General features: G+C 41.3%; 67 protein-coding genes. 38 read left to right on the forward strand and 29 right to left on the reverse strand.

Annotation, left to right across the window (positions count from 1 at the left end; translation table 11 throughout):
• Positions 1 to 128 precede the first annotated feature (128 nt).
• The 6 genes from L990_RS12255 to L990_RS19315 all read right to left on the reverse strand — a co-directional run bounded on the left by L990_RS12255 (position 129) and on the right by L990_RS19315 (position 9,489).
• The gene (locus L990_RS12255) at positions 129 to 1,334 is read right to left on the reverse strand and encodes a DUF4493 domain-containing protein (RefSeq protein WP_047449686.1); all 1,206 of its coding nucleotides are present in this window, start codon (positions 1,332 to 1,334) and stop codon (positions 129 to 131) included.
• Positions 1,335 to 1,347: 13 nt separating this feature from the next.
• On the reverse strand, positions 1,348 to 2,817 hold the full coding sequence (locus tag L990_RS19310) for an endonuclease (protein ID WP_197057281.1): 1,470 nt from the start codon (positions 2,815 to 2,817) through the stop codon (positions 1,348 to 1,350).
• A 193-nt stretch (positions 2,818 to 3,010) separates the two neighbouring features.
• Entirely contained in the window at positions 3,011 to 3,979 is a 969-nt protein-coding gene (locus L990_RS12265; RefSeq protein WP_047449689.1) for a DUF6359 domain-containing protein, read from the reverse strand.
• Positions 3,980 to 4,045: 66 nt separating this feature from the next.
• Positions 4,046 to 5,395 carry a DUF5689 domain-containing protein gene (locus L990_RS12270; RefSeq protein ID WP_047449694.1) on the reverse strand — a complete coding sequence of 450 codons (1,350 nt, stop codon included), beginning with the start codon at positions 5,393 to 5,395 and terminating at the stop codon, positions 4,046 to 4,048.
• Between the two features lie 18 nt (positions 5,396 to 5,413).
• Positions 5,414 to 8,089, reverse strand: a complete 2,676-nt coding sequence (locus tag L990_RS12275) for a carboxypeptidase regulatory-like domain-containing protein (protein WP_047449697.1) — start codon at positions 8,087 to 8,089, stop codon at positions 5,414 to 5,416.
• A 32-nt stretch (positions 8,090 to 8,121) separates the two neighbouring features.
• On the reverse strand, positions 8,122 to 9,489 hold the full coding sequence (locus tag L990_RS19315; RefSeq protein WP_197057282.1) for an endonuclease: 1,368 nt from the start codon (positions 9,487 to 9,489) through the stop codon (positions 8,122 to 8,124).
• 347 nt (positions 9,490 to 9,836) lie between these two features.
• On the opposite strand from L990_RS19315, the gene L990_RS12285 reads away from it, so the two are divergent.
• Positions 9,837 to 10,697 carry a DNA/RNA non-specific endonuclease gene (locus tag L990_RS12285; RefSeq protein WP_197057283.1) on the forward strand — a complete coding sequence of 287 codons (861 nt, stop codon included), beginning with the start codon at positions 9,837 to 9,839 and terminating at the stop codon, positions 10,695 to 10,697.
• On the opposite strand, the gene L990_RS12290 is transcribed toward L990_RS12285, so the two are convergent.
• Genes L990_RS12290 through L990_RS12300 form a run of 3 tightly spaced genes read right to left on the reverse strand, consistent with a single transcriptional unit; the run spans position 10,694 to position 14,010 of the window.
• The gene (locus L990_RS12290) at positions 10,694 to 11,896 is read right to left on the reverse strand and encodes a SpoIIE family protein phosphatase (protein WP_197057284.1); all 1,203 of its coding nucleotides are present in this window, start codon (positions 11,894 to 11,896) and stop codon (positions 10,694 to 10,696) included. The genes L990_RS12285 and L990_RS12290 overlap by 4 nt on opposite strands.
• Positions 11,871 to 13,745: a [Fe-Fe] hydrogenase large subunit C-terminal domain-containing protein gene (locus tag L990_RS12295; protein ID WP_052180982.1), complete on the reverse strand. Its 1,875-nt coding sequence runs from the start codon at positions 13,743 to 13,745 to the stop codon at positions 11,871 to 11,873. The genes L990_RS12290 and L990_RS12295 overlap by 26 nt, the downstream gene beginning before the upstream one ends.
• A complete protein-coding gene (locus tag L990_RS12300; RefSeq protein ID WP_156121536.1) occupies positions 13,717 to 14,010 on the reverse strand; it encodes a (2Fe-2S) ferredoxin domain-containing protein in 294 nt (97 codons plus the stop codon). Before L990_RS12300 ends, L990_RS12295 begins: the two co-directional genes overlap by 29 nt.
• 132 nt (positions 14,011 to 14,142) lie before the next feature.
• On the opposite strand from L990_RS12300, the gene L990_RS12305 reads away from it, so the two are divergent.
• The 3 genes from L990_RS12305 (at position 14,143) to hydG (ending at position 16,611) form a co-directional block, all read left to right on the forward strand.
• Positions 14,143 to 14,781, forward strand: coding sequence for a redox-sensing transcriptional repressor Rex (locus L990_RS12305; RefSeq protein ID WP_047449709.1), 639 nt, complete (start codon positions 14,143 to 14,145; stop codon positions 14,779 to 14,781).
• A 91-nt stretch (positions 14,782 to 14,872) separates the two neighbouring features.
• Positions 14,873 to 15,139, forward strand: coding sequence for a TM1266 family iron-only hydrogenase system putative regulator (locus tag L990_RS12310; RefSeq protein ID WP_047449712.1), 267 nt, complete (start codon positions 14,873 to 14,875; stop codon positions 15,137 to 15,139).
• Positions 15,140 to 15,186: 47 nt separating this feature from the next.
• A complete protein-coding gene (hydG, locus tag L990_RS12315) occupies positions 15,187 to 16,611 on the forward strand; it encodes a [FeFe] hydrogenase H-cluster radical SAM maturase HydG (RefSeq protein ID WP_047449715.1) in 1,425 nt (474 codons plus the stop codon).
• A gap of 26 nt (positions 16,612 to 16,637) precedes the next feature.
• Here hydG and hydE read toward each other — a convergent pair whose 3' ends face one another.
• The 3 genes from hydE to L990_RS12330 form a co-directional block, all read right to left on the reverse strand.
• A complete protein-coding gene (gene hydE, locus L990_RS12320; RefSeq protein WP_047449718.1) occupies positions 16,638 to 17,714 on the reverse strand; it encodes a [FeFe] hydrogenase H-cluster radical SAM maturase HydE in 1,077 nt (358 codons plus the stop codon).
• 97 nt (positions 17,715 to 17,811) lie between these two features.
• The gene (locus L990_RS12325) at positions 17,812 to 18,189 is read right to left on the reverse strand and encodes a RidA family protein (protein ID WP_047449721.1); all 378 of its coding nucleotides are present in this window, start codon (positions 18,187 to 18,189) and stop codon (positions 17,812 to 17,814) included.
• A gap of 23 nt (positions 18,190 to 18,212) precedes the next feature.
• On the reverse strand, positions 18,213 to 20,789 hold the full coding sequence (locus L990_RS12330; RefSeq protein ID WP_052180983.1) for a putative LPS assembly protein LptD: 2,577 nt from the start codon (positions 20,787 to 20,789) through the stop codon (positions 18,213 to 18,215).
• 21 nt (positions 20,790 to 20,810) lie between these two features.
• On the opposite strand from L990_RS12330, the gene L990_RS12335 reads away from it, so the two are divergent.
• From L990_RS12335 to dnaA, 3 genes are all read left to right on the forward strand, one after another.
• Positions 20,811 to 22,055 (forward strand): N-acetylmuramoyl-L-alanine amidase, encoded by a 1,245-nt coding sequence (locus L990_RS12335; protein ID WP_156121538.1) that lies wholly within the window; start codon positions 20,811 to 20,813, stop codon positions 22,053 to 22,055.
• A gap of 37 nt (positions 22,056 to 22,092) precedes the next feature.
• Positions 22,093 to 23,007, forward strand: a complete 915-nt coding sequence (locus L990_RS12340; RefSeq protein WP_197057285.1) for an MlaD family protein — start codon at positions 22,093 to 22,095, stop codon at positions 23,005 to 23,007.
• A gap of 473 nt (positions 23,008 to 23,480) precedes the next feature.
• A complete protein-coding gene (gene dnaA / locus L990_RS12345; protein WP_410488769.1) occupies positions 23,481 to 24,917 on the forward strand; it encodes a chromosomal replication initiator protein DnaA in 1,437 nt (478 codons plus the stop codon).
• A 34-nt stretch (positions 24,918 to 24,951) separates the two neighbouring features.
• Here the strand turns inward: dnaA and cysQ are convergent, their stop codons facing one another.
• Positions 24,952 to 25,770, reverse strand: a complete 819-nt coding sequence (gene cysQ, locus L990_RS12350) for a 3'(2'),5'-bisphosphate nucleotidase CysQ (RefSeq protein ID WP_047449729.1) — start codon at positions 25,768 to 25,770, stop codon at positions 24,952 to 24,954.
• Positions 25,771 to 25,993: 223 nt separating this feature from the next.
• Here cysQ and L990_RS12355 point away from each other — a divergent pair, with 223 nt between their 5' ends.
• Positions 25,994 to 27,448, forward strand: coding sequence for an aminoacyl-histidine dipeptidase (locus L990_RS12355; protein ID WP_047449731.1), 1,455 nt, complete (start codon positions 25,994 to 25,996; stop codon positions 27,446 to 27,448).
• Between the two features lie 27 nt (positions 27,449 to 27,475).
• Here L990_RS12355 and L990_RS19715 read toward each other — a convergent pair whose 3' ends face one another.
• Entirely contained in the window at positions 27,476 to 27,640 is a 165-nt protein-coding gene (locus L990_RS19715) for a rubredoxin (RefSeq protein WP_081981704.1), read from the reverse strand.
• A gap of 148 nt (positions 27,641 to 27,788) precedes the next feature.
• On the opposite strand from L990_RS19715, the gene L990_RS12360 reads away from it, so the two are divergent.
• Positions 27,789 to 28,265: a DUF4293 domain-containing protein gene (locus L990_RS12360; RefSeq protein WP_047449733.1), complete on the forward strand. Its 477-nt coding sequence runs from the start codon at positions 27,789 to 27,791 to the stop codon at positions 28,263 to 28,265.
• A 50-nt stretch (positions 28,266 to 28,315) separates the two neighbouring features.
• Here the strand turns inward: L990_RS12360 and pyrI are convergent, their stop codons facing one another.
• The 5 genes from pyrI to L990_RS12385 form a co-directional block, all read right to left on the reverse strand.
• Entirely contained in the window at positions 28,316 to 28,777 is a 462-nt protein-coding gene (gene pyrI, locus L990_RS12365) for an aspartate carbamoyltransferase regulatory subunit (protein WP_047449735.1), read from the reverse strand.
• A gap of 6 nt (positions 28,778 to 28,783) precedes the next feature.
• Positions 28,784 to 29,695 carry an aspartate carbamoyltransferase gene (gene pyrB / locus L990_RS12370; protein WP_047449739.1) on the reverse strand — a complete coding sequence of 304 codons (912 nt, stop codon included), beginning with the start codon at positions 29,693 to 29,695 and terminating at the stop codon, positions 28,784 to 28,786.
• A 27-nt stretch (positions 29,696 to 29,722) separates the two neighbouring features.
• Positions 29,723 to 30,331, reverse strand: a complete 609-nt coding sequence (locus L990_RS12375) for an IMPACT family protein (RefSeq protein ID WP_047449741.1) — start codon at positions 30,329 to 30,331, stop codon at positions 29,723 to 29,725.
• Positions 30,331 to 31,185 carry a hypothetical protein gene (locus L990_RS12380; protein WP_047449745.1) on the reverse strand — a complete coding sequence of 285 codons (855 nt, stop codon included), beginning with the start codon at positions 31,183 to 31,185 and terminating at the stop codon, positions 30,331 to 30,333. The genes L990_RS12375 and L990_RS12380 overlap by 1 nt, the downstream gene beginning before the upstream one ends.
• 164 nt (positions 31,186 to 31,349) lie before the next feature.
• Positions 31,350 to 32,789 carry a thioredoxin-like domain-containing protein gene (locus L990_RS12385; RefSeq protein ID WP_052180985.1) on the reverse strand — a complete coding sequence of 480 codons (1,440 nt, stop codon included), beginning with the start codon at positions 32,787 to 32,789 and terminating at the stop codon, positions 31,350 to 31,352.
• A 262-nt stretch (positions 32,790 to 33,051) separates the two neighbouring features.
• Here L990_RS12385 and L990_RS12390 point away from each other — a divergent pair, with 262 nt between their 5' ends.
• From L990_RS12390 to L990_RS12415, 6 genes are all read left to right on the forward strand, one after another.
• Positions 33,052 to 35,094, forward strand: a complete 2,043-nt coding sequence (locus tag L990_RS12390; protein WP_047449748.1) for a thioredoxin domain-containing protein — start codon at positions 33,052 to 33,054, stop codon at positions 35,092 to 35,094.
• 20 nt (positions 35,095 to 35,114) lie between these two features.
• Positions 35,115 to 35,942: an aminotransferase class IV gene (locus L990_RS12395; protein WP_047449750.1), complete on the forward strand. Its 828-nt coding sequence runs from the start codon at positions 35,115 to 35,117 to the stop codon at positions 35,940 to 35,942.
• 95 nt (positions 35,943 to 36,037) lie between these two features.
• A complete protein-coding gene (locus L990_RS12400) occupies positions 36,038 to 36,823 on the forward strand; it encodes an amidohydrolase (protein ID WP_047449754.1) in 786 nt (261 codons plus the stop codon).
• Positions 36,824 to 36,855: 32 nt separating this feature from the next.
• Positions 36,856 to 37,344: a PaaI family thioesterase gene (locus tag L990_RS12405; protein ID WP_047449755.1), complete on the forward strand. Its 489-nt coding sequence runs from the start codon at positions 36,856 to 36,858 to the stop codon at positions 37,342 to 37,344.
• A gap of 328 nt (positions 37,345 to 37,672) precedes the next feature.
• On the forward strand, positions 37,673 to 39,784 hold the full coding sequence (locus tag L990_RS12410; protein WP_081981705.1) for a M3 family metallopeptidase: 2,112 nt from the start codon (positions 37,673 to 37,675) through the stop codon (positions 39,782 to 39,784).
• A 201-nt stretch (positions 39,785 to 39,985) separates the two neighbouring features.
• On the forward strand, positions 39,986 to 40,423 hold the full coding sequence (locus L990_RS12415; protein WP_047449758.1) for a hypothetical protein: 438 nt from the start codon (positions 39,986 to 39,988) through the stop codon (positions 40,421 to 40,423).
• Between the two features lies 1 nt (position 40,424).
• Here L990_RS12415 and L990_RS12420 read toward each other — a convergent pair whose 3' ends face one another.
• Both L990_RS12420 and cas6 read right to left on the reverse strand, forming a co-directional pair.
• Entirely contained in the window at positions 40,425 to 41,207 is a 783-nt protein-coding gene (locus tag L990_RS12420) for a sulfite exporter TauE/SafE family protein (RefSeq protein ID WP_052180986.1), read from the reverse strand.
• Between the two features lie 94 nt (positions 41,208 to 41,301).
• Positions 41,302 to 42,153 (reverse strand): CRISPR-associated endoribonuclease Cas6, encoded by an 852-nt coding sequence (gene cas6 / locus L990_RS12425; RefSeq protein ID WP_047449761.1) that lies wholly within the window; start codon positions 42,151 to 42,153, stop codon positions 41,302 to 41,304.
• Between the two features lie 223 nt (positions 42,154 to 42,376).
• On the opposite strand from cas6, the gene L990_RS12430 reads away from it, so the two are divergent.
• Both L990_RS12430 and L990_RS12435 read left to right on the forward strand, forming a co-directional pair.
• Entirely contained in the window at positions 42,377 to 42,709 is a 333-nt protein-coding gene (locus tag L990_RS12430; RefSeq protein ID WP_047449765.1) for a hypothetical protein, read from the forward strand.
• Between the two features lie 6 nt (positions 42,710 to 42,715).
• Positions 42,716 to 43,726 (forward strand): CobW family GTP-binding protein, encoded by a 1,011-nt coding sequence (locus L990_RS12435; RefSeq protein WP_047449769.1) that lies wholly within the window; start codon positions 42,716 to 42,718, stop codon positions 43,724 to 43,726.
• 219 nt (positions 43,727 to 43,945) lie between these two features.
• On the opposite strand, the gene L990_RS12440 is transcribed toward L990_RS12435, so the two are convergent.
• Complete coding sequence (locus L990_RS12440) at positions 43,946 to 44,266, reverse strand: hypothetical protein (protein ID WP_047449771.1); 321 nt, start codon at positions 44,264 to 44,266, stop codon at positions 43,946 to 43,948.
• Between the two features lie 312 nt (positions 44,267 to 44,578).
• Here L990_RS12440 and L990_RS12445 point away from each other — a divergent pair, with 312 nt between their 5' ends.
• Both L990_RS12445 and L990_RS12450 read left to right on the forward strand, forming a co-directional pair.
• Complete coding sequence (locus tag L990_RS12445) at positions 44,579 to 46,414, forward strand: sodium-dependent transporter (RefSeq protein ID WP_047449776.1); 1,836 nt, start codon at positions 44,579 to 44,581, stop codon at positions 46,412 to 46,414.
• 280 nt (positions 46,415 to 46,694) lie between these two features.
• Positions 46,695 to 47,606 (forward strand): RluA family pseudouridine synthase, encoded by a 912-nt coding sequence (locus tag L990_RS12450; RefSeq protein ID WP_047449779.1) that lies wholly within the window; start codon positions 46,695 to 46,697, stop codon positions 47,604 to 47,606.
• Between the two features lie 112 nt (positions 47,607 to 47,718).
• Here L990_RS12450 and L990_RS12455 read toward each other — a convergent pair whose 3' ends face one another.
• Together L990_RS12455 and L990_RS12460 are read right to left on the reverse strand one after the other, a co-directional pair.
• A complete protein-coding gene (locus tag L990_RS12455) occupies positions 47,719 to 49,608 on the reverse strand; it encodes a DUF3857 domain-containing protein (protein ID WP_047449781.1) in 1,890 nt (629 codons plus the stop codon).
• Between the two features lie 56 nt (positions 49,609 to 49,664).
• Positions 49,665 to 51,644: a DUF3857 domain-containing protein gene (locus L990_RS12460; RefSeq protein ID WP_047449784.1), complete on the reverse strand. Its 1,980-nt coding sequence runs from the start codon at positions 51,642 to 51,644 to the stop codon at positions 49,665 to 49,667.
• 197 nt (positions 51,645 to 51,841) lie between these two features.
• Between L990_RS12460 and L990_RS12465 the strand changes: the two genes are divergently transcribed.
• From L990_RS12465 to L990_RS12510, 10 genes are all read left to right on the forward strand, one after another.
• Positions 51,842 to 52,468, forward strand: coding sequence for a MarC family protein (locus L990_RS12465; protein ID WP_231562277.1), 627 nt, complete (start codon positions 51,842 to 51,844; stop codon positions 52,466 to 52,468).
• 114 nt (positions 52,469 to 52,582) lie between these two features.
• Positions 52,583 to 54,004: a calcineurin-like phosphoesterase C-terminal domain-containing protein gene (locus tag L990_RS12470; protein WP_047449787.1), complete on the forward strand. Its 1,422-nt coding sequence runs from the start codon at positions 52,583 to 52,585 to the stop codon at positions 54,002 to 54,004.
• A 30-nt stretch (positions 54,005 to 54,034) separates the two neighbouring features.
• Positions 54,035 to 54,598, forward strand: a complete 564-nt coding sequence (locus L990_RS12475) for an RNA polymerase sigma factor (protein ID WP_047449790.1) — start codon at positions 54,035 to 54,037, stop codon at positions 54,596 to 54,598.
• 222 nt (positions 54,599 to 54,820) lie between these two features.
• Positions 54,821 to 55,810: a FecR family protein gene (locus L990_RS19320; RefSeq protein WP_052180987.1), complete on the forward strand. Its 990-nt coding sequence runs from the start codon at positions 54,821 to 54,823 to the stop codon at positions 55,808 to 55,810.
• Between the two features lie 70 nt (positions 55,811 to 55,880).
• On the forward strand, positions 55,881 to 59,180 hold the full coding sequence (locus L990_RS12485; protein ID WP_047449793.1) for a TonB-dependent receptor: 3,300 nt from the start codon (positions 55,881 to 55,883) through the stop codon (positions 59,178 to 59,180).
• An 18-nt stretch (positions 59,181 to 59,198) separates the two neighbouring features.
• Positions 59,199 to 60,767, forward strand: coding sequence for a RagB/SusD family nutrient uptake outer membrane protein (locus L990_RS12490; protein ID WP_047449798.1), 1,569 nt, complete (start codon positions 59,199 to 59,201; stop codon positions 60,765 to 60,767).
• Positions 60,768 to 60,951: 184 nt separating this feature from the next.
• Positions 60,952 to 62,634, forward strand: coding sequence for an alpha-amylase family glycosyl hydrolase (locus L990_RS12495; RefSeq protein WP_047449801.1), 1,683 nt, complete (start codon positions 60,952 to 60,954; stop codon positions 62,632 to 62,634).
• 42 nt (positions 62,635 to 62,676) lie between these two features.
• Positions 62,677 to 64,716, forward strand: a complete 2,040-nt coding sequence (locus L990_RS12500) for a glycoside hydrolase family 65 protein (protein WP_047449804.1) — start codon at positions 62,677 to 62,679, stop codon at positions 64,714 to 64,716.
• A 165-nt stretch (positions 64,717 to 64,881) separates the two neighbouring features.
• Complete coding sequence (locus tag L990_RS12505) at positions 64,882 to 65,571, forward strand: methyl-accepting chemotaxis protein (RefSeq protein WP_047449808.1); 690 nt, start codon at positions 64,882 to 64,884, stop codon at positions 65,569 to 65,571.
• An 87-nt stretch (positions 65,572 to 65,658) separates the two neighbouring features.
• Positions 65,659 to 66,507: a DUF5694 domain-containing protein gene (locus L990_RS12510; RefSeq protein WP_156121540.1), complete on the forward strand. Its 849-nt coding sequence runs from the start codon at positions 65,659 to 65,661 to the stop codon at positions 66,505 to 66,507.
• Positions 66,508 to 66,686: 179 nt separating this feature from the next.
• On the opposite strand, the gene L990_RS12515 is transcribed toward L990_RS12510, so the two are convergent.
• The gene (locus L990_RS12515) at positions 66,687 to 68,234 is read right to left on the reverse strand and encodes a SpoIIE family protein phosphatase (RefSeq protein ID WP_047449811.1); all 1,548 of its coding nucleotides are present in this window, start codon (positions 68,232 to 68,234) and stop codon (positions 66,687 to 66,689) included.
• 252 nt (positions 68,235 to 68,486) lie between these two features.
• Between L990_RS12515 and gcvT the strand changes: the two genes are divergently transcribed.
• From gcvT to L990_RS12555, 7 genes are all read left to right on the forward strand, one after another.
• Entirely contained in the window at positions 68,487 to 69,590 is a 1,104-nt protein-coding gene (gcvT, locus tag L990_RS12525) for a glycine cleavage system aminomethyltransferase GcvT (RefSeq protein WP_047449817.1), read from the forward strand.
• A 57-nt stretch (positions 69,591 to 69,647) separates the two neighbouring features.
• Positions 69,648 to 70,424: an MBL fold metallo-hydrolase gene (locus tag L990_RS12530; protein ID WP_047449820.1), complete on the forward strand. Its 777-nt coding sequence runs from the start codon at positions 69,648 to 69,650 to the stop codon at positions 70,422 to 70,424.
• Between the two features lie 240 nt (positions 70,425 to 70,664).
• Positions 70,665 to 71,735 (forward strand): 3-phosphoserine/phosphohydroxythreonine transaminase, encoded by a 1,071-nt coding sequence (gene serC / locus L990_RS12535; protein WP_047449823.1) that lies wholly within the window; start codon positions 70,665 to 70,667, stop codon positions 71,733 to 71,735.
• 81 nt (positions 71,736 to 71,816) lie between these two features.
• Complete coding sequence (locus L990_RS12540) at positions 71,817 to 72,740, forward strand: 3-phosphoglycerate dehydrogenase (protein ID WP_047449826.1); 924 nt, start codon at positions 71,817 to 71,819, stop codon at positions 72,738 to 72,740.
• A gap of 66 nt (positions 72,741 to 72,806) precedes the next feature.
• Positions 72,807 to 74,048 (forward strand): DUF1015 domain-containing protein, encoded by a 1,242-nt coding sequence (locus L990_RS12545; RefSeq protein ID WP_047449829.1) that lies wholly within the window; start codon positions 72,807 to 72,809, stop codon positions 74,046 to 74,048.
• Between the two features lie 152 nt (positions 74,049 to 74,200).
• Complete coding sequence (locus L990_RS12550) at positions 74,201 to 74,752, forward strand: hypothetical protein (protein WP_047449832.1); 552 nt, start codon at positions 74,201 to 74,203, stop codon at positions 74,750 to 74,752.
• A gap of 79 nt (positions 74,753 to 74,831) precedes the next feature.
• A complete protein-coding gene (locus L990_RS12555; protein ID WP_047449834.1) occupies positions 74,832 to 75,338 on the forward strand; it encodes a metallophosphoesterase family protein in 507 nt (168 codons plus the stop codon).
• Positions 75,339 to 75,889: 551 nt separating this feature from the next.
• Here L990_RS12555 and L990_RS20015 read toward each other — a convergent pair.
• The 4 genes from L990_RS20015 to mnmA all read right to left on the reverse strand — a co-directional run bounded on the left by L990_RS20015 (position 75,890) and on the right by mnmA (position 78,617).
• A complete protein-coding gene (locus tag L990_RS20015) occupies positions 75,890 to 76,189 on the reverse strand; it encodes a hypothetical protein (protein ID WP_156121542.1) in 300 nt (99 codons plus the stop codon).
• 58 nt (positions 76,190 to 76,247) lie between these two features.
• Complete coding sequence (queF, locus tag L990_RS12565; protein WP_047449839.1) at positions 76,248 to 76,733, reverse strand: preQ(1) synthase; 486 nt, start codon at positions 76,731 to 76,733, stop codon at positions 76,248 to 76,250.
• Positions 76,734 to 76,760: 27 nt separating this feature from the next.
• Positions 76,761 to 77,441, reverse strand: coding sequence for a queuosine precursor transporter (locus L990_RS12570; protein WP_047449841.1), 681 nt, complete (start codon positions 77,439 to 77,441; stop codon positions 76,761 to 76,763).
• A gap of 126 nt (positions 77,442 to 77,567) precedes the next feature.
• Entirely contained in the window at positions 77,568 to 78,617 is a 1,050-nt protein-coding gene (mnmA, locus tag L990_RS12575) for a tRNA 2-thiouridine(34) synthase MnmA (RefSeq protein WP_047449844.1), read from the reverse strand.
• Positions 78,618 to 78,768: 151 nt separating this feature from the next.
• Between mnmA and L990_RS12580 the strand changes: the two genes are divergently transcribed.
• Positions 78,769 to 81,861 (forward strand): ATP-binding cassette domain-containing protein, encoded by a 3,093-nt coding sequence (locus tag L990_RS12580; RefSeq protein ID WP_047449847.1) that lies wholly within the window; start codon positions 78,769 to 78,771, stop codon positions 81,859 to 81,861.
• 17 nt (positions 81,862 to 81,878) lie between these two features.
• Positions 81,879 to 82,979, forward strand: a complete 1,101-nt coding sequence (locus tag L990_RS12585; RefSeq protein ID WP_047449850.1) for an acyltransferase family protein — start codon at positions 81,879 to 81,881, stop codon at positions 82,977 to 82,979.
• Positions 82,980 to 83,468 lie beyond the last annotated feature (489 nt).

The following is an 83,468-nucleotide window of genomic DNA, read 5'->3' on the forward strand; positions in this document are numbered from 1 at the left end:
GGCAAGTAGTGGCTGCTACCTGCCATTTTGTACTTGCTACCCGACAAGTAGTGGCTGCTACCTGAATTTTAGTGCTTGCTATGGGGCAATAAAAAAAGAGGCGACCCATTCGGGTCGCCTCTACATGGCTATTTATTGATCGAGATATCGTCAATGAAAAAGCGGGATGGCTTTTCGGTAGTTCCTTTTATCTCCTTACCCGTTTCGAAACGAACGATGGTGTTGCTGGTTCCGTTGCTAAAGGTTAGGGTGTACTCGTCGAGCGAGGTGGCACTCTTTCCCTGCTTAAGTGTAACTGCCTGCTTTTGGTCGTTTACAACTACGATTAGCTGGGCGTCGGCATTCCATCCTTTGGCCTTAAACTTAATGGTAAAGGTGCCGTTGTTGGCCGAAAGGTTAAGCGGATACTTATTCTCTATGGCACCGGTGGTGCTGCTGCTGCCCACTCTGATGGCACCTCCAGCCTGATATACGGTACCAATAATCTTAAATAGCTCGTCTCCGGGCCAACCACTCGATCCTGATCCGTCTATTCCACCCTGCTGCGCAGTCGAGAAATCTTCGAAAAGGCTGCTTGCAGCATCGCCAGGGGTGGTGCCACCTTCGCCCGGCTTGGTGGGGTTTAGTATAACCACATCCTCGGTAAAGGTGTTGTTGGAGCCTATCACGGTAAAGGTTACCACAATTTTCCCATTTTGGGTTCCGTCGGCTTGGTAGCTTATCTCTACGTTGGCAAGTTCTTGGGCGTTTACGTTACGTGTAAAAACGGCTACTGGGGTTCCGTTGTTGGTGGTGGTAATTTTGAGGTTGCCTGGCTTAAAGTAGCCAGTACGCTGCTCGCCTATACCGTATATTAGGTTCCCACTTTCCGACTCAATAAGGGTGTTGTAGCTGGAGTAGGCCTTTTTGAAGCTTTCGGTGTAGGTAATCTTTACTCCTGCATTGGTTTGGATATTGGTAAGCGTTAGCTTTTCTGTAGCGTTGGCCGCAAGCGTTACCTCCTTGGTGGCTTCGTAGGCAGGTGTATCCCACTTGGCCTCCGAAAAGGAGCCGCTAGTGGTCTTTACTACGTAGGTGTCGGCTGGTAGCTCAATGTTATTTTCGCCAATTTCAGCATACTTGTCAAATGTCTTAACGGCTTGTCCATCCTTTTTTCGGATGATGCTAACGGCCAAATCTTGCGCCGAAAATCCGCTTTTGGCAATAGTAGTGCTGCTTATTTCAGCCTTTATTTTAAGAAATCCGTTTCCGGCTGCAGGGGTAGGGGTGTCGTCGCTCTTAGAGCAGGCGCTAAATGCCGCTACCGCCAATAGTGCTATAAGATAATTCTTCATTTTTTCTACAACGCTACTTTATGGTTATGGTATACTGATATTTTACGGGACGTTGCACCGATTTGCTGCTAGTTCCTGCTCCCCAAATGCGATCTACAAACTCTGGGTGGTCGACAAATGGGTTGCGGTTGTGCTGGAACTCTTCGGCAACCTCGTTCCTTTTTTGCTCTTTGGCGCTTACGGGGTCGTTTTTATGCCAGCGGATAAACATTTTTATTACCCAAGGATCTAATCCTAAGTCGTCGCTGCTAAATACGTTGTTATCCCATTTGTGAATATCTTCGGCGTAGCGGGTAACAAAGTAGAAGTAGATGCGGGCAATATCGCCCTTGTAGGCATCAATTGGCTCAAATACGGTGGTCGAAATACCCAAGTCTTTTTTGGGATTTCCTAGCTTACTTCCGTTCATAGAGGTAAAGGTGGACGATTCAACCTCTCCAAATGGGTAGTTACTTCTCATGCCGTTAACTTTTCCGTCGGTTGGTAGGATATGCAGGTAGTCCGACACCATCGGACTTTGTGACTTAAACCAGCTTTGAGGGATGCAGTGCTCGCGGTTGAAGCAGTCGCCCTCATTCTTGTAGGTGCCACATCTGTCTTGGTTGGGTTGGAAGTAGTATGGAGGAGTGCCGCTAGGAATGTCGGAGTAGATATCCCAGATGGCGCCTGTATTGTCGGTGCGAATATCGCCCTTAGCGTAGGCTTCGTAAAGAGCATCGTAGCTTTGACCTTTGTAACCGGTGGAGATGATGCTGGTAAGCGCCTTCTTAAGGGCGATGCCCACCTTGCCGGATGCATTTTGGTAGTAGCCGGTGTACGACTCGCCACCCTCTTCGTATGGGAGCTTTATATTAAGAAGCAGCTTAGATCCGGGAGCTAAGCTGGCGCTGCTGGAGGCAATTTGATGCTTATACTCCTTCTTCTCGCCTTTTTCGTCGGTATAGGAGATGGTAACAACTAGTGGACCGCGATAAAAGTATCCCAATCGCTCTTCGTTTGGCTGAAAGGTTAGGCTTCCATCAGGACTCGACACGGTACAGCTGTAGCTGGTACAGGTTTTCTTAAACTTATCGGAGTAGCTGATGCCCAACCCAAAGTTAACCTGCTTTAGTGCAAGGTTGAGGGTGGATACGTTGGCTGCGCTAACCGAAAAGGTGCTGCTGCCCGAGTAGATTGGCTTCTCGAATAGCGGTACGCGCTTGTTGGTTGGCGTAGCGGTAAAGGTGTACTGTCCTGGCTTAATCTCTAAGCCTGCTGCGGGTATATCCGAAGCCTTGGCCAGCTGCACCACGGGGGTGTTATCCTTATCGTTGATTTGAACGGCAAGGCTATCGTAGTTAACCTCCGAATTTGCCGCGGGTGCGGCTAAACGTAGCAATCCTTTCTCCTGGATTACCTCTTCGTGCCGCACATCGGTGTTGCACGATTGCATTGCCAGCGAGCCAAAGGCCAGCGCCAGCAGTAGTTTTTGAAATTGTCTCATTGTTATATTCCGATTATGGGCTGCTACGGCCATCCGAAGCTTCCCATCCTAAGTTTGATATAGATTTAAAAAGAAGTTAGTAATATTTATAGGCGGCAGCCAGGTAAATATTACTAACGGGTTGGTTGATTAATAAAAGAGGCTGCCCTATCGGACAGCCTTTATAAAAAAAGCGAGATTGTTTGATTTCTTCTTATTTCTTGAAATCTGCTACATCAACCATTCCTGGTTTTCCAAAAGAAGCAGTTACAGTTCCTCTAAGAGAAATTTCTTTTTGAAGGATAACTTGGTTTGCTGCAGTTCCTAGGCCTAGCTCATTTCTAGGGGCACCTGTCATTAATTTTACAGCGATACACTTTGTTGGATCTGTTTCGTCTTTTGTTGGAGCTAAAACAATGTTAGTTACGTCTCCTGCTGCAAAATTGCTGTTCTTAATAGAGAATCCACCACCCGATTGAGCAGATACAGCAAATCCTACAACAAAACCTTTAACCCATTTAATGCTATTATCCTGAGTTGCGATTACGTCTGCTACTGAAAAAGGATTTTCAGCAACATCTCCTTTGGCTACTTCTACATTAAATTTGAAGTTGTCAAGACGGAATGTTGTAACAACTTTTGGGTCGGTAGTGGTTGCTTTATACTTAAAGCCAATGTAGATCGTTCCTGAATATTTAGAAAGATCGATGTTCCCAGAATTGTACCATCCCCATTGAACAGACTCCTTGGTTGGAAGTTTTGCTTCTAACTTGATAGGGTTTCCTTTTGCAGGAAGAGAATCAGTCATTACATATACTTCCAATGAACTATTGTCAGCCCAGTAGCCCATTGCGGCATCAAAAGAAAAACTTTTAATTTTAGCATCGGTAACATTGATGGCTTTAGATACTAACCAACTTTCGAACTCACCTGCAGGTGCTCCGTATGCAGTGATTTGAGGATAACGGTTGGTGTTAAACTCACCAACTTTCCAGTCAATAGTTCCTTTTACAAGGGCTGTCGACCAACCTGCAACTTCAACCTTTGCATCTTTAACTCCTGCATTGAAGTCCTCTTTTACTTGAGTTGCTCCTTTTATTACAGGCTTTGTCTCGTCATCGCTCTTAGAGCAAGAAGCCAGTGCTACGGTAGCACATAGGGCAATTGTTAAGAATTTTTTCATTTTTGTTTTTTTGTGGGTTAAACTTATAGTAAAGTATATACTCAAAAAAGGATTGTAAAGGTAGCATTATTTTGCTACCTCACTCCCAAATTTAAAGTTGTCTACTCGGAATGTCGTTGAGTTGCTAGCACCTCCTTTGGCTCTGTACCTAAAACCAACATAAACAACACCGCTTTTTGACGACAAATCGATGCTGCCTGTTGGTATCCATGTATTGACAGGGTCTGTCGCTATGGCAATTCGGGCATTAAGCAGCTCCTTTACTGTTGCCTTCGAAGGATCCTTGTCGTTCATCAGGTATACTTCTAGCGAGGAAGTGTTCATCCAGTAGTTCATAGCCGTTTCAAAAGAGATCAACTTTTGCGTTGCTTTGTCGAGATCAAGACCTGGGGTTACCAGCCAGTATTCGTAATCAGGAGCTGCTCCTTTATGAGCAGATGCTTGGGCATAATGGTTTTGATCTTGATCAAATACCATTGTTAGCCAGTTTCTGTCTCCAATTGTACTAAAGGTGCACCATCCGTTGATTGCAGCAGAACCGTTACTTGCTCCTGCATTAAAACTTTCATTAAGCGATGTTACAATAATAGAAACGTTAGGATCTACGTCTGTTCCGTCGAAGGTTCCTACGTCGTTATAATCGCGGATAAGCAGCTGCCAGGTACTTCCATACTTGGTAGCAACGCAGGTTATCGATCCCATTCCTTTAGGAAGCGTTTTTTGAGAGAAGGTAGCGTAGGAACTGGTGTAAACTAGGCTTCTTCCACCTTTTAAATCGGCAATATCCCTTGAGGTTGGGTATTGGCTTGACTTATCGGCAAATAAATCTTTACCACCACCAGGGAAATAGATGTTTTTAATGGTAATTACCCTATCTACCATATCGGGGGTTAGCTCCGTTAACGAGTTGATGGTTTGTACTTTTACCTTAGAAACATCGCGTCTTCCCTGCTTAAAGATATGCTCTTTTGCAAGGAATAATGGCATACGGCCGATGGTAACATCGCCATTCGATTTTGTGAATGGTGTTCCTATCGCTGTATAACCGTCGTAATTGCCAACGTAAAGCCCCTTACATTCTACAAATATTTCTTGGCCAACGTTGCAGATCTTGTATAAAGAAGAGCCGTCAACAACAAGTTCCAAACCTGCTGTACCTTCAAGATCTTGGAAGTAGATTTTTTTGTAAACGTTACCGCAGGAGTCGGAAGCGTTTACTACTCCTCGAAGCACGATGTTTTCTTTTATCTCTACAGGCGCTTTGTTGGTAAACCTTTCTTTAAACGCTTTTATGGTCATTGTTGCTGCCCCCGTGTACTGGCTTTCCTTGTACTCGGGAGTGTCAAATTCGGGGCTACAGCCTACAACTCCTGCAAGAAGTCCTATGCCTAGTAGCGTGTATAAAAATCTTTTCATATTAGTCTTTTTCAATTTTTAGAATTTAAATCCAATGTTTAGGAAGAAGTTTATTCCTTGTAGGTAGAAGTACTTTCCGGGGAACTTATTGACGTCACCGTCTGCATCTACACGTCCTTGCTCAAATCCGCCTGTTCTGATATTTTTATCGTTTAGGATGTTTTGAACTGAAAGGTTAATGTTTAGTGATGACCTGTTTTTTAGGTAGATCAGCTTACCAATTGATGCATCCCAAATAAAGTTGCTGCTGAATTTTTCTTGGGTGTCGTACTTTGCCTTGTTGCTACTTTCTTTACGAAGGGGCATCAAGTCGATATAGTTGTTATCGTAGTAGTTTAGGTTAGTTTCGAAGAACCACATTTTAGGATGGAAGTAGTTTACCCCAAAGCTTAGCGCAGTTTGTGGTTGTCCGCTCACCTTGTATCCGTCGTAGTAAACAGTTTGTTTCTTATCTGGGCTGGTACCATTCTCGTAGCTGGCAGTACCTGTTGGGTTATTGGTGTACTTGTACTGGCCAACATTTCCTAAGAACTCGAGGGTAATTTGCGAGTTAATTTTAGAAGATAGGCCTAGCTCGATACCCTTGTGCTCTTTATCAACACCTGTAAGGGCGTAGTTAATGAACGTTTGGTATTGATCGTGGTAGAAGTTGCTTATTTCAATTTGATCTTTGAATATGGTGTAGTATCCGCTAACGCGACCTCTTACGATTCCGTAGTTAAACATGTAACCTAAATCGCCAGAGATGATCTTTCCATTTTTAAGATCGCTAATGGTGGTGTTTTTGATACGAGGAGATACGTAAGCATTGGTGGCAAGAGGAGAACGAGTCTCGTATAGAGCGTTTGCAGTTACAAAGTTCTTTCCGTTTACCTTGTAAATAGCGCTTGTTTTTACCGAGATGTCGCTAAAGTTGTTAACTGCACTTTTCCCGTACGAATTTCCTTTGGCACGGCCATTCTCCATGTTTCCATAGCGATAGAACGAGTTAAAGTTGTACTTGGTTGCAGCAGATATCTCCCACCTATTTAAAGATAGGTGTCCTTGAATCCATGCATTGGCAGAGGTAGAGTATAGATCGTAATCATATCCGAACTTATCGTCCTTAGTTACGAGTCTGTTAGGGTTTCTAAGGTCGTTTTGTAGGGCGTTAGGATCAGGTTGTATTCCAGAGTTAATATCTCTTTCTGCGAATTGATCGACATCCTTCCAGTATTTTGCACCTAGTAGATCGTTTATGGTTTTGTAGTGCGAACCAATGTACTTGCGCGCTTCAACTCCTCCAATCAAGGTAATTTTATCTGTTAACGTTTTCTTTAGAGTAGAATTGAACGTTAAATCTTTGTAGTCGTTATTTTGATCTTCTAGGATAAACCCGGCTCTTCCATTCTTGTCTGGGTTACCATTCGATTGGTATAGTTCATCCCATTTTATTTGAGAATAGTTTTTATCTGTTTTCCACTTTTGGGTAACTATTTGGTAGTTTATAGATCCTTTGTCAAAGTAGCTAGGTAAATATCTATAGTAGTCGGGTCTTGGATCGTTGTCGTTATTCCAGTTTAAGCCGCTTTTTTTGTATTGGCTATATCTTCCGGCAATACCTGCATTAAAGGTTGTTTTAGGATCAATCTTCCATTCGTACGAGATAAGAACCGAAGGCTCGAATGACTTAACAACACGAGCATTGCGTTTTTTTCCTTCTTGATATCCCCAGTTTGGGTTGTAGAGATTGTCGCCAACTAAATCGTATGCTTCTTGAACGCTTCCTGCGCTGGTACCTCTTTCGGTAGGCGAACCAAAGGTGGTGATGGAGATGCTGTGGCGGCTGTTAAAGATTTTTTCGGCGCTTAACAAGTAGGCCCAGCTGTTGTAGTAGGTTCCTTCAATATTTCCCTCCTTAGCCCAACGTTGCGAGCCAGATGCGGTAAAAGCCCATCCGTTTTTTAGGATACCGGTAGAGTAGGTGGCCATAGCACGGGTGGTGTATGCCCTGTTGGCGAAGGCAAGGCTTGCTTTTGCACCAATGGCTTGGTGGCTTGGTCTTAAATCTATGTTCGAGGCTCCTCCAACATTTCCGTAGGAGTAGGTCGTCATTTCAATCCCATTTCCACCGTCCCTGTTTCTGAAGGCATCGTTTAATCCTCCAATAGACGAGTACTGGAAGTTACCACGCTCGCTGGTGTTAAAGTTAATGCCGTTGATGTAGGTGGTAAAGTTATCCTGATCGTAGCCACGGAGGTTAAAGCGCATAGCTCCAAACTTAAATCCGAAGTTAGAAAAGTAAACGTCATCAGAGGAGGCTAAAACGGTAGATATGTTTTGAGTGCTACCCTCCTCATTGCCTAACTCCGATTCGTCGAGCACCATGGCAACTTCAGATTGGTTGGTGGCTAGCTGCACGGCAATGGTTCCTAAGTCAACCATCTCATCAGGATTAATAGCAACCTCAATGGTCTTTCCATTAATTTGTGGGGCTGTAATGGTGAGTACGCCATTACCAGGAAGCATGTTGCGAAGTTCGAAAATACCTTTTGCATCGGTTTTGGTGGTTGCTCCTGTCGAGATTTTGATCGTAACGTTAGCAATTCCCTCTTTTGTTTTCGAATCTACAATCCTTCCCTTAATTACGCCAGAATCTGCCATCGCATAAGATGATAGGAATAGCGTAATAATCAAGGAGATTATCATTCTCATAATTAAACTATTTTTGGTTTTACTTGGTTTTTTTACTTGACTTTATAGTATACTTTGACCATTTTGCTTTTGGCCGCTGTATTGCTAGCGTTGCTGCCCCAAATCTTTTCGATAAATTCGGGATGGTCTACATATGGGTTTCGGTTGTTTTGAAACTTTTGAGCCTCGTTATTTCTTACTCGTTCTTTTGGGCTGACAGGATCATTTTTACTCCAACGTAGAAACATGTTGATGGTCCATTGGTCGAGACCCAGATCGTTGGAGTTAAACACTTCCTCTGTACTTCCATTGTTTGCATCGTATTTGCTTAAGACATCGGCATATCTAGTCACGAAGTAGAAGTAAATGCGTGCAATATCACCTTTGAAGTCGTCTATAGGTTCGAACACGGTTCCGTTGTAGCCTAAGGTAGACTTTGCGGAGCCCAACTTACTTCCATTTCTTGAAGTCCAAGAGGCAGAACCTACTTCTCCATAAGGGTAGTTACTTCTTCTTCCATTTACATATCCATCGGTTGGCAAAATGTGTAGGTAGTCGGAATACATGGGCGTGTCGTCGTTAAACCAGCTCTTAGGGATGGTGTGCTCTCTATTGTAACAGCTGCCTTCGCCAGAGTACGATCCACACTGGTCTTGTCCTGGCTGATAAAGGTAGGGGGCTTTCCCTAATGGTATGTCAGAGTATACATCCCAAATGGCACCAGTACCATCTGTTCTAATGTCTCCAATTTTGTAAGCCGACCATAAATCGTTGTACGATTTTGCCTGATATCCTGTGGATATAATCGTTGTTAGAGCCTTTTTTAGTTCGATACCAGTCTTGCCCAAAGCGTTCAGGTAGTAGGCTTCGTAATTCCCGCCTCCATTTTCTTCGTCGGGATGACTGAAAACTAAGGCTAGTGTGGAACCCGGTGCAATTTGTTTGCTTGTAGCATCAATCTTTTGGATCTTATTCTGTACAACGCCCTGCTTATCGGTGTATGTGAGCTTTATTTCGAGAGGTCCAGAGGTAAAGTATCCAAGGCGATCTTCCTTGCTTCCGTAGGTTAGGCTTCCGTCTGGACTGCTTATGGTGGTGGTATAGTTGGTAAATTCAGATTTGAATTTTTCCGAGTAGTTTACCTGAACAGCAACGTTTGCTTGCTTTAATGTTAGCGTTACGTTTGCCTCCGATTTGTTTAAATTCGTATTACAGCTACCTCCGTATGATGGACGATTGAATAGCGGTAATCTTTTATTGGTTGGAGTTCCTTCTATTGTATATTCTCCAAGATCGAGCGGTATTCCTGTCGCTGGTATTTGCGAAATTGAAGAATAGGTGTGCATAATTTTCCCGTCAGATCTTTTCACTTGTATCAAAACGCTATCCGATGGCGGAAGTGGTTTTTCATATGCAATCATGACCTTCAATGCTCCGCCTATGTGTGGTTCTTCTCCACCTTTTTCAGAGCTGCATCCCCCGATAAAAAATGCCAGAGAGACTATCCCTAGCAAATTGTTAAATCCCCTCATAATTCAGTCAGTCAGTAAATAAATCTGGTTTATAAGACCGCTTGTAGTAAATGTAAAGCCCTTCTCCTTCTCAATTTTTTCTTGTTTTAGTGAAAAAAATAGAGGAAAAGGACACAAACCTAATAAAAAAAGATGTATGATTTTAAGTAAAAGTTAAAAAAATAAAATAATTCTCGTGATTTTGTTAAAATTAAGCTTGAATGTGTAATATTGTGACCCATTTTTAAATCAGAGTTTTGAAAAAATACTTATCACTTTTAGTTGTTGCTTTGTCCTTTTCCTCTTGCCACGAGCAAATAGGAGGCGAAGCCGTTGAACCTCCAATTATTATTGGTCCTGTTGTACAGGGAGATAATCTGGTTATGGGTAATCCTTCGAAGGCTACTGCCGATATTGTCAATGCAAATAATTACCTGATGGTAAAACCTCAGTATGTTCTATCATATAATAATTCGACGCACCTATGCAATTGGGTTAGCTGGCATTTAAACAAGGCTTGGTTAGGTAGTGTTGATCGGCAAGACGATTTTAGGGCAGATGTTGATTTGCCTTCTGGTTGGTTTGCTGTTCAAAATTATAGCTTTAGCGGTTCTGGCTTTGATAGGGGGCATATGTGTCCTTCTGCCGATAGAACAGCAACATTTGTAGATAACTCTGCCACTTTTTTAATGACCAATATGGTTCCTCAGGCTCCTAATAATAACCAAATACCATGGGCTAACTTTGAGATGTACTGCCGTTCGTTAGCAGAGAAAGGGTACGAACTTTATATTGTTTCAGGACCTCAGGGAAAGGGAGGGACTGGTAGGAATGGCTACACAGAAACGTTGGGCAGTAATGGGATTGTTGTTCCTCAGTATACATGGAAAGTTGTACTTGCAATTTATAACGGGAACGACGATTTGAAAAGGGTTAGTGAAGCGACGAGGACTATTGGGATTTGGATGCCAAATACTCAGGATGCTTCATCTAAATCATGGTCTGCATATCGTGTATCTGTCGATTTTATAGAAGGGAAAACTGGGTTTGACTTTTTCTCGAATGTTCCTGAAAATATTCAAAAGGTGATTGAGGCACGTGTGGATGCGGAGAATTAGATGTATTGAACAATTGTTTCTTTCAGAAACTTTTCTTCTAAAATTCTTTTCATTCGCTTAATGAGGGTTCTTCGCATCTCGAGTTCAACGGGGAGCATTGGGTCTTGATGCGCCTCGTTGACGCGGGTTCCTACAAGAAAGGTAATCTCGTCGCTATTTATGAGATGATGTACGATGGTGTCGGCAGGCCCATAGCCGAGTCTGTAGTCTTCATTAAATTTTTCGAGTATGCTAAAGGCTTTACTAAGGGTTAGTATGCCTTCGCTTACCAGATCGACTCCCTGCATGGAGGATGTAGGAGGGAGGTCGGGATCGTAAATGGCTGCATTGTCTATAATGGGAAGCGCGAGCTCTCGGGCAATAATATTTGCGGTTGTTGCTCCACAAATAATTTTTTTCCCATCGAAGTACTTCAACTTACTTGCCAGCTGATGGTCATTTGTCTCTTCATAGGGAGGACCGGTGCATATTAGCAACTTGCGCGGAGTTCGAAAGTAGATAACGGCGCAGCTGGCATCATCCTTAAGCTTCCACCCATCAATTGATGCTGCCATATTTACAACCTTTGCGGCAAGCTTGCTGGCAGGTATTTGCGGATCGGCAGCTATCATTTTATGAGCAAATTTAGTGGCTTCTTCGATGCCCCATCCTCTGGGGAATTCGTCTGTTCCAAGGCCGCTTTGAGTTACCCCATCACTCCAGAATAGTATCCGATCTTCCTTGGCGGGTTTGAATCTGCAGGTAAGAATTTCTTTTATGTTTGTCTGCTTTGCTTCCGGAACAATACATTGCCATTCGGGATCGAATATCTCCTTCCCATTTATTACGATTGTTTGCGGGTTATCATATTCTATGATTGTAACGTCGTTATTTAGGTCTACATCTACGATTGTGAACGTGGAATAGCTCATTTGTCGCTGGCTACAAACGGGGAGGGCGTTCATAATAATTTCGGTAATGGCATTAGGTGATTTGTGCTCGATCGTAAAGTTGAGCGCCATTGTTGATGTAAGAGTTGCCAATACGTTCGCTTTTACGCCGTGCCCCATTCCGTCGGAGAGAACGGCAATGACGCGCTGCTTTCCATCAATCTTTTTTGAAAGAAAAACATCGCCACAAATGCGCTCTTCGTGGTGAGATTTCTGGAAATATCCAACTTCGATAAAGAATGGGCTATTCATTACCTTTCGATTCTTCAAGTGGGTTATGCTTAAATGCCTTAATGATAGAGTTGAGCATTCTTTCTGATTCGGCAGCGCCTTCTCCTAGGAGGAACCCTATTTTTTGGACAATGTTGAGATTTTTGTCGATCACTTCGGTGATGCGGCTAATCAGCTCTTCTTTTTGAATCTCAGGTATAAGCAGATCTCTAAAAATTCCACCAATTTGGTTGCCACTACCTAGAGGAAAGACTTGTATATTTATAAGTCGCTCCTTGTAGGTAAAGTCTTTGTTGGTGGCCTCGTTAGGATTGCTTGATACAAGATAAAACTGGTTAAAAATGTCGGGAGGTAGAAGGGTTTTTAGGTTTGCGCCTATCAGTCCTGGTATAACTTCGTTGATTTCAATGGCATCATCGCCTAGAAGCTCAATAAAGCTGTCGTTGGAGTAGATGATTTTGAGATTTTTATCAACGAAAACTACTCCAAATGGCAGCTTTCTAATGGTGGCGTAAAGCGTTTCTTGAGCTTCGTGCGCCACATCTTTCGATTTTGTTGCGTTTTTCTCCGATTCGGCAAGCGCTTCTAGACTTTTTTTGTATTTATCAGTCTCCTGCTTTAGAAGTTGTCGTTGCTTATTAATCGTTTTTTTGTTGTTGAGTAGGCATATGTCGGGGGTGGCAAAGCCGTAGTAGGTAGCGATTGCCATATCTCTGCACGAGTTAAATCCGCAACCTTTACAATCAAGATTTTCTGTTTTGAGATCTTTGTTTGTTTCTTGGAGAATCTTCTCGATAGCCTCTTCTTGAATGTTATCAATTCGCTGCTTATTCTCTTTAAAGGTCGCATCAAGAGGGATGTACTTAAATCTTTTGATATTCTCATCCCATTTATTTTTATCTAAAGATTCAATTCTTTTTCGGGCAAATTTTACCACTTCGGCTCTTCTCACTTGGTAGTTTCGCAGCTTGGTGGTGCCTGGTCCCATTAGGCAGCCATGGCACATAAAGCAGTTAAAGTTACTTCGGATGTTGTCTATATTTCGTTCGAAAGAATCTAAAAGGGCAATGATGTATGGCGCATCCGAGACTGTGGTCATGTTGCCTCGGAGTAGGTTTTGGGAGATTTTTGCAGCCTCTAGTAGTCCAGTCCTTAATGGATATAGCTCTCCTTCCGCTCCATATGGAGGATCAAAGTCGGAAAACTCGAGATTTGTTTCCTTTATGTTGAGCTCATTGAATATGTCTCTCAGTTCTCTGAAGGTAAGTACTGCATCGATGAGTCCCGGATGTTTTAATGCTTCATTTTTGGTCTCAACACAAGGGCCGATGTAGACTATTTTTATGTCGTTTTTATGAAGTTCCTTTACTACGCGAGCCGATGCGATCATGGGCGAGGCGATTGGCGCTAAGTTGGGTGTTAATTCAGGATAATATTTCTCGACCAGCGATACAACCGAAGGGCAGGTTGAAGAGATGAAGTATTTCCCGTTAAATTCATTTTGAAGCTTTGCATATTCTCTAGCAACGAGATCTACCCCAAACGATACCTCGTAAACATTGGTAAATCCGACAGCCCTGAGCATGTGCGCAAATTTTCTATAGTCGGTAATATCCGGGAATTCGGCTGAAATAGATGGTTCGCAAAGGGCGGCAACTTTATTTCCTTTATCAATTATGGTATAGCAATTTTGTTTAGAATTTCTGAAGAAAATAGCGTCAACAGGGCACGCTTCCTCGCACAGACCGCAGCCAATGCAGCGTTTTGACGAGATGTGCAGCTCATCGCCAGTGCTATCTACTTCAATAGCTTTTACGGGGCAAGCGCGGATGCAGGCATAGCATGTTACGCATTTACTCTTATTTATCGTGTAGAGAGGAACTTCCATCTTCTGCAAATTTTAGGTGGTTATTAAGAAGTTCTTTGACGGTTTTATAGTCGACTTTTTCAAAAGTTTTGTCTTGAATTATTAGAATAGGGCCTTGCCCACATAAATCGAGGCAATGTGCACCTTTTACCAGCACTTTTTTTTCTAGCTGATTCGCGGAAATAAAATCGTCAACTTCGCGTAGCAGCATTTTATTACCCCTCGAAAAGCAGCTACTACCTAGACAAACGGTAATTTGTATGCAAGGTTGTGAATTCTCTAACATAGTGTCCAGAATTTTGATTATATTGCAGCTATCTTCCAAAGTTAGCTAATAATTCTAACGAAATCGATGGGATTATTGGTATTTTGAAACGATGTAAATACTATTTTTGCTCCTGATTATTATACTGATTATATGAAACTGCCTGAAAAAACCATCGAAAGGCTAAGTGAATACCGACGAACCCTGTTTAACTGCTTTTCCAACGGAAAAACGCATATCTATTCGCATGAATTGGCCAAGTTGCATAGTAATACGGCAGTTCAAGTACGTAGAGATCTTATGTTGATCGGATTCTCTAGTTTGACCAAGAAAGGGTATGATGTAAAGGAATTAATTGACCTAATTTCTAAAATTTTGGATAGCCGCGATGGTCAAAATGTGGCTGTTATCGGTATGGGAAACTTAGGAAAGGCTATTACAGCGTACTTTAATGGTAAGCGTTCAAAGCTTAATATTAAGGCGGCCTTTGATATAGATCCAGATAAGATTGGTGCTCAGCAATCTGGCGTTTCTTGTTACCACATTGATGAGTTTAACGAGATTGTAAAGAGAGAGAATATTACAATTGCTGTAATTACAGCCTCTCCTAGCTCAACTCCTTTTTTGGCTGACTTGATTGAAAAAGCAGGAATAAAGGGGGTGCTAAACTTTACATCCACTCCAATAAATTTTTCGGAGAATGTTTATCATGAGGAGTATGATATGATAACATCTCTAGAAAAAGTGGCCTATTTTGTAAAAGAACGATCTTTAAAGAGGAAGAGCGTATAAGGCTCTTTTCCTTATTAAATAACTTCTGAAGAGTTGGATTCGTCTGGCTTGAGGAAATCTTTTTTATTAACCTAATCCAAAGGACTATCTGATGGAGAAGAGAATTGGTGCGGCACTTATTGTCGTGGAGGATAAGTCGGTTGTAGAACCGCTTAATCAGTTGATATCCAAAAATTCACATCTAATTCTTGGTCGTCAAGGCTTGCCCTTGAGCGATCGTTCTATTAGCGTTATATCGCTTGTTTTAGAGGGGACAACCGACGAAATAGGTGCTTTTACAGGGCCCGTTGGGCGCCTTAAAGGTGTAACGGTAAAGTCTATCCTAGTTCCATTGGCACCCAATCGTGTTATCCCGTAACCTTTATCCGGAATATTCTCGGATAATTTCCACATAAAACTACGTGTATGAAATTTAATCCTGAACGTTATAGAATTAGCGATGAAAAATCGGTTCCCTTTATAGATGCCGATGAAATTTGGACTTACCTGAATAATGCATCTTCAACTGCAGAGCAGGTTAGGGCAATTATTCAAAGGTCGTTAAGTAAGAATAGACTTTCGTTAGAGGAAGTTGCCGTTTTGGTGAATACGACCGATCCGTTGCTAATTGAGGAGATAAAAGAAGGGGCGCGTGAGCTTAAAAGAAAGGTTTACGGCAACAGAATGGTGCTTTTTGCTCCTCTTTACCTTGGAAATCTTTGCCAAAATAACTGTTTATATTGTGGTTTTAGGTCTACCAATAAGGATCAGCATCGCGTAACGCTTACTAAAGAGCAAATTATTCGTGAGGTTGAAGCCTTAGAAAGTGTAGGACAAAAACGCTTGGTGCTATCGTTAGGTGAGCATAAAAATTACGATGCGGCGTTTATAGCAGATTGTGTTCGTACTGTTTACTCTGTAAAGAAGGGGAATGGAGAAATTCGGCGTGTAAATGTAAATGCAGCGCCAATGGATCATGAAGGATTTGAAACTGTTCGTCAGGCTGGAATTGGAACTTATCAGATTTTTCAAGAAACCTACCATCCCGAAACTTATGCCAAATACCATAAATCTGGGCCAAAGAGCGATTTTAATTGGCGTCTAACTGCATTTGATCGTGCTCAAGACGTAGGTTTGGATGATAATGGGTTCGGGGTTTTGTTCGGTCTGTATGATTGGAGGTATGAGGTATTGGCTCTGGTTCGTCATACCAATCACTTGGAAGCTTGCTATAACGTTGGTCCGCATACCATATCTTTCCCTCGAATTAAGGATGCGTCTTCGATGAATGTTGATGATCGCTATTTGGTCTCGGATGAAGATTTTGTGAAGTTGATAGCAATTTTGCGATTAGCAGTTCCGTATACAGGACTTATATTGACCGCTCGCGAGCCTTCCTTAGTCAGAAAAGAGGCTTTAGATTTCGGTGTTTCACAGCTTGATGGCGGGACTAAGCTTGAGATTGGAAGCTATTCCGAAACGGAGCATCAGCAGGATTTAAAGCGCGAGCAGTTTAAGATTAATGATGATAGAAGCCTTGCTGAGGTGATTGACGACTTACTTGATAACAAGTATATTCCCTCTTTTTGTACAGCTTGTTATAGGAGAGGTAGAACTGGAGAGCACTTTATGGAGTTTTCAGTTCCTGGTTTCATTAAAAGATTTTGCACCCCAAATGCTCTTTTAACTCTTGTTGAATATATTCAAGATTATGCGAGTCCTAGTGTTGCAGAGAAAGGATGGAGGTTGATTAATGAGACAGTTGAGGAACTTGAGGACGATAAGTTTAAAATAGAGCTGATTAAAAGAATTGAGAAAATAAAGCAGGGAGAAAGAGACTTGTATTTTTAGTGTAAAAGCGTGATTAACTCACGCTTTTATTTTTTGAAATGTTTTGAGTCTCCCCATTTTTCGTAGCCTATTTCGTTTCCTGTAAGGCCAATTCGGGCATCCAAGCATCCTGTGCATTCTTCGGCAGATTCGTCAGTACATGGCTTATTTTCATAAAGCTTGTAGTTGTCCCTGTAAGCACCAGGTGTGATATTCGGCATTACAATATTAGCACCTACTTTTATAGCCTTTTCTCTGCCTACTTTATCGATTGCTTGTAGTGCAGTTGCGGCTGCAATATTAATATCCTTCATGTAGATTCTTAACGTTGCAATCATTTTAAGGCTAAGCTCGAACCGATCTTTCAATGGCATGAGGCTGTTTTTATACTTATAAAGAGGTGTGTCGCGATGCTCTATGTATGGTCCCATGCCGCACATGTCTATGTCCATTTCTTTAAAAAAGATCAAATCTCGCGCTAAATCTTCAATAGATTGGAAAGGTAGTCCAATCATAACGCCAGTTCCTACTTGGTAGCCAACCGATTTTAAATTGCGAAGTGATTTAATTCGTGTCTCAAAACTATGAATGTCGTTTTCTGGATGTATTTTATTGTACAGCTCTTTTGTTGATGATTCTATTCTTAAGAGATATCTGTGTGCGCCAGCATCGAACCATTTTTGGTAGGTTTCTTTGCTTTGTTCTCCTAATGATAATGTAACACCAAGTTCATGGCCTGCTGAAATTTTTTTTATCTCTTTTAGGAGATTTTCAATCCTACTAGTAAATGCGGAGGAGGTTATTTCTCCACCTTGAATTACAATGGAGCCATATTTATTATCGTGCGCAAATTTTGCGGCACTAAGGATCTGCTCGTCAGATAGGGTGTAGCGTTCAACGGTGGTATTATCAATCCGAATGCCGCAGTAGAGGCAGTTTTTGCGGCATATGTTAGAAAACTCAATTAGGCCTCGTAGGTATACAATATTTCCGACAAATTCCTCTTTTACTTTTGCCGCTTCTGCAAAGAGTTGCTTGCGGTCATCTCCTTCAGCCTTTAGTAGTAAGACTAAATCATCGAAAGTGAGCTCCGCTTTTTTTAGTATGGTGTTAATGCTTGCCATGCTATGAAATTTGAAGCCATAAAGATAGTTGAATATTCTAACTGGCAACCCATAAAAAAGCCCCGCTAATGCGAGGCTTTCTTATGGGTTGGTCTGCTTATTTTACAGCAATAGTTTCAATTTCTACGAGTGCAGCCATTGGCAGTTTTGCAACTTGGTAAGCTGCTCGTGCTGGCATATCTTGGGTATAGATGGTTGCGTATACCTCATTCATTGCAGCAAAGTCAGCAATGTCATTTAGTAGGACTGTTGACTTAACAACGTCATTGAAAGAGTATCCCGCAGCATCAAGAATAGCTTCAATATTTTTGAAAACTTGTTCTGTTTGTTCTTTTACGCCTCCTTCTACAAATTTTCCCGTAGCTGGGTCAATAGGTAGTTGTCCTGAAATGTAGAGTGTTCCATTGGCTTCAACAGCTTGGCTGTATGGTCCTACTGCTTTTGGCGCTTTTTCTGTGTTGATGATTCTTTTCATGGTAATTAAGGCTACTTTATTAGTTAATATCCATATTGTCTGTCGATGTAGCTTTCATTTTTCTTGTACTTAAGGGCATCACCTAGCATGCTCGATGTAACTCTAATCGAGAAATTCCAACTTTGGAATTGACCAATTGGAATCCAGCTAAAGTTCATGTTCCAACAATGTAAATCTCGTGTGATTCCAATCTGGGTGAATGAGAGTTTATTCATGCTAAAGTCGTAGCCTGAAGTTGCGTTGACAGCCCATTTTTTTGTAAGTTTTACATTTCCTGATACATTGAATATCTGGCTTGTTGTCGAGTTTAATCCTGGTTTTGAATAGTTAAAGGAGTAGCTGAAGCGAAGATCCCAGGGGACGTCAAAGTTTGCATACGGAATATATGCTGGCATTCCCGACTCCATGCTATGCTGGCTAATTATGGGATTGGTGCTGGCATTTGCCGTATTCATGTTGTTCGGTTTTGCTCCAGCAAGCGACCAATCTAGCGAAAGAGTAAAGTTGGTAAGCCTAGCGAGCTTCTTTTCCTTATCAAAAAGATACTCTTTGGTTAGTTGGCCATTTTTTGTTAGCGCATAGGGCGAAAGAGAACCGCCGAATGATACTGATAGTTTTTCAAAAAGGTTGGTATTACCGTTAAAACTGATATTTGAAAGTTTCATGGAGTCCGCGATAAAGTTATACGAGCTGGATAAAGAGAAACTCTCAAGTATTTTTATTTTTTTATATCCTGTTACTGTGTCTTTTTTGGAGCGTACCTTCATCTCTAAATTGTTGCCTAGAGAAAAACTTAAGGCGCTGGAATTGCCAGATGTAGGTCCACCATAGATGCCCTGCTCGAATATCGAATATTTTTGAATCCGACCTAAAGTATCTGTCTGTACTGTTTTAAAGTAGCCATACTTTGGATTCGAAAAATCGGGAGTGTAGGAGTAGCTTATTGATGGTGTCATTTTGTGGCGGATGGCCTGAATTGCAGATCCCTTTTTAAATATAAACATACCATAAAGGGTCGTTGAAGTTCCGACTCCGAAATTGTAGTCGTATGCTCGCTTAAATCCTTTAATGGTGTCAACTTCAAGTCTTTTTGCAGAGTTATTCCACTTTTTACTGATGGTGCTTAAATACCATCTTTCGTTATAAGTTGCGTTGGGCGAAAAATTCAAATAGTTGAATAGGTTGAAGTTGTATGAAAATGGGATGGTATGTCTGATGCCATTCTTAAATTTATTGTTGAAATTTCCATTAAAAAGATCTTTTTCCTTGATAGTAAGCTGATTGTTCAGTTCTCCAGAATAAGAAAAAGCAAACCGTTCATACCATCTAACCTTACCATCGGTATTGTTTTTTCTTTGAAAAGGTTGGATTCTATTGACATTAAAAGATAGCGATGGAAGTCCAAATGTGTAGACGCTATCGGTGTTATTTTGAGAGTGAGTTAAACCGATTGAAAGGTTATATGGCTTATCCTTCCACGATTTTGCGTAGGAAATACTAGAACTCGCCGATGTCGCTAAGTTTTGTTGTGGATTTTGATAGCCAAAATATCTCGATCCTGATGTGCTAAAATTTACAGAAGCAGAAAGGGTTGTCCCTGGGTGCGCTTTGGGGTCTTGCGAGTGCGACCAGTTAATAGAAAAGTCGTTACTTTTATAGTAATCGGTCGAACCTTTATCTCCAATTACATTGTGCATGACTCTAAAATTAAAGCTACCGTTATATCTGTATTTTTTAGTATAACGAGTATTTGCCTTTGCTTCCCAAGATCCTAAGGTATAAATAGATCCTCGTAACTCTAAATCCCAGTAGTCATTTAGCCCAATATAGTATCCCGCATCTCCAATATAAAAACCACGAGTTTTTTCTTCTCCAAAAGTGGGAAGTAGAAAACCTGATGCCCTTCCACTATTAATAGGAAAAAATCCAAAAGGAATGAACAAAGGTAATGGAACATCTTCAATCACAAGATTTGAAGGTCCTACTATTATTTTTTTACCTGGAATTACCCGAGCCTTTGATACATTTATATAGAAGTGAGGATGTTCGTGGTCGCAGGTGGTGTACTTGCCGTTGGCAATATTGAAGCTGTTATCTGGAAGTTTTTTGCTAACCGTACTATGTAGATAGCCGTCTTCCTGCTTCGTTACAATATTGGTGATTTTGGCTTTTTTTGTATCAAAGTTGTAGTAAATGGTCTCCATTTTAAAAGATTCACTTCCGTCTTTGAACTCTGGTTTCCCTGCAAGCCGTCCAGTACTATCTGGTGTTCCTTTTGCAAAGACAACCTTATTTGTTGTATTTAATTCTATAAAGTTGGCTTTTAATTCAGACGTTTGGTATTTGATGTTGCCTTTTCCGTATAAGCTTACCTTTTTATCTTTAATATTATAGGTGATAGAGTCTTCGCTTGTGGCGAAAACCGGATCGTCAATTTTAGGCTTTTTGTTGGTGCTATCGGCCGAAGTAGTATCTACAGCAGATTTTGAGGTATTGCGTATGCCTCTGTTAGCCGATATGCCACTACTTATACAAATAGCAGATAGAAGTACTAGCGCAAATGCTAATTTTCTAGCAGAGATAAAGGTTGTCCTACTCAACTTTATAAATATTGATTAAATTTGCTCTATGCCATTATGGAAACGACCCTCAAAACTAAACAAAAAACAAATATTACTCTAATGCTTTACCCAAAGAATGGAGCATTTTTTCTAAGCTGCTTAGCCTATCTCCTTATTTTGATAGAATTTTTAGCACCCAAAAATGCTTACTGTCAAAATACTAGCAGGGCAAAATTGACAAAAGTTGTAATAGATGCTGGGCATGGGGGGAAAGATCCTGGTGCTAGAGGAAAACATGCTCAGGAGAAGGATATTGTACTTTCTGTAGCTTTAAAGGTGGGAAAATTGATTTCAGAAAATTGTAAGGATGTGCAGGTCGTTTATACGCGAGAGACTGATGTCTTTATTCCACTCGATGTACGTAGCCAAATTGCCAATAAGAGTAATGCGAACTTGTTTATTTCGATTCACGCTAACTCTAATAAGAGTTCATCTCCTTATGGTGCCGAAACTTATGTAATGGGGTTGCATAAAAGCGCAGATAACTTTGAGGTTGCGGCAACCGAGAACTCTGCAATTATACTAGAAGATAATTATAACTCTAAATATGAAGGATTTAATCCTAAATCTGTAGAGTCTTACATAATCTTTTCGATGATGCAGAGTAAATTCTTAGATCAAAGCCTTTTCTTTGCGCAAAGTATTCAAAATCAGATGGGGAGTTATGCGGATAGAACCAATAGAGGCGTGAAACAGGCTGGTTTTCTTGTTCTATGGCGTACCGCTATGCCTAGCGTTTTGGTGGAGTTAGGTTTTATTTCAAATGCTCAGGATGAGCAGTACATGATGACCGATAAAGGGCAGAATGAAATGGCTGAAGCAATTTATAGATCATTTAAAGCGTATAAATCGAACTATGAAATGACCAATTATGTAGAGTTGGCATCATCCGAAATTTCTGTTGTAAAGGATACGGTCAAAGTTGAAAGGGGTGATAACCGAGATATTAATGGTGAAAATTCCTCAATGGAAGATAAAGGTGCTGCTGTTGTATTTAGAATTCAGGTTGCAGCATCTGTAGGTAAGCCTCTAACTAAAATTCAGAAGAAAAATTTAGGCGGAGAGATAGATGTTCTGCAAGTTGGGAAAATCTATAAGTATACAAAAGGAAATTTCAGTAATTTTGAAGAAGCAAACGAATCTTTGAAGACTATAAAAAAGGATTTTAAAGATGCTTTTGTTATTGCGATCGAGAATGGATCGTTGATATCCGTTAGTGATGCCCAACAGAAACTGCGTAAATAGAATGGGGTTTAGGGTTTATTATTTAAAAAACAAATCAATGCGAATTTCAAGAGAAGTAAAAATAGGGACGTTAGTTATTTTGAGTACAGTAGCATTATACTGGGGGGTTAACTTTCTTAAAGGTAAAAATATAATAGGGTCTACAAATTCATACTATGTAGTTTACCAGCAAGTAGAGGATTTGCAAAATTCGGCTCCAGTTTATGTAAGAGGTTATAAAGTTGGAGTTGTAGACAGAATTACGTTAGACAATAATGATCCTAGTCGAATTTTGGTAGAGTTGGCAATTGATAAAAATGTGAGAATACCTAAAACAACTGTGGCTGAAATATACAATGCCGATTTTATGGGATCTAAGGCTGTAAGGTTGTTGTTTGAAGGTTCTAATGTATCTGCTTCAAGAGGAGATACTCTGATGGCCTCTATGGCTCCATCTATGCTTGATAATATTTCACCTGTAACAAAGAAGGTTGATGTTGCACTTCAAGAGTTGACGCAGACCTTGGTTAACATAAATACCGTATTAGACGCTCAAACCATTAACGATTTGAAGTCGACTATGGCAAATTTAAATGCATCAACGCATACTGCTAGCTATATTTTAGATCAAAACAAGGATAGGGTTTCGCTCGTATTGGATCAGGCTAATTTATTGGTCACAAGCTTAAACTCAGCCGCCTCTGATTTGAAGGTAATGGCAAAGAATGTTCGTACCATTTCGGACTCCCTTTCGGTAAAACAAATAAACACTTTACTTGCAAACCTCGAATCTTCGTCAAAGGATTTAAAGCAGGTTATGAAGCAGGTGAATAGTAGAGAAGGCTCTTTAGGAAAACTTATAAGCGATCCCAGCTTACATAATCAGCTGCTCCATCTTTCAGGATCTTTAGATTCCTTGGCAATCGATTTAAAGAAAAATCCTAAACGATATGTAAAGTTGTCTTTGTTTTAGGTGCTCGTTATTTTGGGTTTTTAGGATTTGGTGTTAATATGCACTTGCAGAGTTTGTTATGCGTATTTTGGGCTAACTTGTTGAGATGGAGTTATTAACGTTGTTTTTTTAACGTTGTAGTTTTAAAAAGAGTTGCGAAATGTTTTTTTAGACCCTATTTTTTATTTTTTAATTCTTTTATAAACAAATACATACGTGTTTTTGAAAAAAAAAACAACCCTAAGTTTCAAAAAAGGTATGAATGTTAGTTTACTTTCTTTAACTTAAAAATCCGTTTAGACCGAAATTTACTTTTTAAGACTAAGCGGCAACAGCCATTTTATCATTGGGTTAAGGGCAAAGATGTAGGATTATCGAAAAAATCAAGATTGACCACCTTTTTTTTTCGACTTTTTTTTCTGCAATTTTGTCTTGAGTTTGTAGTACCCAACATAGTTTTAGGCATACAAATATAATCTTGAAAAAATTTAGGGATTGCTATGAGCACCTTTAAAGAAGTCTGGAGTAACTGTTTGAAAATTATTAAGGACAATGTGCCTGCTGTAAGCTACCAAACGTGGTTTGAACCTATAGTTCCTGTAAGGCTAGAGGGGAATATTCTTACGATTCAGGTGCCCAGCCCGTTTTTCTATGAATATCTGGAAGAACGTTACATTGATATTTTAAGGAAAACATTAAGGAAAGAGCTTGGTCCTGATGCTAAACTGGAGTATAGCATTGTTATGGATAACAATAAGGTTTCTAATAACAAGCCCTATACCGTTAAGTATCCAGCTCAAAACAAGGCTGAGTTGAAGAACAAGCCTGTCCCATTTCCGATTCAGAAGGAAGGCGGCTCTATTAAAAATCCTTTTATAATACCAGGTCTTAAGAAGTTGGAGATAGATCCTCAGTTGAATCCTGACTATACATTTTTTAATTATGTGGAGGGGGATTGCAATAAACTATCTAGATCGGCCGGATACGCCGTTGCTCAAAATCCTGGGAAAACAGCTTTCAATCCATTATTTATATACGGATCGTCAGGTTTGGGCAAGACCCACCTTGCGCAGGCTATTGGTATTGAGGTAAAAGAGCGCTATCCTGATAAGCTTGTATTATATGTAAATGCAAATAAGTTTCAAAATCAGTATGTTGCTGCAGTTATCAAGAATGAGGTGAATGATTTTGTTCATTTTTATCAAATGATAGATGTGCTAGTTATTGATGATGTTCAGGAATTTGCTGGTAAGGAGAAGACTCAAGATACATTCTTTCATATTTTCAACCATCTTCATCAAACAGGACGTCAGCTCATTTTAACGTCTGACAAGTCTCCTGCGGAGTTGAAAGGTCTTGAGCAACGTTTGTTGACCCGTTTTAAGTGGGGGTTGTCTGCTGATTTGCAGCAGCCTGATTTTGAAACTCGGGTGGCCATTCTTAAGCGAAAGATTTATAATGATGGAATTGTGATTCCTGACGATGTAATAGAGTATCTAGCCAAGTCAATTACTTCTAATATTAGAGAATTAGAGGGTGCTTTAATTTCGTTACTTGCTCAGGCTACTTTAATAAAGCGCGAGATTACCATGGATATCGCGGCTCAGATTGTGAAGCGCTTTGTAAAAGATCATACAAAAGAACTTTCGATTGATTACATATCAAAATCGGTATGTGATTATTTTAATATACCTAATAATCTTTTAAGTTCAAAAACTCGAAAGAGAGAGATTGTTCAAGCTCGTCAAATTGCTATGTATTTTTGTAAGAACTTGACCAACTCTTCATTAGCTACGATTGGATCTACAATAGGAGGGAAAGATCATTCGACCGTACTGCATGCCTATCGTACGATTTCCAACTTAATGGAAACGGATAAGCTTTTTAAAGGTCAGATGGAAGAGATCGAAAAGAAAATCAAATATGCATAAAATAAAAGGAGAGGCATGAAAAATGCCTCTCCTTTTATTTTGTACAGATAAACCAAGGATTTTGTAACTCCTCCTTATTATACCTTAATCGTTCGCCAGTTTTAGAGTTTATAACTCTCATTCCTGCTCCTTCGTTTATTGCTTGTCCAGCGGCTGTATCCCATTCGAAAGTTTGGGCTATTCGGGGATATAAATCGGCAAATCCTTCCGCGACTAAGCACATTTTTATGGAACTTCCCTGTTCGAGCACTTCTAGGTCTGGGTGGTCTTTGCTTATTTCTTTGATGTAACTTTCTGTTTCTGGAGTATAGTGAGATCTGCTAGCCGTGATGACAAATTTTGCTTTATTTTTTATAGTTGGTAATCTTTCAGATGTTGCGATCAACTCGTCTATGGATGTAATTAGCGATGTTGGCTTAATGTTTGTCTTTTTAAAAGAGCCATTCTTGAAATGACCAAAATAAAGCGTTTCAAATATGGGGGAGTAGATTACTCCAATTGTGGGATAGTTGTTTTCAACTAACGCTATGTTTACCGTAAACTCTCCGTTTCTTTTGATAAATTCTTTGGTTCCATCCAAGGGATCAACTAACCAGAATAAATCCCAATTTTTACGCTCTTCATAAAGGAGATTTCGGCCTTCTTCACTCATTAAGGGAATGTGTGTTTTGCCTAGCATTCTTTTTATGGTTTCATGAGATTGCCGATCTGCTAATGTTAGTGGTGTATTATCTGACTTTAAGTTTACTTGGAAATCATCCGAATTATACACATCTAAAATAGAGCGGCCTGCATGAAGAGCGGCTTCGATGGCTGCCGTGAGAAGTTTTTTTATATCATTATCTTGAAGCATAAAGTACATTGTTTGGCTAGGATCAATTGCATCTACTTGACTTCTGCTTAACGCCGAAGCAAGCGCGAAGTTACTATTAAAAAGAATAATGGGTTACTACTTCTCTATTTTAAAAGTATTAAATAAAATGCGGTAAATCGAATAGGAAATTGATAAAAATGATATTTAACATACTTTGGGGACGAAAAAGTTTTTATGTTTACAAAAATTAAAAAACTGGATAATGTCAAACTTAGAAAATTTGCAACCAAGACTTCTGTGGAAATATTTCGAGGAAATTTGCCAAATTCCTCGACCATCGAAGAAAGAAGAAAAAATAATTGCTTACCTATTAAAATTCGCAGAAGAGCAGGGGTTAGAAGCGACTCGAGATGAGATAGGTAATGTGGCGATATTTAAAAAGGCAACAAAGGGAAAAGAGTCTGTTAAGCCTGTAGTGCTACAAAGCCATATTGACATGGTTTGCGAAAAGCATAGCGATGTTCAGCATGACTTCGAAAAGGATCCAATTATTCCACGTATAGAGGGTGATTGGGTTAAGGCTAATGGAACTACACTTGGTGCTGATGATGGTATTGGAATTGCGTCTCAGTTGGCTATACTGGCAAGCAACGATCTTGAGCACGGACCTGTCGAATGTATTTTCACAGTTGATGAAGAAACCGGTCTTACAGGTGCTTTTGAGATGAAACCAGGCTTTTTTACTGGAAAAACGCTGCTAAATCTAGACTCCGAAGATGAAGGGGAGCTATTCATCGGTTGTGCAGGAGGTGTAGATACCCTAGCAACATTTACATATGATAGTAGGCCTGTTCCTAGCGGATACGTTGCCTTTAAGATGGATGTAAAGGGACTAAAAGGGGGGCATTCTGGTGATGATATCCATAAAGGACATGGAAATTCAATTAAAATATTGAATCGTTTCCTTTGGAAGTCAACAATGAAGTACGACATCTGCCTTTCAGAGTTTAACGGTGGGAACTTGAGAAATGCAATCCCTAGAGAGGCTGCTGCTTTATTTACTATTGATGCTTCCTATGTTGAGAATCTTAAGGAAGATTTTGCTGCATTTTTAGCAGAGGTTAAGGAGGAGCTTGCGTTAACAGATGCTGGAGTTGCAATGTCATTAGCAGAAGCGTCAATTCCTGCTGAGGCTATTTGTGAAAGCGTTCAGTTTGATCTTTTGAACTCTCTTTATTCGTGCCCGAATGGGGTTATTGCGATGAGTTTTGAAATGCCAGGGTTGGTTGAAACATCGACTAATCTTGCATCTGTAAAGATGATTAAGGATAATCAAATATTGGTAACAACAAGCCAGCGTAGCTCTGTCAACTCGGCAAAAGTGGACGTGTCTCAAATGGTTGAAAGCGTGTTTAGGTTGGCTAATGCAAATGTTATTCACTCAGATGGATATCCTGGATGGAAGCCTAATACCAACTCTGAAATTTTAAGGGTTACTGAGCGTGCTTATAAAAAGTTGTTTGGACAAACACCTGTGGTAAGAGCTATTCATGCTGGATTAGAGTGTGGGCTATTTTTAGAGAAGTACCCAGATCTAGATATGATTTCTTTTGGGCCAACAATTCGAGGTGCTCATTCGCCAGAGGAAAAGTTGGATATCCCAACAACCATTAAGTATTGGGATTTACTGTTAGAAGTTCTTCGCGAGGTAAAATAAAGAAAAGGGCTGTAAAGCCCTTTTTTATTACCAGTCAATTTCTATAAAATCTTCTTTCGTAACGCCACAGATGGGACAGACCCAGTCTTCCGAAATTTCTTCGAATGGTGTACCTGCTGGGATTCCATCAATAGGAGCGCCAAGTTCTGGGTCGTAAATAAATCCACAAATTTTACAGCGATATTTTTTCATTTCGTCGATTTGTTGTTGTTGATTGAAGAAGTCTCTTCTTTATGAATCAACGTTAAATGTATTTGATTTGCAATATATCAAAAAATATGACTGAAAAACTGAGACCTGATTGATTATATTTGCTGTAATTCATAAAAACACACCAATTATGTTACAACGAATTCAAACGCTTTACTTATTAATAGCCGAAGTGCTCACTATTGTTCTTTTTTTTACAAATATAAGTACGTTTCTAACTCAAGAGGGGCAGGAGCTGATCTTGAAATACAATGGTTTATTTCAGGTTGTTGATGGGAAGATGAGTCGTATAGTTAGTACTTGGCCTATGGCGGCACTACTTATTGCTGCAACAGTGATTGGCTTTTTTGTAATTTTTCTTTACCGTCATCGCATACTTCAAATTCGGTTATGCTTTTTTCAGATGGTCATGAACTTTGGGTTGCTAGTTCTATTTGGCTACTATATTTACTCTGTATCAGTTGTTGGAAGCAGCAATTTTAAGTTTTCGGTTGTAGACATTTTACCACTATTGTCAATAGTTCTTTACTATTTGGCCTATAGAGGTGTTGCAAAAGACCTCGCCTTGGTTATGGCTGATAGTTTTAGGACTCGACGAAAAAGGTAACAGGTATGATATGTTTACAGGAAAAGGGGCACTAGGCCCCTTTTCTTATTTTATGCAATAACAACGATTTGCTCTTTTTCCGTTAGCTTTTCGCAGTAGTGGCAGCGTAAGGATAGGTTCTTTTTGTCTTCGACAATGAATTTGGTTTTTACATTCTCTACATTTGTGACGCACTTTGGGTTGGCGCATTTACAAATTCCAATTAGGTTGTCTGGAATGTACACTTCACGTTTTTCAATAACTTCATAATTCTTTATGATGTTGAGCTTTGCGTGAGGTGCTATAAGTGCAATTTTATTGGTTTCTTCTTCCTCGAAAAATTTGTCAGAAATTTTGACAATCGCTTTAAATCCAAGTCTTTTGCTTTCGAGGTTGGTACCAAAGGTTATTTGGTTGGTACAGGTGTCTAGGTGAAGAATTTTAATAACCTTGAATAGATTTTCAGCAGGAATATGGTCGATAACGGTACCATCCTTGATGGCGCTTACCATTAGCTGTTTTTCAGTGCTCATATTTTTCTATTTATCTAGTCCAAGAATTGAACATATTATTGCCATACGGGCGTAAACGCCATTCAGTGCTTGTGTAAAGTAGTATGCGTGCTTATTGTCATCAACATCTTCGCTGATTTCGTTTACACGAGGTAGTGGGTGAAGTATGCGCATGTTTGGCTTGCAGTTATCAAACATTTCATTGCGCAGCACATATACATTTTTTACTTTTTCGTACTCCATTAAGTCCGAGAATCGTTCGCGTTGTACGCGCGTCATGTAAACGATGTCGGCATCTTTTAAGCCGTTGGATAATTCGGTCTCTTCTGTATAATCTAACCCTTTTTGTTGAAGAAATAGCTTATACTCGGTTGGCATTCTAAGTTCAGGAGGTGAAACAAAGGTGAACTTAGTGTTAAAATGGGACATTGCCTGGAGTAGGGAGTGTACCGTTCTTCCGTATTTCAGATCTCCAATCATTACAATGTGGAGGTTATCCAAGGTTCCCTGAGTTTTACGAATCGAATAAAGATCAAGCATGGTTTGAGTAGGATGCTGGTTGGCACCATCTCCGGCATTTACGACAGGAACCTTAGATACTTCGCTTGCAAAGCGAGCGCTACCTTCAATTGGATGCCTCATCACAATCAGGTCGCTGTAATTTGCAATGGTAAGTATGGTATCCTTTAGGCTTTCACCTTTCGAAACAGAGGTGTTTGATGCCTCCGAAAAACCAATAACTCTGCCACCTAGGCGGTTAATTGCACTTTCGAAGCTTAATCGAGTACGTGTGGACGGTTCGAAAAATAGTGAGGCAATAACCTTTCCTTCAAGCAAACGTTGCGAAGGGTTTTCTTCAAATTTTTCTGCAAGGTCGAGTATCCGAAGAATTTCTTCCTTGCTGAAATCATTAATGGATACTAAGCTTTTGTTTTTCATTGTAATGCTGTTGTGTTGCTTAATAAGTTATATCGTTCCAAGATTTTCTAAATGGAGGCCTTCAACGTTGGTGAGTTTTGCTTCTAAAACGTCTGCACGGCTTTGTCGGATGCTAAGCTTAATCGTACAGCTATTGTCAAACTCTTGATGTTCGATGGTCGGCTGCTCGTCTTTGATCGTTTTCATTACATCATTGAGCATGTGGTATCCAAAATGGATTTGGTAGCACACATCTACGGTTTTTTCGAGGATGTCTGCATTTTGGAGCACATCTTGGGTTGCCGATTGGTAAGCATTTATTAATCCGGAAACTCCGAGTTTTGTACCACCAAAGTAGCGGATTACTACAACCAGTACGTTCGTTATATTGAACGATAGTAGCTGTCCATATATTGGTCTTCCTGCTGTACTAGACGGTTCTCCGTCATCGTTCGTTCGAAAGGATTCGCCTTTAGGGCCTAGCCTATAGGCGTAGCAGTGATGCCTTGCATCGTAGAATTCCTTTTTTAGGCCCTGTACAATTTCTTTTGCCTCATCTTCACTTTTTATAGGGTAAGCGTAAGCAATAAACTTGCTGCCTTTTTCCTTGTAAAGTCCTTCAGCCTTTTGTTGTATGGTTTTATAGGTATCTTCCATTAGATAGTTGATAGATATATTAGGCTGATAATTGCCGTTACCACTCCAACCGTGTTCGTTGCCGATAATCTTTCTTTGAAAAATATGATTCCGATTAGAACAGATAGGATGACTATTCCAATATTGTTGATTCCGAAAATCACGGAGCTAGAGATGTTTGAATTTAGGGCAAAAAGAAAAAATAGGAGCGAGCAGTAGTTCGCAATGCCGAGTGCTGCACCAAATATCCAATTTTCTCTTTCTTTTAGATTGCCAATTCGTTTAGAAAAAAGTAGCGTTGCAACCCCAATTGCTGCTGAAATTCCAAAAACGATCACTGTAAAAGAGGCATTGTGCCCTGATGGAATAACGAGCAGCTGCGATAGCTTAACGGAAGAGTCGGTAACACCCATTGCAAGAAAAAGGATGATAGGAGCAAGGAATGCTGAGATTCCGTTGGTCGATTTATCCTTTTTGTAGGTGGTGAGTGCTAGCGCAGCAATTGCTAAAATGACGCCAACTGCTTTTTTGGGGGTAAAGGTGTCGTGGCTATCGAAAATAAAGGAGATTGTAATCGGAATTGCAAGAGACATTTTGCTGGCAATGGAGGTGACTCCCATCCCCGATTTTAATGTGCTTAATGCTATAAGACGAAAAGTGAGGATAAATAAAATGCCGACGATAACGGCGGCAGTAACAAAACTAAAAGTCAAAAAAAAACCTCCCGAATAATTTGCAAATGCAAATCCTAGGAGGCAAGCAACAATGTAATTGACAACAATGCAACTAAAAATATCAATCTTCCGTCGCGTAATTAACTTAAAAATTAGCGTGATAAATGTTGATGATAGTATGCTTAGTAGCAAGAATCGCATTTGTCATTTGGTTTTGGCAAAGATAGGCAAATCGAGCATTGTTGGGTACTATTTTTGAAAAAAAAGTTACTAACAATTTTGATTTTTTAGATTAGTTTGGTGTTAAGTGGTTGATTAATAAATAAAAAAGGCGACCAACTTGTTGTGTGGTCGCCTTTTGGGTATTACTTCGAGAGAAGATCGTTTACTATTTGTTCCAACGTTTCTACGCTTATTTTTTTTGCTATAATCTTTTTGTCTTTATCTAGCAAAAAGACTGTAGGGGTAGAGGTAATGTCGTAAAGAGCTCTAAAGTTTGAGTTGTAATTGGCATCCCACACATTAATCCAGTCATATCCTTTTTCTGCTAAACTTTTTTGCCATTCCTCTTTTTTATATTGGGTATATATGGCGTACACCTGAATGCCTTTATCTCTCACTTTATTGTAAAAATTGTAAAGTATGGGGGTTTCCTTTTGGCAGTGGCTGCAGTCTGGCTCCCAGAAATAAACTATGGTATACTTTGCCTTTATTTGGTTTAGAGCAATGTACTCGCCATTATCGCTTTCTAATACAAGGTTTGGCGCAATTTTTCCAACAAGATTGGGGCGTAGCCGGTTTACGCGTTCTTTTAGTTTTGTCATTAGCTCTTCGTTCGCCCACGGTGCTTTTTTGTTGATGTAGTAATTTTCGGCAATATGAACAAAAACCGCATCGTGGCTCATTATATTAGACTGGTTGAAATGGTTTAAGAGGTAGCTAACTACATACTGATAGGTGTTTTTGTTCCCCTCCGTTTTTGCTATAAATCGATCAACTTCCATATTTAAAGAATCAGGTGTTTGTATCAGGATATTGGTGAAGAATCCTTTTAGGCGAGATTCAAAAATAGGGGTTCGTAAAATACCTTCGTCCGAAAGGTTGATGTTGTCCCAATAATGATTTTTTTGGTAGGTGTAGCCCATAACCCAACGGATGGAATCAGGATTGGCAGCTCCTGCTGGAATGTTAAATTCGGGGATTGATGGAGTTTCTACTAGTGCAATTAGGGTAGATAGTAAGTTCCCGTTTTCTTTTTCTCTCGTTGTTTTCCAAACATCTTTGACTTCTTGATCAACCGTTTTTAACTTCTCCTGAAGTTGTTTTTGAAGTTCTTTGTTGGTGCTATCAGCCTTCATTTGCTTTTGTATTGCCGTTACCTGCTCTTGCTTCGTTTTCATAAAATGCTGGTAGGCAATAAAATTTGAGTTGATGGGGCTGTTTTTAAACTTGAGATTTTCCCATAGATTGTTTTTGGACGTTTCGATGGAGAATATTTGATCTTTATCAATCAAAAAATCGAAGTTTGTTTTATCGGGAAGTATGGCGATGTAGATACCTTTAGCAAGTAGCGAGTCTCCCTGTATCAGGGCAACCCCGCTACTGTTTACCTTCACGGTATCCAAAACATACTTGCTTGCTCCAAAGTGGTATCCAAGCATTAAAGTAGTGTCCTTTAATCCGTTTATTTTTATTTCGATAAGATGTTTACCCTTGTTTGCCTTTGGGGTAGTTCCTTTTTGAGCAAGTGCATTTAGTCCAATTGCGACCAAGCAAATAAGCACCGTTAATGCGTTTTTTCTCATAGCTTTTTACAGTAATGTCTATAGACAAAATTAAATTTTTATCTGTTTATTTGGAGGCTATTATTGTAAACAATTCGATTAAAGAAACGTTAATAGAGGAGATGATCTAATGTTGGTGTTGGGATACAGCAAAACGTTAATCTTTCAGACAAGGTAATGTGTATTTTTTATAAACGGCAGTAAGGAAATATAACTATGAAGGGAAAGTCGGATGCAACATCTGCCTCTTGCGGTTGTTTAAAAGTTGGTTTTTGGGAGCACTATGAATAATTACATCCATACAAACAGTTTAATCAACGAGTTAAGCCCATATTTACTACAGCATGCACACAATCCTGTGCAGTGGTATGTTTGGGGCCACGATGCTTTTTTGAAGGCAAGAAATGAAGATAAGCTTGTCATCGTAAGTGTTGGCTACTCGGCTTGTCACTGGTGCCATGTTATGGAGTCGGAAAGCTTTGATGACGAAGAGGTGGCGTTGGTAATGAATGAAAACTTTATATCAATAAAAGTAGATAAGGAAGAACGTCCTGATATAGATCAGCAATATATGAGTGCCGTTCGTATTATCACTGGGAATGGAGGCTGGCCTTTAAATGTGATTTGCTTGCCAGATGGGAGACCTATTTATGGGGGAACTTACTTTCCTCGCCAGCAATGGATTGATATCCTAGTTAAACTGTCAGATTTATATAAAGCGCACAAAGAAAAGGTTGTTAGAGCAGCAGAAGATTTGGCAGAGGGCGTGAGAAATGTTGATTTAATAGAGGAAAGGCTCTCTGGTTTAGATTACCTTCCAAAGTATTTACGGTTGATTGTTGAGCCTTGGAAAAGAAAATTTGACACAAAGTGGGGGGGGACTCAGTCCGCACCTAAATTTCCAATGCCATCCTCGATTGATTTTTTAATGTCGTATGCCTACCATATGCGTGATGAGGAAGTGAGAACGCAGGTAATGCTAACGCTTAACAAGATATATGAAGGTGGTATTTACGACCATGTTGGAGGCGGTTTTCATCGCTATTCTGTAGATGGCCAATGGTTTTTACCTCATTTTGAAAAAATGCTGTACGATAATGCTCTTTTGGGCATGTCATATATATACGCTTACCAGTTCTCGAAGGAACCTCGCTACAAGCGAGTTGCTCTCGAATCCTTGGAGTTTTTATTGCGCGATCTTTACTCTTCGGATAAGATGTTCTACACCGCAATTGATGCCGATTCGACAAATGGGGAGGGACAGTACTATGTTTGGAATTATAGCGAAATCTGCGAAGTACTAGATGAGGATGCTCCTATTTTTTGCAGCCGATTTGGTGTAGATCGTAATGGAAATTTCGAGTATGGAAAAAATATTCTCAGCATTAAAAGATCATTTGATGAGCTTTCAATGACCTTTAAGCTGCCTATTAGCACTATAAAAGATAAAGTTGACCTTTCGTTGCGTAAGTTATTTTGTGCTCGTTTTCTCAGAGAAAAGCCAAAGGTTGATACTAAAATTATTCTTTCGTGGAATGCCTTGGCTGCAAAAACTTTTGCGCTAGCATCTTCTGTATTTAAAGAACCTCGTTATCTGGTGGTGGCTATCGATTGTATAAACGGCATCGAACGGCATTTAGCAAAGGATGGAGCGCTGCTGAGGACGCTTCCTCATGGAGATAAGCATACAGAGGGAATGCTGGACGATTATGCCTATCTTATCGAGGCGTATATTGCGTTATACTCGGTTACTTTCGATTTTAACTATCTAGATAAAGCTGAAAATCTGGCGAATGTTTGTTTGAAAGATTTTTTTGATGATAAATCGGGTATGTTTTTTTATACCAATGCATCTGTTGAACTACCCTTGGGACGCAAAATGGAGGTAGTTGATGGCGTAACACCATCATCAAATTCTTCTTTAGCACGATCATTCTACTACTTGTCAATCGTTTTAAGTCGTCCAGCTTATAAGGAAATTGCAGTTCAGATGCTGGCTAACATGCAGGATCAGATGTCGGGAGCAGGACCATTTGTTGCTAATTGGGGATTGCTGCTCATTAACCTAACCTTTGCTCCTGCCGAAATTACGCTTGTTGGAGACAATGCTTTACAGCAAAAAATGCATATCGATCAAGAGTATTTACCCAACGTTTTTCTTTTCGGTGCAAAGCAGAGAACCGAGCAGGCAATTTTTAAAAATAGATGGAGGGATGGTGAAACAACTTTGCATCTGTGCATTGCCAATGTATGCCGAGATTTCAAGGGAACAATCGACGAACTTAAAGATAATGCGTTGGAGTTGCGCAACTGCTATATTTTATAACTTCGGGAAAATTTATTTCGATGTTTGAATATCAATATATCATTAAAGATAATGCTATTGTTGATAATGTAGCGTTTGACTCCTCTTTTGTATCACAAGTTTACGAGGTGATTAGGGTTGTAGATGGAATCCCTGTTTTTTTTGATGCCCATTTTCGTCGGTTTATAAGCTCCTGTTCCTTTGCTGGTGCAGAGATGAACTTATCAAAGGACGTTTTTGCTGCTCTTTTGAGATTACTTACGGTGAAAAATGGCGTGCGGAATTGTAATATTCGTTATTCTATCAACATATATAGCGAAAAACAGATATTTTATGCTGGTTTTGTGCATAGTAGCTATCCATTGCCGCAGATGTACGAAGAAGGTGTTATGCTCGATTTTTTAAAAGAGGAACGTTTTAATCCGAATGCCAAGATTTTGAATAGAACGTTACGTGAGCGTGCAGATGCGCTGATGTCATTGAAATCTCTTTATGAGGTGGCGTTGGTGAACCAATCGAATCAAATAACAGAAGGGAGTAAAAGCAATCTTTTTTTTATTGATAGCCTCGAAGTGGTACATACCGCTCCTCTGGATTTGGTGCTTGGAGGAATAACTCGCCAGATTATTATTGAAGAAATCGTGAAGAATGGTATTTCGTTCGTGGAGGAGCCTGTTTTAGTGGAAAATATTGGGAATATGGTAGCTGGTTTTGTTTCTGGGACATCGCCATCTGTACTTCCTATCGCCTTATTAGGTAATTGCTCTTTCTTAGTTAAACATCCCCTAATTGCTAAGATTGCGAAATGTTATAACCAACGAGTTGCTGAAGATATAGCGTCATTCAGAGATAATTATTACTCCATTTAGTGAGCAATCTGACTTTTATCTGATGTGATTGAACAAGGAGAGATGGTAGTCTCTCCTACTTTTTTTATCTTGTCCCCTGAAAAAGGAAAAGTATTATGGTGCAGAATGAGTTAAAAGTATTTTTGGTTCAGTCCGATGTCAAGTGGCAGGACATTGAAGGAAATCTAAATATGTTTGATTTGATAATTCAAGAACAAGCTGGTGATGCAGATCTTATTGTTCTTCCTGAAATGTTTACTACCGGTTTTTCTATGGAACCAGAAAAGATGTCGGAAGGGATGGATGGTAAGGCGGTGTCTTGGATTATTACCGCTGCTAAAAAGAATGGAGTGGCAATTATCGGTAGCGTCATTATAAAGGAAGATGAAGGGTATTATAATCGGCTGCTGTTTGCTTATCCCTCCGGTGAGCTGAAGACGTACGATAAGCGCCATTTGTTTAGAATGGGGAATGAGCATGAGCATTATAAGGCAGGTTCGAAAAGGCTTATTTTAGAGTACAAGGGATGGAAAATATGTCCTCTTATTTGTTATGATTTGCGCTTCCCCGTTTGGAGCCGGAATGCAAACGACTACGACTTGCTAATTTATATTGCAAGTTGGCCTGCTGCTCGCAGCTTTCCTTGGCGAAGTCTGCTTGTTGCTCGTGCAATCGAAAATCAGTGTTATGTTGTTGGTGTAAATCGTGTTGGAGTAGATGGAGCTGGTTTGAAATATTCGGGAGATTCGGCTGCCATTAATTCGCGAGGAGAGTATCTAACAGGTTTGGTTCCTGGTGAAGTTGGCTGTGCAATGGCTGCTTTGTCGATGGAGGATTTGAAAAGCTTTAGGAGTAAATTCCCTGTAATGCTTGATGGTGATAGATTTCAAATTTTAGATTAGCCAACTCGCAATTTTGGTGCAATAAGAATAAAATGAAGAAAATAGTTAATCCTTATTTGACAGGGAGTAATTCGTCAGAATATAAATGTTTTGGATGTTCTCCAAACAATGAAATAGGTTTGCATCTGCATTTTTTTGACAACGGAGATGATGTCGTTGCGATTTGGGAACCTCAAAAACAGTTTGAAGGCTACTTTAATGTGCTTCATGGAGGAATTCAGGCAACAATTCTTGACGAGATTGCGGCTTGGGTTGTAAATACCAAGTGTAAAACAGCCGGCGTTACTTCTTCCATGAATGTAAAGTATAGAAATCCCATATTTATGGATGGAGGCCCTTTGACTATAAAAGGGAAGATTGAATCGGTAAATCGGCGAATAGCAACTATTAAGGCTTATATCGAAAATAGAGAGGGGAAGGTAATGGCAGAAGCCGATATTGTCTATTTCCTATTTAATGAGCAAGATGCAAAAGCAAAATATAACTATCCTGGTGTAGAAGCTTTTTATGAAAAAGAGTAGCTTTTTGCTGCTAGTCTAATTAGCTAATTTCGTATTTGGATGGCTCTTTTCTATGGAAAATGAGCTTTCTTTTTTTGTATTTTGAGTGTAGCATCGTTCCAGATTATCGAGAATAATGGGGTGTCCGCTTAAGTTTCTCTTCCTTATTTTTGTTCTGAAACTTTTTTGCTTGCTCGGTGTTGATTCTATGAAAAGATGCGGAGAGTCTAGATTATCCAAATTTTAAGCGCGATATTTGGCGCTTAAACCATAATCCGTATGTATCCCGTATCTTAAGGCTAACAATTGAAGCCAACGGGTAACATCCGACCTAAACTTTTATTAACGGATGAAAAAGCTTGTTTTACCAGCAATGTTATTGCTAACCAGCATATGTACATTTGCTAAAACTAAAGAAAAGGATAAAGTAATGAATCCACTACTTACGAACTGGAGTACTCCTTATCAAACTCCACCATTTGAGCTGTTTAAGCCAGAGCATTTTGTTCCTGCTTTTAAGGATATTATAGAAAGATCTAAAAAGCAGGTTGATAAAATAGTTGCTAGTAAAGACGAGCCAACCTTCGAGAATACTGTAGTTGCACTAGAAAGGGGAGGCGAAGAGCTAGAAAAGGTGGCGAATGTATTTTTCAACCTGAATTCGGCAGAAACTAGCCCAGAGTTGCAGGCTGTAGCTCGCGAGGTGGCTCCTATGCTTTCTGATTTTTCTAACGATATCAATTTAAATGCAGGCCTATTTGCTAAAGTTAAGAAGGTATACGATAATCGCAGCAGGTTAAAATTAACTCCAGAACAAGGCATGCTTTTGGAGAAAACGTTCAAAGGCTTTGTTCGCAGTGGCGCTAATCTTGACCCTAAAAGTAAAGAGCGTTACCGCGAGATTACGAAGCAACTGTCTGAGTTGTCGTTGCAGTTCGAGGAGAACTTGCTTGCTGAAACGAATGGTTTTGTGCTAAACATTACCAATGAGGCCGATTTAGCTGGTATTCCAGAAAGTATTCGTGAGATGGCTAAAAGCATTGCCCAATCTAAGAATATGGAAGGGTGGGCTTTTGATTTGTCTATGCCAAGTTTTGTATCCTTTATGAAGTACGCCGAGAACCGAGATCTTCGTGAGAAGCTATTTCGTGCATACAATATGAGAGGTTTTCAAAAGAATAAGTATGATAACCAAGAAATATTGATAAAGACGGCCAACCTACGTTTGGAAGAGGCAAAGCTGTTAGGTTATAACACCTATGCCGATTTTGTGCTTGAAGAGCGTATGGCTCAATCTCCAGCAAAAGTGAACGGTTTGCTTACCCAGCTGTTAAATGCATCGGTGCCAGCTGGTAAAAAGGAGGTTGAAGAGGTTACCGCTTTTGCGAAGGAGAGCGGTGCGAACTTTGAAATTCAACGTTGGGATTGGGCTTTTTATTCTGAAAAATTAAAAGATAAAAAGTACAGCGTAAACGATGAGCTTATTCGTCCTTATTTCCCATTGGAAAAGGTAAGAGAAGGGGTTTTTGCGCTTGTTAATAAGCTGTATGGCATAACCTTTAAGAGTAACGCCAGCATTCCTGTGTACAATAAGGATGTTGAAGCATACGAGGTGTTTGATAAGGATGGAAAGTTCCTTTCAGTTTTATTTATGGACTATTTCCCTCGCGCAAGCAAAAGTGGTGGAGCATGGATGACCAACTATCGTTCACAATTTAAAGAAAACGGGAAAGATGTTAGACCTGTAGTATCGTTGGTTTTCAACTTTACAAAGCCTACAGAGACTCGTCCTGCGCTTCTTAATTTTAACGAATTGGAAACATTCCTTCATGAATTTGGGCATGGATTACACGGAATGTTTGCTAATAGTACCTATTCCAGCCTATCTGGAACAAATGTTTATAGGGATTTTGTAGAGCTTCCATCTCAAATAATGGAAAATTGGGCTGTGGAAAAAGAGTTCCTAGATATGTTTGCGGGACATTATCAGACAGGGGAGAAAATTCCTCAGGAGCTGGTAAACAAGATAAAGGAGAGCGCAAACTTTCAAGCAGGATATGTCTCTCTTCGTCAGCTCAGCTTTGGGCTACTAGATATGGCTTGGCACTCGCAAGCCTCTGCTTATAACGGGAGCGTGGTTGACTTTGAGAGAGCTGCAACTAAGGCAACAGACATTCTTCCTGCTGTTGATGGAACGGCCATTTCGCCTGCTTTTGCGCATATTTTCTCGGGTGGGTATGCTGCTGGATACTATGGATACAAGTGGGCAGAAGTGCTAGATGCCGATGCTTACTCGCTATTCAAGAAAAAGGGCATTTTTGACGCTAAGACGGCGCAGTCCTTTAGAGAAAATATCCTTTCGAAGGGAGGCACTGAGCACCCAATGAAACTTTATATAAAATTCAGGGGACAGGAGCCTTCTATTGATGCTTTATTGGAAAGAAGCGGCCTGAAGAACTAATAATATTAGCTTAAATTTCAGGTGTTGGAGTTTCTGTGAAACTTCAGCACCTTTTTTATTGCGTATACAGGGGGTGGCTTTTTTATTGTGTAAATATTAGTTAATTAACAAAAGTAGGGCAAATTCTTAGCTGATGATGCGATTGCCATTTCGGCATAACCGCTTTCTTTGTATTCACTGGTATCTCCAAAATATAGCATTATGAAATGGCTGTTTCTTTTACTCCTGATTTCACTTGCAAGCGTTTTTACGCTAATGGCGCATTTTATTAGTGAGCCAGATGAGATGTATAAAGCTTACGATAGCTTAAATAAGGCGGAAGAGGATGGGGCCGTAGATGATGGTTTGATCCCATCTGCCATAAACCCATCAGCATCTAACATACGGGTAATCTGCAAGCCTGATTCGACAAACATATTGCTTTCATTTAAATATGCCGGTTTGTATCCGCTCGATCAAAATGAGTGGTTTTACACCTTGAATTCTGAGGTTCAAAAGGTTTTTTGTAAAGCTCGTAAGCAGTTTAAGCGGAATATTTTTGAGGGGACTTTAAAGTATTTCGAACTTCAAAATGCTCAAGGAAAAACCATTTATGTTGCTGTGGATAACCACTCTCATACCGCTTACGTTTCGTTATAAATTATTTGGCAAGGTTAAGAAGCGATTTAAAATCTACAATATTGAACATTTGTAGTACAGATATAAGAATAAGTACTACCATAATCCATCGTATAAAGTTTGATCCCAACTTTATAGCCCATTTAGAGGCAACGTAAGCTCCAATAACGTTACCAATGGCATGTATTAGCCCGTACTCCCACATTACCTGCTTATTGAATATAAAAACAAGCAGCGAAAATGGCACATAGCAGAGAACTATGAGATTTTTGATGGCATTTGCTTTTACAAGATCGAGTCCACATCCTAATACCGCGCCTGCAAGAATAAAGTATCCTACGCCTACATGAAGAAAGCCTCCGTAAATGCCTATCAGGAAAAATGTGATGTAGCTGGCAGCAGATATTGGCTTTTGGGCTAAATCCGTGTTTCCATGTAGCCATTTTTCGGGTTTAAAAATTAGTAAAGCTAGCATCATTAGCATAATAACACCAAAGCAAACTTCGAATGTATGCTGATCGATGGTTGCTCCAATACTTGCGCCTATTACTGAACCTATGGTTGTTGGAATGGCAAGGCGAATTCCTTTGCTGGTATCTAGAATTTTTTGCTTTCGAAAGTTTCCTACAGCAACAAGATTTTGTATGATAACAGCAATTCGGTTGGTTCCGTTGGCAACGGTAGGGGGAAGCCCTAAAAACATGAATAGGGATAGCGAAATAATGGTACCTCCTCCTGCCAGCGTGTTTATAAAGCCAACCGTGACTCCCGAAAGTATCAATGCAGCTATGATTCCAGTGCTCATTGGCAAAAAATAATGCAAATAAAACCCAATCGGAGGGTAAAAAGAAGTAAAAAGAGCAATTATATGCTTAAAGCTAGCTGAGCTAGCAGAATTGCTAGCTCAGTGTTTTATTTTCTATGCTGTTTTGTACGGCCGTTTCCTCTTTTGTCGAGCCTTCAAGTGTCGGCTGTAGCTTTTTTTCTGTACTGTAGAGGATGTCGCAAAAGCCAAATCCAAGGTGGTTTTTATCCCCAAATCCTATTTTGTAGCCAATTTCAATTAGCTCTTTAGGTGCGTTTATTTTGAAACGGTACATATATCCTTTTACCAGCTCTTTTTGGTTGTTGTTGATCTCTATGAGCTTCGACTTCGGTTCTGTCAGAAAATCGATGGAGGTGTAAATGTTGGCACTCTCCATTGGCTCTCCTCTAAACAGGTTGTACTTATCTAACATCGATTGGGTGAAGTTTTCTAGGTATCCTTCGTCAGAGGGAGCTAAAAACTTTACGTAGCGAGTCGATTCGAAATTTTGAAGAACGATTGGCGACCTGGCTATAAACTGCATGCAGCTGGTAAAAGTGGGGCACTGCTGCTTCTCTATGGCAATAACCTTAAGCCTAATTTGAGACTTTTTGTCGCCAACGGTCATGTTTAACCTGTCGAACGACTCCCATACAAGCTGATCGGTGTTGTTTTCGAATAGGAACGATAGCGTAAGCTCGACGGTGTCCGATAGAATAAGCATCCTATCTCCGTAAATCTTTCGCTCGAGGACAATTAGATTCGAGAAGTTGAAAATTTGTAGCTTTTCCTGCTTATAGATGTTGTTGCTCTTAAGCCATTGTTGGTAAAGGTACTGATCGTCAGTGAGGACATCTCTAATTAATCTGTATACCTCCAATTGATAGTTAAGCGGCAAGATGCTTCCATAATCATGGTCTACTTTGAATCTCAGTCTATAACGCATTCTACGGGAGTATATATGTTACGAATTGATTGTTAAACTCTTTATTATAATTAATTCTAGCTGTTTTCGAAGACAAAAGTAAGTAAAAAAGGGGATTGTAGGCTGTATGAGGGGATTTTTTTCTGCACATTTTAATCGTGTTTAAGAACATGCAGGTAGCCTATTCGTGAAAACTCTTTTGTTAGAATGCGGGTTTCGTTACCTTTGTGGTAAATATTAGGTCATGGTTAAATCTGATAAGGTACTGTTACAAGGGATAGGGGTTGGAATATTGGCTTGTGGCTTGGTTTTCCTTATGGCTCCAACTGTTGGGAGAATTCTTCTAAACTTTATTTTTCTATTTTACGTGCTCGTTAGAGCAGCCTACTACGGCAAAATTTGGAAAAAGCCATTCCTTGCTTTGGACAAGCAGCGGCTGGTGCTTGTTTCCATTTTGGCGGTTTGCGTGCTGCTTAACTTTGTTGGGCTTTCGCAATCGTACTTTTTACCCATCCTGCTTATAGCCTTGGAGTATTTGAGGCTGGTAAATAACGATAAGCAACCCGAAAATCAGTAGATAAACATGGAAAAGATTCCTGTAACTATAATTACCGGCTTTTTAGGTTCTGGTAAAACAACTTTGCTGAATAATCTCATCCGAAAGTATGCAACAACTCGCTTTGCAATCATCGAAAATGAGTTTGGCGACATAAATATCGATGCCGACTTGGTTGTTGGCCCCGATAAGGGGAGTGTTTTTGAGCTTTCCAATGGCTGTATTTGCTGTTCGATGAATGATGAACTCTACAAAACGCTGGAGGAGCTGCTCCGAATGCGAGATAAGTTTAGCCATCTGATTATCGAAACAACGGGAATTGCCGATCCGCTTACCGTTATCCAATCTTTTATTGGCGATCCGTCTATTGCTGACAGGTTTGACATCGATGCAGTAGTGTGTTTGATAGATGCGCCAATTTTTGAGGAACTGCTCGAAGAACAGGAGGAGGTGTCGCGCCAGCTGGTTATGGCCGATGTGGTGCTAATTAACAAGATTGATTCTATAACACCAGGCTATTTGGATGCCGTTAAGATGGTGGTTGCAAGGGCTAACCCTTCGGCAGAAGTGTACGCCACCTCCTTTTCTGGGATAAACGGTATCGATTTAATTGGCATTAATGCCTATACAGGTAGGCAAGTTGCCAGCTCGACGAGGAAGTTTGACAATGTGCTGCCTTTAAGAGGCCTAACTAAAATGGGTGGCTTTACGGCTGCTATTGCCAGCAAGGCGCTGATGCATAACATTCAGTCGAATTCTTTTGTCTTTAAGGGCGATTTTGATTTCGAAAAGTTTTCGCTTTGGATGGAGTCGTTCTTTTACTTTAGCAGCTCGAGGGTATTTCGGGTTAAGGGGATTCTTTCTTTTGCAGGCAAGGGAAGAAAAGTTATTTTCCATTCGGTTAGGGGAGCCTTTATGCTAGAAGAGGCCGATGAGTGGAGGGACGAAGAGGAGCGAGAAAGCCGACTCGTCTTTATTGGCAAGGGAATAAACAAAAACGAAATAGAGCAGGCATTAACCATGCTGCTTGTTAAGTAAAGGAACCTTCGGGTTCCTTTCTTTTTGGCCACAGATTTACTCTTGCAGGGAATTTTCTCCTAACAGGTGACCATAAATCTCTATTTGGTGGAACAAAAAAGCAAATTGGTGGCTTCGAAGAGTAGCTTCATGGTGGCAAAATAGAGCTTGCTGGTACTTAAGTATGGTTTCACTATGAGGAAATAGAACTTGCTGGCTCTTAAGTATGGTTTCACGGCACTAAAAAACAGCTTGGCAGGTATGAGTAAGTAGGTTGCTGGTTCTATAGTGAGGTTTCATGGTGGGAAAATAGTGCTTGCTGGCTTTTAAGAATGGCTTCACGATTGGAAAATGGAGTTTGTTGGCTTTTAAGTATAGTTTCATGGTATAAAAAACAGCTTGGCAGATACGAAAATGGAGCTTGCTGGCTTTGAAAAATGGTTTGGCAGGGACAAGAAAGTTATTTGCTGGTTCTAAAATATGGTTTCTCCCAACTAAAATGCTGCTTGTTGACTCTAAATAATGGTTTGGTGGAACGAAAAAAGCAGCTGTTGGTTTCAAAAAACTGCTTGTTGAGACAGAATTATAGCCTTGGGGGGGATGTACTTATCCACGTCATTCTTTTGGTACTGCAGCAGTGCTGCTAAGTTCGGTGATGGTACAGGTTTCGTTTGCTACAAGTTTCCCTTTTATTTTCTCCATCTTTTATTAGGCGCCAAAGGCTCGATCGAAGCGGTGTTCGACTTTTGCTGGTGATGCTGCATTTCCTAACTTCTATATTCTAGTGTTGAATAGTTTAAATAGAATCTGCTAATTCAGAAAAGAATACCTATTTTGGTTGGGATATCATAATTATTAGCGAAATAGCATGGTATGGGAGAAAAGACTGCACCCGTAAATACCTCCGCACAAAGCTGGGGATCTAGGATAGGACTCGTTTTGGCAATGGCAGGAAATGCCGTTGGCTTTGGTAACTTTTTACGATTCCCGGTACAGGCAATCGAGAATGGGGGCGGTGCTTTTATCATCCCATATCTGGTTTGCCTTGTTCTACTTGGACTGCCGCTGCTGCTTATCGAGTGGTCTTCTGGCCGCTTTGGCGGTAAGTTTAGGTACCATTCCTCGCCATTTATTATGATGAAGATGGGACAAAAGCCGCTTTGGATGTATGTGGGCGTTTTTGGGATCTTTAGCAACCTCGTAATCATCTCGTTTTATACGTACATGGAGAGCTGGACGATTGCCTACGTTTACCATTCGCTGGTGGGAACCTTTCAGGGAATGGATCAGGCGGGTGTTGCCAGCTTCTTTAATGGGTATTTAGATGTTACCACATCTACCACGGGCATTCCGTATGAGGCGCTGATATTCTTTCTGATTTGCCTTGGCCTTAACGTGTGGATTTTGAGCCGGGGAATTCAGCGCGGAGTGGAGGCGGTTGCCAAAATTGTGATGCCGGTGCTTATTCTTTTTGGAATGATTTTGGCCTACAAGGCCATCACCCTAAAAGCAGGACAAGGAGGAGCCGTTTTTAACGGGTTGGAAGGGCTAAACTTTCTGTGGACTCCTCATTTTGAATCGATTTGGAATCCGAAAGTATGGCTTGCGGCGGCTGGTCAGATATTCTTTACCCTTTCGGTTGGCATGGGAGCCGTGCAGGCGTATGCTTCGTTTGTAAAACCGAAGCAGGATATTGCTGGTGGCGCTATGGCCGCCGGTTTTATGAACCAGTTTGTGGAGATTGTTTTGGGTGGTTCCATATTAATCCCGATTGCAATTGGCTACTTTGGTATCGATAAGGTGGTGGAGATAACCAAGTCTGGCGGATTAGGGTTGGCGTTCCAATCGCTACCATTTCTCTTTACAAAATGGGGGCCGGTGCTATCCTTTTTGGGGGGAGCTCTCTTTTTTGGGCTGCTATTCTTTGCAGGAATCACCTCTACCTTGGCTATGGGGACTTCGATAATCAATTTTTTGAGAGATGAATTCAAGGTTGCCCAGCGTAATGCTGCGCTTATTCTTGGTGCTACCGTTCTTACGTTAGGTTTGCCAACCATTTTTTTCTTTCAGGATGGGGTATTTGGAGAGTACGACTACTGGGGCGGAACAATAGCGTTGGTAATTTTTGGGATGCTGGAGTCTATTCTGTTTGCCTGGGTGTTTGGGCTTAAGCGTGGGTGGGCCGAGATAACCGAAGGTGCCGATGTGCAGCTTCCGCGCGTATTTATTCCCATAATAAAGTATGTAACGCCTGTAATGCTGATAATTATCTTTGTAGGCGCGGCCATTCGTCCGGCTAACGACGATTGGTCGTTAAAAAATATTGGAAGTTGGGAGCTGCATGGCGAAAGTATTATAGGAAAGATTATTCATAAAGGGATTGGCCCCAACAACCGCTATTTCGATGATGCTTTTTATGCCGAAGCGGCAGGTGTTGTAGAGGGAGTGTCGAGTAAAGGAGCCCACCAGGTGCTAAGCATTAGGGGAGACAGCGGTGTTACGGCCTATCAGATGAAGCCGGGGTATCATCTTACCGTAAAAGAGGGCGATCGGGTGGATGTTGGTTCCCCAATTTTCCGTGGAAATGTTGTTAATCGGGTGTTTTTTATTGATATGACGCGTGTGCTACTTCTGCTGATATTTGTTGGCTCGACGGTGCTTGTATACGTTGCCTATCGTCGTCGAATTAAAGAAAAACGTTTAGTATGAATGGAGCTGCACTAGTTTTGATGGGCGTAGTTTGGAGTGTTGTAACGCTTCTTATGGTATACTTTATGTACAAGGTGCTACGTCCTGGTAAAAAGAGAAAAAAATAGGTTGGGTAGAATGAATATTGTGGCGCTACCGGCTTGCATAAGTTGTGGCTGCCTGCGGTTTTTATCCATCTCTACTGTTTTGCCGAGCTGTTGCAGACGTTAGCATTTTGATACAGTAGGGTTGTAAGCTGTTTTTGCGTACCTTTGTCGCAAATTTTACTGGTACATCCACTATGAGCAATCAAAAGAAGCAACCTGCGAAGGAGCGAGAAACGAAATCTACCATTCAAACCTATACGGTAAAGAATCCTACCACGGTACTTGCATTTATTCAGCAGGTTCACTCCGGGAAAAGTAGAAGCGCGATAAAATCAATGCTAAAACACCGTCAGGTGGCGGTAAATGATGTTACGGTAGCGGTGGATACCACTCCGCTAATGGAAGGAGATGTGCTTACTATCAATACAGGCAAAATGCCAGAACGGTTGGAGCATGATCTGCTGCGCATCGTTCATGAAGATGACTACATTATTGTTATAGATAAAAAGACAGGGCTACTTTCGGTAGGTACCGAACGCGAGCGCGAGCAAACTGCTTACGCCATTCTTAAGGAGCACGTAAAGCAGCTGAGCGAGCATAATAAAATATTCATACTTCACCGTCTGGATAGAGATACTTCGGGGGTGATGATGTTTGCCAAGAACAAGGAGGTGCAGGAGCAGATGCAGCGCAACTGGAACGATGTGGTTACCGACCGCCGTTACGTTGCTGTTGTGGCTGGAGATGTGCAGCGCAACGAAGGTGAAATTACAACTTGGTTGAAGGAGGGTGGTGCCTTTTCTACCATTTCGAGCGTTGTAGCCAATGGAGGGCAGCGTTCTACAACTCGCTATCGCGTTTTGAGGCGTGCTCCTGGTTTTACGATGGTGGAGTGTACGCTAGATTCTGGTCGTAAAAATCAGATTCGTGTGCACATGAAGGATTTGGGGCATAGCATTGTGGGTGATAAGAAGTATGGTGGCATAAAAAGTCCATTTGGAAGGCTTGCACTTCATGCTCATATTTTAGAATTTGTTCATCCAGTAACGGGGAAGGTGCTTCGATTCGAGTCTAATATACCTAAACCATTTTTCACCGTATTTTAGCATACTTTTGATACGTATATATTTAAAAAAGGCCGCCTATAAGGCGGCTTTTTTATTTGAGTTCTACTATTTTTTTCCTAGGAACGTTTTTGTGTACTTCTACGTATTTACGTTATAGGGTCTCCTTTACCAGTATAAATTTGGAGTTGTCGCTGCTGCTCATTTTTTTATGAAAATGGTATAGCTCGTTGTATTTCGTAGCAGGGTAGGTTCCCTCAAATAGCTCCACTATCTTGGTTATGACAACAGATCCATTAACCTCTTTCGCGCTGCACTCATATTTTCCAAAGTCGGTATCCATTTTTTGACTTTGAGGTAATGCCTCCACCTTGTATCCTGCCGGAATTTTGTAGGTGATGGTGTCCACATCTCGGTAGCTTGCGCGCTTTACAATTTCCGATTTTCGTTTATCTAGCTTGGTTAGTAAACTTTGCCTTTCGAGAGGAATTGTTGGTACAAATAGTCGTTTGCCTACCTGTGAGGCAAACATAGTGGCTGATATGTCGTACGATTCCTCCATTTTCTGATCGGGCGTGTTATGGTTCTTAAGGGTAATATTGGTAAGTACCGGATTTGAAAAAGGCAGCGAGTTGAGTATGTATTTGCGTTGATCTTCTTGGTTTATCTGCGATAGCGCTAATGGAATTTCCGCTTGCTCATTTTTATATACGGTTTTTATGCTGCCGGTTATATTGCCAGTTTCAGTTAATGTTAGCATAGTATTTCTGACCTGTAAGTTTTCAGAGCTGGGGTGCTTTGGTGTTTTTGCCATTTTCCCGCCTTCTGGGCCAAATATCAAAACTTTACGATTGGAGTCGTGGCTAGATAGGTAGCCTGTGCTGTAGGTTGGGTTGGTGCATTCTAGCCATAGCGAATCTTTGCCGTTGGGGATGCAAAGAAAAACATGGTTAAAACGGCTTTTGGTGAAATTTTCGTCGACATATTCATTGCCACTAGTGCTAACCAATGCGGGGTAGCTGGTTACACCTGCAGCCTTAAATAGCGTATATGCAAAATTGGTGAGCGCCTTACAGTCTCCGTAACCGGTTTTTTCGACCATGCTTGCTTTAAATGGCTGAAATCCTCCAACTCCTAAGTTAATATTTACGTAACGAGTGTTTTCTTTAAGATAAAGGCGAACGGCATCAGCTATCTCTTGCATTGTTTTTCCTTTAAGTGCTCCAAATTTTGCATTTAAGGCTGGCGAAATATCATCGCGATTGCTCCACAGGGTATGCATGCTAGCACCAAACTCGTTCCAGTTCGATTGTTTTCCTTGGAATCCATCATAGTTGATGATATCTATACCGATATTAATGGCTGGAACTTTAAAAAGAAGGGGATGAGAAAGAGGTTCTTCCTTTATTGCTTTTAAATTACTAATGCTGTACGATAGATTTTTCTTTCCGTCTGCCTCCTTTTGTTGTATGCTGCCAATAAGGTTACTTGTTTTGGTTCTTAGGTTTAATTCGGAAGGATATGTTATTTGGATGGATGTGTTTTGTACCGCTCTTTCGTAGTCATTTAAAGCAACCCATACAGGCATGATAAATATGCTGTTTTCTGTTTCTGTCCATTCGTATTCTACTGTGTAGGGGTATGAAGGGTATTCGAGATCGTAGTATTTGCGTCTTGTATCTTCGAAAAGGGTAGATTGCGAGTTTACGCTAATATCCCCCAGGTCTGATTCCTTTATTTTTTTTACACGCTCACCCGAAGGGTTGTATATGCATCCTTTAAAATTACTAATGGAGCTTAGCTTGTCGTAGACTCTGGAAAATGAAGCCTCTTCTTTGGCTCGCTCATTTAGTATCGTTATTGCTAAATGGTATTTGGTAACCATTTTTTTTTCGGATGCTATGTTGATTTGCATGTCATCCAATCTAATAACAGCATCAGCATTTTCGAGCAAAGAGTCGGGGATGTTTTTTACAGGATAGCCATTTTGGCTGTAGGCGCATGCAAAACTTAGCGCTAGCAGTAGCGTGAAAAAGTATTTCATAAGATCTTATAAGAGAATTAGGGCTGCCTAAATAGAGTATTAGGCAGCCTTTGATATTAGATTTTCTTTAGAACAATTTGTTCAGCCTGTTTTTGGACTACAAGGTTATATATTTCCTTAAGCTCTTCGTATTCGGTTGATATAAATATAGGCTTATTGATGTTTAGCATAAACGATACGTTGACCTGGTTTTCTGTTTTGGTATAGCTTACAATTAAGGTTGCGCTTTTGTCAGAGGTTCCTACAGCAATATTCTGTGGAATTTCTTCTACCGTATATCCTTCGGGTATCGAGATGCTGGATATGTAACGTTCTTGTGTTGGGTAGCCGAAGTTAATTGGGTAGGTTCGCTTTTCTAACTTGAATGGACTATTGGTATACTTGTCCCAAATAAATGGGGTTATGAATATATTCTTATCAGTTACTGCTGCCTTTGATGGAATGCTGTACTGGAATTTGATAGCCACAGGCTTGTTTAAGTTCGTTAGAAGGTTTTCTACATTGATGCTGTCTACAGTTGCATCTCCAAGCTTAGATATTAGCGTCTTCTTTAGCTCATCATCCTTCATTATTCTGTATTTATCTCGAGCATAGAGAGCATCATTATCGCTGCTGTTTGATGAAATTTTTCCTGAAACGGTGCCGTCGGTTCCAACTGTAATGAAAACAAAGTGGTTTTCTTTAGAAGGAGCGGTAGGTGTTAGTTCTACCCATTCGTGAAGATTCTTGTCAATTATAAAGCCTTTGTCGTTTAAGCATTGAAAGGGTATTATTCCGGGTATACTTACCGGGCTAGTGGCGTCAAGTAGTATTTCTTTTTCGTTAACATAAGCAACTCCAATAACGTAGTTCATTTTATTTGTAGAAGGATTTCCGAAGGTGAGTAGCCCGTTTGATCTGGTGCTAATACCGACAGGGTAGGCTTGTAATCCAGCTTCTTGTAACATAGCAACAAGAAGTAAGTTGATTTCGGCACTATTCCCAATACCCGCTTTATAGGCTTTTTTGATACCATCTTTAGTCCATTTTGAGTTAATGTCGTTCCACTTTATTTTGCTTTTTACAAGGTTGAAGATGCTGTTTAGTTTCTGAGTGGCAGAGGTATCTGTTTTGATTGCAGCAGCAAGGTCTTCCTTGAAAAATCCGCGAGTTTTTAGTTGTCCTCCGAAATCTTCATTGTCGAGCATATTCTCTGCAATCTTAGGCCATGTTGTATTGTAGTTCTCGTACTTGGAGCCAGGAACTTCAAACGAGCTAATCTCGTAGGTTACCATCGATAGGTAGTTGCGAACGCAATCGATGTTGGATTCCGTCTTAAATGCAGGTACATTTTCCATTACAAAATGGTCGGTGTAATCACTATACATCAAGGAGTTTCCGTTTATGCTTATTGATTTTGATTGCGTTGTCTTTTCGATAGTTTTAAAAGGTTCGTATCCTTTGGTGTGCTTATTAAACTTAAAATATTCGGGAATACTAACGGTGTATTCGCTCCAGCATGTGGGGATATTATCTTGAAAGGCCCAATCATTAATATTCATGTTATAGCCTGATTCGATTTCAATCTCGTATTCGATAATGGAACCTTCTTTTACATTGGGGAATGCAAATTTTGTTGCGGTAACTCTGTCCGTAACTTTTTCTTTGAATATTTGATTCTTGTCAAGTTTCGTTTTTACAGCAGTCCCGTTCTCAACGTTATAGGTGAAGGCCTTGAAGGAAGTTATCTTTTCACTGTTTTCGTTAGTTCCTCCGTAGGTGTTTATCTTTATATTCGCTTCGTCTAACCCTTCCTTTTTCAATATTTTAATTCGCTTATGTTCTTTAAATACAACTCTAAAAGAATAGGTGAGATTAGAAAAATCGTAGTATGTTTCTCCTTTGTCAAACAAAACAACTGCAGCAGCGCTAGAATCTTTGGAGTAAACCTTTAGATCCAATTCTGCAGGTGTTATTTTTCCGAATTTTTGAGGAATCTGAGCCTGAACGAGGAGAGGGAATAGAAAGACAGAAAAAAGCAGATTAATTTTATGCATAGAATTAAATTAAATAGTAAAGTGCAAATATATTTATTTGTTAATAAAGGTAAAAACAACGATCGCTTTTTATTCATAGAAAATTAAATAGATGACTTGCAGATCGTGAGTGTTTTTAATCTTTAGCTTAACAGGAGAATAATTGACTTTTATTTGGTCTTACTTTGCTTGTACACCTTAAATTAAAGTACCAACCCATGAGTGTACCTTTTGAAATTACGATGGATCAATTCCTTCGGATATTTGTAACGATACTAGCATTGGTAAATCCGTTTCAGAAAATATTTATAATGCTAACATTGGAAAAGCAGCTTAAAGATAGCGATTTAAGATACGTTGCTCTTAAATCTAACTTTGTAGCGCTAATAATTCTTATTTCCTTTTTGGCAGTTGGTAATGCAATATTTAATTATGTTTTTAACATTAGCCTATATGCTTTTAGAATAACCTGTGGTTTTGTTTTACTCTATAATGGTTTTATAGCGCTGCAAAGTGGTGTTCTTATCAAAATTGATCCTAGAACTAAGCTTAACGATGTTGCTGCAGTTCCTATTGCAATGCCGATGATTGCAGGGCCAGGAGCGATTACGGCTGCAGTTACTTTTCCTCAGCAGGATGGTGTTGTGGTGACAATTGTGGCAATACTGGCTGTGCTAGCAGTAAACGCATTTATAATGGTTTATTCAAAAGTTTTGGGTGGATTTCTTAACCGCTATAACTTGTTATCTCCGTTAATTCGCATTTTAGGATTAATAATTGCGACAGTTGGGATGCAGATGTGTTTCAATGGGATTCGGGAGTTTGTTGGTATTCTTTCTAACTAGCGTCTTTAGGTACTAGAGGAAATAGTTTTTAAGGATTCATCTTATCATAATTTGCGATTCTTGAAAAGATGTTACTTTTGCCCAAAATGTTTTAATCGTTGTAATCAGGCTGCCATGAAAAGATCTTCTCTTCTTTTTGCATTAATTTTCACAATGCCATTTTTCGTAAGTGCAAACTTTTTAAAAATTGGAGGTGCCGTTTTATCAGAGGGTAAAGGAATTGCTAATGTAGTGGTTACAGATGGCAGTACTGTTGTGAAGACGGATGAAAAAGGACGGTATTCTTTAAATCTGAATCCATCTGCAAAATATGTGTATGTAAGTTCTCCTGCAGGTTATGAGGTTGCTACGGTTAACTCTGTTCCATTGTTTTTTGTGAAAGTCGACAGCTTAAAATCCGAAAGGGTCGATTTTATGCTAAAGAAAAGCCATGCGGATGATGTTAATCACAATATGATATTTTGGGCTGATCCGCAGGTGAAAAAAGCAAGTGATGTGGAGAAGTTGAAGGAGGCTGCGCGAGATTTGAAGTCTTTTGTTGAGGTTAACAAGCCTATTCCTCATGTTGCTATTGGTTGTGGCGATATCGTATTTGACAGGTTAAATCTTTTCAAAGATCACAATGACGTTGTAGAGACTGTAGGCATTCCTTTTTATGAGGCTGTAGGAAATCATGATATGGACTATAATAATCGGTCGAATGATGGCTCTAAAAAGAGTTTTGAGAAGGTTTATGGTCCTAGTTACTACTCCTTCAATAAGGGGAAAGTTCATTATGTAGTGCTTGATAATGTTTTTTACCTAGGTCGAGATTTTTACTACATAGGATATCTTGAAGAAAAGCAGCTTGCATGGTTAAAGCAAGATTTATCTTTCATTCCAAAGGGGAGTACGATTGTAGTAACGTTGCATATTCCAACAGCATTAGATTCAAGCGATATTGCCAAGTTTAATTTTGAGAATATTAGTAAGTCTCAGACAAATAAGGAGGCTTTATACGAGCTGCTTGATGGGTATAATGCTCATATCGTTTCGGGACACATGCACAATACGTACAATGTAGATATTCGCAAGAATATTAGGGAGCATATTCTTTCATCGGTTTGTGGATCATGGTGGTATGGTAATGTTGCGCAAGATGGTACGCCTCAAGGTTATGGTGTGTTTGAAGTGCGCGGAGATAGCTTAACATGGTATTTTAAAAGCATTGGCTACGATAAATTTTACCAGCTACGATATTACCCATTGGGGGCCAACAAAGAGTTACCCAATTTTGTTACTGCCAATGTTTGGAACTGGTCGAGTAAATGGAAGGTGTATTGGTATGAAGATGATGTAAAAATGGGTGAGATGGAGCGTTATACAGGTTTTGATCCAGAAACATTATCGTCTTACGCCAATCCCTCAAATACTGTTCCTAAGTGGGTAAAACCAATGGCGACAAGCCATCTGTTTAGGGCACAACCGAAATCGAAAATCTCTAATATTAAAATAGAGGCTATTGATGAATTTGGGAGAAGCTACTGGAGCCGGTAGTTCTTATTAAACGAGCATTTGTTGATATTAATGACTGAAAGAGAGCATATAGAGAATATGAAGCAAGGATCGCAGGCCGACTTTAATTGGCTTTACGATCGTTATGCTGATCATCTTTACGGGTTTACCTTGAAGATGTCTCGCTCTGTGGTTGTTGCCGAGGAGATCGTACAAGATGCTTTTCTTACCGTATGGCAAAAACGGGAGCAGATTAACCCTGATTATTCGTTCAAAGCGTTTTTGTTTACCGTAGCAAAGAATAAAATTTTAAATCTTTTTAGGTCTCAAGTTCGTCTGCTCGAATTTGAAGACTTTGTAATCCATTCCAACAGCATTGATTTGTCAACCAATGCTGTTGAAGAGAAAATTAGCTACGACGAATTTGTTGATATGCTAAAGGTTGCTAAGGATGTTTTGCCTCCTAGGCAGCTCGAAATATTTGAATTGAGTAAAGAGTTGGATATGTCCAACAAGGAAATCGCCGAAAAGCTACAGATTAGCGAACAAACGGTGAAAAATCAGCTGACATCTGCCCTAAAATTACTGAAAGATAGGCTTTCTGCAGCCCAATTCTTGATGCTGCTTTTCTTGTAGAGGGCTGTTTGCGGTTCTTAAATTCTACGTTGGATTTCAACTCTTAATTTCTAAAATCATTTTAAGTTTTGGCTATGGCCATTATTTCCTGAACTGTATCTGCTTGAGATATAGCAGTAAAATTCGGTATGCGTAAAATGTACTAGTTAATGTTATAAAAAAACAAAAAACGACTAGTACGAAATTTCTGTTTTGGTGTATTAATAGTAACAAAAGAAAAGTATGGCTCAGGTACAACTACGAAAGCTGCTAGAAAAGTTCTTTACGTCAAACATCACGAAAACGCAGTTTGACGATTTGAAGAATATGACGAATAATTTATCAGACAGTGATTTGTCTGATGGGCTGGAGTGTGCTTGGAATACAACGGACTATTCCAACTCTATGCCAATATTCGCCAAACAGCGAATAAGGGAGGAGCTAGAGCAAAAGATATATAAGGAAAAAGTACGGCAGTTTGCTGTTAAGTTTATGAAAGTTGCAGCAGCCGTTTCCATTCCAATTTTACTGGCTTCTACCATTTACCTTTTTGCCGATCGTAGAGCCATTTTGAATCAACAAGCTGACCTGTTAAATATCTCCGTATCAAAAGGGGAGAGGGCAACTGTAAACTTGCCTGATGGATCGACCGTGACTTTAAATTCAGATAGTAAACTTTACTATCCCTCTAATTTTAACTCGAAAGATCGTTGGATTAGGCTTGAAGGAGAAGGGTTCTTTCAGGTTAAGAAGTGTCACGGTCGCTCTTTTACCGTACGTACGAACAAGATGGATGTAAGCGTACTTGGTACAGCATTTAATGTTTCAGCATATGTTGATGCTCCAACGACATCGGTGGTGCTTGTACATGGTTCTGTAAGAGCAACGGCTAAAGGAGAAGCGGGTGTTCTTATTAAGCCAAACCAGAAGTTTGAAGTGGAGAACAGGAGCGGTAACGTAAAAATTAGTGAGGTGGATACTTATAACTATACCTGCTGGCGTGACGGTATTCTCAATTTTGAAAGTGAGCCGATTGTAGATGTTCTTGATAAGCTGTCGAAGCAGTTTGATGTTAAAATAGAGTACAGCTCTAAGGCCTTTGAGAACGATAGGCTTACCGGAAAACTTGATTTAAATGACGGTATTGAAAATGCACTTCGCGTGGTATCGTTAACATCTCCTTTGAAATTTGTAAAGCATAAAAACACAATTGTAATAACCCCTCTGCATTAGCCGAGTGGTACAAAGATAAACTAGCTGATCAACTAGACGGATTAACATTATTACCTAAAACAAGATTTAAATGATGAACTGTAGAAACAGCAGTTTTAAGTCATTGCTGAATAAACGAATCTTCGGGGCATGCCTTGTAATGACCTTGCTGCTTTCCAATAATTTGGAGGGTTTAGCAGCAGGAGGTAACGCTCAGGACACAAAAATCACCTTGTCTGTTAAGGATAGGAGTATTAAGGATGTATTTGGTGAGATAGAAAGGAAATCAAATTATGTTGTTGTTTTTAACAACGAAGCTATCAATCCAAATCTAAAGGTGACAGCCGATTTTCGTGATGCCAGCATTGAGGAGGTTCTCAAGAAAGTGCTTGCAGGAACTTCCTCTTCATTCGAAGTAAAAGGAAGGCAAATTGTGATTTTTTTGCAAAACGAAGCCGCAAAAGGAGCTGAAAAACAAGTCCAAAGCGGTAAAATAATCGGTAGGGTTGTTGACGAAAACAAGCAACCTCTTATTGGTGTAAGTATTCAGGTTAAGGGAACCAATGTTGGTGCAACAACCGATCTTGATGGAAACTTCACCATTAATACTACTGCAAATCAGCCTACCTTAGTTTTTTCATATGTTGGATTTGAGAGAGCAGAACTTGTTGCCAGCCAGCGTAACCTATCAGTGACCTTAAAGAGCGAATCTAAAAACCTTAATGAGGTTGTCGTTATAGGATATGGTACTGTTAGAAAGCGTGATGTAACAGGTGCTGTAACTGCTGTTAAGGAAAAGGATTTTAATGTAGGTGTTGTTACTGCTCCTACTCAAATGCTTCAAGGTAGAGTTGCTGGTGTAAACATTACCTCTAATGGTGGAGAACCTGGCGCAGGAACAACCGTTCGTGTTCGTGGATCTAACTCTATTCGTTCTGGACAAGATCCTCTTTATGTAATTGATGGGGTGCCATTGGATATCACCGACGATCAGCCAAAGGGGGCAAGCATTGGTGGCGTTGGCGAGTCTTCTAAGAAGAATCCGCTCAACTTTTTGAATCCAGACGATATTGAATCGATTGATGTGCTTAAAGATGCTTCTGCCACAGCAATCTATGGTTCTCGTGGTGCAAATGGTGTAATTATAGTAACTACTAAGAAAGGTAAGGATGGAAAAGGTAAAGCATCTTACTCTGGCTACGGTGGAGTTTCCTACCTCCCAAGTAAGTATCCAGTACTTTCTGCTAACGAGTATCGCGATTTTTTAACTTCTAAAGGGGTGGCTCTTAATGACGGCAAAGCTGATACCGATTGGCAAGATCAAATTTTCAGAACGGCTTACACTCAAAGCCATAGCTTATCGTATGGCGGAGGAAATGGGAAGAACACCTATCGTGCTTCTGTTAGTTACCTTAATCAGGATGGTATTATAAAAAAGACTGGAGTAGAAAAATACACAGGACGTTTTAATGTATCGCAAAAGGTTTTCAATGACAAATTGCTTTTAGAGGGGAGTTTAACGGCTTCTCGTAACAAAGATCAACGTGCACCTATTGGTGAAAGTGGAGGTTATGAAGGAGATCTTTTGCTATCGGCTCTAAAAATGAATCCAACCTTGCCGGTGTACAATCCAGATGGAACCTACAATCAGCCAAGTAAGGATGTTCGAAATGCACTTGCAATGATTCAGCTGACGAATGACAGAACCCAGTCTGATAGAATTCTTGCCAATATTGCAGCAACTTACACGATTATTGATGGACTTACCTATAAGGTAAACTACGCAATTGATAATGCTCGTGCTGTTCGCAAGGTTACTCAGCAAAAGGAGTTGGTTTACTTAACAAATAAAGGTACTGCTGATATTCATAATGTAGAGAAGGATAACTATCTTATTGAAAATTATTTTAACTACAATTTTTCGTTTACTGAGCGTCATAGCTTTAATGTAATGGTTGGTCATTCGTACCAAAAGTTTGATGGTTACAACTATGGTATTTCTGTTGATGGATTTTCAGTGGATAATATTGATTACCTGAATGAATTGGCATTTGGTAACTATAATCAGGCAAAGGTTTATTCTGATATCTACAGAAATGAGTTGCAGTCGTTTTTTGGTAGAGCTAACTACAACCTCGACAACAAGTATCTATTTACAGTAAACTTCAGAACGGATGGTTCTACAAAGTTTGGTAAAAATAATAAGTACGGATATTTTCCTTCTGCAGCTTTCGGTTGGAAGATGGACGAGGAGGATTTTATTAAGAGCATTAAAGCTATCTCAAGCTTAAAAATGCGTTTAAGTTGGGGGATAACAGGAAACCAGGAAATTCCGAATAAAATATCCCAACTAGTTTTAGGTAATACAGGTGGTGCAAGCCTTGATGGCGGTAGTACTGTAACGCCAGGTATAACTCTTACTCGGACTCCTAATCCTGAGATTAAGTGGGAAAAAACGGAGCAAATAAACTGGGGGCTAGATTTTGGTCTTTTTAATGGACGATTATCAGGAAGCATTGATCTATTTAGTAAAACAACTAAAGATGTACTGCTTGAGGTGTATGCCGTTTCTCCAGCACCTACCGTGAAGGTTTGGTCGAATGTTAAGGATATGAAGATCATTAATAAGGGTATAGAAGCCTCTCTTAGTGGAATTATTATTAACAAGAAGGATCTAACTTGGTCGGCAGGCATAAACTTTTCTAAGATTAGTAATGAGGTTAAGAAACTTCCAATGTCGTTTATAACAACAGGTAGCCCTAGTGGCCCAGGTATTACAGGTTTCTCGTCTCAAATAATAAAGAGTGGTTATCCAATCGGGACTTTCTGGGGGTATAAGTTTCTTGGATTTGATGCCAACGGTAAAAGCATTTTCAAAACAGATGACAAAGGAAATCCTGTTAGTGAATGTATTGGTAATGCACAACCAGATTTTACATTGAACTTTAACACCACTGTTAACTGGAAAGGTTTTGACTTAGGTATGTTTTTTACAGGGGTGTTTGGTAACGATATATACAACAACCTAGCTAACATAATGGATGGGCTTACACAAGTATCTGGAGGTTGGAATACAACTAGGGATGCCAGAAATCTTTCTGAAGCATTTAATAATCGCTTAGACTATTCAAGCCGGTTTATTGAGGATGGTTCATATTTACGTTTGTCGAGCGCAACTATTGGTTATACCTTTAAATTGAAGAGCAAGTATATTAGTAAACTTCGTGTTTACGGAACTGGGAATAACCTATTTGTAATAACTAAATATTCTGGATTCGATCCCGAAGTAAATACAACAAGAGTTTCTAGTGGAGTTCCTGCATTAGGTATTGGCTGGACAAACTATCCAATGGCTCGTACTTTTAGTGCTGGTGTCAGTCTCGATTTCTAAAATTCAAAAAGTAAGTAAATGAGAAATAGATATATATTACTTCTCCTTGCTGCATTAATGTTTGCATCATGCTCTGATTTAAAGGAGGAGATTCTCGATGAGCAAAATGGCTCTGATATTGTTGCCAATGAGAAAAATGTAGGTATGATTGTAGCTCCTTCGTACGCTTACCTTCGCGATCTACAAAGCCGTACCGGTGTTTGGTATGGAATCGAAACTTCTACTGATGAAGTAGCACTGCCTACTCGTGGGGCAGCTTGGAATAATCCAGATTACCGTTCTTTATTTTCGCATGATTATGATCCCTTGAATAGCTATTTAAGAAACACTTGGAATAGCTTCATGATTGGCTTGACTAAGTGTAATGTATCTCTTCAAAATTTAGAGAAACTTCCACAGACAGATTTGGTAAAAACATATATTGCAGAAGTTCGCTTCATTCGAGCATTATGCATGTATCAGCTAAATGACCTGTTCGGAAAATTCCCTTTTCGAGAGTCAACTGAATTTGACTATTCTAAATCGCCTAAAATTTTATCGCGAGTTGAGGCTGTTGATCGCATTGAAAAGGAACTGAAAGAGATTATTCCAACATTGAAGATGAAGGGAGAAGTGCCTTATGGAAGGATTACTAGAGCTGCGGCTCAGCTGCTACTTGCTAAGTTGTATTTAAACAATCAAGTTTATACTGGAACAGCACCTACTTTTGCTGATGGAGCTGCAAAATGGCAGCAGGTTATTGATCTCTGCAATGAAATTGAAAAATCAGGTAAGTATGTGCTTGCTGATGATTACTGGAAATTATATTTGTCTGATAATGCAGCGTATTCTAACCAAACAGAAACAATTCTTCCTGTAATATATAATTCAGCGGCAGGCATTGGTGGTACATCTTGGGTAACTATGTCATTGAGCTATAACCAAACTTTTGGGGCATATACAAATAACTTGAATGGGTATTGTACTACGCCAACTTTTCTTGACACATGGGATCAGTCAGATCCTCGTTTTAAAGATGATAGATTGAAAAGCCAAACAGGTTTCAACTTGGGCTTTTTAGTTGGGCAGCAGTTTGATGTTAAAGGAAATCCAATACGTACAAGGACTCCTGACGATGGCCTTTTGATTTATACTAAAGAGTTTTCTTTGACTAATTCATCAGAAGGTGCAGGTGTTAGAGTTATAAAATATGCCCCAGATCCTAACACAACTTATCCAGGGTCTAGTGAGAATGATTTTCAATACTATCGTTATTCTGATGTTTATTTGATGCGAGCTGAAGCAAAGTTCCGCAGTGGGAATATTGATGGTGCTCTTGCTGATATTAATGAGTTACGAGGAAAAAGGAGAGTAAACTTGATTGATAAGGCTGATTTTTCGCTAACTAAGATTTACAACGAGCGTGGATTCGAATTCTATTGGGAAGGATCTCGTCGTAACGACATGGTTCGCTTTAACAAGTATTGCGAGCCCCGTTACGAAAAGCCTAAGGAAACACCAACCTACAAAATTCTGTTCCCAATTCCAACTTCGGCATTAGAGGCTAATCCTTTGCTAAAGCAAAATGAAGGATATGTTTCTCAATAGTAAAATATATATTAAAAAGGAAGAGGGGCAACCCTCTTTCTTTTTATAGAGTGGATCTAAGCAGAGGCGGATTAGCATGTGGGGCTATTGATGCCATTTGTTGAGTTTTCGTCTTTAGCATCCCTCTTTTATATGTGCTTATGTAAGAGAATATACGAATTGTGATACGCTATAAAACAATACGATGAAAGCAGTTAAACGTATTTTATTGGCTTCCACCGGCCTGCTGCTGGCGGTAGGCGCTTGGGGGCAAGGAGCATTCAAGCCTACTCCAAAGTGGCTCGATAAGGCTGCGTTTTACCAAATATATCCGCAGAGTTTTAAGGACTCCGATGGTGATGGAATTGGAGATATCAACGGAATTATACAGAAGTTAGACTACATAAAGTGGTTGGGTTGTAATGCTATTTGGATTAACCCCTGTTTTGAGTCTGCGTTTCAGGATGCAGGGTACGACGTAATCGATTTCTACAAGGTTGCCTCAAGATATGGCACTAACGAAGATATGCGAAGGCTTTTTAAGGAGGCTCATAGGCGTAACATGAAGGTTTGCCTCGACTTGGTTGCTGGTCACACCTCTATCGAATCGCCTTGGTTTAAGATGTCGCAGCAGCGCGAGCGTAACGAATATTCCGATAGGTATATTTGGACGCCCGACTCCACTATCAAGCCGGAGAAGTTTGTTACGGGTGTGTTTGAGCGTAACGGAACCTACATGAAGAACTTTTTTGACTGTCAGCCGGCGTTAAACTACGGCTACGGGCAGCCCGATCCGGCTAATGTGTGGGAACAACCAACGTCAGCCGAGGGCCCTCAGAAAACCAGAAAGGAGCTGATGAAAATCATGGACTACTGGATGGATTTGGGGTGCGATGGTTTTAGAGTCGACTTGGCCTCTTCGTTGGTAAAGAAAGACCCAAACCTTACCGAAACGTACAAGCTATGGGCCGAGGTGCGTAACCATTTTCAGAGTAAACATCCCAAGGGAGTGCTTATCGCCGAGTGGGGAAATCCTAAGCGTGCAATTAAAGCTGGGTTTATGGTCGACTTTATTATTCAGTTTGGTGGGAGCGGCTACAACGAACTTTTCTTTAACAAGGAGGGTGTATTTCGTAAGGATACATGCTACTTCGATTTGGCCGGAAATGGTTCGCCGATGAAGTATATTGCGAACATTCGCGCGCAGCTCGATTCGGTAGCCAACAACGGTTACGTTTGTATTCCTACCTCCAACCACGATTTCCAGCGGCCTCATTCGGGCGCGCGAAACACCACCGAGCAGCTGAAGTGCGTTATGGCATTTTTATTTACCCAGCCAGGCGTGCCGCTGGTGTACTACGGCGACGAGATTGGGATGCGCTACATCTCCAACCTGCCCAATAAGGAGGGGAGCGTGGTTAAGCGCGGAAATCGTGCCGGTTCCAGAACGCCAATGCAGTGGGATTTATCGTCAAATGCAGGTTTTTCGACGGCATTGCCCGAAAATATTTACTTGCCGGTAGATGCCGCAGCTACGCAAATAAATGTACAAAGCCAAATGGCCAACACCAAATCATTGCTGCATTTCACCAAGCAGCTGCTTGCGCTCCGGGCAAAGAGTAAGGCGTTATCGCATCGGGGCGAGATCAAATTCTACAATACCGAGGCAAAATCCTATCCGTTGGTGTACACCCGCCAGATGAACGGAGAGCGTTACCTTATTGTCATTAACCCTTCGGGGGCTAAGCAGCGAATGGAGGTGGAGCTTCCTTTGGTTGCTTCTGTAGTTAAGGAGCCTGTTTCCGAGGGGGTAGCCGTTGCGGTTGCAAATAGCCGGCTTACCATCGATTCGGAGCCAACATCTTATGGGGTGTTTAAGCTAAAATAGGTATCTTACGAGTATTTTATTAACCATTTATTATAGTCGGAAATGAGTCGCAAATTGCTGGCTTCACTAGTTGGATTATTTTTATTTTCGGGAGGATTGCACGCGCAAGACCCGTGGAAAGTAAAGGCCTCGAACATCGATAAGGGCAGCTACTACGGGGGTACGGTTGCCAACGGGATGGTTGGGGTCGTATCATCTCCCGAACCTCTAAAGGCTTCTAATATTATACTGGCAGGCACCTACGATCTTTACGGAAGAGGACGGGTTGATAACTTTTTGAATGGCTTCAACATGCTTAACATGCGGTTGGTGATTGATGGTTCTACGGTTACTAGCGCCAACATCAGCAATTTTGTGCAGGAGCTAGACATGAAGGGCGCCGTGCTAAAGTCTTCTTTTCAGTTTAAAGATCTTGCAAGGGTTACCTACTCGTACTTGGCGCTACGCCAGCTGCCTTTTTCGGTAATGCTCGACGTTACCGTGGAACCGTTGAAGGATGTTACCATCACGGCCGTGAACGTTACGGAGACACCAGATGGGCTTAATAGCAGCAAGTACTATTTTAACGAGATAAACCGTAAGCATGTGGGCATTGGGCTTATGACCTCTACCGCAAAGAGCCCTACCGGAAAGCTAACCATTGGCGCATGCTCCAGCTTTCTTTTCCCCGAAAAAAGGGGCGAAGAACCTAATATCTCTCACGATACGCCCAACACCAACTCGCATCAAATGCGCTTTAGCAAGCCGCTGAAGGCGGGGGTGCCCTATACGTTTTCGTTGGTAGGGTCTACCATCTCTTCGGCCTACCATCCCGATCCGTACAACGAGGTTGAGCGTCTGACCATTTTCGCTAGCCTCGAGGGGCGCGAGCGCCTGCTAAAGAGGCACGCTCTTGCATGGGAAAAGCTTTGGGAATCCGATATTACCGTCGAGGGCGATGCGCAGGTGCAGCAGGATATTCATAGCATGCTTTACCATGCCTACTCGTTTGTTCGCGAGGGGTCGGCGCTATCGATGTCTCCAATGGGATTGTCGGGCCTTGGCTACAACGGGCACATCTTTTGGGATGCCGACGTATGGGTATTTCCGGCGTTGCTGGTACTCCAACCCGAATTGGCAAAGTCGATGATCGATTACCGCTTTAATATGCTCGATGCAGCTAAGAAAAATGCCTTCGAGCACGGGTATAAGGGTGCAAAGTATCCTTGGGAGAGTTCCGACTCGGGCTTTGAGCAAACTCCGGTATGGGCTTTAACCGGACCGTTCGAGCATCATGTTACCGCATGTGTGGCCTTGGCTGCCTGGAACTACTTCTGCGTTACGCAGGACATGGAGTGGCTTAAAACAAAGGGATGGCCTATCCTTTCGGCCACCGCCGAATTTTGGGCAAGCCGTGTTGATAGACGCGCGGATGGTAAGTTCGACATAAAGAACGTGGTTGCCGCCGACGAATGGGCCGAAAATGTGGATAATAATGCATTTACTAACGCAGCCGCTAAGGCCAACTTTAGGAATGCTAACGCTGCTGCCAAGCTGCTAGGGTTAAAGGTGAATACCACCTGGGAAAATATGGCCAACAACTTGGTTATTGAGCGTTTTGCCGACGGTGTGATTCGCGAGCACGCCACCTACAACGGCGAGAAGATAAAGCAGGCCGATGTAAACCTGCTTGCCTATCCGTTGAGCGAGGTTACTGATGCCGCACAGATAAAAAAGGATTTGGAGTACTACGAGGTTAGAGTGCCAGAGCGCAATACGCCCGCCATGACGCAGGCCATTTTTGCGCTGCTTTACAGCCGAATTGGCAATGCCGACAAGGCGCAGCATTTCTTTCACGATGCCTACAAGCCAAACCTGCTTCCGCCTTTTAACGTAATCGCCGAAACAAAGGGGGGCGATAATCCCTACTTTGTAACAGGCGCCGGTGGCGCGTTACAGGCCGTTATGATGGGTTTTGGCGGGTTAGAAATTACCCCCAAAGGAATTGTACAGGTAGGTAGCGTACTCCCTAAGGGATGGAAGTCGCTTACCATTAAAGGCGTAGGGCTCGATAAGAAGACCTATACCAAAACGGCCAAGTAGATTCGATTTTCAAAATATGTATGGCTGCCTGTTTGGGCAGCCATTTTTTTTACATGGCTACAGCCAATACAATATTTTGGGAGGTTTTGAAGTTGCATTAACAGCTGCCTTTATTTCATGCTGTATGATACCAATTGTGGTTTTGCATATTTGTTCTAAGCATTGTTGGCTGGGGACGATATCGATTATGGATTGGCAGGCTACGCTGCTTTACTAGATGGCGCTGCAGGTAGAGTAGTCCAGAAGTTTAGGGTAATGCTTTTATGGATGACGATATCAATTGCAAAACCACCTAAGTCAATTGCAGAAGCGTCGAAGTTGATTGCAAAGCCGTTGAAGTCGATTGCAGAAGCGTCGAAGTCAATTGAAAGAGCGTCGACTGCAATTGTGGCAGTGTCGAAGTCGATTGAAAGCGTGCCGACTGCAATTGTGGCAGTGCCGAACTCAATTGCGAGAGTGTCGAAGTCAATTGAAAGAGCGTCGACTGTAATTGTGGCAGTGTCGAAGTCGGTTGAAAGAGTGTCGACTGCAATTGTGTCAGTGTCGAAGGCGATTGCAATCGTGTCGAAGCTCGTTGCAAAGCTGTCGAAGTCAATTGCAAGTCTATCGAAGGGAGCTGCAAGAGCAACAATGCAAGCTGCAGCACTGCCGAAATCGGATGAAATGCTGCCGTATTTGGTTACATGCCGCTCAAGGTTTTTTGTACAATGGTTTCCTTTGCTTGTACGCCTATCATCCTTTTTCGATATAAATTTTACTCCGGTTACGCTATCCGCAGCTCTTTTTACCTCTTGCTGCAGGTGCCTTCCGCCATCATCATTCCCCTTTACGCTTCAGCTAATCCTGCTTGTTTAAGAGGCATGGCCGTTGGTGGTAATGTTGCTTCGGGGTGTAACAAATGGCCATCTGTTTCGTCATACCTTCAAATAACAGGTTAAAGATATGAAATTGGCAGTGTCGTTTGCGTTGTGCATGCTGTTGTCTGTAGGCCTATTCGCTCAGGCAAGTATAAAAAAGGAGAAGACGAAGGTGATGACTTTGGGGGTATTTCATTTCGACTATCCCAACTTGGATTATAAAAAGGTGAGCGATAAGGATAAGATATCGGTTTTAGACGAGCCTTTCCAGTCGGAGATCGTGGCTATTGCAAGGGCTATTGAGGAGTTTAAGCCAACCATTGTGGTTGTTGAGTGCGAGCCAAAGCACCAGCGCCGAATCGATTCGTTGTATACCGAGTATGCGCAGGGGCGTTTTATGTTGAAGAAGAATGAGATTTACCAGCTGGGGTTTCGGATTGCAAAGGATAGAGGCCTGGCAAAGGTGCATTGCGTCGACGACTTTGGAAATCGATTTGCGAGCTTGGAGCAGATGCTTGCCGATAGCGTAAGGGAGGCTCGTTTTTGGAAGTACTACGAATATATCAACGATTCGTTGTACCGAGACGAGCCGGAAGAGGGGCGTGTGAGTAGCATTGTCGATGCATTTTTGAAGGCAAACGATCCGGATAGAGTTAAGCGCGACTTGGGGGGATACCTTCAGGGCCCGTTTAGCTACGAGGAGCAACCCGGCGATTTTATGGGCGTTGATTTTGAAACGGGGAGGTGGTTTAACCGAAATCTTCGAATATACCGCAACATCCAGCGAGTTCCGCACACGTCGAAGGATCGAATTTTGGTGATATTTGGCTCTGGCCATCTAAATCTACTCAACCCATTCATCGACGCCTCGCGCGAATTTGAGCTGGTATCGTCTTACCCTTACTTGAGAAAGGCTAAAAACCTGAAAAGGTAGCTAGCATATTGTACGAAAGCGGATGTTTTGTAGGGGCGTAGGTTTTACGCCCCTTTTTGTTGGTGTGCATGGTTGGCGGGGTGCTTCGATGCCGTGCTGGTTGGCTTCGTTTAAGGGGTACGCGCGTTTGCGGCATCGGTTGATGCGGTTTGCCTTATAATAAGGTATGCCGGGCTGGCCTACTTAAAGTCTATGAGCATCATGGTGCGGTCGTCGTTAAACGCCTCTATGCTGTTGTTGCTAACAATTGCCTGCTCAAACTTTTTCATGCTGGTTATCCCCCTGTTAAGCGGCATTTCTAGCGTTGCCGATATCTTCTCGATGCCAACAAACCTGTCTTTTACGGTGTCGTAAGCCTCGGTGTAGCCGTCGGTAAAGAGCATAATCTTATCGCCTGCGCTGTAGGATACGTCAACCGAGGTGTACTTCTCGTTTTCCACAATGCCCAGTATCTTGCCCGTTACGGGGATTACGGAGTTCTTCTTTTCGCTGCTTTTATGTAGGATTGGGTAGATTGCGCCAGCGGCCGATATGCGCGCAATCTTTTTCTCGGGGATTATGAGCAGCGCAATTAGGGTGGTAAAGGCGTCCGAAAGCTGGATGTCCTTATATAGGAACTGGTTGATTTCGCTAACCAGCAGGCCTAGGTTGTTTCCAATCTCGAATTGGCGCTGCGCGGGAAAGACCTTGAGGCTTGCCCTTATGTAGGCCAGGTAGGCGTTGGCAAAAAACCAGGCTCCCCAGCGTTTGCCCATAACATCGCCCAAAAGTATGAGCGTATGGTTGTTGTTAAGCTTAACTATTTCGTAAAAGTCGCCGCCCGCTGGTTTGGTAAAGGGCTCGTACTTAATTTTTAGGTCGAAATCGGAGAACGACTCCTCGTACTCCGAGGCAAAGTGCACGGGTGAGGATTGTACCGCCTGCTTAATGGAGTTAACGTACTGATTTTTGAGGTTGATTTCCCTATTTACAAGGGCGTTAATTTGGCTTGTAATTATTTGCTGGTTTCTATGCTTTTGGATGATCCCAAATCCGCCCGATTCGATAAACTGCGCCTGCATTTTTTCGGTGGTTGTTCTCGATGCCAGCAGCCATATTGGCGTGTTAACCCCAATTTGATGGATTATCTTATGGATAGAGCTGGTAGCCCATGTCGCCGTACTGTCAATAAATACCATCCAGATGCTTCGGCTGTCAAATACCTCCTTTAGCTCGCAAAAGTTGGAGACGTTGTTTATAGATAGGTGCGTGTTGCTAATCTTTGCTCTGGCGTTGGGGGCCTTGCAGTACAGAATCTCTCCAATATCGGCGTTCAGGTTCTTTTGTACAATGCTTTTTTGGGCGGCATGGTTCTCGGCGATGCGGTTTAGCAGGCCTTTGATCTTTGTTTTAAAGATGGCATCGTTGATTGGCTTTATGACAACGTCGTCAGCGCCATCGTCAATACATTTGACGACGCTATCCTCGTTAATGGCGTTGGTGAGAAATATGAAGATGGAATCTTTCCCGTAGTGTAGCTTTCGAACTTCCTTAACCAGTGTTGCTCCATCAAGTAGCGGCAGAAATACTTCCGAAATGAACAGGTCGATGCTGTACTTGAGCGCAATTTCGAAGGCATCCATCCCGGTTGATGCCTTGTATATGTCGCATTGAATTGGTTCGAGAAGGTTCTCAAGGGCTTTTAGTTGCTCGTAATTGCTATCTACTAAGAGAACCTTTGGTCTCATTTTAATTGAAGATGTCACTTTTTTCCCTCATTATATTTAACAGCCTAACATGTAGCCTTCAAAACGCTACCGGTAAACCTTCGCGTTTTGGCTTTGCCACTCTTGCAATATTACGCCGACTCGGGTTAAAAAGTCAACTCCTTTTTAAAATATTTGCTATTTATTTGTTTTTGGTAGTTAAAACAAAAAAATCTTTGCTAAACAATGAAAAGAATTACCTTTGCCACGACACTCAAAACTGCATAAAAAGCTATGAAAAGTACAGCGTTTACTAATTTTCACATAGAATTAGGTGCTCGTATGGTTCCCTTTGCTGGGTATAACATGCCAATCGAGTATTTTGGTATCAATGAAGAGCACGTTACTGTTCGCGAAAAGGTTGGCGTTTTTGACGTAAGCCACATGGGTGAAGTTTGGGTTAAAGGTCCTAAAGCTTTCGATTTCGTACAGTATATTACCTCTAATGATGTTGCCGCTCTTTTTGACGGCAAGGTTCAGTACTCTTGCTTCCCTAATGGTAAGGGTGGAATTGTAGACGATCTTCTAGTTTATCGTGTAGATGCAGAAACCTACCTTCTTGTTATCAACGCCGCCAATATCGATAAGGATTGGAGCTGGATTGTTGAGCAAGGAAAGGGATTCGGATTTACACCTGGTAAGGAGATCTACAACGCCTCTGACGAGATTTGCCAGCTTGCCATTCAAGGTCCCCTTGCAATGCAGGTTGTTCAAAAAATCACCGAAGAGCAAATCACCGACATGGAATACTATACCTTCCGTAAGGTAAACATTGCCGGTATCAAGGATGCCATTCTATCTACAACCGGATATACAGGTTCGGGCGGCTGCGAAATTTACGTGGCAAATGAAGATGGCGAAAAGCTTTGGAAGGCCATTTTTGAAGCAGGTAAGGAAGAAGGAATCAGGGCTATTGGTCTTGGTGCTCGCGATACTTTGCGTCTAGAAATGGGATTCTGCCTATACGGAAATGATATCAACGATACCACTTCTCCTATTGAGGCTGGCCTTGGCTGGATTACAAAGTTTACCGATGAGAAGAACTTTATTGATAAGGAGCTTCTTCTTCAGCAAAAGAAGGAAGGCGTTAGCCGTAAGCTGGTAGGTTTCGAAATGGTTGATCGTGGTATTCCACGTCAGCACTACGAAATTTGCGACGCCGAGGGTAACGTAATCGGAGAGGTAACTTCAGGAACAATGTCTCCAATGCTTAAAATTGGCGTTGGTATGGGCTACGTTAAACCAGGATTTGCAAAGGTAGGCACAGAGATCTATCTTAGCATTCGCGGAAAGCTCATCAAGGCAAAGGTTGCCAAGCTGCCATTTTACAAGGGGTAATTAATCCTATAAATATGTAAAGGCGTGGGCTATGCTCGCGCCTTTTTTTTGAATTTTATGAAGATATCGATTTTAGGCAGTGGGAGTGAGGGGAATGCCACCTACATAGATTTGGCCGGCGTGCCCATTCTGGTTGATGCTGGGTTTAGTGGCAAAACGTTAATGGAGCGATTCCTTCAAATAGAGGTTGTTCCCAGCTGCTTAAAAGCTCTTTTGGTTACGCACGAGCACGTAGACCATATAAAAGGAGTGGGAATCATCTCCCGTAAGCTGAATCTCCCCATCTACATAACCCCCGAAAGCTACCGAGTTGCCCAACGCCAGCTTGGCAAAATAGCCGAAGGCAATCTTCGCTTTATCAGCGGCGATTTTTGGATAGATGGCAAGGTGCACGTTATTCCTTTTGATGTAAACCACGATGCTGCGCGCACTGTTGGCTTTCGGTTGGAAGGGGTAAATGGCAAAACGGTTGTTGTGACAACCGATGTGGGATCTGTAACAACCGATATCGCTCCCTTTTTCCGCAATGCTGACGTTATTGTTTTAGAATCGAACTACGATTTTGGCATGCTTCAAGCGTGCGACTATCCTTACGCCCTTAAGCAACGAATAAACAGCAGCCATGGGCATCTTTCTAACGAGGATTCGTGCAGAATGATTGGCGAGTTTTACCATTCCAACTTGAAGAAGGTGTATCTTGCCCATGTGAGCAAAAATAGCAACACCTACGAAATGGCTCTGAACACAACGCTCCAAGAGCTGAATGCGCGCTGTATTTCTCTTGATGTGGAGGTTGCGTATCAGCATCACCCAACGCCAATGTTCGAATTGTGAAAAAAATGTAAAGACTACAAAAATAAATACGAAAATATTATGTTTCCTAAATCGTACGAATTGACGGCTGTGGGTGTATTTTAATTAAAGTTTGGTCGATTTATTTGATATTTACTTTTAAAGTGTAATTTTGGCTGTTGAAAAATATTATATATCATAATGTCTGAAAATTGTGCTATTGATATTTTTTTTGCATTTTTACCTAGCTCAAAAGTCAGTTGAATTTAACTAACAAACGTTATGAAAAAGCATAATTTTAGTGCTGGTCCATGTATCCTAGCACCTCAAGTGATCGAAAATACAGCTAATGCTGTTCGTGATTTGAATGGAATTGGTCTATCTCTTATTGAGATTTCTCACCGTACAAAGTACTTTGAGCCAATTATCGAAGAAGCTCAAAAGAATTTTAAGGAGTTATTAGGTGCACCAGATAACTATCACGTGCTATTCCTTGGTGGTGGAGCTAGCCTTCAGTTCGCAATGGTACCTTTCAACCTTCTTGAAAAGAAGGCGGGTTACATTGAAACTGGTGTATGGGCAAAGAAAGCGCTAAAAGAGGCTAAGCTATTTGGTGAAGTAGAAGTGCTTGCTTCATCTGCAGACACTAACTTCAACTATTTCCCAAAGAACATCAACATCCCATCGGATCTTGACTACGTTCACATTACAACCAACAACACCATCTACGGTACCGAAATACATCATGACATTGACTCTCCTGTAACGCTAGTTGCAGATATGTCATCTGATATCATGAGCCGTCCTGTTGACGTTTCTAAGTATGGTATGATTTACGGTGGTGCTCAAAAGAACCTTGGACCTGCAGGGGTTACCTTCGTACTTATTCGCGAAGATATTCTTGGTAAGGTTACTCGTGCCATCCCAACTATGCTAGACTATAGAACGCACATTAAGGAAGGTTCTATGTTCAATACGCCTCCTGTATTTGCTATTTACGCCGTTAACGAAACTCTTAAGTGGGTTAAGGAAATGGGTGGTGTTGAAAAAATGTACGAGCTGAACAAAAAGAAGGCTCAACTTCTTTACGATGAAATCGATCGTAACACCATGTTTGTTGGTACAGCAGAAAAGGAAAGCCGTTCTTTAATGAACATTTGCTTTGTGCTAAACGAGCAGTATAAGGATAAGGAAGCAGCATTCCTAGAGTTTGCTAAGAGCAAAGGTATGGAAGGTTTGAAGGGACACCGTCTAGTTGGTGGTTTCCGTGCTTCTACCTACAATGCGCTTCCAATCGAAAGCGTTCAGGCTCTTGTAGACTGCATGCGCGAATTCGAAAAAATGAACGCTTAGTATTTATATACAATAGGGTTGGTTGCGTTCTGCAATCAACCTTTTTTATACCCAAATCGTTGTTTTTTAACTGATATTGCTATGGCTAAAGTATTGGTTGCTACAGAGAAACCTTTTGCAAAAGTTGCAGTTGAAGGTATCCAAAAGATCGTAGAAGAAGCTGGCTTTGAGTTTGCTCTTCTTGAAAAATATACTTCGGAAGAAGAATTTTTAAAGGCAGTTGCCGACGTTGATGCGCTTATCGTTCGCAGCGATAAGGTTACCAAAAACGTTGTTGAGGCTGCTAAAAACCTTAAGATAGTTGTTCGTGCTGGTGCTGGTTACGACAACCTAGACCTTGAGGCTTGCTCTGCAAAAGGGGTTGTTGCAATGAACACTCCTGGACAAAACTCTAACGCAGTTGCTGAGCTAGCTCTTGGTATGATGGTTTACATGGCTCGTAACTCTTTCCACGCTGGAACTGGTGCTGAACTTCGCGGTAAAAAGCTAGGTATCCATGCTTACGGTAACGTTGGCCGCTATGTAGCTACAATTGCTAAGGGATTTGGCATGGATGTTTACGCATTTGATCCATTTGTAACTGCCGAGGCAATGGAAAAAGAGGGGATCAAGGTTTGCCAATCTGTTGAGGAGCTATACTCAACTTGCAACTACGTATCGCTTCATATCCCAGCTAACGATAAGACAAAGAAATCGATCAACTTCGATCTACTTTCTAAAATGCCAAAGGGTGGCGTGCTTGTAAACACTGCACGTAAGGAGGTTATTGACGAAGAAGGTATGGTAAAAATAATGGAGTCTCGTCCAGACTTTAAGTACCTATCAGACATCGAACCTGCTAATGCTGCCGAGCTAAAAGAAAAGTTCGCCGACAGAGTATTCTTTACACCTAAAAAGATGGGTGCCGAGACTGCTGAGGCAAACATCAACGCTGGGCTTGCTGCTGCTCGTCAAATTGTTGGCTTTATCAACAATGGCGATAAAACTTTCCAAGTAAATAAGTAAGAACCATAAGGGTGTTGGAGATACTTCTTTTCGACAGCGCCCTTTTCCATAAAAACGTGTATCAACATGGTTAAGATTAAACCTTTTAAGGGCGTACGCCCACCAAAAGATATTGCTCACGAGGTAGCATCACGTCCTTACGACGTACTAAACTCAGTGGAGGCAAAGGCAGAAGCTGGCGAGAAGTCTCTTCTTCATATTATTAAGCCAGAGATCGATTTCGATCCGATTGCTGACGAACATTCTCAGGAAGTTTACGATAAGGCTGTTGAAAACTTCAAAAAGTGGCAGTCTAACGGATGGTTGAAGCAGGATTCTACCGAAAAGTACTACATCTACGCACAAACGATGGAAGGTCGTACCCAGTACGGATTAGTTGCTGCTTGCCACTTCGAAGATTACATGGAAGGCAAAATCAAGAAGCACGAGCTAACCCGTAAGGATAAGGAAGAGGATCGCATGATTCACGTTCGTATCCAAAATGCTAACGTTGAGCCCGTATTCTTTGCATATCCTGCAGTTAACGAAATCGACGAAATTGTAGCTAAGGTTGTTGCTGCTTCGGCTCCTGAATACGACTTTGTTGCTGCCGATGGTTTTGGCCACAAATTCTGGGTTGTTGAAGACGAGCAGCTAAATAAGCGCATCACCGAGATCTTTGCAGAAATCCCTGCCCTATATGTTGCCGACGGACACCATAGAACAGCTGCCGCTGCGCTAGTTGGTGGAGAGAAAAAGGCTGCCAACCCAAACCATACAGGCGAAGAGGAGTACAACTACTTCCTTGCTGTAATCTTCCCTGATAATCAGCTTAAGATTATTGACTACAACCGCGTTGTTAAGGATCTTAACGGTCTTACTAGCGCCGAGTTTATTGCTAAGCTAGGAGAAGATTTCGTGGTAGCGGAAAAAGGTACAGAAATTTTCAAACCAGAAAGCTTGCACAACTTCTCGATGTATATCGATGGCAAGTGGTACTCGCTAACTGCTAAGCCTGGTACTTACAACGACAACGATCCGATTGGCGTACTAGACGTAACCGTTCTTTCGAACCTAGTTCTTGACAAGGTTTTAGGAATTAAAGATTTAAGAACAGACAAGCGTATCGACTTTGTTGGCGGTATCCGCGGACTAGGCGAACTTCAAAAGCGTGTTGATAGCGGCGAAATGAAAGCTGCGTTTGCTCTTTATCCTGTTACCATGCAGCAGCTTATTAATATTTCCGATACCGGCAATATTATGCCTCCCAAAACAACTTGGTTCGAACCAAAGCTTCGTTCAGGACTTGTAATCCATAAGCTGGACTAACATATCAGGCAGGAGGGACTTTAGAGTCCCTCTTTTTTTATGCTTTTACGCCGCTTTAATTCTTTTAGGATGAAGCGTTTGTTAAACTTGACATTTAGCTGAGCTCCCGATTATCTTTTGCATATATTTGTAGTAGTTTAAAAACTAAAGCTATGAAACTGTTGGGCGCTTTTTTACTCTCTTCGCTGCTGCTTATTGGTTGCTCTGCCGATCCTGAAATCAGCAACTCCATAGAGGGAGGTTGGACGGTAAAGGTTACAAAGCTAAACGTAAAGCTGAATGAGGGAGAGCTCGCTGTTAAGAATGTTTCCCCAGCACCGGCTGTGGAGTCTCGCTATCTCGATCAGAAAGCTTTCGAAGAGGCATTGCTGTTGCTCTTAAACAGCTCGCGATGGGAGTTTTACTCCTTAAGCAGCTTTAAAATTACCTATCCAGCTGTTAAGCCAAACGGGAACCAGCCCAGTATGTATGCCGGAACCTTTCAGATGAAAAATGGGGATTTAGAAAAGTACTACTCGGGAAACCTAACGGATAAGGCAACGGTTAGGAAAGTTTCGATTAGTGGAAACAAGATCTACCTTAAAATAAAAACAACGAACGATTTTATAAGCGCGTTTGGATATGAGCTGCCTCCTATCGTTTATCAAACCGCCGAGGATATGCTGGTGAGCATTGAGCTGGAGCTACAGGCCGTACGGGAGTAGCTTACGCAACATATTTAAGGGAGAACTTGCTGTTCTCCTTTTTTGTATCTTCCCCTTTTAATAGAATTCTAAAAAAGTTATGTTCAGAATTGGGCTTGTGTCAGACACTCATGGGTATTGGGACGAAAAGTTGGATGCTTTTTTTGATGGAGTAGATGAGCTTTGGCATGCTGGAGACATTGGAAACGTGGAGCTGCTCGACAATCTTTCTAAGCGATGGACTTTGCGGGCTGTTTACGGAAACATAGATGGCGGGGCAACGCGTTTAGCTGCCAAACCGTACCTATTTTTTGAGGTGGATAAGGTTTCGGTGCTGATGGCCCACATTGGCGGCTACCCGGGCAAGTACGATAAGCTATTCTTGTCGCAAATAGAGGAGCTGAGGCCAAAAATTGCCGTTGCAGGGCATTCCCACATTCTGAAGGTGATATTCGATAAGAAGCACAACCTGCTTTTTATGAACCCCGGGGCTGCCGGCATATCGGGCTTTCATGTTGTTAGAACCGCGCTGAGGTTTGTGATTGATGGCGATAACATTACCGATGTGGAGGTGGCCGAATGGGAGCGAAAGGTAGGCGTTAAGTAGGTACGGGGAGCAGGTTGCTCCTCTTTTTTTTGCTTGCGCAGCAGCTGCTGGCCAACTTGCCAAACGAAATGGCCGCTAGTCGCTGTTGGTTCCATTATTTTTAGAGCAAATCGGCGTTGCCGAAGTGTATGTGGTGCACTTTTATTGCCAATATGTCAGAAAGTTGTAGCGCAAATGGATAAAGCTGAGCGAAAAGTGCCTTTTGTAAAAATACAAGCGGTACTAGCTGTTGCTAAAAGTCCTTTTGTAAATGTACAAAGGACGAATGGGGATGAAAAGGGCGTGATGTAAAAGTACAAGTTGAATAGCTTGCGACAGTATGTCATTTTGTAATTGTACAAAAGGTAAAATAGGTAGCAAAAGTATGCCTTGTTTTATGAGGTTAGGCAAGTTGGCTATGAAAAGTGCTTTTTGTAAAAGTATGCGAGGCGAAAATACCTGCAAAAGCTCCCTTTGTAATTGTATGGGCTGGTAGTTACGCATGGTAGGTGGCCTCTGCTTTTGGCAGTAGGGCAAAATTTATCGTCGAAGTAGCTTTTGTATTCGTATTGCTAGGCAAAATAGTAGTCAAGTAGCCTTTTGCCTGTAGCCCTAAAATGTATCGGTTGATTGGTGCGCGTGATGGCCAATATCGTTACGCGGTTTTTGCCGCAAAGTCCTTTGGTGTAGCAGTACGGATGGGAGTGGTGCTTAGCGAAGATGGAACTGCGTATTTCCTTTTTACTCTTTCGGCGAAGAATGGATTTTGCAGCGATTCCCGAAACGCTTATATGCTGCCGAAAGCTGGTTTTTGAGGGAGATGTGGTGCTGCTATGCGGAGATTGTAGCTTTACCGGCTGGACTGCCGCCACATTTTGGTCGAGCAAACGAGCTAGGGTGGGGGAATTTTCCCCCTTGCCAGCCCAACTGCTATCGGCTTCCTATTTTTTCGGGATACATGTCGTGAAAGATGAAGCGCTGCTCTGCCAGCTTTTCATATTTCGTGTTTGGCCTTCCATAGTTGCAGTAGGGGTCTATGCTTATGCCACCACGAGGTGTAAACTTGCCCCAAACTTCAATATATCGTGGGTCCATAAGTTTTATAAGGTCCTTCATGATGATATTTACGCAATCCTCATGGTAGTCGCCGTGGTTGCGGAAGCTAAACATGTAAAGCTTAAGGCTCTTACTTTCAACCATGTTAATATCTGGAATGTAGCTAATATATATGGTTGCAAAGTCAGGCTGCCCGGTAATGGGGCAAAGGCTCGTAAATTCTGGTATGTTGAATTTTACCCAATAGTCATTCTCTGGATGCTTGTTGGTGAAGGTCTCTAGCACATCCGGACGGTAGTCGAAGTTGTATTGGGTTCCTTGGTTTCCTAAGGATTTTAGCCCCTCTTCCTCTCTTTTCATGATTAAAGATTTGTAAGAATCAACGAATTATACTTCGTTTAGTTTAAATGGGTTGTAAGAAATGTTGCTGTCGAAGGCGGTTTCGCTTTCCACCTTTTTTACCTTGTTTACAACAAGTATGGTAACCGGTAGCACAACGATTTCGTAGGCGGTTTTGATAAAGGTTTGAGCCAGTACCATCATAAGCAGCTCTTTTGCGGGGATTATCCCAATAAAGGCAACCGAAATGAACACCATGGAGTCTAGCCCTTCGCCTACTAGGGTAGATAGAATGGCGCGTAGCGAAAAGTTTTTCCCTTTGCTCATTACCTTCATTTTGCTCATAATAAAGGCGTTTGCAAACGAACCGCTAAGGTAGGCAAGTACGCTGGCAAGGCCAATTCGTGGCGAGTTTTGAAGGATGGTGGCAAAGGAGTCCTGGTTTGTCCAGAATGGAGCAGCCGGAATTTCGATTGCCAGCTGGTACATCACGTTCGAAAGAATCATCATGGCAAAGCCAATCCAAATAACGAATCGGGCTTTTTTGTAACCCCAAATTTCGACGATTACGTCGTTAACAATGTACGAAATGGGGAAAATGATTACTCCCGCTGGCACTGCAAGAGAGCCAATGGTGATAATTTTAATCGCTAAAATGTTGGAAATAAGTAGGCATGCCGTAAATAGGATGCCAAAAAGCATAAAGACAGGTGATATACTGTTTTTCATTTGATTGATTTTTAACGTGGGTGCCAATAAACACGGTTTGTAAATAAAAGAATTGGGCGCAAAGGTAGCTATTCCGACACAATTGTCAAGCCCCTAGGGGCTATTTTCGTGCTTTTTACGGTTGCGCTACAGGGATATGCCCCCGCCAACCAGCCTATTATCAATGTAAAATACAACGGGTTGTCCCGGCGACATGGCCCATGCCGGTTGCTCTAAGGTTACTTTAGCCATATCGCCCATAAAGTGGAGGCTACCAGCTCCTTCGGGGTTTAATCCGAGGCCGCGCACCTTAACTTCGAGGCGGGTAGATGGGGTTATTTCGTTTTGGTTAATAAAGTGCAGGTCTTTTACTAAAAATTCGTGGGTTAGTAAATCTTTTTTCCGTGCTACGGTTATGGAGTTGGTGGCACGGTCCATTTTGCTTACGTACGCTTCGCGCTCAACGTCGAGTGTTAGCCCTCGCTTTTGCCCAATGGTGTAAAAAGGGAAGCCCTGGTGCGTTCCAATCTTTACTCCCTGCTCGTCGAGTACGTCGCCGCCAGCTACTTGGCTCATTTTATCGGGCGCATGCTCAAAAAGGAACTGGCGGTAGTCGGTTCCGGAGAGGAAGCATACGCTCATGCTCTCGCGGTTGGGTATTAGCTCCTCAAAATTGCGCTCCACCATTTCGGTCTTGTTCTGTATTTTGGTGGTATTGCCCAGGGGCTGTATCATGCGCCTAACTATCGATTCTGGAAGCATCCACAGGTAGTAGGACTGATCCTTTTGCGGGTCGATTCCTTTGCAAACGTAGTGGTGCCCGTCGTGTTGGGCCACCTCGATGTAGTGACCGCTCGATATGTGGTGTACTCCTATGCTATCGGCAAAGTCGGCAATATACTTCCATTTAATTTGGGGGTTGCACCAGGCGCACGGACTTGGCGTTTCGCCATTTAGGTACGACGAGATAAAGTGGTTAACCACCTTGCTCTTAAAATCGGCCTGGCAGCATACCACATGGTGCTCCACTCCAATGGTTTTGGCCTGTAGCTGGGCATCTTCGATGGCCTTTTGGGAGGCGGGGGAGTCCCACATCAGCAGGGTTACGCCAATCACCTCAAATCCTCTATCTTTCAGCTTAAGAACTGTTAAGGTGCTGTCTATTCCGCCGCTCATGCCTACTACAACTTTTTCCATGTGGTACTATTTTAGCTGCAAATTAAGGGCTTTCGGGGCTATGATTCAATAGTGTAAAGAATAAATCTTGTTGGGATATTCTTGTAAGCTTAAAATCTATGAAATGACAAACAAAAAACTAATTTTGTAGCTTCAATGGGTTTTGGCATAAATGAACGATTCCATATTTAGGGCTTTAATGCAGTTCTTTGCCACTATTATTTATTACGATAATCGTGGGGATAAGGAGATTGCAAAAAGTGTAGTACATAGATTTCTGGAGGAAAAGGAGTTCTCAGAGGAGCATTCCGACTACTACGTCGCCCTATTCGAAGAGTTCTTGGAGGATCAATCTCGGATAAATAATACGCCGATTTCCGAGAATCCGCTCTTTACCGACTACACGCACCATCTTTGTAAGCTTATCAACTTAGAGTTCGAGCAAAACCAAAAGGTTTGGTTGTTGCTGCAGCTTACGGAGTTTATTGGCGATGCCAACTTCAAGTGCGAGGTGTACCATCAGTTTGTAAGCATTTTAGCGTACCACTTCAATGTGGATCAGGTAGAGTTTGACTATGCCCAGCAGTTTGTGCTGGCAACCGAAGAGTCGCAAATCCCGTTGGTTGATAAGGTCTTGGTTGTTGATTCGGATACCAACTTTATCCATCCCTACTTTAAGCATCATATTAACAGCAAGCTTAAGGGGCGCGTTTACTTTATCCATTTAGCAAGCGTTAATACGTTTCTGATCAAAAACTTCGGGGATACCAACCTATTCCTGAATGGGCACAGCATGAGAACCGGCAGGGCCTATGTTTTTGGATACGGTTCGGTTGTGCGCAACCCCAAAGTTGATCCTATTTACTATAGCCGGATTGCCGGGAAGTTTATTCAAGCCGAAGTGCTTCGTAAGATCCACTTTGTGGCAACAAACGTAACGTACCGTTTTAAAGGAAGCAACGACGGGGTTCATCCCTTCAGCTTTAAGGCCGAATCCGGTCAGCTGGTAGGTATCGTTGGTGGAAGCGGTGTTGGAAAATCGACCCTGCTAAATGTACTTAACGGCACCTTGCCTCTAGATGACGGAAAGATATCTATAAACGGATTTGACATTCACGAGGATAAGGAGGTTATACGAGGGGTTATCGGCTACGTTCCTCAGGATGACTTGCTGATAGAGGAGCTGACCGTATACCAAAACCTATACTACAACGCCAAGCTGTGCTTCCGCAACTACACCGAGGAGGAGCTGAACGACGTAGTAGACCAAACAATTGTTGACTTTGATTTAGACGAGGCGCGAAACTTTAAGGTTGGTAGCCCTTTAAATAAGTATATCAGCGGAGGGCAGCGCAAGCGCCTTAATATTGCCCTTGAGCTTATGCGACAGCCTTCCGTACTTTTTGTTGATGAACCTACATCCGGACTATCATCCATAGATTCCGAGAAGGTGATGCTTCTGCTGAAGCGACAGATACTAAAAGGTAAGGTTGTTATTGTAAATATTCACCAACCGTCGTCCGATTTATTTAAGCTGCTGGATAAGATGCTGGTGATGGATCAGGGCGGAAGAATTATCTTCCAAGGCAATCCGATGGATGGGATTGTATATTTTAGGAAGGCTGCCCACTACTTTAATGCCGACGAGAGCGAGTGCATGACCTGCGGAAACGTGAATACGGAGGTTATACTTCGTATCGTAGAGGCACGTGTGGTAAATGAATCGGGAAAGCTAACGCGCAACCGTAAGCGTTCGGCTAACGAATGGTATCAGCTATACCTAAAAAACATTCAGCCAACCTTGCGATCTATTGTCCATGCCGAAAAGGCTAACCTCCCAATTAATAATTTTCACATTCCAAATAGAATAAAGCAGTTTCGGATCTTCTTTTCGCGCAGCATCCTATCTAAGCTAGGCGATCATCAGTACTTGCTAATGATTGCGCTCGAAGCTCCGCTACTTGCCATCATAATAGGCTTCTTTACCAAGTACACGGCCGAAGAAACCTATGTTTTTAGCGCCAATGACAACATCCCCGCCTACCTTTTTATGTGCGTGGTTGCGTCCCTATTTTTGGGAATGATAGTCTCGGCCGAGGAAATTATAAAGGACAAGAAAATTCTTCAGCGCGAAAAGTTTCTAGATTTAAGCTGGGGAAGCTACATCTCATCTAAGGTAACGGTTGTATTCTTGATATCAGCCATTCAGATGCTTGTTTTTGTGCTGCTGGGAAACTACATCTTAGAGATTAAAGGAATGAGCTTCATATACTGGCTGATACTATTCTCTGCGGCAGCTTGCGCCAATATGATTGGGCTTAACTTGTCTGCGAGCTTAAAGTCTACCGTAGCCATATATGTTAGCGTGCCGCTGCTTCTGGTTCCGCAGCTGCTTTTCAGCGGCGTTATTGTCGACTTTAAGAAGCTGCACTACTCGATAGCTTCGGAAAAGTATGTGCCCCTAATTGGCGACACGATGATCTCCAGATGGGCCTACGAGGCGCTCGCAGTAAGCCAATTTAAGGATAACGCGTTTACCAAGCACTTTTATGAGGTTGATAAGGAGAGGAGTGAAAACAGCTACTATGCTAGCATTCATATTCCTAACTTAATTTCTCAAATAAACGAGCTGCAGCACGATATTGCCATTAATGCCATTTCGGAGGAAACGGAATCGCATCTGGAATTGGCAAAAACGGAGTATGCAAAGGTGCAAGCGAAGTACGAAGGGCATCTAAAGCCGGTTGATTTTAGCAACGTGGCGCTGCGCGAAGTTAATCGTAGGGTTACGCGCTCATGGATTGCCAACTTAACCGACCTACAGCATTATCTCTGGGGCTACTACGATGTGATAAGCGCTAAGAAAGATTCCATTTATAAGGATTTGCTGTATAAGTATGGCTCTGCACAGCACATTGTCGACCTTCGTAGCGAATACGAGAATAAGGCATTGTCCGATTTGGTTTTGAATACAAGCTCTGTTCAACAGTCAAAAATTGTGGAGAACGAAATCGTTCAATTAAAGGATCCGGGTTATATGGATCCTCTAAGTAATTGCGGACGAGCCCATTTTTATGCTCCACTAAAGAAGTTGGGCCTATTTAAGATCGATACTTTATGGTATAACGTATCAATTATCTGGATTATGATCATTCTTGGTTTTGTTGCATTATACAATAAGTGGCTGCTGCAGATTATTAATTATGTAGATAGCATTAAGTCGCGCAAAAGGGCCAAACGTATCTCTAAGTATCATACAAGTTAGATTGGAATCCTGTTTTAATGAAAGGTAAAATTGAAATTGTGCAGTTTCTCAGAGGAGTTGCTGCGTTGCTGGTATGCTTTTTCCACATGAAAGGGATTCTTGTATTTGACGGTGTTCCTGTTGGCAAGTATCTTTTTGGATCTGGATCTATAGGTGTTCCTATTTTTTTTATGATTAGTGGTTTTATAATGGTTATTACCACCAAAAATAGCACTCCAAGTATCGGCTTTGTTGGTAATTTCTACCTTAAAAGGGCCATTCGAATAATCCCCATATACTTTTTGCTAACTTTCTTCTTGATTATAGCGCAGGGCGATTTGCTTGTATACCTTACGAAGTTCTCCGATCGTTTACTATCAGGACTTCTTTTTATTCCGACTTACGATAACCATATTGGTCCATCCTATGGTATGCCGCCACTTAAGGTAGGATGGTCGTTAAACTACGAGATATTCTTTTACCTGCTGCTCGGTGTAAGCATATTAGCCGGTAAGCATAGATGGAAGGTTTTATCTGCTGCTATCCTGTTGTTGGTTGTAGCTGTTCCCATTTTTACAAACGGATACGTGATGACTTCCTTATCTGAGTGGTATGGATATCCCGTTGCATATTTAAGTCTGATAACAAACCCAATAATTATTTACTTCTTAGTAGGCATTGGGGTTGGATTACTATATCAATCGAAGTATTTGTTTGCTGATGTTAAAGTTTGGAATGTAGTTATACTGGTTCTATTGGGCTTTTTTATGGCCATTTACTTCGGGATGTTACTATTTTTTAGAGGATATATATGTGATTTAGGAATTGTTGGTGGCTTATTTTTTGCAATAATGATGCGAAACAAGCAAAGGCCTTTTAACTTGAGTAGACCTTTTGTCTTTATTGGAGATATTTCCTACTCGCTTTATTTGGTGCATCCAATAGTCCTAATCCTTTTACCTCAGCTGCTAAAAGCATTTAATCTTGGAATGTTGATGGTTAATCCTTGGTACTTTTTTTGGCTCACGCCCCTGATTTTGCTGTTTTCTTGGTTTAGCTACTATTTTTTAGAGCAAAAGATGTGCTCATTTTTATTGAAAGGTATTGTTCTACATAAATCAAAGAAGAAAGGGGAGTAATTCCCTTTTTTTTGTATGCCAAAGTTATGGTTCTGTAAATTAGCTATTTGTTAATAAGACGACTTTTAATTTATTGTAGATGCAATCTGTTGTTAACATATTTTTTTTGCTGAGGCAAACAGGTGAGGGATAGGTTTCTAGTTTAAGAATTTTCTAGATTCATCTTTGGAGAGGAAAGAAACCTGTGTTTTATATTTGGAATATCGAATAAAAAGGGCTTATCTTTGCATCGCAAATGGGAAATGTCCCGAGGTTCTTTAAACGTCGAACGCAAAGTAAATCAGTTTGTTCTAATAGAAAAGATTTGATTTCGCATCATAAAAAGTTTAAAACTTTAAGATAGTGTTTGCAATGTTCGAAAAATAACTTACCTTTGCAGCCCGCAACACTGAGATGGTCGAGCGGAATTAACAAGGTTCTTTGAGGAAGTGCAGAGAGAGATTTAGGAATAAGAGTTGGGATGGCCTACGGGCTAAACCAGCAATCCGA

The organism is Alistipes sp. ZOR0009 (genome assembly GCF_000798815.1).
Taxonomy (GTDB): Bacteria; Bacteroidota; Bacteroidia; order Bacteroidales; family ZOR0009; genus Acetobacteroides.

What these genes read in the sequence shown, in the direction of transcription:
- L990_RS12380 (WP_047449745.1), bottom strand. Translation starts at nt 31,185, where the DNA reads ATGCGATTCTTGCTACTAAGCATACTATCATCAACATTTATCACGCTA.
- L990_RS12310 (WP_047449712.1), top strand. Translation starts at nt 14,873, where the DNA reads ATGGAGAAGAGAATTGGTGCGGCACTTATTGTCGTGGAGGATAAGTCG.
- pyrB (WP_047449739.1), bottom strand. Translation starts at nt 29,695, where the DNA reads ATGAAAAACAAAAGCTTAGTATCCATTAATGATTTCAGCAAGGAAGAA.
- L990_RS12295 (WP_052180982.1), bottom strand. Translation starts at nt 13,745, where the DNA reads ATGGAAGTTCCTCTCTACACGATAAATAAGAGTAAATGCGTAACATGC.
- L990_RS12510 (WP_156121540.1), top strand. Translation starts at nt 65,659, where the DNA reads ATGAAATTGGCAGTGTCGTTTGCGTTGTGCATGCTGTTGTCTGTAGGC.
- queF (WP_047449839.1), bottom strand. Translation starts at nt 76,733, where the DNA reads ATGAAAAGAGAGGAAGAGGGGCTAAAATCCTTAGGAAACCAAGGAACC.
- L990_RS12355 (WP_047449731.1), top strand. Translation starts at nt 25,994, where the DNA reads ATGTCAAACTTAGAAAATTTGCAACCAAGACTTCTGTGGAAATATTTC.
- L990_RS12420 (WP_052180986.1), bottom strand. Translation starts at nt 41,207, where the DNA reads ATGAGCACTGGAATCATAGCTGCATTGATACTTTCGGGAGTCACGGTT.
- L990_RS12470 (WP_047449787.1), top strand. Translation starts at nt 52,583, where the DNA reads ATGAAAAGATCTTCTCTTCTTTTTGCATTAATTTTCACAATGCCATTT.
- L990_RS12390 (WP_047449748.1), top strand. Translation starts at nt 33,052, where the DNA reads ATGAATAATTACATCCATACAAACAGTTTAATCAACGAGTTAAGCCCA.
- L990_RS12515 (WP_047449811.1), bottom strand. Translation starts at nt 68,234, where the DNA reads ATGAGACCAAAGGTTCTCTTAGTAGATAGCAATTACGAGCAACTAAAA.
- L990_RS12475 (WP_047449790.1), top strand. Translation starts at nt 54,035, where the DNA reads ATGACTGAAAGAGAGCATATAGAGAATATGAAGCAAGGATCGCAGGCC.
- hydE (WP_047449718.1), bottom strand. Translation starts at nt 17,714, where the DNA reads ATGGCAAGCATTAACACCATACTAAAAAAAGCGGAGCTCACTTTCGAT.
- L990_RS12265 (WP_047449689.1), bottom strand. Translation starts at nt 3,979, where the DNA reads ATGAAAAAATTCTTAACAATTGCCCTATGTGCTACCGTAGCACTGGCT.
- L990_RS12550 (WP_047449832.1), top strand. Translation starts at nt 74,201, where the DNA reads ATGAAACTGTTGGGCGCTTTTTTACTCTCTTCGCTGCTGCTTATTGGT.
- L990_RS12275 (WP_047449697.1), bottom strand. Translation starts at nt 8,089, where the DNA reads ATGAGAATGATAATCTCCTTGATTATTACGCTATTCCTATCATCTTAT.
- L990_RS12555 (WP_047449834.1), top strand. Translation starts at nt 74,832, where the DNA reads ATGTTCAGAATTGGGCTTGTGTCAGACACTCATGGGTATTGGGACGAA.
- gcvT (WP_047449817.1), top strand. Translation starts at nt 68,487, where the DNA reads ATGAAAAGTACAGCGTTTACTAATTTTCACATAGAATTAGGTGCTCGT.
- L990_RS12405 (WP_047449755.1), top strand. Translation starts at nt 36,856, where the DNA reads ATGAAGAAAATAGTTAATCCTTATTTGACAGGGAGTAATTCGTCAGAA.
- L990_RS12500 (WP_047449804.1), top strand. Translation starts at nt 62,677, where the DNA reads ATGAGTCGCAAATTGCTGGCTTCACTAGTTGGATTATTTTTATTTTCG.
- L990_RS12400 (WP_047449754.1), top strand. Translation starts at nt 36,038, where the DNA reads ATGGTGCAGAATGAGTTAAAAGTATTTTTGGTTCAGTCCGATGTCAAG.
- L990_RS12460 (WP_047449784.1), bottom strand. Translation starts at nt 51,644, where the DNA reads ATGCATAAAATTAATCTGCTTTTTTCTGTCTTTCTATTCCCTCTCCTC.
- L990_RS12300 (WP_156121536.1), bottom strand. Translation starts at nt 14,010, where the DNA reads ATGTTAGAGAATTCACAACCTTGCATACAAATTACCGTTTGTCTAGGT.
- cas6 (WP_047449761.1), bottom strand. Translation starts at nt 42,153, where the DNA reads ATGCGTTATAGACTGAGATTCAAAGTAGACCATGATTATGGAAGCATC.
- L990_RS12450 (WP_047449779.1), top strand. Translation starts at nt 46,695, where the DNA reads ATGAGCAATCAAAAGAAGCAACCTGCGAAGGAGCGAGAAACGAAATCT.
- L990_RS19310 (WP_197057281.1), bottom strand. Translation starts at nt 2,817, where the DNA reads ATGAGACAATTTCAAAAACTACTGCTGGCGCTGGCCTTTGGCTCGCTG.
- L990_RS19320 (WP_052180987.1), top strand. Translation starts at nt 54,821, where the DNA reads ATGGCTCAGGTACAACTACGAAAGCTGCTAGAAAAGTTCTTTACGTCA.
- serC (WP_047449823.1), top strand. Translation starts at nt 70,665, where the DNA reads ATGAAAAAGCATAATTTTAGTGCTGGTCCATGTATCCTAGCACCTCAA.
- L990_RS12580 (WP_047449847.1), top strand. Translation starts at nt 78,769, where the DNA reads ATGAACGATTCCATATTTAGGGCTTTAATGCAGTTCTTTGCCACTATT.
- L990_RS12305 (WP_047449709.1), top strand. Translation starts at nt 14,143, where the DNA reads ATGAAACTGCCTGAAAAAACCATCGAAAGGCTAAGTGAATACCGACGA.
- L990_RS12585 (WP_047449850.1), top strand. Translation starts at nt 81,879, where the DNA reads ATGAAAGGTAAAATTGAAATTGTGCAGTTTCTCAGAGGAGTTGCTGCG.
- L990_RS12385 (WP_052180985.1), bottom strand. Translation starts at nt 32,789, where the DNA reads ATGAGAAAAAACGCATTAACGGTGCTTATTTGCTTGGTCGCAATTGGA.
- L990_RS12375 (WP_047449741.1), bottom strand. Translation starts at nt 30,331, where the DNA reads ATGGAAGATACCTATAAAACCATACAACAAAAGGCTGAAGGACTTTAC.
- L990_RS12435 (WP_047449769.1), top strand. Translation starts at nt 42,716, where the DNA reads ATGGAAAAGATTCCTGTAACTATAATTACCGGCTTTTTAGGTTCTGGT.
- mnmA (WP_047449844.1), bottom strand. Translation starts at nt 78,617, where the DNA reads ATGGAAAAAGTTGTAGTAGGCATGAGCGGCGGAATAGACAGCACCTTA.
- L990_RS12395 (WP_047449750.1), top strand. Translation starts at nt 35,115, where the DNA reads ATGTTTGAATATCAATATATCATTAAAGATAATGCTATTGTTGATAAT.
- L990_RS12455 (WP_047449781.1), bottom strand. Translation starts at nt 49,608, where the DNA reads ATGAAATACTTTTTCACGCTACTGCTAGCGCTAAGTTTTGCATGCGCC.
- L990_RS12540 (WP_047449826.1), top strand. Translation starts at nt 71,817, where the DNA reads ATGGCTAAAGTATTGGTTGCTACAGAGAAACCTTTTGCAAAAGTTGCA.
- L990_RS12465 (WP_231562277.1), top strand. Translation starts at nt 51,842, where the DNA reads ATGAGTGTACCTTTTGAAATTACGATGGATCAATTCCTTCGGATATTT.
- L990_RS12530 (WP_047449820.1), top strand. Translation starts at nt 69,648, where the DNA reads ATGAAGATATCGATTTTAGGCAGTGGGAGTGAGGGGAATGCCACCTAC.
- L990_RS12430 (WP_047449765.1), top strand. Translation starts at nt 42,377, where the DNA reads ATGGTTAAATCTGATAAGGTACTGTTACAAGGGATAGGGGTTGGAATA.
- L990_RS12255 (WP_047449686.1), bottom strand. Translation starts at nt 1,334, where the DNA reads ATGAAGAATTATCTTATAGCACTATTGGCGGTAGCGGCATTTAGCGCC.
- L990_RS12495 (WP_047449801.1), top strand. Translation starts at nt 60,952, where the DNA reads ATGAAAGCAGTTAAACGTATTTTATTGGCTTCCACCGGCCTGCTGCTG.
- L990_RS19715 (WP_081981704.1), bottom strand. Translation starts at nt 27,640, where the DNA reads ATGAAAAAATATCGCTGTAAAATTTGTGGATTTATTTACGACCCAGAA.
- L990_RS12340 (WP_197057285.1), top strand. Translation starts at nt 22,093, where the DNA reads ATGCGAATTTCAAGAGAAGTAAAAATAGGGACGTTAGTTATTTTGAGT.
- L990_RS12545 (WP_047449829.1), top strand. Translation starts at nt 72,807, where the DNA reads ATGGTTAAGATTAAACCTTTTAAGGGCGTACGCCCACCAAAAGATATT.
- L990_RS12270 (WP_047449694.1), bottom strand. Translation starts at nt 5,395, where the DNA reads ATGAAAAGATTTTTATACACGCTACTAGGCATAGGACTTCTTGCAGGA.
- L990_RS12325 (WP_047449721.1), bottom strand. Translation starts at nt 18,189, where the DNA reads ATGAAAAGAATCATCAACACAGAAAAAGCGCCAAAAGCAGTAGGACCA.
- L990_RS19315 (WP_197057282.1), bottom strand. Translation starts at nt 9,489, where the DNA reads ATGATTGCATATGAAAAACCACTTCCGCCATCGGATAGCGTTTTGATA.
- L990_RS12360 (WP_047449733.1), top strand. Translation starts at nt 27,789, where the DNA reads ATGTTACAACGAATTCAAACGCTTTACTTATTAATAGCCGAAGTGCTC.
- L990_RS12570 (WP_047449841.1), bottom strand. Translation starts at nt 77,441, where the DNA reads ATGAAAAACAGTATATCACCTGTCTTTATGCTTTTTGGCATCCTATTT.
- cysQ (WP_047449729.1), bottom strand. Translation starts at nt 25,770, where the DNA reads ATGCTTCAAGATAATGATATAAAAAAACTTCTCACGGCAGCCATCGAA.
- L990_RS12485 (WP_047449793.1), top strand. Translation starts at nt 55,881, where the DNA reads ATGATGAACTGTAGAAACAGCAGTTTTAAGTCATTGCTGAATAAACGA.
- L990_RS12490 (WP_047449798.1), top strand. Translation starts at nt 59,199, where the DNA reads ATGAGAAATAGATATATATTACTTCTCCTTGCTGCATTAATGTTTGCA.
- L990_RS12445 (WP_047449776.1), top strand. Translation starts at nt 44,579, where the DNA reads ATGGGAGAAAAGACTGCACCCGTAAATACCTCCGCACAAAGCTGGGGA.
- L990_RS12410 (WP_081981705.1), top strand. Translation starts at nt 37,673, where the DNA reads ATGAAAAAGCTTGTTTTACCAGCAATGTTATTGCTAACCAGCATATGT.
- hydG (WP_047449715.1), top strand. Translation starts at nt 15,187, where the DNA reads ATGAAATTTAATCCTGAACGTTATAGAATTAGCGATGAAAAATCGGTT.
- pyrI (WP_047449735.1), bottom strand. Translation starts at nt 28,777, where the DNA reads ATGAGCACTGAAAAACAGCTAATGGTAAGCGCCATCAAGGATGGTACC.
- L990_RS12415 (WP_047449758.1), top strand. Translation starts at nt 39,986, where the DNA reads ATGAAATGGCTGTTTCTTTTACTCCTGATTTCACTTGCAAGCGTTTTT.